This is a genomic window from Flavobacterium algoritolerans, assembly GCF_030010385.1.
Lineage (GTDB): Bacteria > Bacteroidota > Bacteroidia > Flavobacteriales > Flavobacteriaceae > Flavobacterium > Flavobacterium algoritolerans.
The window spans coordinates 173,015-288,357 of record NZ_JASCRZ010000005.1 but is presented as its reverse complement, the minus strand read 5'-3'; the positions used below and the strand labels follow the sequence as shown (position 1 = coordinate 288,357).

Sequence of the window (115,343 nt, the reverse complement as noted above, 5' to 3'; positions counted from 1 at the left end):
TTTCGGTTTCCTAAGGAGTATCCAACTCCTCCGCCAGAACCACTTCCAGTTCCTCCTCCACTTCCGGAGCCATAGCCACTGCCAGTTCCTATTCCGGTTCCAGTACCATTTCCTCCGCCTGTTCCTCCACCGGAACCACCCGTTCCATAATAACCGTTAGAACTCAAGCTTCCGTTGGCTTTTCCTTTGTTTCCGGCTGCTTTGTCATCGCCATCGCCACCTTTATTAGAACCTTTTAGAATACTGGATAAAGCATCATTTGTATTGTTAGAAACTTTAGGTTTTACAACTACTGGTTTTGTTTCTTCTTTTACAACGACTGTTGGTTTTTTAGTTTTTTCTTTCGTCGGAATGACAACCGTTTCTTCGGAGCTGTTTTCCTGAGATAAAATAGCTTCGTCAGGAGTTGATTTTGCAGGCGTTTGTTTGGTTTGATTTTTTACTTCCAAAACTTCGCTTTTATAATTTGCTCCAGAACCTAAATCGCTGTCGCCAAAATTTACTGTAACGCCACCGCCACCACCGCCACCAGCAAGTTCATCCATGTTTGCGGGAGGCCAAAAGCGGATGAAAAATAAAATTAACAACATTGTCGCATACAAAAGAATGGATAGTGCTAACGATTTCTTTTGATCTGATGAAATGGTGGAACTCATTTGTATTTTAAATTTTAAAAAGTGTATTACTAAAAAACGTTGAAAAGTACTAAAAATTGTCAAGAGTAAAAAGCGACTGCCAGAATATAAATAATATTGCTTTCGCTTAAAACTAGAAATAAGAAAAAGGATTAAATAGATTTTAAAATCTGCTTAATCCCAGTTCCGATAAATAGTAAAAAAATTATTTATTTTAAGTAAGCTGCTTCAATGCGATTTCAAAAGCAGTGGCACTAATATTTGTTTTACTTGGATTCAAAGCATGTGCTTTTTCAATTGCTTTTTTGATGATTTCCGAAGTATCTTGGAAGATTGCTTCATCAGTCATTTGTACTTTCTTTTCCATGAAGTAAGCAAAAACACGAGCCATACCACAATTAGAAATAAAGTCAGGAATTAAACTCACTTTATGATCTACATCTTCCATAATTGGACCAAAAAAGATTGCTGTGTCGGCAAAAGGAACATTCGCACCACACGAAATTACTTCAAGGCCATTCGCAATCAAGCTGTCAATTTGAGATTGAGTTACTAATCTGGAAGCGGCACATGGAGTGAATATTTCAGCGCCAATAGTCCATATTTTTTGATTGATTTCTTCAAAAGGAATCATGTTTTCAGCAACCAGTTTGTTTCCGTCTTTTGCAAGAAATAAAGCTCTTATTTCTTCGAAAGAGAATCCTTCCTCATTGATTAATCCTCCGTCTCTGTCGATAATACCAATTACTTTAGCGCCCATTTCGGCTAAGTAAAAAGCGGCAGCAGAACCTACATTTCCAAAACCTTGTACGATTGCTTTCTTTCCTTTTACATCTCCACCATAGATTGTATAATAATTACGAACAGCTTCTGCAACGCCATAACCGGTAATCATATCAGCAATAGTATATTTTCTGGAAACATCTGGTGAGAATTTTGGATTTTCAATCACTTTCACCACACCTTGACGCAATTGTCCAATTCTGTTGATTTTGTCTGCTTCGGTCGGTTTGAAATGACCGTTAAAAACACCTTCTTGCGGATGCCAAACACCACATTCTTCCGTCATAGGAATTACTTCGTGAATTTCATCTACATTTAAATCTCCACCGGTACCGTAGTAACTTTTCAATAATGGAGAAACGGCTTTATACCAACGTTGTAAAACGCCTTTTTTTCTTGGATCGTTCGGATCAAAATTAATTCCAGATTTAGCACCGCCAATAGCAGGCCCGGAAACCGAAAATTTCACTTCCATGGTTTTTGCCAAAGACAAAACTTCATTCATATCCAACCCTTTTCTCATACGAGTTCCACCACCGGCAGCACCACCACGAAGCGAATTGATGACTGTCCATCCTTCGGCTTCTGTTTCAGCATCTTTCCAATGGAAAACTATTTCAGGTTCTTTATTTTCGAATTTCTTTAATAAATCTTTCATTTGTTGCGATATGTTTAATTTAGGCAAATATAAAAAATAGAATAATGTGAATTATTTATTTTTAATTTTATTTTGGAGAATAAATAGTTCCCGAACTATGATCTGTTTTTGCACCTGTAACGCTACTCAAAACATTGATTTCTCCGCGTAATTTTAAAACACCGAGTAATGCAAAAATCAGCGCTTCTTTGAATTCCAATATTTTAGCGGACGGAATTATGATTTTTATTTGCGGTAAATGGTACTGAATTCTTTCGATAAGAAAATCATTATAAGCGCCACCGCCAGTTATAAAAAGGCTTTCGTTTTTATTGGGCAAAGCCAAAGCAATTTGTAGCGCCACATGTTCCGTAAAAGTGTGTAATTTGTCTTCAATGGGAATGGAATATGTTTCGATGATAGGTAAGATAGTTTCTTTTACAAATTCGAAACCCAACGATTTAGGATGTTTTTTTTGGTAGAAATCCAACGCATTTAATTCATTTAATAAATCTTTGTTGCAGATTCCTGTTCTTGAAATACGGCCTTTGTCATCATAATCCAATCCCAATTGATTGGCATAAAAATTCAAAACAGTGTTTACAGGAGAAATATCAAAAGCGATTCTTTTGTTGTTTTGTTCGAAAGAAACATTCGAAAAACCGCCTAAATTCATGCAATACTCATATTCAGAAAATAAAATTCGGTCGCCAATAGGAACCAAAGGTGCGCCTTGACCGCCAAGTTGTACGTCCTGAACTCTGAAATCACAAACGACAGTTTGGTTAATTAAAGTAGCTATTTCGTGTAAATTACCAATTTGAAGTGTGAATCCGTTTTGTGGTTGGTGCAAAATAGTATGTCCGTGGGAACAAACAGCATCGAGGTCTTTTATTTCGTATTTTTCGATAAAATCAGAAATAATAACAGCCAGAAGTTGCGTGTAGTCTTGATTTAATTTTTCGAGAGCATCCTTAGAAAAGTCGACAGCTATTTTCAATTTGTTTAACCAATCAATGCTATACGAAACGGTTTCAGATTCCAGGATTTGAAAGTCCCATTTGTTGTTTTTGACAGTAAAGACAATATGCGCCAAATCGACTCCGTCCAGCGAGGTTCCGGACATAACACCTATAATAGTATACTTTTCTTTAAACATTGGCTAAATTTACGAAATCGTTTGAAATTTGATATTTAATAATTACTTTTGACGACAAATTTAAGAACATTTAATTTACAATAAAAATATGGATTTTAATCTAACCGAAGAGCATTTAATGATTCAACAAGCCGCTAAAGATTTTGCTGTAGCAGAATTATTACCTGGTGTTATTGAACGTGATGAACATTCAAAATTTCCTACTGAGCAAGTGAAAATGATGGCCGATTTAGGTTTTATGGGAATGATGGTCGATCCTAAATACGGTGGGTCTGGTTTAGACAGTATTTCGTATGTTTTGGCAATGACAGAAATCGCCAAAGTGGATGCTTCAGCAGCTGTAATCATGTCAGTTAATAATTCTTTAGTTTGCGCTGGTCTTGAAAAATATTGCAACGAAGAGCAAAAAATGAAATATTTGGTTCCGCTTGCAAAAGGGGAAGTTATTGGAGCTTTTTGTTTATCAGAGCCTGAAGCTGGAAGTGATGCGACTTCGCAAAAAACGACTGCGATAGATAAAGGAGATTATTACTTATTAAATGGTACTAAAAACTGGATTACTAACGGGTCAACTGCATCAACATATTTAGTTATTGCTCAAACGGATATTGAAAAAGGACACAAAGGAATCAATGCTTTTATTGTTGAAAAAGGTTGGGCTGGATTTGATATTGGACCAAAAGAAAAGAAAATGGGAATTCGCGGAAGTGATACGCATTCATTAATGTTTTCGGATGTAAAAGTTCCTAAAGAAAATAGAATTGGTGTTGACGGATTTGGATTTGCTTTTGCAATGAATGTCTTAAATGGCGGAAGAATAGGGATTGCATCTCAAGCGTTAGGAATTGCAACTGGAGCGTACGAAATTGCTTTAAAATATTCTCACGAGAGAAAAGCATTTGGAAAAGAAATTTTCAATCATCAGGCTATTGCTTTCAAACTGGCTGATATGTATGTAAAAGTAACTGCTGCAAAATTATTGGTAATGAAAGCGGCTTGTGAAAAAGATGAAGGTAAAGATATCGCACATTCTGGTGCTATGGCAAAGTTATACGCGTCAGAAATAGCTTTAGAAGTAGCAAATGAAGCGGTTCAAATTCATGGAGGAAACGGTTATGTTGCTGAATATCATGTGGAACGTATGATGCGTGACTCTAAAATTACTCAAATTTATGAAGGAACTTCTGAAATACAACGAATTGTAATTTCAAGGGGATTAGTTTCTTAAAGGATATAAAATAGTTCATCAAAACCCTTTCCAATTTCGGCTGGAAAGGGTTTTGTTTTTTAAATCGTTTTTTTAATACATTTACTGAAAGAATTTTTTTATGTATGAGGATTTAAAATATTGGTATTTGCGCGATCACAAATTGTTTCGAACGTTGAGTTTTGGACAAATCAGACAATTGTGTATTATCACCGGTTTTAAAAAAGCAAAGAAAGGTGAGATTATCTATTTTTCTTCTTCGGATTTGCCAAGAATTTTTCTGCTGAAAAAAGGAAATATAAAGATTGTTGCTGTCGATGAAGACGGGAATGAAACGATTAAAGATATTATTCAAAAAGGAGATTTATTTGGAGAACTGACTTTGGAAGCTGACAGCCAGTCCAATGAATATGCAAAAGTGCTTTCGGATGATGTGGCCATTTGTAGTTTTCTAATGTCGGATTTTGAAGATTTATTGTTGCGAAATCCAAGTCTGGCTTTGTCCTACACAAAGTTCGTAGGGCTAAAAATGAAACGGATTAAGAACAGTTATTCTAATTTGATTTCTAAAGACGCAAAAACCAGATTGTTTCAGTTTCTAAAAGATTGGGCTGAAAAAGAAGGTAAAAAAATAGAAGATAAAGTGGTAATTGAAAATTATCTGACCCAAAATGATATTGCGCAAATTATCTGTACTTCAAGGCAAACAGCAACTCAATTGCTTAATGAAATGGAAACGAATGGTACCATCATTTACAGTAGGAAAGAAATCATTATAACGGATATCCGTAAATTATAATTATTTTAGTGGAACTGTAATCTAGCCGACAAATCTATTCGAAATTGCACAGTAGTTTTACAACATCAAAAAGTAACACTATGAAAAAAATAATTTGTCTGGCTTTATTTGTAATTGGATTATCCGTTCAGGCTCAAAATGATTTGCCAAAATTGGCTACGGAAATTGCTCCACTACTTATTGGAGAAAAAATTCCTAATTTCAATTTAAAATCAGTAGAAAATACAAATGTTAATTTAACAGAATTGATCAGTAAGAAAAGGACCGTTTTAGTATTTTATCGTGGTGGTTGGTGCCCGTATTGTAATGCACATTTAGCGGCATTGGGAGAAGCCGAAGAACAATTACTGGATTTAGGATATCAAATTATCGCGATAAGTCCGGATGCTCCAAAAAGCTTGAAGGTAACGGATGATAAAGAAAAATTAAATTATTTATTATTATCGGACAGTACAGGTGAATTGTCTAAAGCTGTTGGAATTGCTTTTCAAGCTCCAGAAAATTATAAGAGTACGATAACTAAAGGTTCCGAAGGTGTGAATAGTTCTTTTTTGCCTGTTCCTACAGTGTTTATTTTAAATGTAAATGGTGAAATTGAGTTTGAATACATCACACCTAATTTCAAAAATAGAATTTCAAATGATTTGTTGATTGCCGTTGCAAAATCTTTAAATAAATAATCATGAAGAAGCTACTATTTATTCTAACCGTATTGTGTACTTTTTCTGGCTTTTCGCAAAAGGACAACAAACGAGTGACTCTTTTTAATCTTGAAAAAAATGTGGCTATTCAAGGATATGATCCAGTGGCTTATTTTAAACAAGGAAAAGCAGTAAAGGGGAAAAAAGAAATAACAGCATCGTATGAAGGTGTGGTTTATTATTTTTCGATGCCGGTAAATAAAGAATATTTTTTGAAAAATCCTTCAAAATTTGAACCTCAATACGGAGGTTGGTGTGCCTATGCAATGGGCGATTCCAATGAAAAAGTGTCTATAAATCCAGAGACTTTCAAGATTAGTAATGGAAAGTTGTATTTGTTTTACAATGCTTTCTTTAATAATACATTGAAAAGCTGGAATAAAGAGGAAACCAGATTGATGATGAAAGCGGATGCGAATTGGAGTAAAAGGATTAAATAAAAAAAAAACAGGAATTATGAAATCAGGTATATTTTTCTGGATAATGCGACTCGCCGTGGCGGTGATTTTAGTGCAAACTTTGTACTTTAAATTTACAGCGAGTGAAGAATCAGTTTATATTTTTTCTGCTCTGGGAATAGAACCGTATGGAAGAATTGGCACTGGAATAGCCGAGTTGATTACGGTAATTTTGATTTTAATCCCAAGAACTTCGTTATTTGGTGCTATAATGGGTTGCGGCGTGATGGTTGGTGCGATTTTTGCTCATCTGTTCGTGCTTGGGATTGAAGTGAAAAATGATGGTGGTACGCTTTTTATTTTGGCACTAATTACCTTTCTTTGTTGTGTTACTTTAGTTTTTAAGGATAGGACTAAAGTGATGAATTTGTTGAATTAAAACTTAAATATGCTAATACCTTCTATTAATAATAGTTTAAACGAACTAATTGATTTGCTAAATCAATTGTCTCAAAAAGAATATTCAAATTCTTGTACGGAATTAAGTAATGCAACTATTGGGGAGCATACAAGGCATATTATTGAAATGTTTCAATGCTTAGAAAATCAATATGATTTAGGCATTGTGAATTATGATAAAAGAGAACGAAATACCCGTATTCAAACGGATACTGCTTTTGCTATTGAAAATATTGTGTTGATTCAACAAAATTTAGATAAAAAAAATAAAAACATCGAGTTGCTGCAAATTATTGATGGAGAGGAAATTCGAATTGAAAGCAACTATTTCAGAGAATTACTGTATAATTTAGAACATTGCATTCATCATCAGGCACTTATTAAAGTAGCTATTTTACAATGTGAAACAGTTATAATTGACGCTAATTTTGGAGTTGCCCGTTCTACAATAGAATATAGAAATCAATGTGCACAGTAAGTTTTGTTGCAACGAATGATAAAATTATCATTACTTCAAATCGGGATGAAAAAACAGTAAGACCGAGTGCAATACCTCCAAGAAGTTATACCGTAAACGGGAAAAATCTTATTTTCCCAAAAGATCCAAAAGCAGGAGGAACCTGGTTTGTGGCTAATGCAGACGGAACAATTTTGGTGCTGTTAAATGGCGCCGACGAAAAACATGAAGTACAACTTCCATATCGAAAAAGCCGTGGTTTGATTGTTTTAGAGATGATTAGCAGTATTTCCCCTAAGGATTTCTGGACAGAAATTGATTTGGAAAACATAGAGCCTTTTACATTAGTTTTATTTCAAAACAATGCTCTTTTTCAATTGCGCTGGAACGGAAAAGAGAAAGAAACGACATCTTTGGACATTCATCAAAATCACATTTGGTCTTCATCGACTTTGTATCCATCAGCGATTCGTGAAAAACGTGCCAACTGGTTTCATACTTTTATGCATGACAATTTTCAAATTTCGGAATCAAAAATGCACGATTTTCATCGCTATACCGAAGAAGGAAATGATGAAAACGGTTTAGTCATCAATAGAAATGACGAGATGAAAACCTTAAGTATCACGCAATCGGTTATTGAAAAAAATAAAGTAGCTATATTGCATTACGATTTGATTGCACAACAGGATTTTTCGACCTCATTTATCACCGTTTAAAGAACTTAATTTGAAACTTTTTTTTCATAAAATTACGCATTGGGAATACTGGCCTTTTCAGATTGTTTACATTCCAATTTATTTTCTTTGGTCCTATTATTCTATCAAGGCAAAATCTATTTTTTTCTTTAATGCTTCTAATCCAACCATAAAAAATGGAGGTTTTATGATGGAGTCCAAAAAAGAAATCTACAATTTGATTCCACAAAAATATTACCCAAAAACGGAATTAATAAAAGAAGGAATTGCTCTTGAAAAAATTGTTAATACTATTGAAGAAGCAAAAATAAAATATCCTTTGATTGCCAAACCAGATATTGGACTGCGAGGATCTGGGGTTAAAAAAATTAATACCATTGATGATTTAAAAGAATATGCTGAAAAAGCAAATTTCGATTATGTAGTTCAGGATTTAATTCCATACGACAACGAAGTTGGGATTTTTTATGTGCGTTATCCTCATGAAAAAGCCGGCAGAATTACCGGAATAGTTTCCAAAGAATTTCTGATTATTACCGGAAACGGATTCTCTACCGTAGAAGAATTAATTAAAGAAAATCCACGATACGAACTGCAATTAAAGGTTTTGAAACAGGAATACGGAAAAAAACTACTCGATATTCTTCCAAAAGGTGAAAAATTAAATTTGGTACCTTATGGGAATCATGCACGAGGCGCAAAATTCATTGATGGAAGTCATTGGATAACACCAAAATTGACGGAAACAATAAACGAAATGTGTCTGCAAATTCCAGGTTTCTACTTTGGTAGATTGGATGTGATGTACAATACAATTGAAGAATTAGAACAAGGATTGAACTTTTCTGTCGTGGAGCTTAATGGCGCTGCAAGCGAGCCCACACACATTTATGATCCAAAGCATTCTTTGTTTTTTGCATGGAAAGAACTTGCGCGTCACATTACGTATATGTATGAAATAAGTGTGGCAAACCATAAAAATGGCGCTCCGTATTTACTGCATAAAGACGGGATGAAAGAATACAGAATGCATTTGGAACAAAGCAATAAAATTGTAAATTTCTAAAATTATGAAGGCATTAAAAAACATTTTTGTTGGTTTTTTAGTGAGCTTTATCGGTTCGATACCCTTGGGATATTTGAATGTAGTAGGTTTTGAAATTTATTCAAAAACAGGAATGAAAAGTTTGATTCTCTTTTTATTGGGAGTGATTTTTGTGGAGATGTTTGTGATTTATTTCACTTTAATTTTCGCAAAACAATTGGTCAACAATAAAAAATTAATGAAGATTATTGATTTTTTTGCCGTTTTCTTTCTGTTGATTTTAGGGTATTCTTTTTATGCTAATTCCAATCAAACAATGGAAGAGCCAGGTATTTTAGAGAAATATGCAATGTATTCTCCTTTCCTGATTGGTGTATTTTTGAACTGTATCAATTTTCTTCAATTGCCATTTTGGACCGGTTGGAATCTTTATTTAATGAATGGGAATTATATCTCCATTGTAAATAAGCTAAAATTATATTATGTTTCAGGGACTTTAATAGGTACATTTTTTGGAATGATGACTTTGGTCTTGATATTAAATAGCTTGTCTCAAAACACAACCGGCTTTTCTAAATATGTAATGCCAGTGGTGATTCCGTCATTTTTTGTAGTTTTAGCTATTGTTCAAATGGTAAAAGTCTACAAGAAATATTATGGAAATAAAGTCACATTATAAAAAAATAAATCTCAATATTATGAAAAAAGCATTCCTGTCTCTTTCTTTTATTTTCTTCGGTTGTTTGTCAGCTTCGTCAGTAATTGCTCAAACCGCGAGTGATGCGCAATTAAAAATTGTTGAGGCTGAATATAAAGTAACAGAAAATGACGTTGCCGAGACTTTAAAATATTTAGCTTCGGATGAATTGGAAGGAAGGGAAACCGGAAAAGCAGGAATGGTAAAAGCCGCTGATTATTTGGAGCAGTTTTTCAAAAATAACAATGTGAAACCGTATTTCAAATCGTATCGCGATACCTTGTCTACATTTAAAGAACCAGCTTTCAATATTCTAGGTTTTATTGAAGGAAGCGACCCAGTTCTTAAAAATGAATTTATAATTTTAAGTGCTCATTACGATCATATAGGCTTGGATAAAAAAGGCATAAATGGTGATTTTATAAATAATGGAGCCAATGATGATGCATCAGGAACAACTGCAGTTGCTGAAATGGCAAAATATTTCAGCATTGCCAAAAATAATAAACGAAGCATTCTTTTTGTGTTTTTTGCAGGAGAAGAAAAAGGGTTGCTAGGGTCTAAACATTTAGCCAAAAAACTAAAAGCACTAGATTTTAAATTGTATGCCCAGTTCAATATTGAAATGATTGGTGTACCAATGAAAAGAGATTATCTAGCTTATATTACCGGTTTTGATAAATCTAATATGGCAGGTAAAATCAATGAATATACTGGAAAAAATACGATTGGTTTTCTTCCAAAAGAAGCCGAATATAAATTATTCTACAGGTCAGATAACTTCTCTTTTTATGATGTTTTCAAAGTGCCTTGCCAATCCGTGAGTACATTTGATTTTGAAAATTTTGAATTCTACCATCATGTTTCAGATGATTTCAAAGCAATGGATATTCCGCACATGACTTCCTTTATTCAGCAATTATTGCCTGCTGTAACGCTAATGGTGAACACGCCGACACAAGAAATTATAATGCTTAAATAGTTTAAGAAACTGCCTAACTCATATCATACGCCAAAATAAAGTACTCGTTATTGTTGAATTGAAAATCTCCAATAATGGTCCATTTTAGTTTTTCGGTATGCGCTTTCCTAGACGGAATGTTGATTTTGTTGATGAAAGTTAAGGCCAATGGATATTTATGAAGCATGTGTGTTCTCATGAATTCAAACAGCGGCGATATCAATCCCTTGCCGCGATATTCTTTGTGAATGCAAATAGGGCCATATTGAAAACTATTGTTTGTGGTGATTTCAAAATCCAAAAAGGTCAGCTCCGTAAACAAGGAACTCATGTAATTGAAAATGGGCCATTGTTTGAAAAAATCCCAACTTCCTGCAAAAATGTAAGCAATGATTTTGTTATTGTCTTTGGCAATAAATAAGTTGTTTTCATTGATGACTTCGGTTAGTTGTTCAATGGTAAATGGCGTGGTAACAAATCCGGAAGCTTTTTCTTCTTCGGATAGATTAGCTACAAGGTACAATTCCTGTAATGCCAATACGCCATCAATATCAATTATTTTTGCAGTTTCGAATTGTATGTTTTCTGTCATTTTATGAAAATTCAGATGTTAATTTGGTTTGTCAAAAATAAGTAAAATTATAGGAATCTTTAATTTTTATTACAGCAAGAATCCTTTGCGTAAAGCATTAGTTTTTTGTCGTTTTTGTTTATTTTTGCTCTATGAAAAATATTATCATCACAGGAACAAGTAGGGGAATAGGATTTGAGTTGGCATTGCAATTTGCTAATGCTGGACACCAAGTATTAGCCATTTCCAGAAAAATTCCTCAAGCTTTATTAGGCAACGAAAATATTACCTGTCTTTCGGTTGATTTAGCTACTGAGTCTGAATTAGTGAAAGTAAACGATTTTTTATCCAAATCTTGGAAACAAATAGACGCAGTCGTTCATAACGCAGGAAGTTTATTGCTAAAACCTTTTTCAGAAACAACTCAGGAAGATTTTGAAAATATCTATAAAGTCAATGTTTTTGGAGTTGCTAATTTGACTCGAATTTGCCTGCCTTATTTACAAAAAGGAAGCCACGTAGTAACAATAAGTTCTATGGGCGGAATTCAGGGAAGTTTAAAATTTGCCGGATTGGCAGCCTATAGTTCAAGTAAAGGAGCTGTTATTACGCTATCAGAATTATTAGCTGAAGAATATAAGGAACGTGGGATTTCGTTTAATGTTTTGGCTTTGGGTTCTGTGCAAACAGAAATGCTGGCTGAAGCTTTTCCAGGCTATCAAGCGCCAATAACAGCGGGTGAAATGGCAAATTATATTTATGATTTCACCTTGACCGGAAATAAATATTTCAACGGGAAAGTGTTGCAAGTTTCTTCTACCAATCCGTAACTTGGAGTTATAAATTTTAAGTTATGAGCGAAACACTTTCAAGATATTTACCAGAGCATGCGGTAAAACCCGTTTTCGAACTTATTGTTGCCAATCAAGTGCATCTTAAGATTGTAAACGAGCGTCAGACGCGTCATGGTGATTATCGAAAAGGGTTGAATGGAAAGCATGAAATCACGGTAAATTCAAATCTGAATAAATACAAGTTTTTGATTACGTTGATTCATGAAATCTCGCATTTGGTCGCTTTCGAAAAATTTGGAAGAAATATAAAACCTCATGGTAACGAGTGGAAATATTCTTTTCAACGGTTGATGATTCCTTACATTCGACCAGAAATTTTCCCGAATCACTTATTGCCTTTATTGGCGAGGCATTTCAAAAACCCAACAGCCAGCAGCGATACTGATGCTACTTTGGCTTTGGCACTGAAACAATTTGATCAGCAAAATGATAAAAATTATGTGTTCGAAATTCCTTATGGAAGTGTTTTCCGAATCCAAAACGGAAAGATTTTCAAGAAAATAGCCATAAGAACCAAGCGTTTTGAATGCTTGGAAATGAGTTCTGGGAAAACATATTTATTCAATCCAAATGCTGAGGTAGAATTGTTGAAATCAAGCTAGATTTACTCTTTCAAATATGCTTCTCGTACTTTTTTGAATAAATTAGAAGAATAAACAAAGGCAACGACAGCTTCGTTATCAGTTCTGAAAATTTCTTCTTTGGTTCCTTCCCAAGCTTTTAAACCATCTTTTAAGAATAGGATTTTCTCTCCTATTTCCATAACGGAGTTCATATCGTGAGTATTTATAACCGTTGTGATATTGTATTCTTCGGTGATTTCTTTGATAAGATTATCAATCAAAATAGCTGTATTTGGATCTAAACCAGAGTTTGGTTCATCACAAAACAGGTATTTTGGATTGTTTACAATCGCGCGTGCAATCGCTACCCGTTTTTGCATTCCTCCTGAAATTTCCGAAGGTAGTTTTTTATGGGCGTCAGTTAAGTTGACTCTTTTTAATACAAAGTCTACGCGCTCCTGAATTTTTGAATTGTTGTCTTTGGTGAACATTTTCAACGGAAAACCTACGTTTTCGGCTACAGTCATGGAGTCAAACAAGGCACTTCCTTGAAAAACCATTCCTATTTCAGTTCGTAAATCTCGTTTCTCATCTGGATTTAATTCAGAATAAATTCTCCCGTCAAATGAAATTGTTCCAGATTCTGGAGTGTGAATTCCTAGAAGACTTTTAAGCAAGACGGTTTTACCAGAGCCACTTTGTCCAATAATTAAATTCGTTTTTCCTGTTTCAAAAATCGTGGAAACTCCTTTAAGGATTTTGATACCGCCAAATGATTTTTCTATGTTTTTTACTTCTATCATGAGCCAAGTAACAATTGAGTTAATATGTAATTAAAAGTAATTATGGTAACTGAGGTCCAAACAAAGGATACGGTACTTGCGCGTCCTACTTCGAGTGCGCCACCTTTCATATAATACCCGTGAAAAGAAGGGATAGTTGCTAATAACATGGCAAAAATCAATGTTTTAAGGAAAGCATAAACGATGTGGAATGGAATAAAATCCAATTGAGCCCCATTTATAAATTCGTCACTTGAAGTAAATCCGCCGTAAACACCAGCCATCCAGCCACCCAAAACACCCAGAAACATACTGATTCCAATAACGAAAGGATAAAGTAGTAAAGCTATTATTTTTGGGAAAACCAAATAGTTTAAGGAGTTAACTCCCATCACTTCTAGAGCGTCAATTTGTTCGGTTACTCTCATGGTTCCAATACTTGATGTGATAAAAGAACCCATTTTTCCAGCCATAATCACTGAAATAAAAGTAGGGGCAAATTCTAATATTACAGATTGTCTTGTGGCAAAACCAATAAGGTATTTTGGAATTAATGGATTGGTCAAGTTCAATGCAGTTTGTATGGCAACAACACCTCCAACAAAGAAAGAAATGAATGCTACAATACCAAGGGAACCAATGATTAAATCGTCTATTTCCTTAAAAATTAGATTTCTCATCACAGACCATTTTGTCTGTTTATTGAAAATTTCTTTGAGCATTAAGAAGTATCTTCCTATCTGCGTTATATATCGAATGAGCATCATAGTTTTGTGAATATGGGCTAAATTACAAAAATAGTTATGAGTTATAAGTTATGCGTTCGTAGTTTTCGTTAGAAAATTTTTTCTTTCATTTTCTTCAAACGATACTTGCGAATAAATTTAGCTTGTTCTGCGGTTACCAATAATGGTGTTTTAGCTGCTTTTGCTTTCCAAAAACCTTTGATGTAATCTAAAAAAAGTAATGGTTTCTTTTTCATCATCGCCAGTTTTGCAGAAGCTATCGAAGTGATTAAAAATCCGTAGCCTAAAGTATAAAACGCTTCTCCTTGTTTGTAACGGGCAGTCTTATTGTAATTAGCTCCAGTTGGTTTTAAATGTTTCACGATTAAGGAAGCATCGGTAACGACTTTCCATCCGTAAAATTTTGACAATAATTCATCAACAGTATCCCAACCCATAGCTGGTTTTAAATTTCCTATTTGTTGGAAACATGCTTTTTTATAGGCTTTAAACGCACCACGAATATGATCTTTATCGGTTAGATTTTCCAGAATCCATTCGCCATTTTTTTCAATGTAGGCAAATCCGCCAGCCATTCCTATTGTTGCATCTTTTTCGAAAATGTTTAAGATAGTTTCGAAATAGTTGTTGGGTAGAATTAAGTCGGCATCCAGTTTTACGATAACATCATACTCTTCGTCCAATGTTTCGAATCCTTTATGAAAAGCCTGAATAACTTTACTTCCCGGTAAATGTATTGCGCTGGAAGTTTTGTTTACTAAAGAGATAAACGGATTTTCTTTGGCGTAAGCGGTTACTATTTCAGCTGTTTTATCAGTAGAATTATCATTGACAATCACTACTTTTTTTGGTAAAACAGTTTGAGAAATCAAAGAATCTAAAGTTAAAGCGATGAAAGCTTCTTCGTTATGAGCCGGAATAACAATATAATAATTCATTTAAAATATTTTTGAATGAAGATTAACGATCCTTGATTTCAGATTTTTACATCCATTATCACAATCATAAATCGACATTCGTTAAGCAACAATCTTAAATCTTAGCCCTTTCAGCGTAAACAATATAATATCTATTGGTAAATTTTCTCAATAAAGGACGAAGACCAAATTTCTTTACGGGATTTGTCCATTTTTCACGGTCGATTATTTTCCAACCTGTTTTTTCCAAAAGCCAGTCCAATTGCCAATCTTCAAATTCATGGTAATGTCTGTCCCACATATCGGTTTTGCTTCGATAAGCTGGTGAAAACCACAAGCGCATTGGGATAGATATAAAAAGTTTGTCCGATTTTATTTCGTTTAAAATCGTGTAAGGGTTTAGTAAATGTTCAAAGATTTCGAAAGCGGTTACCACATCTTTTTTTTCTGTTGAAAATACGGATTGGTCTTTGTCTAAGTCCTCTCCTGTTGTATTTGTAACTGCAAATCCTTCGGATTTCATAATTTTAGAAAAAGGATTTTCTACGCCTAAATCTAATATGGTTTCTGAAGTGGAGACGTGTTTTTTTAGAAATTCTAAAGTATGTTTGAATCTTTTATTGGGAAACGTTTTTTCGTACATGTTTTTTTGATTTTGCCGCTAGGGCACGAAGGCACAAATATAGTAATAAATGTGTTTTTGGGCATTGTTTTTTAGCCCGGATGGGAATGAAAATCCCGGAGCTTCAAAATGTAGTTTTTCAAGGTGCAAAAAGCGACAGAATGAAGCTTTCTTGCACCTTAGAAAAACAAGTTTTGTAGTGAGGAATTGTAGTGTACAGCCGGATTAGCTCCTGATTGTTGTGTTCCTCACAATTTTAATATCTGTAAACAAATGCGTTGATGTTCATTCCTGCTCCTACGGATGCAAAGATTAGAACATCGCCTTTTTGTATGGATTGGTTTTCTATTTCTCCGCGAATTAACAAGTCGAAAAGAGTAGGAACGGTGGCTACACTGCTATTTCCTAGTTCATGGATGCTCATGGGCATGATATCTTTTGGAACGGGTCTGTCGTATAATTTGTAAAAACGTTGAATTATAGCTTCATCCATTTTTTCATTGGCTTGATGGATAAGGATTTTTTTTACGTCATCAATGCCTAATCCGCTTTTGTCCAAACAACTTTTCATTGCAGCAGGAACTTGGCTTAATGCAAATTCGTAGATCTTGCGTCCGTACATTTTTATGTAACGAATGTCTGGATCTAAATCTGGGTTGTATGATTTGCCAAAGAACAAGTAATTAGCTTCATCATTTGCGTAAGTAGCACTTTCGTAAGCCAACATTCCTGTTTCATCATCAGAAGCTTCAATGATAGAAGCACCGGCGCCATCAGAATAAATCATGGAGTCTCTGTCGTGCGCATCAACTACTCTGGAAAGGGTTTCAGCACCAATTACCAAACAGCGTTTTGCCATGCCGGATTTTATAAATGCATTGGCTTGAAGTACGCCTTCAATCCAGCCCGGGCATCCAAAAAGGATATCGTAAGCAACGCATTTTGGGTTCTTTATTTGTAATTTATTTTTAACACGTGTGGCTAAACTCGGAATCATATCGGATTGAGTTGTTCCGGATTTTACATCACCAAAATTATGAGCAAATATGATATAGTCAATCGTTTCCGGATCAATTCCTGCATTTTCTATTGCTTTTTGAGAAGCAAAAAAAGCTAAATCAGAAGAAGTGTATTGGTCTTCGGCATAACGTCTGTGTTCTATACCGGTAATTCCTTTAAATTTATTAATGACTACTTCATTAGGGTATCCAAAAGCTGTTCCGTCTTCATTCAAAAAAACATGTTCACTAAAGTCAGTATTGCTTACTTTTTTCTCAGGAATATAACTTCCTATTCCAGTTATTTTTATTTTCATCGGGTTGTTTTTCCAAAAATTCAGGCTAATTTAATGATAAATAAATTAGTACACTCACAAAATTTACTATGCATGCATATAATTGTGAAATAATAATTTATTGGCAAAAATATTGATTATTTTATTACGAATTGCAAAAAACGATGCGATATTTATTTCCTAATTGTTGCAATTGATAAAATTAATATTTTGAGGATTAGGATTTCATGTTTATTTACAATGAAGCGTATGTTAAATTATTTCTCGCAGGTTTTTAGCTGTAATCTTAATTTTGTAGGATTATAATTTCTTTATTAAATGTTATTGGTTTTGTAAGTTTTTTTATATTTTTGATAATTATAAATAACTAATTAATAAAAAAATAAAAAAAAATGAAAAAAATTATTTTATTGTTTTCTATGATTTTAACTGCAACTTTAGCAAGTGCTCAAGTTGATGTTATCACAAAACACAGTGGTGAAATCGTAAATGGAAAAGTTATGCGTGTAGATGAATACACGGTTGTTTTTAAATATGATGGAGAAGATGCTGAAAATTCTATCGGGAAATATGCAATTGAAAAAATTGTTTATGGTAAAAGTGGTAGAGTAGAAGAGGTTACTGAAAAAATAGTTGTTGCTGGTGAAGCTGATTGGGAAAAAGTGATTATTCTTGAAGAAAAATCATACATCGCTGGTTTGAAAAAAGTAGGCGAAGTTAGAGGAAAAACAGGAATGATTAATCTTCAAACAGGTAATACAGGTGACAAAAAAGCAGAGAAAAAGCTTAAAATGTCCGCTGCAATATTGGGTTGTCCTTTTGTATTGATGATTTCTGATAAAACTACAGTTGGGGCAAATTCTAATCAATTTGGTGGAACACAAGCTATAAAAACTGGTTTAGGATATAAATACTAGATTTAGAATATTCTTATAAAAAAATGCCTCGATATATCGAGGCATTTTTGTTTTTTTTTAAATATTTAAAAATTAGTTTTCCATATACGCTTCAATTGGCGCACATGAACAAACTAAATTTCGATCACCGTATGCTTCATCTGCTCTACGAACGGTAGGCCAGAATTTATTTTCGGCAATATATTCTAATGGAAATGCAGCAGCTTCACGAGTGTAAGGGAAATTCCAAGTATCAGTAGTAACCATCATTAAAGTATGTGGCGCATTTTTTAATACATTATTTGGATTATCTAAAGTAGCGGCTTCAATTTCTTTTCTAATCGCAATCATGGCGTCACAAAAACGATCTAACTCTTCTAAGTTTTCACTTTCAGTAGGTTCAATCATTAAAGTTCCGGCAACTGGGAACGAAACGGTTGGAGCATGAAAACCATAATCCATCAAACGTTTAGCAATATCAGTTACTTCAATTCCTTTTTCTTTAAATGGACGGCATTCCAAAATCATTTCGTGTGCCGCACGACCCATTTCTCCAGAATACAACGTATCATAGTGACCGTTTAATTTCTCTTTAATATAGTTCGCATTTAAAATTGCATATTCAGTAGATTTTTTCACACCTTCAGCACCAAGCATGCAGATGTAACCGTACGATATCAAACAAACCAAAGCTGAACCCCAAGGTGCGGCAGAAATAGCTGTAATAGCATTTTCTCCACCTGTTGGAATTACTGGATTTGTAGGTAAAAATGGCACTAATTGTGGTGCAACACATATTGGTCCTACACCAGGTCCTCCGCCACCGTGAGGAATAGCGAATGTTTTGTGTAAGTTTAAGTGACAAACATCAGCTCCAATAGTTGCAGGATTTGTTAATCCAACTTGAGCATTCATGTTGGCACCATCCATATATACTTGTCCACCGTTATCGTGGATCAATTGTGTGATTTCTTTGATTGCGCTTTCAAAAACACCATGAGTTGATGGATACGTTACCATCAAACAAGAAAGATTGTCTTTGTGAAGAATTGCTTTTTCACGTAAATCTTCTACATCAATATTTCCATTTTCCAATGTTTTAGTAACCACAACTTTCATTCCTGCCATAGCTGCCGAAGCTGGATTTGTTCCGTGAGCCGATGATGGAATTAAAGCAATGTTTCTATGGTGATCTCCTCTAGATTGGTGGTACGCACGAATAACCATTAATCCGGCATATTCCCCTTGAGCACCTGAATTAGGTTGTAATGTTGTTCCTGCAAAACCAGTAATAACATTTAATTGTTGTTCTAATTTAGCCAACATTTCTTGGTATCCTTGCGCTTGATCTAATGGAGCAAACGGGTGAATGTTATTCCATTGTGCCATGCTTAAAGGCAACATTTCTGAAGCGGCATTCAGTTTCATGGTACAAGATCCCAATGAAATCATGGAGTGATTCAATGCCAAATCTTTTCTTTCCAACATTTTGATGTAACGCATCAAAGCGGTTTCTGAATGGTGTTTATTGAAGACATCGTGTTGCAAGAACGTTGATGTTCTGTTTACATTTTCTGGGAAATGATTGGTTTCTGATAAACTGTCAATTGTAGTTGCCTGAGTACCTTTTGCGGAAGCGAAAACAGTAATAATTTTATTTAAATCAGCAATACTTGTTGTTTCGTTTAAAGAAATTGAAACGGTATTTTCGTCGATGTAATAAAAGTTGATTTCGTTTTGTTCAGCAATCGCTTTTACTTTTTGTGCATCAGCTTTAACAACAATTGTGTCAAAGAAAGCAGTATTGGTTTGTTGTAAACCTAATTTTTCTAATGCATTTGCCAATGTTGCTGCCGAAGCATGTACTTTATTAGCAATGTATTGCAAGCCTTTTGGACCATGATAAACAGCATACATTCCTGCCATAACTGACAATAGAACTTGTGCTGTACAAATATTTGAAGTGGCTTTATCACGTTTAATGTGTTGCTCACGTGTTTGTAATGCCATACGCAAAGCACGATTTCCATCCGTATCAACAGTTACACCGATGATTCTTCCGGGCATACTTCTTTTGTATTCTTCTTTTGTGGCAAAATAAGCAGCGTGTGGGCCACCGTAACCTAACGGAATTCCGAAACGTTGCGTAGTTCCAAGAACTACTGCAGCACCCATTTCTCCCGGAGGAGTCAATTTTGCCAAACTTAAAATATCAGCAGCAACGGCTACTTTTATTTCGTTTGCAGCTGCTTTAGCGATAAAAGCGGTATAATCATGAACTTGTCCAAATTTTCCAGGATATTGAAGAATTGCTCCAAAATATTCCGATGAAAAATCGAATGTTTCATGGTTTCCAATCACTAATTCAACCCCGATTGGCGTAGAACGTGTTTGTAAAACCGATAAAGTTTGTGGTAATATTTCCTCAGAAACGAAGAATTTATTGGTGTTGTTTTTCTTTTGATCGCGAGAACGAACGTCAAAAAGTAACGCCATTGCTTCAGCAGCAGCAGTTCCTTCGTCTAATAAAGAGGCATTAGCGATTTCCATTCCGGTTAATTCGATAACCATCGTTTGAAAATTCAAAATCGCTTCTAAACGACCTTGCGCGATTTCAGCTTGATACGGCGTATAGGCAGTATACCATCCTGGATTTTCAAATACATTTCTTTGGATTACCGCAGGGATTATTGCTGCATTGTATCCTAAACCAATGTACGATTGAAAAACTTTATTTTTATTCCCTAATTTTTGAATGTGATTTGCAAACTCATATTCAGTCATTGCAGGTTCCAAGTCCAAATCAGATTTTAAACGAATATCACTTGGGATAGTTTCATGGATCAATTGGTCAAGTGTTGCTGCCCCAATTGTCTTCAACATATGTTCTAGATCATTTTCTCTTGGGCCAATGTGTCTTAATGCAAAAGCGTCTGTTTTCATTATATATAAAATGGGTTGTGTGTTTCTTGTTTTAAAAGGCTGTAAAAATAAATATTAATCTGCTATTAAAAGACTTTTTTAACTTGATTTTCTGTGAATTTTTCAACTAAAAGCCATTCTTGTTAACACTTTGATTAATTTTGTCTAATGAGGTTTTTGAAACTAATATTCGATTTTTACATTAATAGTAGCATTCACGTGGGTTTGTCTTGTTATGCCTTGGTTAGAATGACGCAACACATGTTCCACATTCCAGTAGATGAGCCAGTTGCTAACTTTGCTTTTTTTGGGACAATTGTAGGATATAATTTTGTAAAATATGATGCACTGGCTAGAGTTCAAAGATTACAAATGCGTAAGCAGTTAAAAACGATTGCTTTATTTAGCTTTTTTGCTCTTTTTTTAGTCGGATATTATTTTTTTCTGCTGCAAAGGATAACCCAAATAGTCGCAGTAGTTTTCTTGAGTGTTACATTATTATACACACTTCCCTTTTTTCCAAATAAGAAAAATGCCAGGAATTGGGCTGGTGTTAAAATTTATATTGTAGCATTGTGTTGGGTTGGAGTGACATTGGCTTTGCCAGTTTTGAATGCTGATGTTTCAATTACTTCCGATTTTTATTTAAAATGTATGCAACGCTTTATCTTGATTTTTGTATTGGTACTTATTTTTGAAATTATTGATTTGGCAAAAGACGATCCGCATTTAAAAACAGTGCCGCAGCAAATAGGGGTGAAGCGCACTAAAATATTAGGGTTGTTGCTTTTACTTCCGTTTTATTTTTTAGAATTTTTTAAAAGTAATTTTGACAAAAATCAATTGATTATCAACTTGATTTTAGTGATTATCATTTCATTATTTATGCTTTTTGCAAATGAAAAACGGTCTAAATATTACACTTCCTTTTGGGTAGAAAGTGTCCCGATTGTTTGGTGGTTATTGCTTCTCATTTTCTGATAAAGCTTTCAATGTTTTATTTCTTTCGATGATAAAATTAATCATGTGATTTTTTAAAAACAGTAAATCAAATAATTCTCCAAAGAATCCATAGGGAACTTCATAATGTAATTTATCTTTCATTATAGTAACTCCGTCTTTTTCATTAAATATATGTTCATGTCGGAATGATTTGAATTTTCCTTCTTCCATTTCATCAACAAAATAGTCGTATAAATTCATGGCTGTGATTCGGCTTTTATGAGTCAAATAAACACCAAAATGTTTGCCTCGCCAAGTAACGGTTTCGTTGTAATTGATTAACCCGGAAGTGATTCCGTCAATTGCAGTTTCTTTAGTGAAATTGACAGATTCTTGGTGTGTGTCAATATCTCTGGATAGATTAAAAACAGTTTGTATTGGGGCATTTATTTTAGTCCGAATTTTTATTTTGGTCATTAAAGTTTTATTTTTCGTTTGTCTTCAATAGTGATTTTAGAGCCTGTGGCCAGAAATACAGAGGTTGGTTTTAAGTCCTTAATAAAAGCAAATTCTTTCCCATAAACTCCTTCAAAATCAATAATAGATTCGTTGTTGGTTACTTCATATTGTTTCCATCTGGGATGGGTAACTTGGTATTCAAAAGTTTTGTTTTCGTTGATTTTGGTATAGCCAAAATAATGTTCCGTGATAAACTCAGCTTCAGAATCGGGTTCAATCGCAATAGGGTTTTTATGGGTTTCTACCTGGATGGTATTCCAATTATTATTCACTTTCCATTGGTATATAAATTCTCGGGAGTGTTCATTTACTTTCAAAATATGTTTCATGGGCAAAGTACGGTAATGCTCATTGTAAAAGGTATTGGCGACAAATGAAATTGCATATTTTGGAACAATTTCGCTGATAAAAACCGCACCTCTTTTCCACACACCGTTTTCAAAACGTCTCACGTAAAACCGAAGATTTACCTCTTCGAAATCAGAATGAAACGGTATTTTCATTCCCAAAACACGAACATTTTCAAATAGGAATCCAATAAAACTAACATAACATTTGCCATTCCAGAAATCTATTTCCGTTCCTGCAGGAACATACTTTTGCAGAATTTCGGGATTGACCACATAATTAATCATTGCTAAATTGTTCCATTCGGCTTTTAAAAAACTCATTTTTTGTTAGTTTTAATTTTTTCGAGGTATATAAAATGGTAATAAAAAACCCAAAGTCTGTTACTTCGGGTTTCCAAAAATTATGTTTCTAAACCAATCCCGCTCTTCTTAATAGCGCTTCCGGTTTTGGTTCTTGTCCTCTAAAACGTTTGTACAAAATCATCGGATGTTCTGTTCCGCCTTTAGACAGCACGTTTTCTTTAAATTTTGTGGCTACTTCTTTATTGAAAATACCTTTTTCCTGAAAATATTCAAAAGCATCAGCATCCAGAACTTCAGCCCATTTATAACTGTAATAACCAGAAGAATAACCGCCTTGAAAAATATGGGAGAAAGAGGTGCTCATCGCATTTTCTTTTACTTCAGGATACAATTGTGTGGCTGCAAACTGTTCGGTTTCAAAAGCTTTGATGTCTTTGATATTGGAAGGATCTTGCGCATGCCACCCCATATCCAATAATCCAAAACTCAATTGACGCATCGTTGCAATTCCTTCTTGGAAACTGGCACTTTCTTTAATTTTATGTACTAATTCCATCGGAATCATTTCGCCAGTTTGATAATGGTACGCAAACAAAGCCAAAGCTTCTGGTTCGTAACACCAGTTTTCTAAAATCTGGCTTGGTAATTCCACAAAATCCCAATATACACTTGTTCCGGATAAACTTGGGTATGTCGTGTTTGCCAACATTCCGTGCAATGCATGACCAAATTCATGAAACAAAGTCGTTACTTCATTAAAAGTCAATAATGATGGTTTTGTTTCGGTAGGTTTCGTGAAATTGCACACAATTGAAATATGCGGTCTTTCGTTGATTCCTTTTTTAATGTATTGCGATTTAAAAGATGTCATCCAAGCTCCGTTGCGTTTGCCTTTTCGTGGAAAGAAATCAGCATAAAAAACAGCAACCAATTGGTCTTCCTCGTCTTTTACTTCGTATGTTTTTACTTCTTCATGGTATTTATCCACTTCAAAAATTTCTTCGAAAGTAATTCCGTATAATTTTTGCGCTACTGCAAAAGCACCTTCCAGAACTTTCTCTAATTGAAAATAGGGCTTTAATATTTCATCATCTAAATTGAATAATTGTTGCTTCAATTTCTCCGAATAATACGCGCCATCCCATTTCTCTAGTTGTTCTATTCCGTCTAACTCTTTTGCGAAAGCAGTCAATTGGGCAAATTCTTTCAAAGCTGCCGGTTTCGCTTTTTCCAATAAATCATTCGAAAATGTTTTCACTTTCTCCGGACTTTCTGCCATTCGTTCTTCAAGTACAAAATGAGCATGAGTGGCATAACCTAAAACCTGAGCTCGGTCAAAACGCAATTTTGCAATTTTAAGTACAATTTCCTGATTGTCAAATTCATTGTTTTGAAAACCTTTGGCACCAAAAGCGATTACCATTTTCTTGCGCAATTCACGATTATCAGCATAGGTCACAAACGGAACATAACTTGGATAATCCAATGTGAAAATCCAACCTTCTTTTTCTTGGCTTTTAGCCAAAGAATGAGCGGCTTCGATAGTTCCTTCCGGTAAACCGGCTAAATCTGTTTCATTTGTAATATGCAATTGATAGGCTTGTGTTTCGGCCAAAACATTTTCGCCAAACTGCAAACTCAATTTCGATAATTCTTTGTCTATTTCTCGCAATTGATTCTTTTTGTCTTCTGGCAAATTCGCTCCGTTTCTGGAGAAGCTTTTGTATTTTTTATCCAAAAGTGTGGTTTGTTCTGGATTTAAATTCAGTTTTTCTCGTTGCTCATAAACCGTTTTTACTCGGGCGAATAAATCAGGGTTAAGACGAACATCATTTCCAAATTCAGATAATAAAGGAGAAACTTCCTGAGCGATTTTTTGAATTTCATCATTCGTCTCCGCTGAATTCAAGTTGAAAAAGATACTTGAAATTCTATCCAAAACATCTCCGCTGAATGCTAATGCTTCAATGGTGTTTTCGAAAGTAGGCTGTATGGGATTTCTAACAATAGCATCGATTTCGGCTTTTGCCAATTCGATTCCTTTTTGAAAAGCAGGAAGAAAATCTTCGTTTTTAATTTTCGAAAAAGGTGCAGTATTATACTTTGTATTGAAATGGTGTGTTAAGATGCTCATTTGTATTTTTTAATAAAAAATAATTCGATGTTTAAAGATAACAAATGTACGGATTTAATAAAAAAAATGAAGTTGATAAAGCAATTGATTTATTTCAAAATCCCGTTGCTGATTGTGTTATTTAAATGTTATTTATTTCGTTTCACAGTAATAAAGCCCTAAATTGTAAAAAAAGATTGGTTTCTGAAGAAACAAATCAAAGTAAGAAATAAATATTCAAAGAAAATATGAACTATCAAATTACAATAAATAGAGCGAATACTGTAGATGAAATTGAAAGCTATTGGACAAATGATGATTACATTAAACTGCTTGAAAAATTTGATTATCCGGATGCTTCAGATGCGGATGCTTCCAGTTTAAGAGAGTTGCTTTTTATGGCAATTTCTGATTTTGAGCCCAAAGAGGCTGCAGTGATCGTACTAGAATATAAATTGTCAGAACATTTAAACGAAGGGCAAATTCACCAAATTTCTAATGATATGTTCTTGGATAAAGTGTGTGAAGAATATCCGGAGATCGGTTTGCATTCAACTTTGTTTCATATCAATCAATTGCTTTTCAAAGCCTATAACGGTAAATTTCCCAATGCAAAAGCAACAATCATAACGGTTACAATTGCATCATTAGAAAGTGAAAATGAGATGCAGTTGACCAAAGAGAATGTACTTAAATTATTGAACAAAGGATTGTCTGACAGTAATCTTATCAAACGATTGTTTGATCACCCAATGAATGAAAATGCTCCTTTTCCGGAAGCTGAGGATGTTTTGTGGGATTTAACAACTGTGGATAATCTGAATTATACCATTACCACCTCTGAGTATTGGCTGAATAAAGAAGATATAATTGCTTCGGAATTTGAAGGGGTTTTAGAAATAGCAGTAGATGTTGAATAAGTGATTCAAGATTTTAAATAAAAAAGCTCCATTACGGAGCTTTTTTTATTTTTTTAGACTTTCAGCAGCTATGTTAACCGCTTCTTTCAATCCTGTTTTGTATTTAATTATTTTCTCCATCACACTTTTGTTGTGACTTCCTATAATTTGAGCAGCAAGAATTCCTGCATTTTTCGCACCGTTTAATGCTACAGTTGCTACGGGAACTCCACCTGGCATTTGTAAAATGGATAAAACACTATCCCAACCATCGATTGAATTGCTTGATTTTATAGGTACGCCAATTACTGGAAGTGGCGACATAGAAGCGACCATTCCTGGCAAATGCGCTGCTCCGCCAGCACCTGCTATTACTACCGAAATTCCGCGAGTGTGTGCATTGTTGCTGAAATCAAATAGTTTTTCGGGAGTTCTGTGTGCTGATACAATATCGACTTCTATCTCTATATCGAATGCTTTTAAAATGTCTATTGCTTCTTGCATTACGGGCATATCAGAAATACTTCCCATGATTACGGCTACTTTCATTATTTTTTATTTAAAGATTTAAAGATTTAAGTATTTAAAGATTTTTTGAGAAACTCAATTTAGTTGGTATTCTGAATTTTTCAATCTTTTAATTTTTTCAATCTTTTAACTAACTTATTACTCTTATCGTGTTTTTTACATTTTCAGCTATTCTTCGAGCTTCATTGATGTCTGGATTTACTATCGTTACATGTCCCATTTTTCTAAAAGGACGTGTCTGTTTTTTGCCATAAATGTGAGGTGTAACACCGTTCCAGCCTAATATTTTTTCAATATTTTCATACACCACATCACCGGAATAGCCTTCTTCACCCGAAAGATTTACCATAATTCCAGCAACTTTACTGTCGGTATTTCCCAAAGGCAAATTAAGAATTGCTCGCAAATGATTTTCGAATTGTGAAGTATAGCTGGCTTCAATGGAATAATGACCTGAATTGTGTGGGCGAGGAGCAACTTCGTTTACAAGGATTTCATCATCTTCAGTTTGAAACATTTCAACAGCTAATAAACCAACATGATTGAACTTTTCGGAAACATTCAATGCGATTGCTCTTGCTTTTTCGGCAACTTTATCATCAATACGAGCCGGACAAATGACATATTCCACTTGATTGGCTTCTGGATGAAATTCCATTTCTACCACTGGATAAGTTTTTATTTCGCCTGATGGATTGCGACAAACGATAACGGCTAGTTCATTTTTGAACGGAACCATTTCTTCGGCGATACATTCTACATTGGCTAAATTGTCTAAATCCGAGATTTGTCGAATCACTTTTACACCATTTCCATCATAACCAAATTCCGTACATTTCCATACAAACGGTAGTTTTGTTTTAGAATCTAAAATATCAACAATTAGACTTTTTAGATTCTCAAATCGTTTATAATTTGCAGTTGGAATTGTGTGTTGCGTGTAAAAATCTTTCTGAATTCCTTTGTTTTGAATCAATTTCAACGTTTTTGGCGAAGGAAATACTTTTACTCCCTCTTCCTCTAGTTTTACTAAAGCTTCAAGATTTACCAATTCAATTTCGAAAGTTAAAACATCAACCTTTTTACCAAAGTTATACACCGTTTCAAAATCCATTAAATCACCTTTAAAGAATTTATTACAGGCTATCTTGCATGGTGCTTCATCACTTGGATCAAGAACATAAGTTTGTATGTCAAATTTTCGGGTGTCAAACAACAGCATTTTACCAAGTTGTCCTCCGCCGAGGATTCCCAATTTAAAATCAGAAGAAAAATAATTCATTGTGTAGTTGTATGTTTATGCAAAGATACTTTATAATGATTGAATCCGAAAATGCTATTTTATTTTCTTCATAATTTCTATTGTATCATTTGTTGCTTTTAATACATTTTGACTCGTTTTTTTGTGGAATTTACTTAAAATTAGAAATTAATGCCCAATTATCAATTGTCAAATCCGAATTCTGTATCTTTGCGCATTATTTTAAACACGAAAATAATGATACAACTTCACGATAAACAATTTGTTCCGTTTATTTCTGCTAAAGAAATTGATTTTGCCATCGCTAAAATGGTTTCGCAAGTAGAAGCTGATTTTGCTGATGAAACGCCGGTATTTGTGGGAGTATTGAATGGAGCTTTTATGGTTGTTTCTGATTTTATGAAACAATATAAAAAACCATGTGAAGTATCTTTCATTAAAATGGCATCATACGAAGGAACTTCTACTACAAACGAAGTGAAACAATTAATAGGTATAAATCAGGATTTAACTGGACGTTCTGTTGTCATAATCGAAGATATAGTTGACACCGGAAATACATTGGTTGAACTGAAAGAATTATTCAAAAAGCAAAATGTAAAACATTTTAAAATAGCAACACTTTTTTTTAAACCTGAAGCATACACAAAAGACATCAAAATAGATTACATTGGGATTAGAATTCCCAATAAATTTATTGTGGGTTTTGGCTTAGACTACGATGGATTAGGAAGAAATTTACCCGAAGTATATAAACTAAAAGAATAACGACACAACAACATGACTAACATTGTTTTATTTGGAAAACCAGGAGCTGGTAAAGGAACTCAAGCAGAGTTTTTGAAAGAAAAATACAAATTAACACATATATCAACGGGCGATGTATTTCGTTTTAATTTAAAAAACGATACAGAACTTGGCAAACAAGCAAGAGTATTTATGGATGCTGGAGATTTAGTTCCAGATGAATTGACTACAAAAATGCTGATTGATGAGGTAAATAAACACCCGGATACTAATGGAATATTGTTTGACGGATATCCAAGAACAATTTCACAAGCCGAAGCTTTAGATGCATTTCTTACGTCAATAGGTTCTAAAGTTGCAGCGACAATTGCACTCGAAGCCGATGATGAGATTCTGGTAAAACGTCTATTGGAAAGAGGGAAAACAAGTGGTAGAATTGATGATCAAGATGAAGAAAAAATCAGAAATCGCTACCAGGAATACAATGAAAAAACAGCGCCTTTAATGAGTTATTATGAGGAGCAAGGTAAATTTTATGCAGTAAACGGAATAGGTACAATCTCTGAAATTACAGAAAGAGTAAGCAACGTGATTGATAATTTATAGTAGCAATTCCAGCTGTACATTACAAGTCCTCGTTAAAAAATCTATTTTTCTAAGCCATAAAAGGAGCTTCCTTTGGTCGCTCTTTTTTGACAAGAAAAATTAGCTTTTTTAACTCTGGGCTTTTCATTCCCATCTGGGCTAAAATCCAGACTGGAGATTTCAGAAAATCAAATTCAGAAATCAGATTTTAAATAAAAAACGAATCAACTAAAAAATTGGAAATACTAATAATATTTTTTCTAATACTATTAAATGGGGTTTTCTCTATGTCAGAAATCGCATTGATTTCAGCAAGAAAAAACAGATTAGAGACCGCGGCAAAAAAAGGGAATAAAAGTGCTAAAATCGCATTGGATTTGGCGAACTCACCAAACAAATTTTTATCAACCGTACAAATAGGAATAACGCTAATAGGAATTCTTACCGGTATTTATAGTGGTGATAAAATCACAATGGATGTAGAGACTTTTGTAAGCGGATTTGAATTTTTAAAACCATACGCGCCATCAGTTGCTGTGGGGATTGTTGTAGTAGTTTTGACCTTTTTCTCTTTAGTTCTAGGAGAATTATTACCTAAAAGAATCGGTTTGAATCATCCGGAATCCATTGCCAAAGCAGTGGCATTACCCATGAAAATTGTTTCAATTGTAACAGCACCATTTATTTGGTTGTTAACACATTCAACAGATTTTTTATTGGATATTTTACAAATAAAGCCTACCGCTGACGGTAAAGTAACCGAAGAGGAAATAAAAGCGATAATCAAAGAAGGAACCGAAGGAGGAGAAGTTCAAGAAATTGAACAAGATATTGTGGAGCGCGTTTTCCATATTGGAGACAGAAAAATAAATTCATTGATGACACACAGGAAGTCAGTGGTTTTTTTACCTTTGCATTCTGATAAAGAACAGGTTAAGGAATTTATGCTCAAAGAATTACATTCTATTTATCCAGTTTACGGTGAAAATTATGATGATATTGTTGGAGTTGTTAACCTGAAAAATATTTTCGCCCATTTTGAAAATGAAAACTTCAATTTGGCGGATATAATGACCGAAGCTCCTTTTATGATGGAGCAAACCACCGCATATATAGCCTTAGAAAACTTTAAAAAAACAGGCATTCATTATGCATTTGTCTCAGATGAATATGGTGTTTTTCAAGGAGTAATTACTTTGAATGATATTTTGGAAGCATTGGTTGGTGATGCTTCTGATTTTTATAAAGATGATTTTCAGCTGATTGAAAGGGAAGACGGAAGCTGGTTGGTTGACGGACACTATTCGTTGCATGATTTCTTGACTTACTTTGAATTAGATGAATTAATCAATGATTATGAAGTAACCACAGTGAGTGGATTAATAATGACTGAACTCTCTCATATTCCTAAACAAGGAGAAAAATTGATTTGGCAAAAATTTGAGTTAGAAGTCATTGATATGGATGGCGTGAAGATTGATAAAGTGATGGTGAAAGCATTAAAAAATTAAATAGCTTAGGGTTAAATTGCTCAAAATGAGTACTAAATACTAAAGCTGAACATTGAATATTAGAAAAAATGACTGAAGGGAATTTTGTAGATTACGTTAAAATATATGTTTCTTCCGGAAAAGGAGGAAAAGGATCTACGCATTTGCATAGAGAAAAATTTATTGAAAAAGGTGGGCCAGATGGAGGAGATGGAGGTCGTGGAGGACATGTTTATCTTGTAGGAAACAAAGGTCTATGGACATTATTTCACCTTAAATTTGCACGTCATATTAAAGCCGGTAATGGTGGAGATGGAAGTGGCGACAGAAGTACAGGTGCAGATGGAGATGATAAATTCATTGAAGTTCCATTAGGAACGGTAGTAAAAGATAAGGAAACCGGAGAAATATTATTTGAAATTACCGAAGATGGTGAAAAGCAAATACTTTCTCGTGGTGGAAAAGGTGGTTTAGGAAACTGGCACTTTAGAAGTTCAACCAATCAAACTCCTAGATATTCTCAACCCGGTTTGCCTGGTGTGGAAATGGATGTGATTCTAGAACTAAAAGTACTTGCTGATGTAGGTTTGGTAGGTTTTCCTAATGCAGGGAAATCAACATTATTATCTGTATTAACTTCTGCTAAACCAAAAATTGCGGATTATCCGTTTACAACTTTAAAACCAAATCTTGGAATTGTTGCGTACAGAGATTTTCAATCTTTTGTAATTGCAGATATTCCCGGAATTATTGAAGGTGCTGCCGAAGGAAAAGGTCTTGGACATTATTTCTTGCGTCACATTGAACGTAATTCGACTTTGCTATTTTTAGTTCCAGTAGATACTCCAGATATCAAAGCTGAATATGATATTTTAGTTAATGAATTGACAAAATACAATCCTGAAATGCTTGATAAAGAGCGTTTGTTGGTGATTTCTAAATGCGATATGCTGGATGATGAGTTGAAAGCAGAATTAAAAACAGAATTAGACGTTGCTTTCAAGGATGTTCCTTATATGTTTATTTCTTCTGTTGCTCAACAAGGTTTAACAGAGTTGAAAGATAAATTATGGAAAATGTTGAATGACTAATTCTTGATTTTTTAAATAAATTATAAAAGCCGTCTCGTATGATATATGAGACGGCTTTTTTATAAAAAATAGTTAAACCTTTCACATCCTTGGAGAATTACAATTATAAATTTCCTTATTTTTGGAGGATGAAACATATTATACTGGTCTTTTTGTTATTTCCTATTATGATTTGGTCTCAATCCAATTTTGATAAAGCAGAAAAACTGTTTAAAGAGGAAAAGTACGAACAGGCACAATCCCTGTTTGAATCTGTTTTGAAGTCCAATTCTTCAGATTTGAAAACAATCGAATATTTAGGAGATATTGCAGGTTATAATAAATCATGGGATAAAGCGATTGTTTATTACAAAAAACTAAAAATTTTAAAACCTTCAGAAGCCGATTATTATTATAAATATGGTGGAGCTTTAGGGATGAAAGCCAAAGAAACAAGTAAATTCAAGGCGCTTGGTATGATTGATGAAGTCAAAGGTTCTTTTGAAAAAGCGATAAGTCTTAATCCAAAACACATTGAATCACGTTGGGCTTTGATCGAATTATATATTCAGTTGCCGGGAATTGTAGGAGGTAGTGAATCCAAAGCTATAAAATATTCAAATGAATTGTTGCGATTATCACCTGTTGATGGTTATTTGTCCAGAGGTCATATTGAGGAATATTTTAAAAGATATAAAGTTGCAGAGCAACAGTATAAAAAAGCGATACTTATTGGAGGTTCAAAAATAAGTTATCAAAAGCTAGCTAACTTATACAAGAACAAAATGAGAGAGCCAGAAAAAGCAAAATTAGTATTAGAAACCTATAATAAAAAAAGTTCAAGATAGATTTTAATCTCTCTGGAATTCAACAACCATAAACCAAAAATTAGAATGCGTACACATTTTATAGCTATCGGAGGAAGCGCCATGCACAATCTGGCTTTAGCATTACACAACAAAGGGTATCAAGTTACGGGAAGTGACGATGCTATTTTTGAACCATCAAAATCAAGATTAGATAAAAAAGGAATTTTGCCTCCAGAATTGGGCTGGTTTCCAGAAAAAATAACATCAGATATTGAAGCAGTTATTCTTGGCATGCATGCAAAAGCTGATAATCCTGAATTACTAAAAGCACAAGAATTAGGACTTAAAATATATTCTTATCCGGAGTTCTTGTACGAACAATCAAAAAATAAAACACGTGTAGTCATTGGCGGTTCGCATGGAAAAACTACCATAACTTCAATGATTTTACATGTGATGCATTACCATGATATAGCAGTAGATTATATGGTTGGCGCACAATTGGAAGGTTTCGATACGATGGTACATCTTACGGAGGAGAATGACTTTATCGTTTTGGAAGGAGATGAATATTTGTCTTCGCCAATTGATAGAAGACCCAAATTTCATTTGTATCAACCAAACATCTCCCTAATTTCAGGAATTGCTTGGGATCATATTAATGTTTTTCCAACGTATGAGAACTATGTAGAACAGTTTGAAATTTTTATTGGCAAAATTACCAATGGCGGAATTTTAGTTTACAATGAAGATGATGCTGAAGTAAAACGTGTTTCAGAAGCCGCGACAAACCCAATCCGTAAACTAGCGTATCATACTCCAAAATATTCTGTTAATGATGGTGTGACACTTCTAGAAACTCCAGAAGGCGATATGCCAATTGAAGTTTTTGGAGCGCATAATCTTAATAATTTGGCTGGAGCCAAATGGATTTGCCAAAACATGGGAGTCGATGAAGCTGATTTTTATGAAGCCATTGCCAGTTTTAAAGGCGCATCAAAACGATTGGAAAAAATTGCAGAAAGCAAAACAAAAGTTGCCTATAAGGATTTTGCGCATTCACCAAGTAAAGTTGCCGCAACTACTAAAGCGGTTAAAGAGCAATATCCAAACAGAACTTTGGTGGCTTGTCTAGAATTGCATACGTACAGCAGTTTGAATGCGGAGTTTCTAAAAGAATATGAAGGTGCATTAGAATATGCGGATAAAGCAGTAGTTTTCTATTCTCCTGACGCTGTAAAAATTAAACAGCTTGAAGAAGTTACATACGACCAAATTGCAAAATCTTTTAATCGTGAAGATTTAATTATTTATACGAATCCAAAAGATTTCAAAGACTATTTATTTAATTTAAATCTTGAAAATTCTGCTTTGTTGTTGATGAGTTCCGGTAATTATGGCGGATTAAACTTTGATGAGGTAAAGGAATTGGTAAAGTAAAAGTGATATGAGTGATACTATAAGAATTTCTAAAACTACAAGTGAAAATCCGGATTTTATAAATCTCATTGGCGCATTAGATAAAAGTTTGTGGGAGCGTTATCCGGAATTGAAAACAGATTATTGGGGTAATAATATTATTGAATTAAATCCAAATGTTGTTGTCATTTATTTGGAAAACAATCCTGTAGCATGTGGTTGTTTTAAGAAATACGACAAGGATACAATTGAAATAAAGCGTATGTTTGTTTCTCTTGAAGCCAGAGGAATGGGTTTAGCTCAAAATATTTTACGTGAGCTAGAACTTTGGGCGCATGATTTAGGATATTCATTTTCTGTTTTGGAAACATTATACAAACAAAAGGAAGCTATCGCTTTATATCAAAAAACAGGATATAGCATAGTTGATAATTATGAGCCTTATGTGGGTTTAGAAAATAGTATTTGCATGCGGAAACAAATTTAAATAACAAATGAATGGCTGAAAATTCCTTTTTTCCTATAACGAATTGGTCCGAAGATGATAAGCCACGAGAAAAATTAATGCTGAAAGGCAAAAGTGTTTTAAGTGACGCAGAATTGATTGCCATTTTGATTGGTTCAGGAAGTAGAAATGAATCGGCTGTTGATTTGAGTAAAAGGATTTTAGCAAGTGTAGACAATAATTTGAATGCATTAGGAAAATTATCCATTTCGCAATTAATGAATTTCAAAGGCATTGGTGAGGCGAAAGCTATTTCCATTATAGCTGCTTTAGAATTAGGAAGAAGAAGAAGGGCGGAAGATGCGGTAGAATTAAAGAAAGTGACTTCCAGTAAAATCATTTTCGAAATCATGCAGCCTATTATTGGTGAATTGCCACACGAGGAATTTTGGATCATTTATTTGAATAACTCGAATAAGGTTATTTCGAAATCCCAATTGAGTAAAGGCGGTATTACCGGAACATTAGTAGATGTTCGCATCGTTTTTAAAACAGCGCTTGAAATGGGTGCTACCGGATTAATATTGTGCCACAATCATCCATCGGGAACTCTGATTCCAAGTGATGCAGACAAACAGATTACAAGAAAATTAAAATTGGCAGGCGATAGTTTAGAAATAAAAGTACTAGATCATTTGATTGTTACTGAAAAAAATTATTTTAGTTTTGCTGATGAAGGAATATTTTAAAACATAAAATGAAACATACTATAATAACTGATGTTTTCTTTGATTTAGATCATACGCTTTGGGATTTTGATAAAAATTCAGAGTTGACATTTGAGACTATTTTTAATAAAAATCATCCCGCAATTGAAACCAAAGTTTTTATTGAAAAATATGTGCCTATAAACCAAGAATGTTGGAAGCTATATCAATATGATAAAATTACGCATGAAGAGTTACGTTATAATCGACTGAAGTATTCTTTTGATGCTCTTGATTATTCGATTTCTGACGAGGAAATTGATGCCATAGCAAATGATTATATTCGTTTTTTACCTGAAAACAATCATCTTTTTGATGGCACTTTTGAAGTTTTAGACTATTTAAATCAAAAATATAATCTTCATATAATTACAAATGGATTTGCTGAGGTTCAATACAAAAAGATACATAATTCTAATATAGGAAGTTATTTTCAAACCGTCACAAATTCTGAAATGGCTGGAGTGAAAAAACCAAATCCTATTATTTTTGATTATGCCTTAGATTTGGCCAAAGCCAAAAAAGAAAACAGCATTATGATAGGGGATAGCTTAGATGCAGATGTATTAGGTGCGCTCGACGCTGGATTAGATGCTATTTTTTTTAATGAAAGTAAAATGCATGTCGAAGATCATATTAAACAAATTAATCATTTATTAGAACTTAAAAAATATTTATAAATATGAAAAAGCAATTTCTATTATTGTTATTATTGGTCGTTAGTTATTCCTATTCCCAGTCTGTAAACGATTACAAAGCTGTAATTGTTCCTTTAAAATATGATTTTCTCAAAGGTGAGAACCAATTCCGGTTGAATACATTAACCAAGTTTAATTTAAATAAAGCAGGATTGGTTTCATTTTATGCTAGTGAAACTATACCGGCCGAGTATAATGATAGGTGTAGTTTATTGTATGTTGATGTGGTTAAAGAAAACGGTTTTTTGACAACAAAACTTTTTATAACGTTGAAAGATTGTTACGGAAAAATAATTTTCCAGTCGATAACTGGAAAAAGTAAAGAAAAAGAATATCAGGTTGCTTATACCGAATCATTGAACGAAGCATTTAAATCTGTTTATGATTTGCAATATAAATACAATGGAAGTGCGACAACTAAAGTCCAATCTTCGATGCAAACAGAGATTGTTAAGCCAATGTCATCTCCTATAGCTGTAGTTGCTAATGTAGTAAGTGAGTCTGTTGTGGTTAATACTGTAGTTGCAGATTCTAATTTACTGTATGCACAGCCTACAGCTACTGGTTTTCAATTGATAGATAGCACACCAAAGGTTATTATGAAGTTATTTAAAACCTCTCAGCCGAATTCTTTTATCGCAATTAAAGACACGGTTCAAGGGTCATTAATTCTAAAAGACAATCAGTGGTATTTTGAATATTATCAAAACGATAAATTAATGTCTGAAAAAGTAGCCGTTAAGTTTTAGGCTTCAGAAATCTGTTGCCGAAAATAGTTTCATAAAAAAAATGTCTTGAGAAATCAAGACGTTTTTTTTATGAAATTTAATATCCGTATTTATCTTTCCAACGGTTTTTAAGAAATTCTCGGATACTGTTTTCTCTGGAGTTGTTCCCAGGAACATATATTGGAGTTTTGCTTAATGCCTCAGGTAAAAATTCTTGTTCAGCAAAATTATTGGTGTAATCGTGGGAATATTTGTATTCTTCACCATAACCTAATTCTTTCATTAATTTCGTGGGAGCATTACGTAAGTGAATAGGAACCGGTAAATCTCCAGTTTGTTTTACAAGTTGTTGTGCCGTTCCGATGGCTAAGTAAGACGCATTACTTTTTGGGGAGGTCGCTAAATAAACGGCGCATTGGCTCAAAATAATTCTACTTTCAGGATATCCTATTGTAGCAACTGCCTGAAAAGTATTATTTGCCATAATGAAAGCCGTTGGATTAGCATTACCTATATCTTCACTACTTAGAATTAGCATTCTTCGTGCTATAAACTTTACATCTTCTCCGCCTTCAATCATTCGGGCAAGCCAATATACAGCTCCATTAGGATCACTTCCTCGAATGGATTTGATAAAAGCAGAAACTATGTCATAATGTTGTTCGCCGGTTTTGTCATACAAAACGGTATTTTGTTGCACCAAGGCAAAAACACGATCATTTGTAATTATAATTTCATCTTCATTGGACGCATTTACAACAAGTTCAAATATGTTTAATAGCTTTCGTCCATCGCCACCGGAAAGTCTCAGTAGCGCTTCTGTTTCGCTTAAAATAATATTTTTAGTAGACAAATAGCTGTCCGTTCTCATAGCGCGTTCTAACAAAGACTCTAAATCTTTTTTGGTAAAAGCATTTAATACATATATTTGACAGCGGGAAAGTAATGCAGGAATCACTTCAAAGCTAGGGTTTTCTGTAGTGGCACCGATAAGTGTAATCCACCCTTTTTCTACTGCAGCCAGCAAAGAGTCTTGTTGAGATTTGCTAAAACGGTGAATCTCATCAATAAATAAAATAGGATTTTTAGCGGTAAACAAACCACCGCTTTGCTTCGCTTTTTCAATCACATCACGAATATCTTTTACACCAGAATTGATGGCGCTCAAAATATAAAATGGTCGTTTCGATTCTTGCGCAATAATTTGTGCTAATGTAGTTTTTCCAGTTCCCGGTGGTCCCCAAAATATTAATGAAGGGATGATTCCTTTTGCAATTTGTTGCGTCAATGATCCATTTGGTCCTACAAGGTGGGATTGACTGATGTAGTCTTCTAATTTTTCTGGTCGTATGCGTTCTGCAAGTGGTGCTTCCATAACGTAAAATTACTGTTTTTTTTAATCTGAACTTGTCTTGGATTGTCAAAATTTGTTTCGTTAGGAGCTATTTCCTGCTGTACACTCGTTGAAAAAACGAGATGTAAAAGGATGCCGTTTCCATCTGGGCTAAGCATCCGTATAAAAAAGCATTTTTAGTTTAAATATGACAAAATAGCATTAAATTGGTTTTGGATAAGTTTTTGAATTAAAACCAGAATATAAAACTTCTCGCTATTCATGGAAAAGCATTTTAAATTTACCAATTCAGTTATTGGGTTACCACTTTTTTTTGTGGTATTCCTGTGGTTTGTTTTTTGGCTGGAAATTCGATTTGATTTTGACTTTGTGCAAAATGGTATTTATCCTAGAACTTTTTCAGGTTTGCAAGGTATTTTTTTTAGTCCATTCATTCATGCTGATATGGAGCATCTTTATAATAATTCGGTTCCTTTATTAATTTTATTGGCAGCTTTACAATTTTTTTATGCAGAGCAATCGGTAAAGGTTATTGGATACGGAATTTTAGTTTCGGGATGTATTACTTGGGTTATTGGTAGAGATAATTACCACATAGGGGCAAGCGGATTGATTTATGTTCTCTTTAGTTTTGTTTTTTTTAAAGGCATACAAACAAAATACAATAGATTGGTAGCTTTATCGCTTGCAGTGATAGTCGTGTATGGAGGTTTGGTTTGGTATGTTTTTCCAAGTCCTGAAATTACAGGAAACAAATCTATTTCTTGGGAAGGACATTTGGGAGGATTACTCACAGGTTTTTTTCTTTCGTTAGTTTATAAAACTCCTGAATATAAAAAAGTCATTAAATATGATTGGGAACGCCCAGATTTTGATCCTTCAGAAGATAAATTTATGCAGCGTTTCGATGCTGATGGAAATTTTGTAAATATCCCAAAAATTGAAGAGAACGAAGAGCAAGAGGAATTGTCAACATTTTACATTCCCAGTTTTCCAGTAGTTTATGAGATTGTCACAAATGAAAAAAATGAATCAAAACCGGAGTCTTGATTCATTTTTTAGTCTTTTTACCTTTAGGAAGAGTCAGAGATGTATTAACTTCTCTGCCTTACAGCTTCATATAAAAAAGCTCCACAAGCCACTGATACATTTAGTGAACCAATAGTTCCAAACATAGGAAGTTTAGCTTTCTCATCAACAATTTTAAGTACTGATGGGTTTACACCTCTATCTTCCGATCCCATAATGATTGCTATAGGTTCGTTTAATGAAATGTCATAAATATTTTGATCTGTTTTCTCAGTAGCTGCAACAGTTTTTATACCACTTGCTTGCAAAAGAAAAATAGCGTCCTTAATGTGTTCTACTTTACAAATTGGAATATTAAATACTGCTCCGGCTGATGTTTTTACAGTATCGCCATTTACAGCTGCCGAACCTGCTTTTTGGACAATGATTCCGTTTACTCCGGTACACTCAGCAGTTCTGATAATAGCACCAAAATTACGTGCATCAGATATTTGATCTAAAATCAAAAACAAAGGTTTTTTCCCGTTTTCGATTACTGTTTCTATCAAAGATTCTAAGTCAAAAAAGGAAATGGGAGAGATAGTAGCTACTGCACCTTGATGATTATTAGGTGTCAATCTATTTAGTTTTTCAACTGGTACATATGAAAAGTTAATATTACCACGCTTCATGACTTTCATCAGGTCTTTCATCAGTTCGCTGTTCGCTTCCTTTTGAATATACACTTTATCTACAGTTGCACCCGCTTGTATAGCTTCTATTATTGCTCTAATCCCAAATATTTGATGTTCTTTTTCCATGCCGCAAAGATATAAAAAAAAACCACCCCAAAAAATGGGATGGTTTTAATAATAGAATTAAGTGATAATTAGAATTTATCCCAGAATATTTTTGTGGTTAATAAATCTCCACCATTGATGAGTGCAGAGGCAGCAGTAACATTTGCAGCATTAACTGTTTGTTCTCCAGCAGGATAAGTGTATCTTGTAGGGACTTTAGTGATGTCGTTGTATGTAGAGGCCGGAGCAACTAAAACTGGAAAATCTAATCTTCTCCATGAAATCCATGCTTCAAATCCTCTGTTATATAAACCTATCCAAGCTTGCTCGCCTATACTTTTTTTCCAGTTTGCAGCATTATATACTACGCTTGGTTGTGCTAAATATGTTGCAATATTAGCAGCATCTACACCCCAACGTTCCATTGATGCTGTAATAGCAGTATTGTAATGTATTGTTGCAGTACCTCCAACAGCTACTCCTCTAGCAGCAGCTTCGGCTAACAAGAATTCTGTTTCTACAAAGTCAAATATTGTACCTGGAAAAGTTGGTTGTACTATCGTTTCATTGATATGAGAAAAATTTGTATAACTGTTAGATGATCCGTAGATACCTCCAATGTAATTAGTAGTTCCTGGAGCAAATGTGAAATATTTAGCTCTTCTTGGGTCTGTTAGTGAGTTTAGTTTGTTAACAAACGTATCAGCAATAACAAAATCGTTTCTACCACTAGCTACGATATCAACATATAATGGATTTGCATTGGGTTCAGCTCCTAAGTATACTAGATTAGCATCGTCTGAGTTATTAGACATTACACCTGCACTAACAGCTGCACTTATCTGTGTAGCAGCATAAGCAGCGTCTACATCATGCATATTTACTGCAAGTCTTAATCTAAGAGAGTTTGCAAATTTTTTCCATTTTGCAGTATTTCCAGCATAAATTAAATCAGCAGATCCAAAACTTCCAGCAGAAGAATTCAATGATGCAGAAGCTACAGTTAATTTGCTGATAAGATCTTTATAGATTGTTTGTGCATCATCGTATTTTGGTAAAGGTTTACCTTCAATATCCAAAGCCTCAGTGTATGGAACGTCTCCAAAAGTGTCAACTAGTACGCTGAAAGTATATGCAGACATTATGTCAACAATAGCTTTTTTATTGTTTAATACTTCAGTTTCTTCAGCACCAGCCACAACTTCTTTGTTTAACGCAGTTTTAGATTCTTTCAAATCTCTTAATACATCTCTATAAAGAGTTGTAAAGTGAGTGTCAGGAATAGGTCTGGTTGTTAAGTTATATTGACTTTCATCGGGATACGTAGTTTCTGCCCAGTATTGAGTGAATAATCTGAAAACATTTCTGTTTACAGATGCATTAACCATCTGATCAACTAAAGTTTTTTGAGCATTTGTAAACAAATACTCTGGCTTTGTAGTAGTTGGGTTTTTTGTATCTGCATTTAATCCTGTAATGTCATCAGAACATGATACTACTGATAGGGTTATAAATGAGATTAATAAAAGTATCTTTTTCATAATTTAAAATTTAAATGTTACGTTACAACCAATATTTCTAGTTGATGGCAATGAACCTATTGAGTATCCTGCTGAATTAGAGTTAGCACTTAATCCACTTTCTGGATCAGCATAAGGAAGGTTTTTGTCGATTATCCATAAATTTGAACCTACAATGCTGAATTTCATGTCAGTAAGTTTTAATTTAGAAACGATTGTAGTTGGTAAAGAATAAGTAATACTTACTTCTCTTAATTTTATGAAAGAAGCATCGTATACAAAAGCTTTGTTAGGAGCTCTTCTGTATCCAGATACGTTACCGTATTGGTCTGGTGAAGGTGTTCTTACAGTGTTTGGAGAACCGTCTGCTTGTACGCCAGGTAAAATAACACCACCACCATTAGCGATAGTATTTCTTATAGGGTTACCAAGTTCGTTATTACCTGCAGTTACATCATATAGACCAGTAGCTAAACCATATGCTTGGTCAAGAGAAAATATATCCCCTCCTTTTTTCATGTCAATCAAAAATCCAAATGATAAGTTTTTGTAAGTAAATTTATTACGCACACCACCTAACCACTCTGGGTTAACATCTCCAATAACATTATTTGCTGAAGCATTTACAACATATCTTCCGTTTGCTCCAACTACTTTTTCACCATTCAAATAAGTGAAATCAGTACCTCTAAGTACACCATAAGCTTCACCTACAGCTGCATTAAGAGTTACACCTTGTCCAAAAGAACTTAGTCTAAGGTTGTCAATACCATCGATTAACTTGGTAACTTCATTTTTATTGGTTGACCAGTTTACGAAAATATCCCATGCAAAATCTTTAGTTTTTATTGGTGTAGCATTAAATTGTACTTCAATACCTCTATTTTCTACAGTTGCTGCATTTACTAATCTTGCACTGTTTCCAGTTGCTGTAGAATAAGGAACTGAAATAGCTTCTCCTTCATTAACATTTTTGTATGCACTTAATTCGAAACCAAGTCTTCTGTTTAAAAACTGCATTTCTAAACCAATTTCTTGTGTGTTAGTTTTTACGGCTTTCAAATTTGGATTGTTTTTTGTAGAAGCAACAGAGTATTGTTGGTTAGTTCCAAATGGATCATTTTTGATATAAGTATCAATTAAAGATTGATTTGGTGTTCCAAGCGGGCTTTCAGAATATCCAGCTCTTATTTTACCAAAACTTAGCCATGGTTTGTTAATGTGGTTCGTGAAAACATAAGAACCTGAAGCTGAATAAGTGTTGATTGCATTTTCTTCTTGTGGTAAGTTTGAGAATGCATCTCTTCTTACTGTCCCGTCTAAGAATAAAAAGTCTTTATATCCGAAAGATGCAGAAGCATAATAACTATTAACTCCTTGGTTAACTTCTGATTCAATAGGGAAAGGAACTCCTGCAACTGAATTAGATAGACTAAAAAGATCCGGTACAATAAGTCCACCTTGAGTCGAGTTCAAAGTAGAAATAATTCTAGTTCTTACAGACGTACCTCCAGCTACTCCATTAAAACTAATGTTTTCTGAAATGTCTTTTTTGAAGGTTAGGATGAAGTCGTAGTTTTGCTCAGAAAAAGTTCTGTTGTACTTTTGGTATCCTGAAGTTTCTGCTAATCTGTTAATTCCAAAATCTCCAGCAATAGAACCAAATGCTCTTCTTTCTTCGCGTAATTCGCTGTAAGAATCTGTAGATATTTTACCTGAAACGGTTAACCAATCAGTTAGTTTGTAATCTAATCTACCATAACCTAAGAATCTATTTCTTTCGTCAGATTGAAAATTTTTATTTCTTATAAAGTATGGATTGTCCCAGTAGATTTGAGTTAAGTCTGAAGGATCTGAATAATTCCAGTTTATGTTTTGTCCACCTGATCTTTCATATACTTGTTTCAATTCCTGAACATCAACGTTTGTTTGCCACCATTGACGGAACATAGACATGATATTTTCATTGTAACCAGTTGAGTTTCTACCAACAGTAGATTGCGTGCTGAAATTTGCAAATACACTAGCAGATAATTTATCTGAAAATTGATGATTTATTTTAGCACTCATGTTATTCTTTTTCATATCACTATTTGGTAAGATACCAGTTTGTTTAGAATTGGTAAAATTCAAAACAAAATTTGTAGTGTCATTACCGTCTTCTAATGATATAGAATTATTAAAAGAAGTAGCGGTATCGAAAAATGTAGTTGGATCGTTTTTAGCGGCCACCCAAGGAGTAGCTTTCTGATAGCTATCAGACCATGGAGTAAAAGCATTCCAGTTGTAAACCAGTAAATTAGGATCAAAAGCAGCTCCATAAGAAGCGTCTTCAGAAGTTGGTACTACTAAATCTTCAACCCCATCTCCATTGATATCTCTTGATAAAAAGAATCCTGAAGCATCTTCATAATATGGGCCATAACCTGCTCCATATTTATTTTGATACTTAACAAATGTAGATTTGTCTATAGTCCCAGCAACAAATTCACTAGATATAGTAATTCCTAATCCTTTTTTTGATTTCCCTTTTTTTGTAGTAATCATTACAACACCATTTCCACCTAAATAACCATACAAAGCTGATGCTGCTGCTCCTTTAAGGATATTTACGCTTTCGATGTCGTCAGGGTTGATGTCCATCGCTGCGTTTCCATAATCGTATGTGTTACCTGCGCCTGTAGTTTGACTTGCAGTGTTAGAGTTGATGTTAGAGTTGTTTATCGGCATTCCGTCGATAACAATAAGCATTTCATTGTTACCACTTAAGCTTTTGACACCTCTAGATACAATGCTTGATGAACCACCAAAGTTATTGTTTCTTTTGATATTAACACCAGCTACTTTACCAGAAAGTTCATTTATGAAGTTTCCACTTCCTGCGCCAGAATTTAAGTCTTCAGCTTTTACTTCTTGAGTAGCGTAACCAAGAGATTTTTTTTCTCTTTTAATACCTAAAGCTGTTACTACAACACCTTCAAGTTCTAATGCACCACTTGCTAATTTTACATTAACAGTTGATGAGCTAGCTGTAACTTCTTGGGTTTTCATCCCAATGTAGCTAAAAACCAAGACTTGACTTGGAGAAGCTTTGATAGAGTATTTTCCATCAAAATCAGTTTGTGTTCCTGAATTTGTTCCCTTTACTAATACACTCACGCCTGGTATAGGCAATCCTGCATTATCAGAAACAACACCTGAAACAGATCTTTCTTGCGCAAAAGTAAGTTGCGCCATAAGTACTACTAGTAGCACTAAGATTCCATTGAACTTTAGTTTCATTTTTTAATATTTTGAATTAGTATCGCAAACTTCTTAATAATTTGTTAACTTTCCTAATATATAAATCTCTATTTTTTATTGTATTTAAAATTTAACATTATAACAAATGTGGATTATAGTGTTATAAATTTCAATTTTTTGATTAATGGTACTGCCATTTGCAACAGCTAATTTTAATATTCCATTTTTTGTTTGTAGTCCAAATCCAAACCCTATTCCTAGTAGTTTTTTGGTGTTGTGTACTTTTTCAATGTCTGATTTTTTCATGTAGATGCTGTAATCTAGTATTGAATGTATATATAAGTCGGTAGAAAGTAAGTATCTGTATTCTGTAAGAATTGAGGTTGTGAAATATCCTTCTAGACTGTTTTCTGTAAAGCCTCTTATGCTGTTGAATCCTCCAAAACGAAAAAGTTCATTTGTAAGATATCGATCGCTTTTTAAATAATAATTCTGACTATTTAAATGTATTATATTCTTTTTGTTTAAGGTTAGGTTTTGTGTTGCTTGAATATTTAAAAAAAATTGATTGCTCTTGGTGGTGTTTTCTGGTTTATTGTAAATCTCTCGTTTTCCGATTCCAGCTGTTATTGAAAAAATTGATTTTATGGGAAAGTTAAAATTGGTTAAATCTAATTTGGTGTAATTAAAGCTGGATGTTAAAAAGGAATTGTTGAAATCGCTTATCGAAGTATCGACTGAGTTTTGAATGTCGCTTGACTCTGTAGCTTGGTATCCTATATAGAAACGTGTATTGTAGTTTGTAAAGTAGCTTAAGTCAATTGCTGTTTTTGTATTTTGGAAAGTGCTGTCTTGTCTGAATAATTGAATTTGTGCTTTTAATCCTATCGGAGTTTTAAATATATAAGGTAGTTCAATGTTAGCATTAAATGTTTTTTGGTCGTTTCCGTCACTTTTCCAATAAACAGATAATTGTTCGCCAGAGCCTAAAATATTTTCTAGCTTTACGTCTAAATAACCATTTAGAGTTGTTTTTTTATTTTCGTTATTTGAAAATCCAATAAAACCATCAAAAGTGTTGGATTTTTTTTTCTCAAGATATACGAAAACTTTTGTTGTGTCTTTTGTGAATAAAATTTCGGGATATTTTACTTGGTTGGTAAATCCGAATTTCTCAAAATCATTATAGATTTGGTCTACTATTTTTTGATTGAAAATACTGTTCTTGTATTTTCTGTTGATTTGTGCTAAATGTCCACTCGGGAATTTATTTGATCGGTTATTTTCTGTATAATTTATTATTATGGAGTTTAGTGTTCTTTTTTGGTCTGAATCTAGTTTTAAATCAGCGTAAATTTCGGTATCGATTCTTTTAATGTTAATCAGTTTTAATTTTGCTAATGCAAATCCGTTTTGCTCTAATTTTTGAACAGCTTCTTTTAGAAAAGAATTAATTTTTGTGTAGGGTAGCGTTAGAGTGTCTTTTTTGCTTAGATGTGATAAGTTGTTTAGTAGATTATTTGCACCTATATATATATGTATAGATTTTATTTTTTTTCTTAACTCAAAATTCGCAACGTAACTAGAGTCTTCTTTTTTAGTAAGTTCTAAAGTAGTGTTGTCTATATAGCCTATTTCGGATAGTTTTTCTGAAAGTTTATGTATTTCTTCGCTAATGGATTTCGTGTTTTTGTGTTCGGTGTTGTATTTTAGGGAATCTATAGTTTTTGTTTCTAATGAATTGCTCCCGGTTATCAATAATCGAAAATTTTGCGCATAAGAATCAAGGCAAAAATTCAGAAAGAATAGTAAAATAAAAGCGGATTTCAAATGAGTATGTATTTTTAATAAAAGTAACGCAAATATCTATTGTTTGTGATAAAAATCAAATGATAAAATAATCTTATTGAAAATTAATGAATTAACGTTTGTAGAGTAAAAAATATTTTCTACATTTGCAACCCCGTAAAAAGCGGGAATTTAATATAATAAGAAATTTTTAGTATTAATTATGCCAACAATTCAACAATTAGTAAGAACAGGAAGAACTCAGATAACTAAGAAGAGTAAATCGGTTGCTTTAGATTCTTGTCCTCAAAGAAGAGGGGTTTGTACGCGTGTTTACACTACAACACCAAAAAAACCAAACTCTGCAATGCGTAAAGTAGCGCGTGTACGTTTGACAAATGGTAATGAAGTGAATGCTTACATCCCTGGTGAAGGACACAATTTACAAGAGCACTCGATAGTATTAGTTAGGGGTGGAAGGGTAAAAGATTTACCAGGAGTTAGATATCACATTGTTCGTGGTGCGCTTGATACGTCAGGAGTAGCAGGAAGAACGCAAAGAAGATCTAAGTACGGAGCAAAACGCCCAAAAGAAGCAAAAAAGTAATTTAAAAAGTTATTTCTTTTACAGATGTGATTAGTCACAACTGTATGGATATAACGTTTTATTAAAAAAAAGACATGAGAAAAAGAGCGGCAAAGAAAAGACCACTTTTACCAGATCCAAGGTTTAATGACCAACTGGTAACACGTTTTGTGAACAACTTAATGTGGGATGGAAAAAAATCGACAGCGTTTAAAGTATTTTATGATGCAATTGACATCATTGAGTCTAAAAAACAAGATGCAGAGAAACCGTCATTAGAAATTTGGAAAGATGCGTTAACTAATGTTATGCCTCACGTAGAAGTGCGTAGTCGTAGGGTTGGTGGAGCTACATTTCAAATTCCAATGCAAATTCGTCCAGATAGAAAAATTTCTATGGCGATGAAGTGGTTGATACTTTATTCTAGAAGAAGAAACGAAAAATCAATGGCTCAAAGGTTAGCTTCAGAATGTTTAGCTGCGGCTAAAGAAGAAGGAGCTGCTGTTAAAAAGAGAATGGATACTCACAAAATGGCAGAAGCTAATAAAGCATTCTCTCACTTTAGATTTTAATTCTTAAGAAATGGCTAGAGAACTTAAATATACAAGAAACATAGGAATTGCTGCTCACATTGATGCTGGTAAAACAACAACAACGGAGCGTATATTATTCTATACTGGAAAATCACACAAAATTGGTGAAGTACACGATGGTGCTGCAACAATGGACTGGATGGCACAAGAGCAAGAAAGAGGTATTACAATTACTTCTGCGGCTACAACTTGTGAATGGAATTTTCCAACTACTCAGGGTAAAGTTTTGCCTGAAACATTGCCTTACCACTTTAATATTATCGATACACCGGGACACGTTGACTTTACAGTTGAAGTAAACCGTTCTTTGCGTGTGCTTGATGGTTTGGTTTTCTTATTTAGTGCTGTTGATGGTGTTGAGCCACAATCAGAAACTAACTGGAGATTAGCAGATCAATACAGAGTACCACGTATTGGTTTCGTTAATAAAATGGATAGGCAAGGTTCTAACTTCTTGATGGTTTGTCAACAAGTAAGAGATATGTTAAAATCAAATGCAGTTGCAATCACTTTGCCGATTGGTGAAGAAAATGATTTCAAAGGTGTTGTGGATTTGGTAAGAAATCAAGCTATTGTTTGGGATGAAGAAGGTTTGGGGGCAACTTACGAGATTGTGCCTATTCCAGAAGATATGCTTGACGAGGTTAAAGAATATAGATCGATTCTTATTGAGGCAGTTGCTGATTATGATGAGACTTTGCTTGAAAAATTCATGGAAGATGAAAACTCTATTACGGAGGAAGAAATCAACATTGCATTAAGAGCAGCTGTAATGGATATGGCTATCATTCCTATGATTGCTGGTTCTTCTTTTAAAAACAAAGGAGTTCAATTCATGTTAGATGCGGTATGTAAATATTTGCCATCACCAATGGATAAAGAAGGTATCGAAGGGATTCATCCTGATGATGCTGAATTGTTAGAAGAAGATCAAACTAAAATATTGCGTAAGCCAGATGTTAAAGAGCCTTTTGCCGCTTTAGCGTTTAAAATTGCTACTGACCCATTTGTAGGTCGTTTAGCTTTTTTCCGTGCTTATTCAGGACGCTTGGATGCAGGTTCTTATGTTCTGAACACTCGTTCAGGAAACAAAGAAAGAATTTCTCGTATCTACCAAATGCATGCCAACAAGCAAAACCCAATTGATTATATCGAAGCAGGTGATATTGGAGCGGCAGTTGGATTTAAAGATATTAAAACTGGAGATACATTGTGTGATGAAAAGAACCCAATCATTCTTGAGTCAATGAAATTCCCAGCACCGGTAATTGGTATTGCTATTGAACCTAAAACTAAGGCTGATGTAGATAAAATGGGTATGGCTTTGGCTAAATTAGCTGAAGAAGATCCTACATTTACTGTTAGAACTGATGAGGCTTCGGGTCAGACTATTATTTCCGGGATGGGTGAGCTTCACTTAGATATTTTAGTTGATAGAATGAAACGTGAATTCAAAGTTGAAGTAAACCAAGGTGAGCCTCAAGTTGAATACAAAGAAGCATTTACAAAATCTGCTCAACACAGAGAAACTTACAAGAAACAATCTGGTGGTCGTGGTAAATTCGGTGATATCGTATTTAGACTAGAACCTGCTGATGAAGTTGATGGTAAAGCTCCTGTAGGATTGCAGTTTATTAATGCTGTAAAAGGTGGTAACGTTCCTAAAGAGTATATCCCATCTGTAGAAAAAGGTTTTAGAGAAGCTATGAAAACAGGTCCTTTAGCAGGATACCAAGTAGATAGTTTAAAAGTAACTTTATTAGACGGATCTTTCCACCCGGTAGATTCTGATGCACTTTCTTTTGAGCTTGCAGCAAGAATGGGGTATAGAGAGGTAGCTAAAGCAGCTGGTGCTGTTATATTAGAGCCAATCATGAAAATGGAAGTGATTACACCAGAAGAAAACATGGGGGATATCGTAGGTGATATCAACCGTCGTAGAGGTCAGGTGAATGATATGGGTGATAGAGCTGGTGCAAAAACCATCAAAGCGGATGTGCCATTGTCTGAAATGTTTGGATACGTTACTACGTTAAGAACACTTTCTTCAGGTAGAGCAACATCTACTATGGAATTTTCACACTACTCTGAAACGCCTTCTAATATTTCAGAAGCAGTTATCAAAAAAGCAAAAGGAAACGCATAATCTTTAAGAAAATGAGTCAAAAAATCAGAATAAAATTAAAATCTTACGATCACATGTTGGTAGACAAGTCTGCTGAGAAGATTGTAAAAACGGTAAAAAGTACCGGTGCAGTTGTTACAGGACCAATTCCATTACCAACACACAAAAAACTTTTTACAGTACTACGTTCTCCACACGTTAACAAAAAAGCGAGAGAGCAATTTGAAGTAATGTCATACAAGAGATTAATTGATATTTATTCATCTTCATCAAAAACTATTGATGCTTTAATGAAACTTGAATTGCCTAGCGGTGTTGAAGTAGAGATCAAAGTTTAAATAGCTTACTAGTAAGAAAGGAACGCTGTTTTTAAGCGAAAAATATTTTTTTGGTTTGTGTGTAAATAAGTTATACATTTGCACCCACTTAAAAAAATAGGATTCGGTTAAAAGCTGCGTTCTATATTTATATTTAATAATTAATAATTAATATTTATGTCTGGGTTAATTGGTAGAAAAATCGGCATGACTAGCATTTTCGACGAGAACGGGAAGAATATTCCTTGTACAGTAATCGAAGCTGGACCATGTGTTGTTACCCAAGTCAGAACCAAAGGTGTTGACGGGTACGAAGCGTTGCAACTTGGTTTCGATGACAAAAACGAGAAACATTCCACAAAAGCGGCTTTAGGTCACTTTAAAAAAGCGGGAACTGTAGCTAAGAAAAAAGTCGTTGAATTCCAAGATTTCGCAACAGAGCAAAAATTAGGAGATCTTATTGATGTTTCTATTTTTTCTGAAGGAGAATTTGTAGATGTACAAGGTGTATCTAAAGGTAAAGGTTTTCAAGGGGTTGTAAAACGTCACGGTTTTGGTGGTGTTGGTCAAGCAACTCACGGTCAACACAACCGTTTAAGAGCGCCAGGTTCTGTAGGAGCTTCTTCTTATCCATCTAGAGTATTCAAAGGAATGCGTATGGCTGGAAGAATGGGAGGAGACAATGTAAAAGTTCAAAACCTTAGAGTTTTAAAAGTAGTGGCTGATAAGAACCTACTTGTTATTAAAGGATGTGTTCCTGGTCATAACAACTCTTATGTAATCATTCAGAAGTAATGGAAGCAAAAGTATTAGATTTCAACGGAAAAGATACTGGAAGAAAAGTTCAACTTTCTGATTCAGTATTTGGTATAGAACCAAACAATCACGCAGTATACCTTGATGTTAAGCAATATCTTGCTAATCAAAGACAAGGAACGCACAAAGCTAAAGAAAGAGCTGAAGTAGCGGGAAGTACTCGTAAGATTAAAAAACAAAAAGGAACTGGTACTGCTCGTGCGGGTAGTGCAAAGAATCCATTGTTTAAAGGTGGTGGAACAGTTTTCGGACCAAGACCAAGAAGTTATTCATTCAAATTGAATAAAAGTTTGAAACGTTTGGCTAGAAAATCGGCTTTCTCAATTAAAGCAAAAGAGTCGAACATTATCGTTCTTGAAGACTTTAATTTTGAAACTCCAAACACTAAAAATTTCATCAACGTTTTGAAAGCTTTAGAGTTAGAGAATAAAAAATCCCTGTTTGTGTTGGGTGATACAAATAAAAATGTATATTTGTCGTCACGCAATTTAAAAGGCTCTAGTGTAGTAAGTAGCTTAGAATTAAGTACTTACGCTATATTAAACGCTAATAATTTAGTGCTTTTAGAGAGTTCTTTGGAGATAATTGAAGAAAATTTAAGTAAATAATAGGATATGAGCATCATAATTAAGCCTATAGTAACGGAAAAAGTAACCAAAGAAAGTGAAGTTTTAAACCGCTTCGGATTCGTTGTTGACAAAAAAGCAAACAAAGTGCAAATTAAGAAAGCTGTTGAAGCTGCTTATGGAGTAACTATTTTGAGTGTTAACACGATGAACGTAAGACCGGATAGAACTACTAAATACACTAAAAGTGGTTTGATCAGTGGAAAGACTAATGCAATTAAAAAAGCAATTGTTCAAGTACAAGAAGGAGAAACAATTGATTTTTACAACAATATCTAAGATAAAATGTCAGTAAGAAAATTAAAACCTATTACCCCAGGTCAGCGATTTAGAGTTGTGAATGGTTATGACGCCATTACAACTGATAAGCCGGAACGCTCTTTGATAGCGCCGATAAAAAACTCTGGTGGTAGAAATAGTCAAGGAAAGATGACCATGCGTTATACGGGTGGTGGTCACAAGCAGAGATATCGTATCATTGATTTTAAACGTACTAAAGAGGGAATTCCTGCTACGGTTAAATCAATTGAATATGATCCAAATCGTACTGCATTTATCGCTTTGTTGGCTTATGCTGATGGAGAGAAAACGTATGTTATTGCTCAAAACGGATTGAAAGTTGGTCAGAAATTAGTTTCTGGTCCAGAATCTCAACCTGAAATTGGTAATACTTTACCTTTAAGTAGAGTTCCACTTGGAACTGTAATTTCTTGTATTGAATTGAGACCAGGACAAGGGGCTGTAATCGCTCGTTCTGCTGGAACATTTGCTCAATTAATGGCAAGAGATGGAAAATATGCAACAATTAAAATGCCTTCTGGAGAAACAAGATTAATTTTGTTGACTTGTTCGGCTACAATTGGAGCGGTTTCTAATTCAGACCACCAATTAGTTGTGTCAGGAAAAGCTGGTAGAACAAGATGGTTAGGAAGAAGACCTAGAACAAGACCTGTTGCAATGAACCCTGTCGATCACCCAATGGGTGGTGGTGAAGGACGTTCTTCTGGTGGACATCCACGTTCAAGAAATGGAATACCAGCTAAAGGTTATAGAACTCGTTCTAAGAAAAACCCGAGTAACAAGTATATCGTAGAACGTAGAAAGAAATAATAAGATATGGCACGTTCATTAAAAAAAGGACCTTTCGTTCATTATAAGTTAGACAAGAAAGTTCAAGAAAACATTGCAGGTGGAAATAAAGGAGTAGTTAAGACATGGTCTAGAGCTTCTATGATTACTCCAGACTTTGTTGGACAAACTATCGCAGTTCATAACGGTCGTCAATTTGTACCAGTTTACGTAACAGAAAACATGGTAGGTCACAAATTAGGAGAATTTTCACCAACTAGATCTTTTAGAGGTCATGCTGGAGCAAAAAATAAAGGTAAAAAATAAGAAGCAATGGGAGTTCGTAAAAGAGAAACAGCAGATGCAAGAAAAGAGGCTAACAAGTCATTGGCTTTTGCAAAGTTAAATAACTGCCCTACTTCACCTAGAAAAATGCGCTTAGTAGCAGATCTAGTAAGAGGTCAGAAGGTAGAAAGAGCACTTAACATCTTAAGATTCAGTTCTAAAGAAGCTTCAAGAAAATTAGAAAAATTGGTTTTATCAGTGATTGCCAACTGGCAAGCTAAAAACCCTGAAGCTAATATGGAAGAAGCTGGTTTATTTGTTAAGGAAATCCGTGTTGATGGTGGAATGATGTTGAAAAGACTTCGTCCAGCTCCACAAGGAAGAGCACACAGAATTAGAAAACGTTCTAACCACGTAACAATCGTGCTTGGAGCTATCAATAACACACAAAGCAATTCTTAAGCAGCATGGGACAAAAGACAAATCCAATTGGAAATAGACTTGGTATCATCAGAGGATGGGACTCAAACTGGTATGGTGGAAATGATTATGGTGATAAACTTGCCGAAGATCACAAAATCAGAAAGTATATCCATGCTCGTTTATCAAAAGCTAGTGTATCGAAAGTAATCATCGAGAGAACTTTGAAACTTGTAACCGTTACTATCACTACTGCAAGACCTGGTATTATTATTGGGAAAGGTGGACAAGAGGTAGACAAGTTAAAAGAAGAGCTTAAGAAAATTACTGACAAAGAGGTTCAAATCAACATCTTTGAAATTAAAAGACCTGAACTTGACGCGTATCTAGTTGCTACAAGCATCTGTCGTCAAATCGAAAGCAGAATTTCTTACAGACGTGCAATCAAAATGGCTATTGCTGCTTCTATGCGTATGAACGCAGAAGGTATCAAAGTTTTGATTTCTGGTCGTTTGAATGGTGCGGAGATGGCACGTTCAGAAGGTTTCAAAGAAGGTAGAATTCCTCTATCAACTTTCAGAGCTGATATTGATTATGCTTTGGCTGAAGCTCATACTACTTATGGTAGAATGGGTATCAAAGTATGGATCATGAAAGGTGAAGTTTATGGAAAGAGAGATCTTTCTCCACTTGCCGGAATGGACAAAAAACAATCTGGTGCTGGTGGTAAAGGCGGTGATTCTCCTAGAGGAGACAGAAAGCCTTTCAATAAAGGTGGAAAACCAGACGCTCGTAAACGAAAGTAAATTTTTAAACTAAAGAAAAATGTTACAGCCTAAAAGAACAAAATACCGTAAGGTACAAAAAGGTAAAATGAAAGGGAACTCTCAAAGAGGACATGAACTTTCTAATGGAATGTTTGGTATTAAATCTGTACATGAAGATGGAATGTTCTTAACCTCTCGTCAAATCGAAGCTGCACGTATTGCTGCAACTCGTTTTATGAAAAGAGAAGGACAATTATGGATCAAAATATTTCCAGACAAACCTATCACTAAGAAACCTCTTGAGGTACGTATGGGTAAAGGTAAAGGTGCCGTTGAATATTGGGCAGCTGTTGTTAAACCCGGAAGAATTATGTTTGAAGTTGGTGGAGTACCTTTGTCAGTTGCAAAAGAGGCGTTACGTCTTGCAGCTCAAAAGCTTCCAGTAAAAACTAAATTCGTCGTTGCTAGAGATTTCGAAGCATAATCTATATTATATTATGAAACAATCAGAAATAAAAGATCTTTCTGCAGCGGAGTTGCAAGAAAAACTTAGCCAGACTAAGAAGGCATATGCCGACCTAAAAATGGCTCACGCTATTTCTCCAATTGAGAACCCACTTCAAATTAGAAGTGTAAGAAGAACAGTTGCAAGATTAGCTACGGAACTTACTAAAAGAGAGTTGCAATAATTGTAATCTGCTGAAAGATGGAAGAAAAAAGAAATTTAAGAAAAGAAAGAGTTGGTGTTGTAACTTCAGACAAAATGGACAAGTCTATTGTTGTTGCTGAAGTACGTAAAGTAAAACACCCATTATACGGTAAGTTCGTGTTGAAAACTAAAAAGTATCACGCACACGACGAAAAGAACGACTGTAACATTGGAGATACTGTAAGGATTAGCGAAACGCGTCCTATGAGTAAAACAAAATGTTGGAGGTTAGTTGAAATCCTAGAAAGAGCTAAATAATTATGGTACAACAAGAATCAAGACTAAAAGTAGCAGATAACACTGGAGCAAAGGAAGTTTTAACTATCCGTGTTTTAGGAGGTACCAAAAGAAGGTATGCCTCTGTTGGTGACAAGATTGTAGTTTCTATAAAAGATACTGCTCCTAACGGAAGCGTTAAAAAAGGAGCTGTTTCAACTGCAGTTGTTGTACGTACCAAAAAAGAAGTAAGAAGAGCCGATGGTTCATACATTAGATTTGATGACAACGCATGTGTGTTATTAAATGCTGCTGGTGAAATGAGAGGAACTCGTGTTTTTGGTCCGGTAGCAAGAGAACTTCGTGAAAAACAATTCATGAAAATTGTATCATTAGCACCAGAAGTGCTTTAATTCGTTTTTAAGATGATAAAGCTAAAAATAAAATCAGGTGACATCGTAAGAGTAATTGCTGGAGACCATAAAGGTGCTGAAGGTAAGGTTTTACGTGTTTACCGTGAGAAAAACAAAGCGATAGTTGAAGGTGTAAACATGGTTTCAAAACATACGAAACCAAGCGCGAAAAGCCCTCAAGGTGGTATCGTAAAGAAAGAAGCTTCTATACAAATATCTAATATATCTTTAATTGATCCTAAAACTAAGGAAACAACTAGAGTTGGTATTAGAGTAGAAGGAGATAAGAAAGTAAGATTTTCAAAAAAATCTAATCAAGTACTATAGTAATGGCGTATATACCTAGACTAAAAGAAGAATATAAGAGCAGAGTAATTGCTGCTCTTAAAGAGGAATTCGGATACGTAAACGTAATGCAAGTTCCAAAATTGGAAAAAATCGTTTTAAGTAAAGGAGTTGGTGCAGCTGTATCTGATAAAAAACTAATTGACTATGCAGTTGATGAGTTAACTAAGATCACTGGACAGAAAGCAGTATCTACAATCTCAAAGAAAGACGTTGCGTCATTCAAATTGAGAAAAGGGATGCCTATTGGAGCAAAAGTTACTTTGCGTGGAGAAAGAATGTATGAGTTTTTAGATAGACTTATCACTTCTGCTTTACCACGTGTTAGAGATTTTAGCGGAATTAAAGCTACTGGTTTTGATGGAAGAGGTAATTATAACCTTGGTGTTTTGGAGCAAATCATTTTCCCAGAAATTGATATTGACAAAGTAAACAAAATATCAGGAATGGATATATCTTTTGTTACTTCTGCAAAAACTGATAAAGAAGCAAAATCACTATTGGCTGAATTAGGTTTACCTTTTAAAAAGAATTAAGATATGGCTAAAGAATCAATGAAAGCCCGTGAGGTTAAGAGAGAGAAAACTGTAGCAAAGTATGCTGAGAAAAGAAAAGCTTTGTTAGAAGCTGGAGATTTCGTAGGTTTGCAAAAATTACCGAAAAATGCTTCTCCTGTTCGTTTGCACAATCGTTGTAAATTAACTGGTAGACCAAGAGGATATATGCGTCAATTTGGTATTTCACGTGTTACATTTCGTGAGATGGCAAATAACGGATTAATCCCAGGTGTTAAAAAAGCATCTTGGTAGACTGTATTAAGTTACGTCAATACAAACACATTTATAAATTGGTTAAAGGTTCATAGGATGAGTATCCTATGAAAACCATAATCGCAAATTAATACACATGTATACAGATCCTATTGCAGATTATTTGACAAGAGTTCGTAACGCTGTGGCTGCAAACCACAAAGTTGTTGAGATTCCTGCATCTAATCTAAAAAAAGAAATAACTAAGATCTTATTTGATCAAGGTTATATCTTAAGTTACAAATTTGAAGACAACGCTGTTCAGGGTTCAATCAAAATCGCTTTGAAGTATGATAAAGATACTAAAGAGTCTGTAATTAAAGATATCCAAAGAATTAGTAAACCAGGTTTACGTAAGTATTCAGGTTCTTCATCAATTCCTAGAATCCTTAACGGATTAGGAATTGCTATCGTTTCTACATCAAAAGGTTTGATGACAGGAAAGAAAGCCAAACAATTAAATGTTGGTGGTGAAGTAATTTGTTACGTTTACTAATCATTAAAATAGTAGAAGATGTCAAGAATAGGTAAAAATCCGGTTGTAATACCTGCTGGTGTAACTGTTGAAGTTGCAAATGGTATTATTACTGTAAAAGGAAAAAATGGTCAACTTACACAGGAGTTTTCGGACGTTACTGTAACAGTTGAAGACGGTCAAGTTCAAGTTGATAGATCGTCTGATCACAAAGACCAAAGAGCAAAACACGGTTTGTATAGATCTTTAATCAATAACATGATTATAGGTGTAAACGAAGGTTTTACTAAATCTTTAGAGTTGGTAGGAGTTGGTTATAGAGCTTCAAATCAAGGACAAAAGTTAGATTTAGCTCTTGGATATTCTCACAATATTGTTTTAGAAGTTGCTCCAGAAGTAACGTTAGAGACAATATCTGAAAAAGGTAAAAATCCAATTGTTAAATTAACATCATTTGACAAACAACTTTTAGGTCAAGTAGCTGCGAAAATCAGAGGTTTCCGTAAGCCTGAGCCGTACAAAGGAAAAGGTGTTAAATTTGTAGGTGAAGTATTAAGAAGAAAAGCAGGTAAATCAGCTTAAAAAATAAGATTATGTCATTAACAAAACCTGAAAGAAGACAACGAATTAGATTCAGAATTAGAAAAACAATTAGTGGTACTGCTACTAATCCAAGACTATCTGTATTTAGAAGTAACAAAGAAATTTATGCTCAATTAATTGATGACGTAAACGGAGTTACTTTATTGGCGGCTTCTTCAAGAGAAAAAGAAATAGGTAACGGTACGAACATTGAAGTTGCTACAGCAGTTGGAAAACTAGTTGCTGAAAAAGCTTTAAAAGCTGGGATAGACGTAGTGACTTTCGATAGAGGAGGTTATTTATATCACGGTCGTATTAAATCATTAGCGGAAGGCGCAAGAGCGGCTGGACTTAAATTCTAATATAGTATGTCTAATAGTAAATACAAGAATGTAGAGTTAGTAAAACCAAGTGGTCTTGAATTAAAAGATCGTTTGGTAAGTGTAAATCGTGTTACTAAGGTTACAAAGGGAGGTAGAGCTTTTGGTTTTTCTGCTATTGTAGTTGTAGGTGATGAAAATGGAGTGGTTGGACACGGATTAGGAAAATCTAAAGACGTTTCTGAAGCAATTGCGAAAGCAGTAGAAGATGCTAAGAAAAATTTAGTAAAAATTCCTTTGAATGGTCAATCAGTTCCTCACGAACAAAAAGGTAAATTTGGTGGTGCACGTGTATTCTTAATTCCTGCCTCTCATGGTACAGGAGTTATTGCTGGTGGAGCTGTTCGTTCAGTTCTTGAATCAGTAGGAATTCATGATGTATTATCTAAATCTCAAGGATCTTCAAATCCTCACAACGTAGTGAAAGCAACTTTTGATGCTTTATTACAAATGAGAAGCGCTTATACTGTTGCAAAACAAAGAGGTGTTTCTTTAGAAAAAGTTTTTAAAGGTTAATTCAAGGAAATTATGGCTAAATTATTAGTAAAACAAGTTAGAAGCAAAATCAACTGTCCCCTTACTCAAAAAAGAGGATTAGAAGCTTTAGGTCTACGTAAAATGGGACAAGTTGTAGAGCATGATTCAAACCCTACAATCCTTGGGATGATAAATAAAGTTAAACACTTAGTTTCTGTTGAAGAAGCTAAATAACAAATACTGTTATGAATTTAAGTAACTTACAACCTGCTGAAGGTTCTACACACAATCAAAATAAAAGATTAGGTAGAGGAGAAGGTTCTGGAAAAGGTGGTACTTCTGCAAGAGGTCACAAAGGAGCAAAATCTCGTTCTGGTTATTCTAAAAAGATTGGTTTTGAGGGTGGGCAAATGCCACTTCAAAGACGTGTGCCTAAGTTTGGTTTTACAAACATCAATCGTAAAGATTACGAAGGTGTAAATCTTGATACACTTCAACTTTTAGTTGATAATGGTGTTATTAAAGATACTGTTGATATGACAGTTTATGTTGCTAATCGTTTAGCTACTAAAAATGAAATCGTTAAGATTTTAGGTAGAGGTGAATTGACAGCAAAATTAAAAGTAACCGCTCACAAATTTACTGCTACTGCAAAAGCTGCTATTGAAGCTGCTGGTGGAGAAGCTGTAACAATGTAATTTTTCAATTAATATGAAGAAATTTATTGAATCAATAAGTAATGTTTGGAAAATCGAGGAACTGAAAAATAGAATCCTAATAACATTGGGTTTACTTTTAGTTTATCGTTTTGGGGCTCAAGTAACCCTGCCAGGTATTGATGCTACACAGTTAGGTAATTTAGCTGGGCAAACTAAAGAAGGAATTGGTTCAATTCTTGACATGTTTACTGGAGGTGCATTTTCTCAAGCTTCTGTTTTTGCTTTAGGAATTATGCCTTATATTTCTGCTTCGATTGTTGTTCAGTTAATGGGAATTGCGATTCCTTATTTACAAAAACTTCAAAGTGATGGAGAAAGCGGTAGAAAAAAGATTAATCAAATTACTCGTTGGTTGACAATAGGAATTACTTTAGTTCAAGGTCCAACTTATATCTATAATTTATATAGAACATTACCTAGTAATGCATTTTTATTGGGATTCAATTCATTTGAATTCTTATTTTCATCAGTAGTGATTTTAGTTACAGGTACAATTTTTGCCATGTGGTTAGGAGAAAAAATTACTGATAAAGGAATTGGAAATGGTATTTCTTTGTTAATTATGGTTGGAATTTTGGCTAGATTACCTCAGGCTTTTATTCAAGAGTTTACAACAAGAGTTACCAATAATAATGGTGGGCCGATGTTGTTGGTTATTGAAATTATCATTTGGTTATTAGTTATCATTTGTTGTGTGCTATTGGTTATGGCGATCAGGAAAATTCCTGTTCAATATGCTCGTCGTACAACATCAGGTGATTTTGAACAAGACATGTTGGGTGGAAACAGACAATGGATTCCTTTGAAGCTTAATGCTTCTGGGGTTATGCCAATAATTTTTGCGCAAGCAATTATGTTTATTCCGGCAGCCTTAGCAGGTTTGTCTAAATCAGATGCATCACAATCAATCGTTGGCGCTTTTAGTAATATGTTCGGGTTTTGGTATAATTTTGTATTTGCAACTTTAATAATTGTATTTACTTTCTTTTACACTGCAATCACAGTTCCTACTAATAAAATGTCTGATGATTTAAAGAGAAGTGGTGGTTTTATTCCGGGTATCAGACCAGGAGTTGAAACTTCTGATTATCTTGACAAAGTGATGTCCTTGATAACTTTTCCAGGATCTTTATTTCTTGCTTTGATAGCTGTGTTCCCAGCAATTGTTGTGAGTCTTATGGATGTTCAACAATCTTGGGCAATGTTTTTTGGAGGTACTTCATTAATAATTATGGTTGGAGTTGCCATAGACACAATGCAGCAAATTAATTCATACTTGTTGAATAAACATTATGATGGTTTGATGAAAAGTGGTAAAAATAGAAAAGCAGTAGCTTAACTTATGGCAAAACAATCAGCAATAGAACAAGACGGGTCAATCATTGAAGCATTGTCAAATGCAATGTTCCGTGTAGAGTTAGAAAATGGACATATTGTAATCGCACATATATCTGGAAAAATGCGTATGCATTACATCAAATTATTACCTGGTGATAAAGTGAAACTAGAAATGAGCCCTTACGATTTGTCAAAAGCAAGAATTACTTATAGATATTAAAGGATATTCAAAATGAAAGTTAGAGCTTCAGTAAAAAAGAGAAGTCCCGAGTGCAAAATTGTGCGAAGAAAAGGGAGATTGTACGTAATAAACAAAAAGAATCCTAGATTTAAACAAAGACAAGGATAATTATGGCAAGAATAGCAGGGGTAGATATCCCAAAAAATAAGAGAGGTGTTATAGCACTTACCTATATCTTCGGATTAGGAAGCAGTAGAGCTATTGAGATTTTAGAAAAAGCTCAAGTTAGCCAAGATAAAAAAGTTCAAGACTGGAATGATGATGAGATCGGAGCAATTCGTGAAGCAGTGTCAGCTTTCAAAATTGAAGGAGAATTGCGTTCTGAGGTTTCTTTAAACATCAAGCGTTTAATGGATATTGGGTGTTATAGAGGTATACGTCATAGAACTGGTCTTCCTTTAAGAGGACAAAGAACTAAGAATAACTCTAGAACAAGAAAAGGTAAGAGAAAAACTGTTGCCAACAAGAAAAAAGCAACTAAATAATAAGTAATATGGCTAAAGCAACTGCAAAAAAACGTAAAGTTATCGTTGAATCAACGGGAGAAGCTCATATTTCTGCTACTTTTAACAATATCATCATTTCTTTGACAAACAAAAAAGGTGAAGTTATTTCTTGGTCTTCAGCTGGTAAAATGGGTTTTAGAGGTTCTAAAAAGAATACTCCATACGCAGCCCAAATGGCAGCAGAAGATTGTAGTAAAGTAGCTCTTGAAGCTGGACTTAAAAAAGTAAAGGTTTATGTAAAAGGACCAGGAAACGGACGTGAGTCTGCTATCCGTTCTTTGCATAACGGTGGAATTGAAGTGACTGAGATTATTGATGTTACTCCAATGCCTCACAATGGTTGTCGTCCTCCTAAAAGACGTAGAGTTTAATACTCAAAAAAATATAGTATAACCAAGATTGAATATCGATTATTGAAGGATCAGACCTGAATTCATAATCTCAATCTTAAACAATTTAAAATGGCAAGATATACTGGTCCTAGTACAAGAATCGCACGTAAATTTGGCGAAGCGATTTTCGGAGACGATAAAGCTTTCGAAAAAAGAAATTACCCTCCTGGGCAACACGGGATGGCTAAAAAAAGAGGAAAAAAATCTGAGTTTGCTATTCAGTTAATGGAAAAGCAAAAAGCTAAATATTCTTATGGAATTTTAGAAAAACAATTCAGAGGATTGTTCAAAAAAGCATCAGCTACCAAAGGAGTTACTGGTGAGGTTTTATTACAGTTGTGTGAAGCAAGATTGGATAATGTTGTTTTTAGAATGGGTATTGCTCCTTCTAGAAGAGGTGCACGTCAAATCGTTTCTCACAGACACGTCACAGTTAACGGTGAAGTAGTTAATATTCCTTCTTACCACCTTAGACCTGGTGACAAAGTTGCAGTTCGTGAAAAATCTAAGTCATTAGAAGCTATCGAACGTTCTTTATCTAATTCAAGTCATGTTTATGAATGGATTACTTGGAACAATGATATCAAAGAAGGAACATTCGTTTCTGTACCTGCGAGACTTCAAATTCCAGAAAACATTAAAGAACAATTAATCGTAGAGTTGTACAACAAATAATAATTGACTTAGTCGAAATTTATGGCAATATTTAATTTTCAGAAGCCCGATAAAGTTATCATGATCGATTCAACCGATTTTGAAGGTAAGTTTGAATTCAGACCTTTAGAACCTGGTTACGGATTGACCGTTGGTAATGCACTTAGAAGAGTTTTGCTTTCAGCATTAGAAGGTTATGCAATAACATCTGTTCGCATTGAAGGTGTAGATCATGAGTTTTCTACTATTTCAGGAGTTGTTGAAGACGTTACCGAAATTATCCTTAATCTTAAACAAGTACGTTTTAAACGTCAAATTGAAGATATCGATAATGAATCAGTTACTATTTCTGTTTCAGGTAAAGACCAATTAACAGCTGGTGATTTTCAAAAATTTATTTCAGGTTTCCAAGTTTTGAACCCAGAACTAGTTATCTGTAATTTAGACAGTAAAATCAAACTTAATTTCGATTTAACTATCGAAAAAGGTAGAGGTTATGTTCCTGCTGAAGAGAACAAAAAACAGAATGCTGCAATTGGAACTATTTTTACAGATTCAATTTTTACTCCGGTAAAAAATGTAAAATATGCTATTGAAAACTTCCGTGTAGAGCAAAAAACAGATTATGAAAAATTAGTTTTTGAAATAAAAACTGATGGTTCTATCAATCCAAAAGACGCTCTTACTGAAGCTGCAAAAGTTTTAATTCACCATTTCATGTTGTTCTCCGACGAAAGAATTACACTCGAGGCTGACGAAATTGCACAAACAGAATCATATGATGAAGAATCATTACATATGAGACAATTGCTTAAAACTAAGCTTGTCGATATGGATCTTTCTGTAAGAGCGCTAAATTGTTTGAAAGCGGCTGAAGTTGATACACTTGGTGATTTAGTATCGTTCAATAAAAATGACCTAATGAAATTCCGTAATTTCGGTAAAAAATCTTTAACTGAGCTTGATGAACTTGTAGCAGTTAAAAATTTGAACTTCGGTATGGATTTAGCAAAATACAAACTAGATAAAGAATAATCTAAGCCGCAAGGTTTAAATTTACATAGCAATGAGACACGGAAAAAAATTCAATCACTTAAGCAGACAGACTGCACATAGAAAATCTATGTTAGCTAATATGGCTTGTTCTCTTATCGAGCACAAACGTATTAACACTACTGTTGCTAAAGCAAAAGCGCTTAAACAATTCGTTGAGCCGCTTATAACAAAATCTAAAGCTGATACGACTCACAATCGTCGTATCGTTTTTGCTTACTTACGTAGCAAATATGCCGTAACTGACTTGTTCAGAGACGTAGCTGCTAAAGTAGGAGACCGTCCAGGTGGATACACTCGTATCATTAAAGTTGGAAATCGTTTAGGAGATAATGCTGATATGGCAATGATCGAATTGGTAGATTTCAATGAACTTTACAATGGTGGTAAAAAAGAAGTTAAAAAAGCAAAAAGCCGTCGTGGTGGAAAAGCTAAGAAAGATGAAGCTACTGAAGCTCCAGCTGCTGAAACTGAAACAACTACAGACACTGCTGAGTAATTATGAAAATAATCATTCAATAAAAATCAAGGATAAGCTAGTACTAGTTTATCCTTTTTTTTTGTTTTTTTTGGAGCAAAAACCTTGGGATTTAATTGCGCATCCTCCTGCTGTCCACTGTATCTTTTGTTTTTAAAGAAAAGCAAAAGGATGCCGTTCCCATCAGGGCTAGATTAGAATGTTTTTATTTTACAATAAATTTCAAAAACTTGCATCCATTGCTTTAAAGGATTAAATTTGCACAATATTTAACTACAGATGAAACGAGCTTTGCGAGTTCCATGAGACTATTAAAAAAATAATAGAAATCAAAGAATGAAATATACAACACGACAAAAAGCAATTCTTCTATTAAGTGACGGAACCATATTCCATGGAAAATCTATTGGGATAAGCGGAACCACTTTTGGAGAAGTTTGTTTTAACACAGGAATGACAGGTTACCAAGAAATATTCACTGACCCATCTTATTTTGGTCAATTAATGGTAGCCACCAATGCCCATATTGGAAATTATGGGGTAAATGATTCAGAAGTTGAATCAAAAAGTATTAAAATAGCTGGATTAGTTTGCAAAAACTTTAGCTTCAATTATTCTCGTGAAGATGCTTCAGGGAGTTTAGAAGACTATTTTATAAAGCAAAAACTAATCTGTATCTCAGATGTAGACACACGTGCGCTAGTAAGTTATATTCGTGAAAACGGAGCGATGAATGCTGTAATTTGTACAGACGAAACTTCTATTGAAGAACTAAAAATTGCATTGGCAAAAGTTCCAGATATGAAAGGTTTAGAATTAGCTTCTAAAGTTTCTACTACGGAACCTTACTTTTTTGGAGATGAAAATGCAACTTATAAAATTGCGGCACTTGATTTAGGGATTAAAACAAATATTCTTCGTAATCTTGCCAAAAGAGATTGCTACATCAAAGTATTTCCTTTTGATTCTTCGTATCAAGATTTAGCAGCATTTAATCCAGATGGATACTTTTTATCTAATGGACCTGGTGATCCGGAACCACTTTCTGGAGCTATTCAAGTTGCAAAAGAAATCCTTGAAAATGACAAGCCTTTATTCGGAATTTGTTTGGGACATCAAGTGATTGGTTTGGCAAACGGAATTTCGACTTATAAAATGTTTAATGGTCACAGGGGAATTAATCATCCTGTAAAAAACATCATTACCGGAAAAGGAGAAATAACTTCTCAAAATCATGGTTTTGCTGTTAATAAGGAAGAACTGGATAATCATCCTGATTTAGAGATTACTCATCTTCATCTAAATGATGGAACGGTTGCAGGTATGCGAATTAAAAACAAAAATTGTTTCTCAGTTCAATACCATCCTGAAGCAAGTCCAGGACCACATGATTCTTCTTATTTGTTTGATCAATTTATAGAGAACATAAAAGTATAAATTAGAATAAATTTCAAAATTAAATAGTAATAAAAAGGGTTTGACTTTTAATTAAGTCGAACTTTTTTTTAATTACAATTACATTCCAAAAGGATATGTTTCCGGAATTTGGTTTCCGTATGGCTCTATGTGTATGGGATGTAATGCACTTGTTTCGTCTAGAAAAATAAAAGCATCGTATCTTTTTGGTAATATTGTGGAAACATAATTTCCGAATCTTTCGTGTTCAGGATTGTAGACAACTCCTATTGCGCGGTGTCCTATATAAGATGAAAGACATTCTTCATCCTTTACTTTATTCATTAATAATAATTTGTTTTTGCCATTGCCAGCAAGATGAAAAGCATGTTCCCAACTGCCCACAACTGCTTCGGGAACTTTTATTTTTCGCATCGAATCACCCCATTCTCTGCCGGCAACGACACTTCCTTTATAGGAGCCAAATCCTACCGCGACAACTCCATCATTCAAATGTTGTACTCTCATTAGCTGTCCTACATTTACCATTCCTTCGGAAGCCATTTCTGTAGCACGGGCATCGCCAATGTGGGTGTTGTGTTCCCAAACAATAATTTTAGCATCTTTTCCATGAAATTTCATAAGTCGTTGTATGGTGGCGACCATGTGTTCATCTCTAATGTTCCAAGAGGCAGAACCTCTTTTATCATGGCGCGATAATACTTTTCAGCATTTCTGGCAATAAATGCATTTTGTTCTGTGCTTAAAACATTTTCTGCATCGTGGTTGTAATTGGGTACATTTTTAATAATTTCCGTAAGCATGTGTAGGATTTCTTTCTCGCATAATTTTGGAACATAGGAAGAGGCTCTGGCATAAGATTGCCCATCGTCTTTATTGTAGGGTTCAAAACATTTCATGGCTGTTTTTGCAACTGCAAGTGCTTTTGGATCATTTTTTTCTAAATATTGAATAATCGAATTCATAGATTCCCTAAAACTGTATACATCCAATCCGTAAAATCCTATTCTTTTATCAGCAGAAAAACTTTCGTTATATACCTTGAGCCAATCTATGAATGCTGCTGTTTCCCAATTTGCCCACATCCAAGTAGGCCATCTTTTAAACTCATTCATAACGCTAAAGATATCTTTCCCAGAATCTAAATATCCTTTTGCATACCGATTTAAACGATAGCAATCCGGCCAATCTCCTTCGACTCCTAGAAATGAAAACCCTTTCTCCTGAATGAGTCGTTGTGTTATTTTAGCTCTCCATGTATAATATTCATGTGTGCCATGTGACGCTTCACCTAAAAGGACATATTTTGCATCTCCTATATAGTCTATTAATGGGTCTAAATCTGTTGAATTTTCCAATGAAGAAGCCGTTTTATTCAATAATGCTACAATTTCACTAGAATTCATTAAATTGTTAAGGTTTTTTAAAGCTTCCATCACATATTTATTTTTTAATTTAGAAATTGAATTATCAAAATTGCTAACGTGGAATGCTGTAATATTACGTGGTTTTTTTGGTTTTAAAAATACTATATAAATTTAGCTTATATAATTGATAATGAGGTTATTTGTGTTTATTAGTTTGTTGAAATTAATTGATTTTAGGCTTAAGTAAGTGTCATTAATTTTTAGTTAATGTAGCACGCATTTCCTGAATTAGATTTTAATGGAATTGAAAAAAATAACAGATAATGTAAAAATAAATTCTTAAAATAGCTTAAATGTTTTGTTTGCCAAAAAATTATAACGTTTTCGTTAATAACATTCATTATTTTCATAAAATCATTCAAAAAGATAGAATATATTTGTATTTTAAAATTTAAAATTTTAGTATATGAGTATTATTATCAAAATTCACGCAAGACAAATTTTCGATTCAAGAGGAAATCCTACAATAGAAGTAGATGTAATTACAGACAATGGTGTTTTAGGAAGAGCAGCAGTACCATCTGGAGCTTCAACAGGAGAGCATGAAGCAGTTGAGTTACGTGATGGAGGAAAAGCATTTCTTGGAAAAGGAGTTTTGAATGCTGTGAAAAATGTGAATACCATTATTTCTGAAGAACTTGTTGGTGTTTCAGTTTTCGAACAAAATCTAATTGATCAAATGATGATTGATTTAGATGGCACTCCAAATAAATCAAACTTAGGAGCAAATGCAATTTTAGGTGTTTCACTAGCTGTAGCAAAGGCTGCTGCTAATGAATTAGGATTGCCTTTATACAGATACGTAGGTGGTGTTTCTGCAAATACTTTGCCGGTTCCAATGATGAATATCATCAATGGAGGATCACATTCTGATGCGCCTATCGCGTTTCAAGAATTCATGATTTTTCCTGTGAAAGCAACTTCTTTTTCACATGCAATGCAAATGGGAACTGAAATTTTTCATAGCTTGAAAAAAGTGTTACATGATAGAGGACTTTCTACAGCAGTAGGTGATGAAGGTGGTTTTGCACCAAATCTAGCTGGAGGAACTGAAGACGCTTTAGATACTATCAAAAAAGCTGTTGAAACTGCTGGTTATACTTTTGGAGATGAAATCATGATTGCTTTGGATTGTGCTTCTGCTGAGTTTTATGTAAATGGAAAATACGATTATTCTAAATTTGAAGGTGAAACAGGTAAAGTTAGATCTTCTGCTGAACAAGTAGAATATTTAGCTGAATTAGTAGCTAAATATCCTATCATTTCTATTGAAGATGGAATGGATGAAAATGACTGGGATGGATGGAAATTACTTACAGAGAAAATTGGAGATAAAGTACAATTAGTAGGTGATGATTTATTTGTTACTAATGTAACACGTTTGTCTACTGGTATCGAAAAAGGAATCGCTAATTCAATTCTTATTAAAGTAAACCAAATTGGAACTTTGACTGAAACTATTGCAGCTGTCAATATGGCTAAAAATGCAGGTTACACTTCAGTAATGTCACACCGTTCAGGAGAGACTGAAGATAATACAATTGCAGATTTAGCAGTAGCTTTGAACTGTGGTCAAATAAAAACAGGTTCAGCATCTCGTTCTGATCGTATGGCGAAATACAATCAATTATTAAGAATTGAGGAAGAATTAGGAAATACAGCTTATTTTCCTGGAAAAAATGCTTTCAAAATCAAATAATTTCTTACGATATTTTTATTTAAAGCCATTCACGTTTTGTGAGTGGCTTTTTTTTATAATATTTAACAATTTCATTGTGTTATTCTCTTTTTAATTAGTGTTTAATTCCCTAGATTTGATAAATTATTATTTTAAAAGTTTATTTTCAATTATATTATGTCAAAAATAGCAACATTAGAAATTGATGGTAAAAAATTTGAACTGCCGATCATTGTAGGAAGTGAAAATGAAGTTGCCATTGATATTAACAAATTACGTGATTTATCAGGTGTAATTACACTTGATCCAGGTTATAAAAATTCAGGTTCTTGTAAAAGTGATATTACTTTTTTAGATGGAGAGCTTGGAATCCTTCGTTATAGAGGATATTCAATTGAGGATTTAGCTGAAAAAGCAGATTTTCTAGAAGTTTCATACCTTTTAATTTTCGGGGAGTTGCCTACTGTTGATCAGTTAGCACAATTTGAAACTGATATTAGAAAATACACTTTGGTCAATGAAGAAATGAAAAACATCATTGATGGTTTTCCTAAAACAGCTCATCCAATGGGTGTTTTAGCTGCGTTGACAAGTGCATTAACAGCATTCAACCCAAAGTCGGTAAATGTTGAGAACGAAAAAGAAATGTATGAGGCTGTGTGTAAAACTATGGGTAAATTCCTTGTTATAGCAACTTGGACGTATAGAAAAAGCATGGGTTATCCTTTGAATTATTACGACAACACTAAAGGATATGTAGAGAACTTCATGCGTTTAATGTTTGAATTGCCTACAGAACCTTACACTGCAAATCCTGTAGTAATTGATGCATTAGATAAATTATTTATTCTTCACGGAGATCATGAACAAAACTGTTCTACATCTACAGTGAGAATGGTAGGTTCTTCTCATGCAGGATTATTTGCATCGATTTCTGCTGGAGTTTCTGCACTTTGGGGTCCATTACACGGAGGAGCAAATCAAGCAGTTCTTGAAATGTTAGAAGAAATCCATAGAAATGGTGGAGATGCTGATAAATATATGGCTAAAGCCAAAGACAAGAATGACCCTTTTAGATTGATGGGTTTTGGTCATAGAGTCTACAAAAATTTTGATCCAAGAGCGAAAATTATAAAAAAAGCGGCTAACGAAGTTTTATCAACTTTAGGAGTTGAAGATCCAATTCTTGCAATCGCTAAGAAACTAGAAGAATCAGCTTTAGAAGATGAGTATTTCAAATCAAGAAATTTATATCCTAATGTAGATTTCTATTCTGGAATTATTTATAGAGCTTTAGGAATTCCTACAGATATGTTTACGGTAATGTTTGCAATAGGACGTTTACCGGGTTGGATCGCACAATGGAAAGAAATGCGTGAAAATAAGGAGCCTATCGGAAGGCCAAGGCAAGTTTATACGGGTCACCCTTTAAGGGATTTTGTACCAACAGATAAAAGATAAAATCAGTTTAAAAAGCTTCACTAATTAGTGAAGCTTTTTTTATATTTGCCAAAAGCTAAAATACATGTTAAAGTTAAATATAAAGAATGAAACTTCAAGACTTAGAGCAGTTGTTCTAGGGTCAGCGGTCAATAATGGACCTACGCCAAAGGTTGAAGATGCCTACGATCCAAAATCATTAGAGCATATTTTAGCAGGTACATATCCCCAGGAGGAAGACATGGTAAATGAAATGGAAGCATTTAATACTGTATTGAAAAAATATGATGTAACCGTTTATCGTCCGGAAATGATTGAAAATTACAATCAGATATTTACAAGAGATATTGGTTTTGTAATTGATGACGTTTTTGTGAAATCAAATATTTTGCCAGATAGAGAGCGAGAATTAGATGCCATTCAATATATAATTGACCAAATTAATCCTAAAAAAGTAGTCCGCCCTCCAGAAGAAGTTCACATTGAAGGTGGTGATGTTATGTTGTGGAACGATTATATTTTTATTGGAACTTACAAAGGGAGTGACTACAAAGATTATATTACCGCTAGAACGAATGTGCAAGGAGTGCAATACATTAAAGACTTATTCCCAAATAAAATTGTTAAAGAATTTGATTTGGTAAAATCTAAAATTGAAGCCCGCGACAATGCATTGCATTTAGATTGTTGTTTTCAACCGGTAGGGAATGATAAAGGGATTATCTACAAAAATGGATTCCGTGAAGAAGCAGATTATTTATTTCTGGTAAATCTTTTTGGAAAAGAAAATCTATTTCATATTACTAGAGAAGAAATGTATAATATGAATTCCAATGTTTTTTCTATCGATACTAATGTTGTCGTTTCTGAAAGAAACTTCACGAGACTTAACAATTGGTTGCGTGGAAACAGCTTTGTGGTTGAAGAAATTCCATACGCAGAAATTGCAAAACAAGAAGGATTATTACGATGTTCTACCTTACCTTTAATTAGAGATTAAATATTTGTTTAGGGTTTAAAGTTTAACGTTGCCCAACATTAAACTTTAAACTGTTAAACATTAAACTAAAAATAATATGAAACAAACAACAAATTCCATATTGATGATTCGCCCGGTTGCGTTTAGAATGAACGAACAAACGGCAGTTAATAATTATTACCAAAAAGTATTAGACGGACTTTTGCCTGCAACTGTAAATGCTAAAGCGCAACAAGAATTTGATGCTTTTGTCGAAAAACTTACAGCAGCTGGTGTTGATGTTACTGTTGTTGATGATACATTGAATCCAGATACGCCGGACAGTATTTTTCCGAACAACTGGATTTCTTTTCATGAAAATGGTGATGTAGCTTTATATCCAATGTTTGCAGAAAATCGCCGTCACGAACGTCGCGAAGATATTCTGGATATCTTGGAAGATAAAGGTTTCGTGATTAACAATATTGTAGATTATACATCGGCTGAGGAAGATGGTTTTTTCTTGGAAGGAACAGGAAGTTTGCTTTTGGACAGAGCCAACGCAAAAGCGTACTGCGCATTATCTCCTAGAGCTGATGAAGAATTATTTATCGAATTCTGTGAAGATTTTGATTATGCACCAGTAATTTTTGAAGCTTTTCAAACTGTTGATTCTGAACGAAAACTGATTTACCATACCAATGTGATGATGTGTTTGGGAGAAACTTTTGCAGTCATTTGCGCAGATTGTATCGATGATAAAAAAGAACGTAAAATGGTTTTGGACAATCTGAAAGAAAACGGAAAAGAAATTATTTTAATTACCGAAGCTCAAATGAACAATTTTGCGGGTAATATGCTTGAAATTCGTGGAGCAAATGACAAACGGTATTTAGTTATGAGCGCAGCAGCACATCAAAGTTTGACGCCAAAACAAATAGAACAATTAGAAAAACATGCTGAAATTTTAAGTTCAAGTTTAGATACTATTGAGGCTTGTGGTGGAGGAAGCGCCAGATGTATGATGGCAGAAATTTTCTTACCTAGAAATTAAAAAAAAAACTGGATAAGATTCTGAATCTTATCCAGTTTTTTTCTTGTTTTTAATTTAGGAGAGATTCCCTTTTATTATATTGATAATTGCACTCACGATATATTGTATTCCTATCGCAATTACAATGAAACCTACAATTCTAGATATTGCAACAATTCCAGAAGCTCCAAGTATTTTTGCTAAATAATGGGCACTTTTAAGGATAATAAAAATAGCAACTGCAATGGCAAGAATAGCGATGGAAGAAATAATGATCTCCATACTTGTATTGTGTTCCTGATAAAATGCAATAAGTAAAGAAATAGAACCAGGACCAGCAAGCATAGGAATTGCTAGTGGAGTCAAAGCGATATCATTCCTTTGTTGTGCGTCAGTTTCTGCTTTTTTATTAATACCTCTCTTCTTGGTGAATTTTCCGGAAAGTAAAGAAAATCCAGAACTCACAATAATAATTCCACCGGCAATTCTTAGTGCATCAATACTGATTCCAAAAAAAAGCAATACATATTGTCCAATAAAAAACGAGACGATAAGGATGATAAATACATTTATCGCCGTCCATAAAGAAATTCTGGAACGCTCCTTTTTGGTGTCATTTTGGGTCAGTCCTACAAAAATAGGAACGGTGCCAATAGGATTTAATACCGAAAAAAGTGCGACAAACAGATAAATAAATAGATCCATATTTTGTTTTTTAATAGTGTAAAAGTACTCTTTTTTTACTTTTTAATGTTAGCGTAATGTTTTTTCTTACTTTTATAACTAAACCTGATAATTGCTAAACTCATGGGGCTTTTTTCATTACTTTTGCAAAATATAATTACAGAAAATGATGAAAAATAAAAAAACGCTAGTTCTTGGAGCTTCAACAAAACCTGCTAGATATTCTTTCATAGCGATTGAAAAACTGGTTGATAAAGGACATTCAGTTCTTGCTATCGGTCAAAACGCGGGTGAAGTAGCCGGAATAAAAATCCAGACTAAAGCTATTCCACTAAAAAATATCGATACGGTTACGCTGTACCTAAATCCTTTGCGTCAGCGTGATTACTATAATTATATCGTTGAGGCACAACCAAAACGTGTTATTTTTAATCCAGGTACCGAGAATCCGGAGTTCTATCAATTGTTGAAATTAAATGACATCAAAGTCGAGATAGGGTGTACATTGGTTATGTTGGCAACAAATCAATATTAGTTTTTTTGGAGTTAGTTCCAGCTATCCATTATAAAAGGATTTTCACTTCTATCTGGGCTAAAATTAAAATCGTGTTTCAGATGTGGCATTCTTGCGGATCAATAACAATCCAAGAAAAGTTATTAGTCCGTTTACGATAATCAATTCGTTATCGAAAACATATCCGAAAAATAATGCTTTAGAATTTTCACTGATAAAGTAAGTTACTGCCGGAGATAATAAACATATAATAGGAACAAATTTGTCTTTGACTGTTTTTGATTTTACAAATAATCCAAAACAATACAATCCCAAAAGCGGGCCATAGGTATAGGATGCAACCCTAAAAATCATACCGACAACAGAACTGTCATTAATAGCATTAAAGAAAATAATCACCAGAAACATTAGGAACGAAAAGGCAATATGAACAAAATGTCTGGTTCGTACTACATTTGGTTTTCCTAGATTTTCTGCTTTATCCATTCCTAAAAAATCCACACAAAACGAAGTTGTTAGCGCTGTTAACGCGGAATCCGTTGTGGCAAAAGTTGCGGCCGTTAATCCCAACAAGAAAATGACAGATGGAATTAGTGTCAAATGGTTAAAGGCAATTTCAGGAAATAGTAAATCGGTTCTGGGTTTTCCGGTAACTAAATCAGTTGGAACTTCAATTCCGTTTTTAGTGGCATAAATATAAAGTAAAGCACCTACACTTAGGAAAAAAATATTGATAAGCACAAATATTCCGGTGAACGTAAACATGTTTTTTTGAGCTTCGCCAATGTTCTTACAACTCAGGTTTTTCTGCATTAAATCTTGATCCAAACCTACCATGGCAATAGTAACAAAAATTCCTCCCAGAATTTGTTTTACAAAATGAAACTTACTCGATATGAAATTTTCAAAGAAAAATACTTTTGAATAATTACTATTTTTTACTTCTTCAAAAGCTTCAAAAATATTCAGGTTTAAACTTCTGCAAATAAAGAAAATTGTCAAGAAAACCGAAGTGACTAAGAAAAAGGTTTGCAAAGTGTCAGTAATAATAATGGTTTTCAATCCACCACGATAGGTATAAGCAAATATCAAAGCCAGCGAAATTAAAACCGTTACTGCAAACGGAATTCCATAATAATCAAAAACAAAACGTTGCAAAACAATCACAACAAGGTACAATCTGAATGCAGATCCGATGGTTCGGCTAATCAGGAAAATAGTTGCGGCAGTTTTATAGGAGTAAATCCCTAGTCGATGTTCGATATAACCATAAATCGAAGTTAGATTCATCCGATAATAGAGTGGTAGCAGTACTTTTGCAATAATGACGAAACCAATAGCATTACCTAGTACGAACTGAAAATACTTGAATTGTTCCCCATTTGGAGAGCCAACTTCTCCCGGAACTGAAATAAAAGTCACTCCTGAAAGTGCCGTTCCAATCATTCCAAAAGCAACCAAGTACCATTTGGAGTTTTTATTGGCTTTAAAAAAAGCATCATTGCCGCTGTCTTTTTTGCTTACAGCATGAGAGATGTAAAATAAAATTCCAAAATAAACGATTATAAGTATTAGAATGGTGCTGGGAGTCATTTTGTATAAATATTGTTTGGACCAAATTACACAAATAATCTTCAAATTTTCAAATTATCTATCCCGAACGTTCGGGACAAATTAACTACTTTTGCTGTTATGGAATTTTCTTCAAAACTTATAGAAAAAGCAGTTAACGAAATGTCTCAGTTGCCAGGAATTGGTAAGCGAACGGCGCTGCGATTGGTGTTGCATTTGCTAAAACAGCCAAAAGAGCAAACAGGTTTTTTATCTCAAGCACTAGTTGCTATGCGTGAGGATATTAAATATTGCAATAGCTGTCATAATATTTCGGATAGTGTACTGTGTGAAATTTGCGCTAACCAGAGTAGAAATCACCAAATCATTTGTATTGTCGAGGATATTCGCGATGTCATGGCAATTGAAAATACAGGTCAGTTTAGAGGTATTTATCACGTTCTTGGGGGTAAAATTTCTCCAATTGATGGTGTTGGTCCCAGTCAGTTGAACATTACTACATTAGTCGATAAAGTAAAATCAGGCAGTGTAAACGAAATAATTTTTGCGTTAAGCTCCACAATGGAGGGAGATACCACCAATTTTTATATCTACAAACAAATCGCTGATTGTGAAATAATCATGTCAACAATTGCTAGAGGGATTTCTGTAGGTGATGAACTGGAATATGCTGACGAAGTTACCTTGGGAAGAAGTATTTTGCAGAGAGTACCTTTTGAAAAGTCTTTTAAAAATAATTAATCCATTTAATAAATAGTGATGTTTTTTAAATCGTAAATGAAAAGCTATATTTGTCGTTAAAAATATTGAAAATGAGCAAGTCCGTACTCTATTTGTTGTTGTTTATTAGTGTGTTGTTTTCTTCATGTATTTCAACTCAAGATTTAATTTATCTTCAGAAGAAAGATAATTCACAAGATAACCTTGTTATTACAGCTATAGAATCAAAGCCATACCGATTGCAGACTAATGACGTTTTGAGTATTAGTATAAAAGCAATAGATCCAAAATTGGTAGCTATTTTTAGTCCTTCTGGTGAAGGTGTAGCTGCAGGTAAATCAGAGTCAGGATTATATTTTGACGGTTTTACAGTGGATGATCATGGTAATATAAGAATTCCTGTTTTGGGAGAACTAAATGTAATCGGTTACACTCTTGACGAAATCAGAGTTAGAGTTGAAAAACAATTGCTGGCAGATTATTTTAATAAGGAGGCTAATATTTTTGTAACGGTTAAACTAGCAGGTTTACGATATACAATCAACGGAGAAATTGGAGGTCCCGGCACAAAAATAATGTTTCAAGAGCAGGTTAATATTATGGAAGCTATTGCAAATTCTGGTGATATTACTATTACAGGCGATAGGAAAGCTGTAACAATTATGCGAAAAACACCAACTGGAGTTCAAATGCAAGATTTAGATCTTACCGATATTAATGTAATGCAATCACCTTATTTTTATTTACAGCCCAATGATTATATTTATGTAAAACCACTTAAGCAGAAAACTTGGGGAACCGGAAAAACGGGGATAGAATCTTTAGGAACAATCATTACATTGTTGTCTTTAGCTACAACTACTTTTTTACTATTAAAAAATTAATACAGCGCTCAAAAAATGTTAGATATAAAAGATTTTTCGATTTTTGAAAACCAAGTAAGCTTTGACTTCAAGGGTTTCTTAATAAAAATCGGAAGTTATTGGAAGTGGTTTTTAATAAGTTTATTAATCACTTTCACAATTGCGTATCAGGTGAATATTCGTAAAGAAAAAATTTACGGTATGGAAACACTTATTTCTGTAAAAGAAGAAAGCAATCCGCTTTTTACATCAAATACCAGTTTGGTCTTTAATTGGGGAGGAACTTCAGATCAGGTTCAGACCATATCAACGACTTTGCAGTCCAGATCTCATAATGAGCTGGTTGTAGATAAATTACAATATTACATTAATTACTTAGTTCAGGGAGAGTATAATTTGGTAGACGCTTATGGTGCAGTTCCTTTTTATGTCAATATTGATAAGTCGAAAGGGCAATTAGCTGGAACTTTAATAGGAATTAAGTTTATAAGTGAAGATACGTATGAAATTAGAATTCCTTTTGAGGGTCAAAATGTTTCTATAATTACCTATTCTGATAATTCATACGGTAATACAGCAGTTGCAGCAGGAGATTTTATAAAAAGATATAAGGTTGGCGAAAAAGTTTCTTTGCCTTTTTTAAATTGGAAGTTGCAAATAAATGAAAATCCCGGTTTCTATAAAGGAAAAGAATATTTTGTACAGTTTAACGATTTTAATGGGACAGTAGCAGGGTACAAAGGAATAAACGTAAAGTCAGATGATAAAGGAGGTTCTATTATTACCTTAAGTATGCAAGGAACTAATAAAGCGAGAATGGTTGAGTATTTGAATGCTACTGTTAAAATGCTTATCAAAAGACAACTAGATAGTAAAAATCAGTTTGCGACCAATACAATTGCTTTTATAGACAGTACATTAGTGACTATGGAATCCCAGCTTAAGGAAACTGGGAATGAACTGAAAAGCTTTAGAAAAGGTAAAAATATATATGATATAGAAGAAGGAGGAGCCAAATTTTCTGAAAAAATTTTGGAATTTGATGTTAAAAAAGACGAGGTCAATCGCAAAATGGCATATTATAATTCTTTGAAATCATACTTAAAAAGCAGTGTAAATTATGCTAAACTTCCTGCACCTTCAGTAGCAGGAATAGAAGATCCTAATATTGTAGTAAATGTTTCAAAGTTAATTGCATTGTCTACGCAAAGATCTGAAATGGCTTATGCAGTAAAGAGTGATAAAATATTTAAGGATTTTGACAGTCAAATGGAAGCTGTCAAAAATGTTTTGTTAGAGAATATAGCAACAGCAAAGTCTTCTCTACAGTATGATTTAGCTATGGTGAGTAGCAAAATTAGTGAGACTGAAAGTACTATAAAACAGCTTCCAGAAGACCAGCAAGAGCTTATTAAAATTAAAAGGAAATATGATTTAAGTGATAATATTTATAGCACTTTTCTTCAAAAAAGAAGTGAAGCAGATATTGTCAAGGCGGCAAATTTATCAGATGTTCATTTTATAGATCCTGCTAAGGATGTTGGTGGTGGACTTATAGGGCCAAAAACATCAGTTAATTATGTGTTGGCTTTATTTCTGGGTATACTTTTTCCGTTGGTTTTTGTATTTGCTGTTTTCTTTATCAATAATTCAATTCAGAATGCTGAGGATATCAGTAAGATGACTAAAATCCCTTTAATAGGAGTTGTAGGTGTCAATAAAGAGAATACTAATTTAGCGGTGTATGACAAGCCAAAATCAGCTTTATCAGAATCCTTTAGAGCCATCCGTTCTTCTCTTCAGTTTCTTTATAAGCAACAAAATTTAGATGGAGCAAAGACACTAATGATCACATCTTCAGTTAGTGGTGAGGGAAAAACATTTTGTTCTATAAATATCGCTACGGTATTTGCACTTAGCGAGAAAAAAACAGTGGTTATTGGTCTGGATTTGAGAAAGCCAAAACTGTCTACTGAATTTAATTTGTCGAATGAAGTTGGGGTAGTCAATTATTTGATTAAACAAAAAACGATTGACGAAATTATCAATCATACACACATACCTTTTCTAGACGTTATTTTATCAGGACCAATTCCGCCAAATCCTGCAGAAATGATAATGAGCGAAGGGATGGGAGAATTGATAAGAGAGTTAAAGAAAAAATACGATTACATTATTTTGGATACACCACCAGTAGGTTTAGTATCGGATGCTTTGGAGTTGGCGCAATATTGCGATGTTACTTTGTATATAGTAAGACAGAATTTCACTAAAAAAGACATGATTACGTTGTTGAACAACAGAGTGAAACGTGGAGAACTTAACAATGCCAGTATTGTTTTAAATGGTTTGGAGAATAAAGCAAAGTATGGTACTGGATACGGGTATGGTTATGGATACGGGTATGGCTATGGGACCTACGCAAATGGATATTATGAGGAAGGTAAGCCCAAAAGCATTTATCAAAGAATAGCACAGAAGATTTTGAAAAAGCAAACGAAGTAATTGATTGTTTTAAAAATAAACACAGATGAAAGTAGAAACAAAAAATTCCGTTTTAATAACGGGTGGTGCAGGGTTTATAGGTTCTAACCTGTGTGAGTATTTTTTATCCAAAGAGTATGACGTAGTTTGTTTTGATAATTTTGCAACCGGATATAGGCATAATTTAAAAGACTTCATTAATCATCCTAATTTTCGTTTGATAGAAGGTGATATTCGTAATGCTATTGAATGCCAAAATGCAGTACAAGGAGTAGATTATGTTCTACATCAGGCAGCTTTGGGTTCTGTGCCTAGATCTATTAATGATCCAGTTACTACAAATGATGTAAATGTCTCCGGTTTTTTGAACATGCTAGTGGCATCAAGGGATGCAAAAGTTAAACGATTTATTTACGCAGCAAGTTCTTCTACCTATGGTGACTCAGAAGCTTTGCCTAAAGTTGAAGCGATAATTGGAAGGCCACTTTCTCCTTATGCGATAACAAAATATGTAAATGAGTTATATGCTGAAATTTTTAGTAGAACCTATGGTTTAGAGACAATCGGGTTACGTTATTTTAATGTTTTTGGTCGAAAGCAAGATCCTAACGGAGCATATGCAGCGGTCATTCCTAAATTTGTAATGCAATTGATGCAATTGGAAAGTCCAAAAATAAATGGCGATGGTAATTATTCCCGAGATTTTACTTATATCGATAATGTGATTCAGATGAATGAGTTAGCGATGTTAGCAAAAAATCCTGAAGCTATAAATACAGTTTATAATACGGCTTATGGAGACAGAAATACGTTGAATAATTTAGTTGATTATTTAAAAGAATTCTTAAGTGTTTACGATGAAAAAATTGCTGCTGTCGAGATAGAATATGGACCTAATAGAGCAGGTGATATTCCGCATTCTTTGGCAAGTATTGACAAGGCTAAGTTGTTGTTAGGATATGATCCAAAATTTTCGATGTCAGAGGGATTGAAAGCGGCTGTAGAATGGTATTGGAATAATCTTAGGTAGAAAGTATCTTATTTTTTTAAGAAAAAGAACACAAAAAATTAAGATATATTTGCAAATTAAAATTTGAATAAATGAAAATCACAAAAATTTGTTGCATTGGAGCTGGATATGTAGGTGGTCCAACGATGGCAGTTATAGCTCAAAAATGCCCACAAATACAAGTTACTGTAGTAGACTTAAACGACGAACGGATAGCTGCTTGGAACGATGAAAACACGGATAATATTCCCATTTATGAGCCTGGATTAGATGTAATTGTTAGTGAAGCAAGAGGCAGAAATCTATTTTTTTCCACTCAAGTGGATAAAGCAATTGATGAAGCTCAGATTATTTTTATTTCAGTAAATACGCCTACAAAAACTTATGGAAAAGGGAAAGGGATGGCAGCTGATTTGAAATATATTGAATTGTGTGCGAGACAAATTGCCAGAGTAGCTAAGGATAATAAAATTGTAGTAGAAAAATCGACCCTTCCTGTTAGAACAGCAGAAGCAATAAAAAGTATTTTAGACCATACCGGTAATGGTGTTCAGTTTCAAATTCTTTCTAACCCAGAATTTTTGGCCGAAGGTACTGCTGTTCAGGATTTATTGAATCCGGATAGAATTCTAATTGGAGGAGATCCTTCGGAAGAAGGACAAAAAGCGATACAGGCACTTGTTGGTGTGTATTCGAATTGGGTGGCGTCTGATAAAATATTAACAACTAATTTATGGTCATCAGAGTTGTCAAAACTGACTGCGAATGCATTTTTGGCACAAAGAATTTCATCGATTAATGCCATGTCTGAGCTTTGTGAAAAAACTGGGGCAGATGTAAATGAAGTGGCGAAAGCTATAGGAATGGATAGTAGAATAGGATCGAAATTCCTGAAAGCTTCGGTTGGATTTGGTGGTTCTTGTTTTCAAAAAGACATATTAAATTTGGTTTACATCGCAAAATCGTATGGACTACATGAAGTTGCTGATTATTGGGAGCAGGTAATTATAATGAATGATCATCAGAAAAGGCGTTTTTCGAATAATATAATTCAAACACTTTACAATACGGTTTCTGATAAAAAAATCACCTTTCTTGGTTGGGCTTTCAAGAAAGATACAAATGACACTAGAGAATCTGCGGCTATTTATATAGCAGATGATTTGATTAATGAGCATGCAAATATTGCTGTTTACGATCCTAAGGTGTCTAATAAAAAGATTATTAACGATTTAAATTATTTAGAAACCAGAAGTTCTGAATTAAATAACAATAGTGTTAGTTCTTTTGATAATCCTTACGAGGCTTGTGATAATGCACACGCAATAGCGATACTCACAGAGTGGGATGAATTTATTAGTTATGATTGGCAAAAAATATATGATTCTATGCAAAAGCCTGCTTTTATTTTTGATGGAAGAAACTTGTTGAATGCATCAGAATTAAGAGCTATTGGTTTCATATATCAGGCTATAGGTTCTTAAATAATTAGGTTGCGAAGGAACAAAAGATCTAGGTTGAAGAATTTCAAAGGAATGATGAAGAGGTGCCATGTAACGTTTAGATGTTTATTCTGAGTACTGATATTAAAGACTAATTTTATTTAAATACAAAATAAGATGAATTGGTATGTAGTTTATACAAAGCCTAAATGGGAGAAAAAAGTTGCAGAACAATTAAGAGATAAAGGAGTAGAATGCTATTGTCCTTTGATTACACAGGTTAGGCAATGGTCTGACAGGAAGAAAAAAGTAGAAGTGCCACTTTTTAATTCCTATGTTTTTGTTCAATTGCCAGATTCTGAAAGGAATGCAGTATTTCAGTCAGTTGGAGTGGTGCGTTATTTGTTTTGGTTAGGAAAACCAGCTATAGTTAGGGATGAAGAGATCAATATTATTAAAAAGTGGCTGGATCCATCTAAAGGTAATGATATTTCAGTTCTTTCTTTTCAAATTGGAGATTCCATACAATTAGATTCCGGACCATTTTCAAATCAAAAAGCAATTGTTCAAGAGGTTACTAATACCCATTATGTTTTAGTTTTAGAATCTTTGGGTTGTGTCTTGAAAATGAAACTTAAATAATAGACGGCTTCATTAAGTGACCTGTATTATATATTTTAATGACTAATAATTTTCTAAAAGTCTGACCCTTGAATATGCCCCAAAAAGTTAGATACTATTTGGGGCATTTTTATGGAAAGAACAGTTAAGTATGATTATTCATTTAAGCTAGAATGTGTAGAATTGATTTTAAAGAAACATTATTCAGATTAATATGTATGTTTTAGCTAATGAAAAAAGTATTTGTATTTGCTATTGAGTTTTTTTATGTCTGAAAATAGAATTGATGTATTTTTGTATTTAGAAGATTTATTGCACCTTCAGGCTCATAAACTTCAATATGAGTTTTGTTTATCTGAAGGCTAATTTTAAATTTGTTTTTCATGTTTTTTTATCACCTATTTAGGTGATTTTTTTTGGTGATTTTTTTCGTTTCAGGAGTGTTTTATATTGTATTTCAAATGATTACAATTTGTTTCGGTTGAGGTGTCTACAGTGTAGTATTTTGCAGGCTAAAAAATAGATAAAAAACCGGCATATTGTAACTATATTTGCCCTCTTAAATTATGATGTTTTCAGCTCATTTCTGTGAGTGTGAATTGCGAAGCAGTATAATAAAGTTAACGTTAGTTACTTATAATTGTTTAAAAAATGGATTCTAATACAAAAATAGCTGTAATTGGTTTGGGTTATGTTGGTTTACCATTGGCAAGATTGTTTGCAACCAAACATGCTGTTGTTGGATTTGACATCAATCAATCTAGAGTTAGCTCCTTAAAATCGGGGACTGATACCACATTTGAAGTGGATGACGTTACGTTGCAAAAAGTGTTATTGAAGCAACCAAGTAATGCTATTGGTTTATACTGTACTACTGTTGTTAGTGATATAGCAGATTGTAATTATTATATTGTAACGGTTCCTACACCGGTTGATAAAAATAATCGTCCAGATTTAACACCATTATATAAATCCAGTGAAACTGTAGGTTCAGTTTTAAAAAAAGGAGATATCGTTATTTATGAATCTACCGTTTATCCGGGAGTAACTGAGGAAGAATGTGTGCCTGTTTTAGAGCGTATTTCTGGATTGAAATTTAATGTAGATTTTTTTGCAGGTTATTCTCCTGAAAGAATTAATCCGGGAGACAAAGAACATACAGTTGAGAAGATTTTAAAAATCACTTCAGGTTCCACCTTAGAGATTGGTCAAAAAGTAAATGAATTATATAAGTCCGTTATTACTGCAGGGACACATTTGGCACCCTCTATCAAGGTTGCTGAAGCTGCTAAAGTAATCGAAAACTCTCAGCGAGACATCAATATTGCTTTTGTAAATGAGTTGGCAAAAATATTCAATTTGATGAATATAGATACGCAAGCCGTTTTAGAAGCAGCGAGAACCAAATGGAATTTTCTACCTTTTAAACCTGGTTTAGTTGGAGGTCATTGTATAGGGGTAGATCCTTATTACCTGGCTCAACGAGCACAAGAATTTGGCTATCACCCTGAAATTATTTTAGCCGGAAGGCGATTGAATGACAGTATGGGCGAATATGTAGCTTCACAAGTAGTGAAGTTGATGATTAAAAAAGGAATTTCGGTTAATGGAGCGACAGTTTTGATGCTAGGAATTACTTTTAAAGAGAACTGCCCTGATGTTCGAAATACGAAAATTGTGGACGTTATTGCAGCTTTAACGGATTACGGAATTACAGTAACAACGTATGATCCTCTTGCTAATCCACTAGAGGTGCAAAAAGAATATAATCTGGTTACGACAAATTTGGTGCCAAAGCAACAATTTGATGCCGTAATTTTAGGGGTAGCCCACCATCAATTTTTGGATTTAGACTTGTCTATATTACAAAACACAACTAGTTTGTTGTATGATGTAAAAGGAGTTTTGGGTGATACAGCTGATGGGCGGTTATAGAATATCAGTAGGGAAAATAATAGAATTAAAATAGCAATACTAAAGCAAAGATTTAAAAGTTCAGCATGGAAAATAAGCCTTCAATTACACATGTTATTCTTACTGGAGGAGTAGGCAGCCGATTGTGGCCTTTGTCCCGTAAAAGTCAACCTAAACAATATTTAGATTTGTTTGATGGTAAATCATTGTTTGAGATGACTGTGGAGCGTAATCGCAATGTTGCAAATAAAATTATGGTAGTAGGTAATATTGATAATTGTCACCTAAGTAGAAAAGTGATGGAAAAATCCAATACTGCCTATATAGACATCATTGAATCAACGCCAAGAAATACAGCTGCCGCAATAGCTTTTGCCGCATTTGCTTCGCATCCGGATGATATTTTAATCGTGACCCCATCAGATCATATTATTGACGAGATGGAAAATTACGAAGCTGCGATACAAGAAGCGGTAGAAAAAGCTTCCAAAGGCTATATTGTAACTTTCGGAATTGTGCCCACAAAGCCAGAAATAGGGTATGGTTATATTGAAAGAAAAGGAGATGACGTGATTTCTTTTCGAGAAAAACCAAACCAAGTAACTGCAAAGGATTTTATTGCCAAAGGAAATTTTTTATGGAACAGTGGTATGTTTTGTTTTAAAGCGGGTGTATTTTTAGATGAACTACAATCCTTTCAGCCAGATGTATATGAAAAGTCTAAAATTGCATGGGCTAGTAATAACAATGGTACTTTAGATTTACAATTGTCTCTTGAAATTCCTTCTATCAGTATTGATTATGCAGTTATGGAAAGAAGTAAAAAAATAAAAGTAGTACCCTCCACATTCATTTGGTCTGATTTAGGGTCTTTTGAGTCCGTTTATGAGTATCTGGTTTCTACGGGTCATTCTGTTGATAAAAATGGAAACATGGTTATTGGGACTGATAATTATACCGCTTTTGTGGGATTAAAAAACACTATTTTTGTTTACACGGAAACGGCTAATTTAATTTTGCAAAAAGATAGTTCACAAGATGTCAAGAATATATATAATCAGTTGGAAAGAGAAAATCCAGACTTGTTAAATTAGAAAAGAATATGAATAAAGATGCTAAAATTTACATAGCAGGGCATAATGGTATGGTAGGTAGTGCTATCTGGAGGACCTTGTCTGCTAATGGATATACTAATTTGTTAGGAGCTTCCAGTCGTGAATTAGATTTAAGAAATCAACAAGCTGTTACTGATTTCATAGCTATTGAAAATCCGGAGGTTATTATTGATGCTGCGGCAAGAGTAGGAGGAATATTAGCTAATACTAATTATCCGTATCAATTTATTATGGAGAACATGCAAATCCAGAATAATTTAATCGATTCTGCACTGCAATCCGGTGTAGAGAAGTTTATTTTTTTAGGAAGTTCTTGTATTTATCCTAAGCTAGCGCCTCAGCCTTTGAAAGAAGAGTATCTGCTTACAGATGTTCTAGAACCCACTAATGAATGGTATGCTATTGCTAAAATTACTGGGGTAAAAGCCTGTGAAGCTATTCGAAAACAATTTGGAAAGGACTATGTAAGTCTTATGCCAACTAATTTATATGGTACACATGATAATTTTGATTTGAACACCTCACATGTTTTACCTGCGATGATGCGAAAATTTCATGAAGCAAAAGAAAATAATCATGCTCCAGTTACTTTATGGGGAAGCGGAACTCCCATGAGAGAATTTCTGTTCGTAGATGACATGGCCCAATCTGTAGTTTTTGCTTTAGAGAATAAATTGCCGGACTCTTTATATAATGTTGGAACCGGTGAAGATTTGACCATAAAACATTTGGCAGAAACCATTCAAAAAATCACGGGACATCAAGGAAAAATTATTTGGGATGCAACCAAGCCAGATGGTACCCCCAGAAAATTAATGGATATATCCAAAATGCACGATTTAGGGTGGAAACATCAAATCAATCTTAAAGAGGGAATCCAAAAAACCTATGATTGGTTTTTGGATAATATAGATCAGTTTAAGGAAGTGAAAATGTAAATCGTTGAATGTACGTAGTCGTCATTTTTTTTGTCAAATCGAACAACAATCTACGAATCACAAACCAAACAACGAATCACGAACCAAACAACGAATGATAAATCACGAACAACGAATCAAAATAATATGAGTACAATACAAAAAACAGCCTTTATAACAGGAGTAACAGGACAAGATGGAGCTTATTTAAGCGAGTTTTTATTAAAAAAAGGATACATAGTCCATGGATTAAAAAGACGTTCTTCTTTATTTAATACGGATAGAATCGATCATTTATACCAAGACCCACATGTTGACCACCGTAATTTCTTTTTGCATTATGGTGACATGACAGACGGAACAAATTTAATTCGTTTGATTAAAGAAATTCAACCAGACGAAATCTATAATTTGGCTGCGATGAGCCATGTGGCAGTTTCTTTTGAAACACCTGAGTATACTGGAAATGCAGATGGATTGGGGACATTGCGTATTTTAGATGCTGTTCGTTTGTTAGGGTTAGAAAAAAAGACTCGTATTTATCAGGCTTCCACTTCGGAGTTGTATGGTAAAGTACAGCAAGTGCCACAGTCTGAAACTACACCATTTTACCCACGTTCCCCTTATGCTGTGGCTAAAATGTATGCTTTTTGGATCACTGTGAACTATAGAGAGGCTTATGGCATGTATGCTTGTAATGGTATTTTATTCAATCATGAATCTCCTATTCGTGGCGAAACATTTGTTACTCGTAAAATTACGAGAGCAACTTCCAGAATTGCTTTAGGATTGCAAGATAAATTATACTTAGGTAACTTAGATGCCAAACGCGACTGGGGTCATGCCAAAGATTATGTGCGCATGATGTGGATGATTTTGCAGGCTGATGAAGCAGAGGACTGGGTAATTGCTACCGGAAAAACCACACCTGTTCGTGATTTTGTACGTATGAGTTTTGCTGAGGTTGGTATTGAATTAGAATTTAAAGGTGAAGGTGTTGAGGAGAAAGGTTATGTTAAATCGTGTAGCAATCCAAAATTTCAATTGGAAATTGGAACACAAGTATTAGCGGTTGATCCTAAATACTTTAGACCTACTGAAGTTGATTTGTTGATAGGTGATCCTACTAAAGCAAAGACAAAATTAGGTTGGGAATGTAAATATGATTTACCGGCATTGGTAAAAGACATGATGCAAAGTGATTTGAAATTGATGCAGAAAGACCAATACTTGAAAGATGGGGGATATCAAACGTTGAATTATTTTGAGTAAGCTTGATTGAACTGTATGATATTAAAAATCAACAAAATAATAGCATTGCTGTTGTTTATAAATTGATTGCTTTGGATGTGAATTTGTCTAATTATGCACACAAATTAATCCGCTATATATTCTAAAAATACATTACTAAAAATTACTAATATGAAAGTTGTAATACTAGCCGGTGGATTAGGCACCCGATTAAGTGAAGAAACGGTCTTAAGACCTAAACCTATGGTTGAAATTGGAGGGATGCCCATTTTATGGCACATTATGAAAATTTATTCTTCTTATGGATATAATGATTTTGTAATTTGTCTTGGCTATAAAGGTTATGTAGTCAAAGAATATTTCGCGAATTATTTCCTTCATAAATCGGATGTAACTATAGATTTAAAAAATAACTCGGTAAAAGTGCATGACACGCAAGCCGAACCTTGGAATATTACATTGGTGGACACTGGCGTAAATTCAATGACTGGCGGACGAATTAAGCGTGTTCAAAAGCACATTGGAAACGAGCCTTTTTTACTTACTTACGGAGATGGTGTTTCTGATGTGGATATTAAAAGCTTAGTTGAAAAACATAAAAGTAGCGGAAAGTATTGTACGGTTACCTCGGTTCAGCCATCAGGGAGATTTGGAGCCTTAGAATTTGGCGAAAATGACCAGGTAAATTCTTTCTTAGAAAAACCAAAAGGAGATGGAGCATGGATAAATGGAGGTTTCTTTGTTTGTCAACCAGAAGTTTTTGATTATATCGATGGTGATGATACTATTTTTGAGAAAAAACCGATGGAGCAATTGGCAGAAGATGGACAAATGATTGGATACCGCCATCATGGTTTTTGGAAGCCCATGGATACATTGAGAGACAAAGTAGAACTCGAAGAAAGTTGGGCTTCAAATACAGCAGCTTGGAAAACGTGGTAAATTATGTTTAAGAAATTAGAAGAAGCCTACAAAGGCAAACGTGTTTTTTTAACGGGTCATACCGGCTTTAAAGGAGCTTGGATGTTAAAAACCTTGTCAATGTTAGGAGCAACTGTTAAAGGTTATGCACTAGCACCAAAACAAGACGACGATTTGTATCATATAATCGATGGAGATACACTTTGTGCCTCTGTTATTGCTGACTTGAGGGATAAAGAGCGTTTGTCGAAAGAAATTTTGGATTTTGAACCAGATTTTGTATTTCATCTTGCAGCACAGCCTTTAGTGCGTTTGTCTTATGAAATTCCTGCGGAAACTTTTGAAGTCAATGCGCTAGGAACTGCATATGTTTTAGATGCTGTCCGTTTGCTTGAGAAAAAATGCTCTCTGGTGCTAATTACAACAGATAAAGTTTATCAGAATAATGAATGGGTTTATCCCTACAGGGAAACCGATCGATTGGGCGGTTATGATCCTTACAGCGCAAGTAAAGCGTGTACAGAATTAGTGATAGATTCTTATAGGAATTCATTCTTTAATACAGCACATTATTCAGAACATAAAAAAGTAATTGCTGTGGCAAGAGCTGGAAATGTAATTGGCGGTGGCGATTGGTCAAAAGACAGGATTATTCCAGACATTGTTAATTCTATTCGAAATAACAAAGTCTTGTCTGTCAGAAATCCAAAATCAATCCGACCTTGGCAACATGTTCTTGAACCTGTGATGGGTTATTTATTGCTAGGACTAAAAATTGATCAAGAACCGCTGAAATTTTCGGGAGCTTATAATTTTGGTCCTTTTGATGAAGATGCCTTTACGGTGGAAGATCTTGTAAAATTAGCTATTTCAATATTTGGAAAAGGAACTTACGAATGTCCTGTATTAGAAAATCAACCTCACGAAGCTACACTTCTAAGATTAGATATTTCTAAGGCAGTTCAAACATTGGGGTGGAAGCCTTTGCTTACTAGTAGTGAAGCCATCAGCCTTACAATGAATTGGTATGCTGTTTTTATTTCCGGGGAAAGCGATATTAAACTCTTGGTAGAAGAAAACATTACAACTTACTTAAATCAAAAAAATGACTAAGATTGCAATTATTGGCTCTACTTCTTTTTTGGCAAGTTATTTAATTGCTGATTTAGAAGATGAAAACCATGAGCTTACACTTTTTTCAAGACAAAAAACTACTGAAAATCATCAGTTCATTTCGTTTTCTTTTCCAGATTCTATACCAGATTTAGGTGTTTTTTTAGAATTTGATGTTATTGTTTTTGCTGCTGCAGGAGGAGTTCAGTCATCAAAAAAGTACAGTTTAGACGAGATTTATCAGCTTAATGCTTTCCTGCCAATTACGATTGCTAATTTTTTAGACGCAAATAACTTCAAGGGAAAATTTATCACTTTTGGATCTTATTTTGAAATTGGTGCACAAAAATCACTTAAAAAGTTTAGTGAAAAAGAGGTGGCGCTTTCGGATTACGATGTTCCAAATCACTATTGCCTTTCAAAACGATTGTTGACTAGATTTGTAAATGATTCATTAGCCAAAATCGACCATTATCATGTAATCCTGCCTTCCATTTATGGAAAAAACGAAAATCAAAATCGATTGATTCCGTATCTTATTGAAAGCTTGGAACACAAAAAAGAACTCGAATTAACTGCCGGAACTCAAATCAGGCAATTTTTACATATTAAAGATGTCTGCTCATTTATAATGATGCTTTGCCATAAAAATGTTGAAAAAGGTATTTATAATTTAGCATCCGATACTCAAAATTTGGTTAAGGATGTTGTTGAATTGATATTTAAGCATTTTAATAAAGACCACAATAATGCACTTGGAAAAGCAAAAAGGCAAGATGAATCTATGCAGGTTATTTTGTTAGATAATAAAAAAGCTAAAGATTTGGGTTGGAATCCAACAATAAGCTTGGAAGAGGGTATTTTAGATTATTTTAAAAAAGAGAGTAAATAATGGACTTATCAGAAAAAATAATTAGTTACAAAAGAAACAAAATCGAGGACACTCGTGGCTGGTTCTTGAAAGTAATTACAGGAAAAGAAACTAATCTTCCAAATAGCACAGGCGAAGTTTACCTAACAATGGCAATTCCCGGTGAAATGAAAGGCGGGCATTATCATCCTCTTGCAAATGAATGGTTCACGTTAATAACGGGCGAGTGTCTTCTAAAACTAGAAGATTTAGATTCAAAAGAGCGTAAAGAAATTTATTTAAATGCTAATGATCCAGTTACTATCTACGTACCTTCAGGCATTGCTCATGCTTTTTTTAACGTAAGCACCAACAGTGATTTTATATTGTTAGCTTACTCTGATCAACTGTTTGATCCTGTGGATACGATTCCTTTTACTTTTGTGTAATTGACTGCGATTATGAGACCTAAAATACTTCTTCATCCTGATTTTTTTTATACAGGTCATTCCGGCGCAATTGCGGCTAGAGAAGCGGCACGACAATTAGATAAACTTGGTTATGACGTAAATATTTTCACTCATGATAAAAAAGATGAATCTATAGCTACATACCCTTATTTTAGAAGAATTGAATATAGAGGAAAAGCAAATTATTTCCCAAAGCCATATAAAGATTCCTTTTTAAAAGTGCTTTCTGAATTAAAACCTGATTATGTCTTTTTTATAGGAGGAATAGTAAATGTACCTTTGGTCTATATTGATTTATGTGTTGAAAACAATATAAAAACGGCATTTCTATTTCTTGCTCAGGATTTTTTCTGCGCAAGATTCCATGCAGCTTTAGGAACTGGAGTTTGCACTAAATGCCTGGATGGTTCCAATTTTAATGCTATATCAAATAGTTGTTTGGAAAAACATACAAGGCCTACTCTTTTTTTCTTAAACTATCAGTTAAACCAAGTTATGTTTCTTCCCAGAATACGAAAGATAGATTTTGTCTTGGGTTCATCTGATGAACAATTACATTTTTATGAAAAAATAGGGATAAAAAAATCTAATATTTTTAAAATACCTTTGTTTTTTGACCAAAAAAGAGTTCACGAAATTAATTTACCTTTACAGCCTTATTTTGTAATTATAGCACAATATAGGCATGAAAAAGGAATTCATTTAATATCTAAAATTTTAGATTATATTGAAAGTGGCATTACAGTAAAAGCACTATTTTTTAATGATGATGAAGCACAGCGATTTTTAGAAAACTATCCAGAAAACAAGAAGCATGTTGAAAGTAAAATGCTAGAAATTTTACCAAATGTTACAATGACAACAGGTGCGGTGGAATTAATTTCGGGATCAAAAGGCGTAATAAATCCTTCAATATGGTCAACAACAACTGAATTTGTTCTGCTTGAAGTATTAGGGATGTCAAAACCTGTTATTACATTTGACGTAGGTATACATAAAGAAGTTATTATAAACAGAGTTAACGGTATCTGTATTAAGGCTGGCGATTTTCAGGCAATGGGAGATGAAATTAATAATTTGAGTAAAGACATTTTACTTCAGGAAAGTATTTCACGAAAAGCGAAAGATCTTTATCATGAGCTTACTGATGAGACATCCTTTGTTAAAGTATTGACAAGCATATTCCGATAAATTATAAACTGAAAGAGATGAAAATCGTAAGAATAATTGGAGGATTGGGAAACCAGATGTTTCAGTATGCATTCTATAAGAAATTAAAGGAAAAATATTCAGATGTCAAATGTGATATTAACGGATATGAAACTTATACATTACATACAGGATTCAGTTTGCAAAAATATTTTGATGTACAATTAGACTTTGCTTCGTATTCGGAAGTAAATTCACTAACGAGTATTTATAAAAAAGATTTTTTTTCAAAAGTATTTAGAAAAATATTTAAAAATAAAAAAAGTCATATTGAAGAAATTGATTTTGATCAATCGATATGTGATAAGAGAGGCAGTCTTTATTTAGATGGTTATTGGCAAAGTGATAATTATTTTGGAGACTTAGAGGCTCTACGAAAAGATTTTGAGTTTAAAAATATTCCACAATTAGATGATAATATTTCAGATTCAATTCAATCATCTAATTCTGTTAGTTTACATGTTCGACGAGGTGACTATGTTGGAAATTCAGTTTATGCACAGCAAGGACAAGAATATTATGTAAACGCAATGACAAAGCTGTCAGAGCTAGTAGAAAATCCAGTATTTTATGTGTTTTCTGATAATATAAAATGGGCCGAAGAAACACTCCTTTCAGGATACAAATCACAGTTTTCAATTGTTTTTTATAATAAAGAAAATGGTTCTGAAATTGATGATTTGCATAAGATGTCGCTTTGCAAGCATAACATTATTGCAAATAGTTCTTTCAGTTGGTGGGGTGCATGGTTAAATTCCAACTTAAATAAAATAGTTATATATCCAAGAAATTGGTACACAAGTAAAGTTAGTAACTTGAAACATATTGAACAAATGCCTGAAAAATGGCTGAATCTTTAATTGACAATTTAATTTCATGAAAAAAGTAAAACTATCCTTTCCTCCAAATAAATGGAATATCGAAAAGCATTCTCCATCAGGTAGCTGTATTTGGGGTGATTATGAGTTTTTTTTAAATCAAGAAATCGATGAATGTGATTTTTGGCTCGTTTGTGGAAATATTGTTCCTGAATACGAGAAGACGATTGTTCCTAAAAAAAATGTGATTTTCGAAACATCAGAAAGCGCTGATATAGTAAATTACACACAAAAGTTTTTAAGCCAATTTAGTTATGCATCCTCTTTTAGAACTGATTTAAAACATATAAATCTCTTAAGTTCTATACCGATTATTCCGTGGTTTGTAAAAATGAATTTTGATGAACTTTCTCAGGTACAAAATGTACCCAAAACAAAACAAATGTCCTTGTTAGCTAGTGATAAAAAAATATCAGTAAACCACCTTAAGAGATTAAATTTTGTCAAAAAAATACACAAATACTTTGGAAACGAAATAGATATTTATGGAGCGGGATTTACAAAGCATGTTTATGATAAAAATTCGACATTAGATCCTTACAAATATTCAATAATTTTAGAAACAATTGAGGTCCCTGAATACTTCAGTGAAAAACTAGGCGACTGTTTGCTTTCACAAACCTTTCCGATATATCATGGTTGCAGTAATTTAGATCACTATTTTAAGCCAAAATCTTATCAAAGAATTCATATGCAAGACTTTGAAGCTTCCGTTAAATCAATTAAAGAAATTTTGAATTCTGATAATTTTTATGAAGAAAAAATAGAGTTTCTTTTGGATGCGAAAAAACAGTACTTAGATAATTACTCAATGTTTTCTGTAATGGCTAGTATTCTAGATAAAGTGAGGCAATTAAATGGCAGTCAAACTGATAAAAAGGAACTTGTAAAGATCACAAAATTTGATCCAAGTAATGTTTTCGACAGAATTACCAACAGATTAAAAGTAGAAGCTTATGATTTATTTCATAAACCATAAATTAAAATAATCTCAATTTTGATTTTGAGTACAACAAACATTTTTTTATCTGTCAGTTTCAATGAAAACAAAAGCAATTACTCATAATATTCTTGGTTCCCTCTCAAATTTTGTTTTTTTATTTTTGACGGGTATACTTTTATTGCCTTATTATTTTAAATTTATAAGTACGTCAGAATATGGAATTTGGCTCGGTGGTATTTCTTTCTTATCTTTAGTTTCCGTATTTGAAGCAAATATTAGTCTGATTTTAACGCAACAGTTAGGTAATAAATGGGTTAATAAAAAGCTAGATGAATTTTCAAAATATTTCTCAGCAGCAATTATTTTTGGACTGTTAGTTAGCATAGTTGTCGTTTTTGTTACCTATTTTTTTAAAGATATGCTGACACATTGGGTAACCCCGTCAGGAGCAGTTAATAAATCGTATTCTCAAAGTTTCTTTCTCTATTCTATAGCGTTATCGTTGACCATTATTTCCGGATATTTAAATAGTATTCCTCAAGTATTCTTAAAAACATTCTGGCCACCTATTTTTAATTTAATTTCGTCTGTATTTGGGATTGTTTATACACTTTGGGCAATTCCACATCAAGGGATTTTAGCATTAGCCAGTGGTAATTTAGTCAAAACTCTGATTTACACGATTTTAGATTTTTTTTATGTGCTTATTATTTTAAAAAAAGAACAAATCCCTTTCTGTGTTGATGTACACTACCTTTTTATGTTGATAAAGAATATCGGGCTACCGTTTATTTCAAAAGTAGGAATGACACTAGCGATGAGTATTCAGAATTTTATTGTTGCTACCACAATTTCATCTTCTGCAACTACAATTTTTGAAATCACTAAAAAATTACCTTCATTGACAGTGATGATTATCAACATGATTGCTGTTTCAACTTTTACGTCATTCTCATTATTTTATTCTGAGAGCGATAATAAAGGCTTTGTTCATGATTACACTAAACATTATTTTTCGTTAATCCGAATGATGCTCGTATTTACACTATTGATTATTTTTCTCATCGGTCAAGATTTTATATCAATTTGGGTTGGACTCGATAAATTTGGTGGAAATTATCTACTTAGTTTAATATGTCTGACCGTTTTCTCTGACCAATTAAGAATGATATTATCCCAACAGTATTACGCAATTGGTAAATTTAATTTAACTTCAATTACGGATTCTGTTTTTGCTGTCTCATTTTTAGTTTTTGCATTAATAATTATGCCAATAATTGGGTTAGAAGGTATCGTTATTGCTGGAATAGGAGCAAATCTTATATACTTTATTTCGTGCGCAATTCTTGAAAAAAGGTTTCATACAGACATGGTTCAATATATAATTACTAAAAATTTGCTTTTGGATTTGTCAGTAGTGTTTTTAATATCGGGCTCTGCTATCCTGATATTGAATCAATACAGAAACAGTTTCTTTGTACTAATAATAACGATAGCACTTGCCGCACTATTGATGGCCATGTTTTATTACAAAAGAGAGGTGGTTTTACTTAAGTTTATCATTTCTAAGTTTGTAAGATTTCCAAAAAAATAAATAATCAAAGCGCAATAAAATATACCAAAATGCCATATATCTATACATTAAATAATTATTTAATAATCTGGAGGAATTTTATAGTTTCTTATCTGGCAATAATTTTATTTTTTGGACTTTTTACAGATTTGAATTCAAGCCCGATGTGGTCCTACTTTACTTTAGGAATTGCCTCTTTATTAGGATTAAAAATATTTTGTCATTTGTTTTTAAAGAAAATTGGATTTAATGCATTTGCAGTTGTTGGTGGCGCTTTTGTATTTAAAATGCTCTTTTCTACCTGGCATTTTTTAACTTTTGTACAGCCTGAATATTTTAATGGGAATACAAATTATGAATTTTTTTATGATTTTTATTGGATGCATGAAAGCATTCAATATTTATCTGACGAAGCACATAGCGTTGGTTTTTTAAACTCAATGACGAAAGATTTTTTCTTAGAAAACAAAGGCGCTTTAATTTTCTATACTTATTCACCAATTTATTATTTTGGCGGGAATTTAGTCCTCAATTTAAGTCATATAAATGCTGTTTTTACATTGTTTACAGCTGTTTTAGTGACTTTTATAGCCAAAAACTTCTTTGATTTGAGCCAAAAACAACTTTTTGCTACATTGATTTTATGCTCTTTTTTTCCATTTGGAATGATTACATCAATGACAATGCGAGATTTTGCAGGTCAATTTTTAATAGCGTTGGGTATCATAAGTCTGCAATTTTCTTTCAAGAATCCAAAACTTTTCTTTTTACTTTTTGTTTCAGGAATATTATTTTATTTACAAAGAAAGAATTACATTATTGTACCTTTTGCAACCTATTTAATTTTTTTGTTTTTTTATACAAAACAGTCTGGATTGGTCAAGTATGGTAAAAAATTCAATTTGCGCGTAGTATTACTTTTGACTACCATTATTGTGGGGTTTAAATATTATCAGCTGGCTACTCAGTCAGAATTAATTGATGTAGATTCTCAATTGTCGTCCGATTATACAAGTGACTTAACCCAAGTGCAGTTTTACCTGTTACTTCCAGTGTATATTTTTAAAGGTTTTTTGGGACCATTTCCATGGTCACAATTCTTTAAATTTACACAAGAAACAATTTATCAAATTAGTGACTATTTTACTTCTACGTTTATATTTACAATTATTGTTGTGTTGTGGAGAAAAAGAAAAAAATTAAATGGCTTTAAAGGAGAAATTAATGTTGTCACTATTGCAAGCTTAATAGTTTCTTTTGCCGGAATTGCTTCCGGATTCATGCACCTATCATACATTTCTATTTCTGTTATTTTTTTAATTCCATTTGTGATGAAGCACATGGATTTAAAATATTTTCTCAGAAATTACATGGCAGTATTTATCCTGTTTGTAGGATTATCTATTTTATGGGTAGGATTTGGTTTGTATGGAGAAGGGAATTGGTCTAAGTTTAGAAGTTAGATAAACATTTTAGTTAAAGAATTATGCAACCATTAATTTCTGTTATCTTACCCGTTTACAATGCCTCAAAGTTTCTCGCTGAGGCTATTGATAGCATATTAGCGCAGGACTTTCAAAACTTTGAATTGTTAATTATAAACGATGGTTCTACAGATGATTCACAGTTAATAATCAATGGTTATAGTGACAAAAGAATTAGAGTTTTTGAAAAATCTAATGGTGGTCTTATTGATACATTGGCATTTGGTATTGAAAGAAGTGATTCCCTTTGGATAGCTAGAATGGATGCAGATGATGTAGCCTTACCAAAAAGATTTGAAATTCAATTTCAATCGATTGCAGATGATGTTGCGGTAATCGGAACTCAAGCTTCTTTGATAAATGAAGATGGTGTTGAATATGGAAGGACTAAATTTGCTTTGAATCATAAGGATATTGTTGTTCAATTGGAAAATTTGTCTTCGAGTATAATTCACCCATCCGTACTCATCAATAAAAAAATGTTGGAAAAAGCGGGCGGTTATGATCCAAAAATGCACATTGCTGAAGATTTTGATTTATGGTTGCGAATTTCAAAAATTGGAAAAATCATCAATATTGACCAACCTTTGCTTAAATTAAGAAAACATGGAAGCAACATTTCTGCCACAAAACTCGACATTGCTACAGATAATTGCCTTATAAGTTTAGCTTACCATTATAAAATAAATTCCCTAGTCATTATGCCGGAGGAGTTTTATCATACAGTGAGCAAAAAAATTGCGATGTGGAGTAAAAGTTATAAAAAAAATGTTATCGAGTGGGAAAGAGGAAAGAATGAAATAGGAAATAATGGGTCATTTGGAAAAATTATTTATTTAACCATGCATCCTAATTTAATTGTTAACTACGCAAGAATTTTTTTATCTAAAAAAAAGTTGCTAGATAAAATTAAGTATACGTAGTAGTTGACTTAAAGGTCAATTAAAAAATTTTGTGTAAAAAATTTTCTAGTTATTTAAAATGATATTAATCGATGCTTTGTATATAAATAATAGTGGTGGAAAAATTCTGCTTGACTATCTTATTGAAGAAATAGAACAAAGAAAACTCAAAGTGCATTACCTTTTAGATGATAGAATTGTAGGTAAGCACCCTGCGATTTCTGACAATAGTGTGACTTTTGTGCGCGCTAACTTGATGAAAAGGCACCAGTTTTACAAAGAAAATAAATTGAATTTTACAAAAATATTGTGTTTTGGTAATCTTCCTCCAACACTAAAGACAAAGGCAGTTGTCTATACTTACTTTCATCAAAAATTATTTCTTGAAATACCAAGTAATACCCATATTAAAAGTAAGATAATTTTTAAAATGAAGGCTGCAGTTCTAAATCTATTAAAAGTGAAAACTGATTTTTGGATTGTTCAAACAGATGCAATGAAACAACTTTTAATACATAAATTGCAATTTGGTTCCGCTGTTCAGGTTCTTACTATTCCATTTTATCCATCACTTGAAATCGCTAAAAAAACAACAAATGCGAAATATAATTATGTCTATGTCAGTGCAGGCACACATCACAAAAATCATATTAAATTGATAGATGCATATCAGATTTTTTATGGTTCATCTGATAAAAAATCAGAGCTGCACTTAACGATAGGAGATGAGTTTGGAATCTTACAGGATTACATAAAAGAAAAAGTAAATCTTGGATTTCCAATTATAAATCATGGATTTGTCAATCGTAATGCTCTTAAAGAAATATACAGCAAAGCCAGCTTCATGATTTATCCTTCTTTGTCAGAGAGTTTTGGATTAGGAATTGTTGAAGCTATCGAAAGCGGATGCGAGGTTATTGGCGCCGATTTGCCTTATATGCATGAAGTTTGCGAACCTTCATTGTGTTTTGATCCGAATAACGTTGACGATATTGTAGCAGTATTAAAGTCGAGCGTATCAGGAAAATTTAAACCTACAAAACAGAAGATACATAATCAATTAAAGGATTTATTACAGCTTTTAAATTAATAAAACAATGAAAATACAAGATAAAATACTTCTAATTACAGGAGGAACAGGTTCCTTTGGAAATGCAGTTTTAAACCGTTTTTTGCAGACAGATCATTTTAAAGAAATCCGTATTTTTTCTCGTGATGAGAAGAAACAAGATGACATGCGTAATCAGCTCAAAAACGATAAGCTAAAATTTTATATTGGAGATGTACGTGATTATAGTAGTATTGAAAGAGCTATGCATGGTGTAGATTATGTATTTCATGCTGCGGCTTTAAAACAAGTACCTTCTTGTGAATTTTTTCCGATTGAGGCTACTAAAACTAATGTCTTTGGGACTCAAAATACAATTGATGCGGCTGTTGCAAATGGCGTTCAAAAAATAATATGCTTAAGTACTGATAAGGCAGCTTATCCAATTAATGCGATGGGAATCTCAAAAGCATTGATGGAGAAAGTGGCTATTGCTGCTTCAAGAAACATTCGTGAAAACAAAACAACAGTTTGCTTAACGAGATACGGAAACGTAATGGCTTCAAGAGGATCTGTAATTCCGTTATTTTTAAATCAAATTAAGACAGGACAGACCTTAACGATTACTGATCCAAAAATGACCCGTTTTTTAATGTCATTGGATGAAGCTGTAGAACTTGTTTTATTTGCTTTTGAGCATGGCAATCAAGGTGACTTGTTTGTGAATAAAGCGCCAGCAGGCACAATTGCTGATTTAGCGGAAGCCTTAAAAGAGTTATGCCAAGCGGATAATGAAATAAAAGTTATAGGAACACGTCATGGCGAAAAGTTGTATGAAACACTTTGTACCAGAGAAGAAATGGCTAAAGCGGAAGATATGGGCGAGTTTTACAGAATTCCTGCAGATAACCGCGATTTAAATTATGCACAATATTTTTCTGAAGGCGAAAAAGATATCTCCATAGTTGAAGATTACCATTCTCACAATACAGAGCAATTGGGGGTTGAAGGAATGAAAAAATTGCTGGTAAAATTACCGTTGATCCGAAAAGAAGTTTTTGGGGAAGATGTTTTACAAATGCCGGGTTAATGATACAAAATCCAGAAATAATTCAAGGTAGAAGTTATCAGGATGAACGTGGGAAGCTAACATTTGTAAATGATTTTAATCTTTCAGAAATAAAAAGATATTATATCATAGAACATACAGATATAAATATCATTCGTGCTTGGCAAGGTCATAAGATGGAGCAGAAATGGTTTCAAGTTATTTCTGGAAGTTTTTTAGTAGCTGTCGTAAAGCCGGATAATTGGGAAAATCCTTCATTTGATATTCAAATAGAGCGTTTTATTTTAAAATCTGACAATACACAAGTTTTGCACATTCCAGGCGGTTTTGCTAATGGTTTTAAAGCTTTAGAAACCAATTCAAAAATGATTGTTTTTTCTGATTTGACATTGGAGGAAGCGGCAAGTGACAATTTTCGATTTGACAGTAACCTTTGGTTTGACTGGAAATAAATTATAATAGTATAAAAAATATAAAAATGCTAAGAGTAGGAATTACAGGACAGGCTGGGTTTGTCGGGAAACATTTGTATAATACACTTGGGCTATTCCCGGAGGAATTTCAACGAGTTAGTTTTCAAAAAGAGTACTTTGGAGATCCGGAAAAGCTGAATGATTTTGTTTCCAATTGTGATGTCATAGTACATCTTGCGGCAATGAACCGTCATTCTGATCCACAAGTTATTTATGATACCAACTTAGATTTGGTTGAGCAATTAATTTCCTCGTTGGAAACTACTGAAAGTAAAGCGCATGTGTTATTTTCTTCTTCCACACAAGAAGAAAGGGATAATCTTTATGGTAAATCTAAGAGGCAAGGTCGCGAAATGATGGCTTCTTGGGCTGAAAAAGCTGGTGGAGAATTTACAGGATTATTGATTCCTAATGTATTTGGACCGTTCGGATTGCCAAATTATAATTCTGTTGTTGCTACATTCTGTCATAAAATAGCCCATAATGAAATGCCCATAATTGATGTGGATGGTGATTTAAAATTGATTTATGTAGGCGAATTGGTTGACAAAATCTTAAAGGAAATCAGAAGTAGTACAAGTAAGTCGGAGATTTTAGTGCCACATACTTCTGAAGCAAAAGTTTCTAAAATTCTTTCTTTACTAAAAAAATACAAAGACGAATATCAAGAAAAAGGAATTATCCCAGAATTGAATAACAGATTTGAAGTCAATCTCTTCAATACGTTCCGTTGTTATATGGATATTCCGAATCATTTTCCCGTAAAATTCACGCAACATACCGATCCAAGAGGTGCTTTTGTTGAGGTAATTCGTTTAAATGTTGGCGGTCAAGTTTCGTTTTCAACAACCGTTCCGGGAATCACGAGAGGGAATCATTTTCATACCCGAAAAATCGAACGTTTTGCGGTAATTAAAGGGAATGCATTGATTCAATTAAGACAAATTGGAACAGATGAAACGCTGGATTTTTATTTAAATGGTGATGAACCAGCCTATGTTGACATGCCAGTTTGGTATACACATAATATCAAAAACGTTGGAGAAGAGGAATTATACACCATTTTTTGGATTAATGAATTCTATGATCCGAACGATCCCGACACTTACTTCGAAAACGTATAATCAAGAAAATATATCCAAGTTAGCATGAAAGCAAAACTAAAAGTAATGACCGTGGTCGGTACCAGGCCAGAAATTATTCGCCTTTCTCGAGTTATGAACGCCTTAGATAATTCAGAAGCAATCGAGCACGTAATAGTTCATACGGGACAGAATTATGATTATGAATTGAATCAGATTTTCTTTGACGATCTTGGAATTCGCAAGCCTGACTTTTTCTTAAATGCTGCCGGAGCTACAGCTACAGCAACAGTAGGGCAGATTTTAATTAAAATTGATCCTTTGCTAGAATCCGAAAATCCCGATGCGTTTTTAGTTTTAGGAGATACAAATAGCTGCCTTTGCGCTATTCCTGCCAAAAAAAGACATATTCCAATTTTCCATATGGAAGCAGGAAATCGTTGTTTTGATCAACGTGTTCCCGAAGAAACAAACAGAAAAATTGTAGATCATGTTTCTGATATTAACTTAACTTACAGCGATATCGCAAGAGAATATTTGTTGCGTGAAGGATTGCCAGCAGACCGAATAATAAAAACAGGTTCACCAATGTTTGAGGTTTTGCACCATTATCTTCCGTCAATTAAATCTTCAGATGTTTTAAAACGCTTGCAATTGGAAGAAGGAAAGTTTTTTGTAGTTTCTGCCCACAGAGAAGAAAATATAAATAGCGAGAAAAACTTTCAAGGTCTTATGGATAGCTTGAATTTAATTGCAGAAAAATATGACTACCCAATTATTGTAAGCACGCATCCGCGAACGCAAAATATGATTGATAAAAAGAAAATCGAAATGCATAAGAATGTTCAGTTTTTAAAGCCGCTTGGTTTTAATGACTATAACGCATTACAAATGAAATCATACGCTGTTCTTTCTGATTCAGGAACTATTTCTGAAGAATCTTCAACGCTAAATTTCAAAGCTTTAAATATCAGAGAAGCGCACGAAAGACCGGAAGCGATGGAAGAAACATCCGTAATGATGGTTGGTTTAAATCCTGAAAGAATTATGCAAGGATTGGTTCAATTGCAATACCAAAAAATTGGAGAAGAACGAAACTTCAGGCCAGTAGCGGATTATTCTATGCCCAATGTATCTGAGAAAATGGTACGTATTATTTTGAGTTATACCGATTATGTGAAACGAACGGTTTGGAGAGAACAATAACAAAATAGCACATGAATGTACTCTTTTTGACTATGGTTAAAATAAATTCCTTAACTGACAGAGGAATTTATACCGATCTTCTTCGTAAGTTTCACGAAGAAGGTCATCACGTTTTTGCTGTATGTCCTGTAGAACGTCGCGAGAAAAAGAAGACAACTGTCAGAAAAGAAAAAGAAGGTACGATCTTAAATGTTCAAACATTGAACCTTCAAAAAACCAATATTGTAGAAAAGGGTTTGGGTACGCTTGCCATAGAATATCAATTTTTGTCAGCAATAAAAAAGTACTTTTATGAAGTAAAATTTGACTTAGTTGTTTATTCAACGCCACCAATTACTTTTTATAAAGTGATTCGTTTTATTAAAAAAAGAGATCAGGCTTATTCGTATTTATTGCTTAAAGATATTTTCCCTCAAAATGCAGTAGATATGAAAATGCTGAAGGAAAATGGTGCTTTACATAAAATTTTTTTGAAGAAGGAAAAAAAACTATATGCTATTTCGGATACAATCGGGTGTATGTCTGACGCCAATAAAACATATATTTTAAATCATAATCCACAAATCGCCTCAGAAAAGGTCGAAATCAATCCTAATACCGTAGAGCCAATCTCTTTTATTCAGACAGCGTCTGAAAAAAATGCGGTGCGTGAAAAATATAACCTTCCAACCGACAAAAAGATTTTTGTCTATGGAGGAAATCTAGGAAAGCCACAAGGAATTGACTTTCTATTGGAAACAATCACAGCATTAGTCTCTGAAAATGTATTTTTTCTTATAGTAGGATCGGGAACAGAATATATCAGAATCGATAAATGGTTCAACGAAAATAATCCAAAAAATGCTCTGCTTCTTGCAGGACTTCCAAAACAGGATTATGATTCTTTATTAAATGCTTGTGATGTAGGATTAATATTTCTCCATAAAGACTTTACGATTCCAAATTTTCCATCAAGATTACTTTCCTATCTCGAGATGAAAATGCCAATTATTGCAGCAACCGACGCTAATACCGATATCGGAACTGTAATTCAAGAAAATAATTGCGGTCATTGGGTGATTTCCGGCGACATTCAAGAAATGAAAAAAGCAATTGTAGATTTAATATCTGACGAAACAGTTTGTAATGAAATGAAGGAAAATGCATGGAATTTGCTAGATAAAAATTACAAGGTGGAGCGATCGTATAATTTAATAAAGGATAAAATTCATGTATAAATCATTTTTTAAGCAGATGCTTGATTTTACATTAGCGCTTATTGCCCTGGTTTTTATTTCGCCTCTAATTTTACTGTTGATTTTGTTTTTGGCAATTGCTAATGATGGAAAACCTTTTTTTGTGCAAAAAAGACCAGGAAAAAGAGGGAAGATATTTTCTATTGTCAAATTTAAAACGATGAATGACAAAAAAGATAAAAATGGCAATTTACTATCTGATGCAGATCGATTGACCAAAGTCGGGCAATTTGTACGAAAGACGTCTTTGGATGAAATTCCGCAATTGATTAATGTTTTAAAAGGAGATATGAGTTTGATCGGGCCAAGACCATTGTTGCCACAATACCTAGAACTTTATTCTGATTTTCAAAATAGAAGGCACGAAGTAAGACCAGGAATTACAGGTTGGGCTCAAGTAAATGGGAGAAATGCAATTAGTTGGGAAAAGAAATTTGAGTACGACGTTTGGTATGTTGACCAGCTTTCATTCCTATTAGATATAAAAATAATACTTCTTACCTTAAAAAAAGTATTTATCCGTGAAGGAATATCCCAAGATGGACAAATGACAATAGAAGCTTTTACAGGAACAAAAAAATAAAATTAAATGAAAAATATTGCAATCATTGGAGCTGGTGGATTTGGAAGAGAAGTAAAAACCATACTAGATTCTATTAATAAGATTATTCCAACGTATAATTTCTTAGGATTTTATGATGATGGATTTGAACAAGGTGAAATTGTGAACGGACATCCAGTTTTAGGCAACGTTGAAGCTATTAATGCTGTTAGTCAGGCTTGTTCAATTGTAATTGCAATTGCAGATCCAAAAACAAAATTCACTATTTTTTCTAAAATTAAAAATCAGAACATCTCATTTCCTACTATAATTCATCCTAATACATTGATTTCTGATGATTTTGTTGAGATCGGTAATGGAAACATTATTTGTGCGGGTTGTATTATTACATGTAATATTGTGATTAAAGATTTTGTAATTTTAAACTTAATGTGTACTGTTGGGCATGATACCATAATATCTTCATTCTCTTCTTTTATGCCTTCAGTAAATATTTCTGGAGAAGTTCTGATTCATGAAAAAGTGTACGTAGGTACTGGAGCTAAAATTATCAATCAACTCGAAATCGGACAAAGTACTATTGTAGGAGCTGGAGCAGTCGTTTCAAAATCTCTCCCTGAATATTGCACTGCAGTGGGTATCCCTGCAAAGCCAATTAAATTCCATAATTAACAATAACTATAATTTTGGAAGCTAAGAAGCGTCTGTTTGATGTGTTATGTTCCTTGATCGGGATTCTTTTAATGGGAATACCTATGCTCATCTTATTTGTCTTAGCAAGTATTGATACAAAATCAAATAATTTTTTTTTTCAAACCAGAGTAGGGCAATTTGGGAATTTTTTTACAATATGCAAATTTAAAACTGTAGATCCAGTCAGTGGAAAAATTTCTTCCTTTGGAAAATTTCTCAGAAAATCAAAACTGGATGAATTACCACAATTGCTTAATGTTTTAGTAGGCGATATGAGCCTTGTTGGACCAAGGCCTGATATTCCGGGTTACTATGACAAATTGGAAGGCCAAGCTCGAAAGATTCTAGAATTAAAACCTGGTATCACCAGTTTAGCCTCTATAAAATACAGAAACGAAGAATACTTGCTGTCTAAACAAGAAAACCCTTTGCGATATAATGACGAAATTTTATTTCCTGACAAGGTTAAGATGAATCTTGAGTACTATTATAACCGTACATTTTTGTTAGACCTGCGGATAATAATCAAAACTTTTATTTAATTTTAATTAAAAAACACTAATGGTCAATTCTAAAATATGGCTGTCTTCACCACATATGGGAGGCACTGAGCAGAATTATGTAAACGAAGCTTTTGCAACAAATTGGGTAGCGCCACTGGGGCCTAATGTAAATGGTTTTGAAAGTGATTTGGAAAATTACCTTCAAGCAGATGTAAAAGTTGGAGCATTAAGTTCAGGAACTGCTGCAATTCATTTGGGGCTTATTATTTTAGGTGTTCAAGCTGGAGACGAGGTGATTTGCCAAAGCATGACTTTTTCTGCATCTGCCAATCCTATTATGTATCTAGGCGCTATTCCCATATTTATCGATAGTGAAATTGAAACTTGGAATATGTGTCCCATTGCACTTGAGGAAGCTATTAAAGACCGAATTGCAAAAGGTAAAAAACCAAAAGCGATCATCGGTGTCCACCTTTACGGAATGCCGTATAAAGTTGATGAAATCCATGCTGTAGCTAAAAGATATGATATTCCCGTACTTGAAGATAGCGCAGAAGCGCTAGGGAGTCACTATAAAGGCCAAAAATGTGGTACTTTTGGGGATATGGGAGTGCTGTCTTTCAATGGCAATAAAATTATTACTACTTCAGGTGGTGGTGCTCTTGTCATAAAGAATCTAGCCATGAAGGACAGAGTGGTTTTTTTATCAACACAAGCTCGAGATGATGCGCCACATTATCAGCACAGTGAAGTAGGCTATAATTACCGAATGAGTAATATTAGTGCTGGAATAGGTCGTGGACAAATGGAAGTTTTGGATGCACATGTCGCATTGAGACGTCAAATGCATGAATTCTATGTGTCTTACTTTTCTAATATTAAGGGTGTTACTGTTTTGACAGAGCCTGATCAGGACTATTTTTCGAACCATTGGTTAAGTGCTATTGTAATTGATCCAGCTTTGACTACCGGAATAACAAGTGAAGATTTACGATTGGCAATGGAAGCGGAAAATATTGAAAGCCGACCGTTATGGAAACCGATGCATTTGCAACCCATTTTTCAGGATTACCCTTATTATGGTTCTACAATAGCCGAGACACTCTTTAAAAATGGTTTATGCCTTCCATCCGGTTCCAATTTAGATGATGAAGCGCGTGCCCGAATTAGAAGTGTTCTTGTAAAACTTATGGGTACATAAAATTATATTTTAAAGGAGCTGATTTAAGAATGAATGAAAAAACATACAAAGTGTTGATTTTCAATCAGTCTGATTGAGTTGTTTTTTTTTAATAAATTAGACAATGAATTTTAATAAATTAAAAAGTAGTCTGAGTGGTTTTTTTAGTTGTAATAAGGTCCTAATACTTATATTTGCAGCCATAAAATAAAATTTTAACAAGTAGTTCCATTAAAAAATAAAATATTATATATGAAATATTTTCACTCCATAAAAAAGATAGTTGTGTTATTCTTCCTATTCTTATTTTTTTCATGTGCCTCTAGAAAAGATATTGTTTATTATCAAAACATTGATAGTTCACAGAATCAAGAAAAGGGAAGTTCTTATGAAATTAAATTACAGCCGGATGATTTGTTGATGATTATTGTTTCTGCAGAAGATCCTGAAATCGCAGCTCCTTTTAATCTAAAAACCATTAGTGTTGTAAGCATTGATCGACAAGATATTCAAGGCCAACAATCGGCTCAATTGTATTTGGTTGATGCAATGGGGAATATTGATTTTCCAATTCTTGGAAAATTAAAAGTTAGTGGTATGACCCGCACTGAACTTTTGGGAATGTTGCACGAAAAAATTTCAACATACATTAAAAATCCAATCGTTAACCTTCGTGTGATGAATTTTAAAGTTTCTTTACAAGGAGAAGTTAATGCGCCCGGTGTTTATCCGATAGTTTCAGAGAGAGTTACGTTAATAGAAGCGTTGAGTATGGCTAAGGATCTAACTATATATGGGAAAAGAAATAATATTTTGATCATCAGGGAGGTTGACGGTGTAAAATCCTATAATAGAGTCGATATTACCAACACGGAATTTATAAATTCTCCTTTCTATTATTTATCCCAAAATGATGTCGTTTATGTCGAGCCTAATAAAAGCAGAGTAAATGGCGCTGCTGTAGGTCCAAATACAGGGGTAATTATTTCTGTTTCCTCTCTGCTTATTACATTAATCACACTAATTATTACCTCTTCAAAATAAATCGATTTTATGGAAAATAATACATCAAACGAAAGCATGGAACAGGATTTTCAAATAAGAGCTGTGTTATATCAGTATGCGTCTCATTGGAAATGGTTTGTATTGGGTATTTTCATCAGTTTATTGACAGCCTATGTCTATTTGAGGTACAGTACTCCTCAATATCAAGCTTCTACCACGATTTTAGTGAAAGATGAAAAGAAAGGTGGTATGCTTTCGGAATTGTCCGCTTTTTCAGATATGGGAATTGGTGGTGGAATAAAAAATAATCTTGATAATGAGATTGAAATATTAAAGTCAAGATCACTGATTGAAAGTACCATCAAGAAGATGAATTTGAATATTGCATTGATTGTTGAGGGTAAAATAATCAGTACTGAACTGTTCAAAAGCGCACCAATTCTGGTAAGCTTTACGGATCATAAGCCAGGTTTTTTTGAAAATAAAATGGCTTTTGAGTTTAAGGGTGTTACTCCTACTACATTTAAATTAGTGGATTCTTCAGAAGGAAGAAATATAGTACTGGAGAAAAAAGAAGTGTTTAAATATGGAGAGACTATTAGGACTAAGTACGGGACTTTGGTGATTAATAAACTGGGTGACGCTATGGGTGCTTTTCATGTAAATGGGACTCCGATTGCTATTTTAATCACTCCTCTCAAAAATGTAGTGCAAAGCTTTAAAAACAGATTGAAAGTTAATCCATTAAGTAAAACAAGTAGTGTTGTTGAAGTTTCAATTGTTGACCCTGTATTGGAAAAAGCCGAAGATTTTTTAGATAATTTAGTGCTCAACTACAATCAGGATGCTGTAGCGGATAAGAATTTTATCTCTGAAAACACCTCACTATTTATTAACAACAGACTTGCATTAATAACGGATGAACTTGATGGTGTTGAACAAAATGTTCAAAATTTTAAAACTACAAACAGGTTAACTGATATTGAAACTGAAGCAAAACTTTTTATAGAAGGATCGAGCGAGTATGATAAAAAAGTGGTAGAAACAGATATTCAATTGAATGTAATTAGTTCTATGTTGGATTTCATGAGGAAGAGTAAAAAATCAGATTTATTACCTACAAATATCATAACTGGTGAAGGTGACGCTTCTGAGTTAGTTAATTCATACAACCAATTAGTATTGGATCGAAACAGGATTCTTAAATCGGCTACTGAAGCAAATCCGTCCGTAATTAAAATTGATGAACAGTTATCTGCTTTAAAGTCAAATGTGGCCACCAGTTTGATGCGAATGCAATCCAGTTTGAACATACAAAAACGTGATTTAAATAGTCAGGAAGGGCTTTTGAATAGTAAAATTGGAAAAATACCAGTTCAGGAAAGGCAGTTTAGAGTCATTGCCCGTCAGCAGAAAGTAAAAGAAGAGTTGTATTTGTATTTGTTGCAAAAAAGAGAAGAGACTGCCATCTCTTTGTCGGCAACAGAGCCCAATGCCAGAGTAATTGATGCCTCAGAGGGCTCCAAGATTCCTGTAGCGCCAAAAAGGAGTATTATTTATTTGGGTGCTTTATTGTTAGGGATTCTTGTTCCATTAGTGATTATATATTTGATTGATTTATTGGATACCAAGATAAAAAGCCGTCTTGATTTAGAAGGAAAAACGCTAGTTCCTTTTATTGGTGATGTACCTACCTCTGATTCGCATTCTGAGATTATGCAATCAGAAAGCCGAACTAGTTCGGCAGAAGCCTTGCGTATTATCAGAACAAATCTTGAATTCATGATAAGCAATGTTACTGAAAATCTAGCCAAAACTATTTTTTTAACATCTACTTTTCCGAGTGAAGGTAAAACCTTTGTATCTGTTAATCTGGCAGCTACTTTTGCTTTGTCAGGTAAAAAAGTGTTATTGATAGGAATGGATATCCGTAATCCAAAATTAGATGAGTATTTAACAGTGCCAGATAAAGGTGTTACTAATTATTTGTCATCAAAAGATTTAAAAATTGAAGATTTAATCGTTAAACATCCAGATTATGAGAACTTTTATATCTTGCCTGCCGGTATAATACCTCCTAATCCTGCAGAACTCTTGATGAATAATAAGGTGGATGTAATGTTTGAAAATTTAAAAAAACAGTATGATTATATTATTGTTGATACTGCACCAGTCAGTCTAGTGACTGATACTTTATTGATTGCCAAACACGCTGATTGTTTTGTTTATGTGGTACGTGCAAATGTTTTGGAAAAACACATGCTACACATACCAAATACACTATATAGAGAGAATAAACTTCCTAATATGTGTATGCTTCTTAATGATACCGATTCTACTAAAGGTTATGGCTATGGTTATGGCTATGGTTATGGGGTGAAGGTGGAAAAAATACCTTGGTATAAAAAATTATTGAAAATATAATTATTTTATTTGTTTAAAAACCTAAAAAAGTTTAGAAGAAATGTTTCTTTTGAACTTTTTTGGGTTGTATCCAATTCCTTTATTCTGATTTTTTTGGATGTATCTAATGAAAAAAGCTACTTAAACCGGAAAAACAGTATTGAAACAATTTCCCGCAATTATAAAATAAAAGTATCGAATGATCATTGAAAAAACAACTATAAAAGATTTAGTACTTGTTACTCCAGCAGTTTATGAGGATTCAAGAGGATATTTTTTTGAAGCTTACAATCAAGTTCAATTTAATGCGAATGGACTTGAATATCCCTTTGTACAAGATAATCAGTCGTTCTCTAAACGTGGTGTGATTCGTGGATTGCATTTGCAAATGAATCCTTTTGCTCAAGCTAAATTGGTACGTGTCTTAGAGGGGGAAATTCTTGATGTCGCAGTAGATTTACGAAAAAAATCAGCTACCTACGGGCAGCATTTCAGTGTTGTTTTGAGTGCGAAAAATAAAAAACAATTGATGGTTCCTCACGGCTTTGCTCATGGTTTTTCAGTTTTGAGTGAAACAGCCTCAGTTATGTATAAGGTAGATCAATTGTATCATAAAGAAAGTGAAAGAGGTATCCGTTATGATGACCCCGCTTTAGCAATTGACTGGCAATTAGATGCTAATGAAATTATTGTTTCAGAAAAGGATTTAATTTTACCTGGTTTTAACGAAATAGATTGGGAGTTTTAATAGTTAACCGTTAAGTTTACAAAGAAGTCACTAGGACCACAAACACTTTAGAATATGTGGTTTAACTCTTTGAAAGTTTTAAAAGTGCTTAAGAATTAAAGTAGTTGTGAAATAATTTTTCGTTTTACCCTATCCCTAAAGTGAGGTAAAAATTCAAAACGTAAATTTGTTTTGACACTAAGAAGAGTAGTAGTGAAGTGTGTTTCTAAAAGCTCAGGATGAATGGTTTTGGGTTCAAAAAATAGTGTGCAAGGGTAATTATAAAACGTGTCTGTGTCTTAGAAATTTAAAAGATTAAATGAAAAAAATAGTAGTTACCGGATCCACTGGGCAATTAGGTTCTGAATTGGCTGTTTTGTCAAAAAACTTTACTCAGTTTGAATGGTTTTTTACCGATAGAAATGAGCTGGATTTGTGTGATTTAGAAGCTTTAGAAACTAAATTAACTACAATTAATCCACAATTTATCATTAATTGTGCTGCCTATACTGCTGTGGATAGAGCAGAGTCTGAGCCTGAATTAGCGGCTGTTTTAAATCACCAAGCAGTTGCTGTGATTGCAAAATGGAGTCAGGCCAATGGCTGTAAACTATTACATATTTCTACCGATTATGTTTTTGATGGAACAGCGGCAATTTCTTTGACGGAAATGGCACAAACCAATCCTATCAATGTGTATGGGGTAACTAAGTTAGCAGGAGAAAAGGCTTCTCTGGAACAAAATCCGAATGCAATTGTTATCAGGACTTCTTGGGTGTATTCCAGTTTTGGAAATAATTTTGTAAAAACGATGTCCCGATTGATGCAAGAAAGGGATAGTTTACATGTTGTAAATGATCAGATAGGAAGTCCTACTTATGCAGCCGATTTGGCTCAAGCGATCATGGCGATAATTACACATGGTAATTGGCAGGCTGGTATTTATAATTTTTCCAATGAAGGAGCGATTAGTTGGTATGAATTTGCATTGGCAATACAAGAGATTGGAGGTTTTGATTGTGAAATCAGCGGAATTTCTTCCTCGGAATATCCAACACCGGCAAAACGCCCTCAATACTCTTTATTGGATACCACTAAGATTAGGTCTGTTTATGGGGTGGAGGTGTCTGATTATGAAGCCAGTTTGAGGAAATGTATGGTATTGTTAGCGTTTCAGAAGTAAGCATAGGAAAAACTATGGCGGTAGGGAGATTCATGTGTCTTGATTATCCGAACTGATTTTCTATTGTAAATCCCTAGTTAAAATAAAATTATTTTCTTTTGCTTGATTTAAAAAGAAATAAAAAAATGAAGTCATCGCTCCCTCGTAGGTCAAATTAGTTTTCGAATGCTAAAAGAAAAGAACTCGTTGCGCTCAAACAGCTTTTCTTTTACGGATTCTTCAAACATTTGACGCTCGACTGCGGCAGCTAAGGGCATATAGATCAAGGGAATAATGCCATTTATTTGATTTATAATAACTTTTGTTAAAATAATAATTATCCCTTGAGCTGAGGAGTAATAAAATATAGAAATAATGATAAAAAAAATATTAATTACTGGTGGTGCCGGTTTTATAGGTTCCCATGTAGTACGACTTTTCGTTAACAAATATCCTCAGTATCAAATTTTTAATTTGGATGCACTTACCTATGCCGGGAATCTGGAAAATATTGTTGATATAGAAAAAGAGTCCAATTATACCTTCATAAAGGGAGATATCGTTGATGCGTCATTTATCGATCAATTATTTGCTGAGCATCAATTTGATGGGATTTTACATTTAGCTGCCGAATCCCATGTTGATCGTTCTATAACTGATCCCTTATCTTTTGTGAAAACAAATGTTATAGGAACGATGAATTTGTTAAATGCGGCTAAAACTATTTGGCATGGTAATTATGAAGGAAAACGTTTTTATCATATCAGTACCGATGAGGTTTACGGTAGTTTGGGTTCAGAAGGTTTGTTTACAGAGACTACCGCCTATGCCCCTAATTCTCCTTACTCTGCTTCTAAAGCGAGCTCAGATCATTTTGTAAGAGCGTATGGGGAAACGTATGGCTTGCCTTATGTATTGACGAATTGTTCCAATAATTATGGGCCCTATCATTTTCCAGAGAAATTAATTCCTCTGTTTATTAATAATATTATTCAAAATAAACCTTTACCCGTATATGGTGATGGGAAATATACTCGTGATTGGCTTTTTGTTGAAGACCATGCCGTAGCGATTGATTTAGTATTTCATGAAGGTGTCAATCACGATACCTATAATATTGGCGGGTTTAATGAATGGCAAAATATTGATTTAGTGCAGTTGCTTTGCAAAATAATGGATGAAAAATTAGGAAGACCTATCGGTAGTTCGGAACAATTGATCGCTTATGTAAAAGACCGTCCCGGGCATGATTTGCGTTATGCCATTGATGCTTCTAAGATACACAAAGAGTTGGGATGGAAGCCATCAGTTACTTTTGAAGAGGGATTAGAAAAAACCGTAAATTGGTATTTGGAAAATCAAACCTGGTTGAATAATATCACTTCTGGTGCGTATGCTACTTATTACGAAAAACAGTATCGTTAGTAATCAGTATTAAGTGTTCAGTGTACAGTGATCAGAGTGCAGTAAGCAGTGTTCAGGTTTCAGAATTTCGTTTTTTGTGAAAAATTAGTCAAAAGTTTAAAGTCAAAAAATATGAAGGGAATTATATTAGCAGGAGGCTCAGGAACCCGTTTGCACCCATTAACTTTAGCGATGAGCAAACAAATGATGCCAGTTTATGACAAGCCCATGATCTATTATCCGTTGTCTACTTTAATGATGGCTGGGATTCATGAAATATTAATTATTTCGACACCCCATGATTTGCCTAATTTCAAGAAATTATTTGGAGATGGAGCAGCATTAGGTTGTCAATTCAGTTATGCAGAGCAGGCAATCCCAAATGGATTAGCTCAAGCTTTTGTTATTGGGGAAGAATTTATAGGTAATGATAGTGTAGCTTTAGTATTAGGAGATAATATTTTCTTTGGTTCTAATATGGATGAGTTGTTGCAAACCAATACCAATCCGGACGGCGGTGTCGTATTTGCGTATCACGTTTCTGACCCCGAACGCTATGGTGTAGTTGAGTTTGATGCTAATTTCAAGGCCCTTTCGATCGAAGAAAAACCTTTGAAGCCTAAATCAAATTATGCGGTACCCGGTTTGTATTTTTATGATAATTCAGTAGTCGAAATTGCCAAAAATATCAAGCCAAGTGCCCGTGGTGAATATGAGATTACCGATGTGAACAAAGTGTACTTGGAAAAAGGAGCTTTGAAAGTGGGTATTTTAAGTAGAGGAACGGCTTGGTTGGATACCGGGACTTTTAACAGTTTAATGCAGGCAGGGCAATTTGTGCAGGTTATAGAAGAGCGTCAAGGACTAAAAGTAGGTTGTATCGAAGAAATCGCCTGGAGACAAGGTTTTATTTCAGATCAACAACTTACAGAATTGGCGGAGCCTTTGAAGAAATCAGGTTATGGGGAGTATCTTTTGGGATTGTTGAAGCATAAACTCTAGAGGACGGATTGCATATATTATTATTATTATTATTATTATTATTATTATTATTATTAAAATGGTTCTCGATACATTTTTTGTTGCGTTATACTCCACAAAACACACACACTCGAACTGACTAGAAACACTACCATTCCCGATTTTTTACTATGTGGGGCTTTCCTCTTTCAATAAGAACTCAGGGCAGGCTTAAGTCGAGACCCTTTATTATATCTCGACTGGCTCGATACTACAAAAAATATTGAACAATTTTATTATTGATGGTATAATTATTAAAAAACAATTCTCAACCCGATAGCTATCGGTATTTTTTTTCGCGTTTTACGCCACAGGATCCTCAAGTGTCGGGACAAACTGTCGAAAAACACTCTAACTGACTGAAATTTGTTGTAAAAAAACAATTGTACTTAACGGATTAGCTTATTTTATTTCACGAATTAAATATGAATTTTGGTTGATAATAAGGGATGTACTACATATCTGGTTGTATCTATTCGAAGATTAGAGTAAATTGAATCAATATGATTTTTTTTTTCATCCATTAAATGTTATTTTTGATGCATGCCAAGTAGTTAATCTTTTAAAAAAAAAACTTTGAGTACTATTAAAAACAAGGGGCTATCATCTAGTCCTAATTTTTTTTCAAGAGAAAATTTAAAATTTAATATTCATAATTTAAGCTATCTACCCAGATGGATTATTATTATGATCGATTTTTCGGTTTTAGTACTTGCGTTTTTTTTTACTATCCTAATATTTAAGGGTACTGGACTAGACTACATTATTACGCCACAAAAATATTTATTCATAAGTTGTTTCTTTGGTATTAATATTTTCTTTTTTTGGTTGTTTAGGACCTATTCTGGAATTATTAGGCACTCTTCCTATATTGACGCCGTTAAACTTTTGTTTTCACAAATGGCTGTGCTCGTTCTGTTTCTTTTCTTAAACTTTGGTTACGAGTTGTTTTATGGACAAAAAGCATTTTTAAATACTGCTTTTTTTATCAATATAGTACTTTCTTTTTGCGGATTATTTTTATATCGTGTCATAATCAAACGAACTTTTGAAATTTATTTTTCAGAACGAGGGTCGAATAAATTAATCAGAACGATAATTTATGGTACAGATGCGAATGCAATATCGGTTGCAAAAGCTTTAAAAGTTGAAACTCCTTCCCGTTTTAAAATTGTTGGTTTTGTCGATAAAAACAATCAGAACGCCACCAAAAGAATGTTGGATTTGCCCATATTGGTTAAGAAGAAAAAATTACCACCATTAATGCGTTCCGTTAATGCTCAGGCTGTTATTATTGCTGATAAAAGTTTATCAAAAGAAGAGCGATTGGTTATTGTAGATCAATGTTTAGAATTCAATTATACAGTGTACACGGTGCCATTGATTTCTGATTGGGAGAATCAAAAAGAGATTAGCCAAAAAGTAAAGAGTATTCAAATTGAAGATCTACTGGAAAGAAAGCCTATAGTGTTAGATAATAAATCAATATCCAAACAATTAAAAGATAAAACCGTTTTAATTACCGGAGCAGCAGGGTCCATAGGGAGTGAAATTGTTCGTCAAGTGTTAGGTTTTAGTCCTAAGGTTGTTA

Annotated in this window: 125 protein-coding genes (2 of these 125 running past the window's edge); 101 read left to right on the top strand and 24 right to left on the bottom strand. The window is 33.8% G+C overall.

Annotation, left to right across the window (positions count from 1 at the left end; genetic code table 11):
* From QLS65_RS12560 to QLS65_RS12550, 3 genes are all read right to left on the bottom strand, one after another.
* Positions 1–656, bottom strand: the 5' portion of a protein-coding gene (locus QLS65_RS12560; RefSeq protein ID WP_282718144.1) for an energy transducer TonB. Its footprint begins 244 nt before the window's first position; 656 of the gene's 900 nt are visible here — the first part of the coding sequence; its start codon is at positions 654–656; its stop codon lies beyond the left edge, outside the window.
* Positions 657–849: 193 nt separating this feature from the next.
* Positions 850–2,076, bottom strand: a complete 1,227-nt coding sequence (locus QLS65_RS12555) for a Glu/Leu/Phe/Val dehydrogenase dimerization domain-containing protein (protein ID WP_282711823.1) — start codon at positions 2,074–2,076, stop codon at positions 850–852.
* 67 nt (positions 2,077–2,143) lie between these two features.
* On the bottom strand, positions 2,144–3,214 hold the full coding sequence (locus QLS65_RS12550; protein ID WP_282718141.1) for an anhydro-N-acetylmuramic acid kinase: 1,071 nt from the start codon (positions 3,212–3,214) through the stop codon (positions 2,144–2,146).
* Positions 3,215–3,302: 88 nt separating this feature from the next.
* Here QLS65_RS12550 and QLS65_RS12545 point away from each other — a divergent pair, with 88 nt between their 5' ends.
* From QLS65_RS12545 to QLS65_RS12500, 10 genes are all read left to right on the top strand, one after another.
* Positions 3,303–4,442 (top strand): acyl-CoA dehydrogenase family protein, encoded by a 1,140-nt coding sequence (locus QLS65_RS12545; protein WP_121340926.1) that lies wholly within the window; start codon positions 3,303–3,305, stop codon positions 4,440–4,442.
* A gap of 127 nt (positions 4,443–4,569) precedes the next feature.
* Complete coding sequence (locus QLS65_RS12540) at positions 4,570–5,220, top strand: Crp/Fnr family transcriptional regulator (protein ID WP_282718139.1); 651 nt, start codon at positions 4,570–4,572, stop codon at positions 5,218–5,220.
* A gap of 80 nt (positions 5,221–5,300) precedes the next feature.
* Positions 5,301–5,900: a peroxiredoxin-like family protein gene (locus QLS65_RS12535; protein WP_282718136.1), complete on the top strand. Its 600-nt coding sequence runs from the start codon at positions 5,301–5,303 to the stop codon at positions 5,898–5,900.
* Positions 5,901–5,902: 2 nt separating this feature from the next.
* Positions 5,903–6,361, top strand: coding sequence for a YHS domain-containing (seleno)protein (locus QLS65_RS12530; protein WP_282718134.1), 459 nt, complete (start codon positions 5,903–5,905; stop codon positions 6,359–6,361).
* Positions 6,362–6,377: 16 nt separating this feature from the next.
* The gene (locus tag QLS65_RS12525) at positions 6,378–6,758 is read left to right on the top strand and encodes a DoxX family protein (protein WP_282718132.1); all 381 of its coding nucleotides are present in this window, start codon (positions 6,378–6,380) and stop codon (positions 6,756–6,758) included.
* Positions 6,759–6,767: 9 nt separating this feature from the next.
* Positions 6,768–7,256 carry a DinB family protein gene (locus QLS65_RS12520; protein WP_113636783.1) on the top strand — a complete coding sequence of 163 codons (489 nt, stop codon included), beginning with the start codon at positions 6,768–6,770 and terminating at the stop codon, positions 7,254–7,256.
* Positions 7,244–7,954 carry an NRDE family protein gene (locus tag QLS65_RS12515; protein ID WP_282711811.1) on the top strand — a complete coding sequence of 237 codons (711 nt, stop codon included), beginning with the start codon at positions 7,244–7,246 and terminating at the stop codon, positions 7,952–7,954. Before QLS65_RS12520 ends, QLS65_RS12515 begins: the two co-directional genes overlap by 13 nt.
* A 10-nt stretch (positions 7,955–7,964) precedes the next feature.
* On the top strand, positions 7,965–8,999 hold the full coding sequence (locus QLS65_RS12510; protein WP_282718130.1) for an ATP-grasp domain-containing protein: 1,035 nt from the start codon (positions 7,965–7,967) through the stop codon (positions 8,997–8,999).
* 4 nt (positions 9,000–9,003) lie between these two features.
* Entirely contained in the window at positions 9,004–9,657 is a 654-nt protein-coding gene (locus QLS65_RS12505) for a hypothetical protein (RefSeq protein ID WP_282718128.1), read from the top strand.
* Between the two features lie 19 nt (positions 9,658–9,676).
* On the top strand, positions 9,677–10,657 hold the full coding sequence (locus tag QLS65_RS12500) for a M28 family peptidase (RefSeq protein WP_282718124.1): 981 nt from the start codon (positions 9,677–9,679) through the stop codon (positions 10,655–10,657).
* 13 nt (positions 10,658–10,670) lie between these two features.
* On the opposite strand, the gene QLS65_RS12495 is transcribed toward QLS65_RS12500, so the two are convergent.
* Positions 10,671–11,228, bottom strand: a complete 558-nt coding sequence (locus QLS65_RS12495) for a GNAT family N-acetyltransferase (RefSeq protein ID WP_282718122.1) — start codon at positions 11,226–11,228, stop codon at positions 10,671–10,673.
* A 131-nt stretch (positions 11,229–11,359) separates the two neighbouring features.
* Between QLS65_RS12495 and QLS65_RS12490 the strand changes: the two genes are divergently transcribed.
* Both QLS65_RS12490 and QLS65_RS12485 read left to right on the top strand, forming a co-directional pair.
* Positions 11,360–12,037, top strand: coding sequence for an SDR family NAD(P)-dependent oxidoreductase (locus QLS65_RS12490; protein ID WP_282718121.1), 678 nt, complete (start codon positions 11,360–11,362; stop codon positions 12,035–12,037).
* 23 nt (positions 12,038–12,060) lie between these two features.
* Positions 12,061–12,663 carry a SprT-like domain-containing protein gene (locus tag QLS65_RS12485; RefSeq protein ID WP_282718116.1) on the top strand — a complete coding sequence of 201 codons (603 nt, stop codon included), beginning with the start codon at positions 12,061–12,063 and terminating at the stop codon, positions 12,661–12,663.
* 2 nt (positions 12,664–12,665) lie between these two features.
* Here QLS65_RS12485 and QLS65_RS12480 read toward each other — a convergent pair whose 3' ends face one another.
* From QLS65_RS12480 to QLS65_RS12460, 5 genes are all read right to left on the bottom strand, one after another.
* Positions 12,666–13,427: an ABC transporter ATP-binding protein gene (locus QLS65_RS12480; protein WP_099713472.1), complete on the bottom strand. Its 762-nt coding sequence runs from the start codon at positions 13,425–13,427 to the stop codon at positions 12,666–12,668.
* Entirely contained in the window at positions 13,424–14,173 is a 750-nt protein-coding gene (locus tag QLS65_RS12475; RefSeq protein ID WP_099713471.1) for an MlaE family ABC transporter permease, read from the bottom strand. Before QLS65_RS12475 ends, QLS65_RS12480 begins: the two co-directional genes overlap by 4 nt.
* 68 nt (positions 14,174–14,241) lie before the next feature.
* On the bottom strand, positions 14,242–15,090 hold the full coding sequence (locus QLS65_RS12470) for a glycosyltransferase family 2 protein (RefSeq protein WP_282718114.1): 849 nt from the start codon (positions 15,088–15,090) through the stop codon (positions 14,242–14,244).
* 94 nt (positions 15,091–15,184) lie between these two features.
* The gene (locus tag QLS65_RS12465) at positions 15,185–15,712 is read right to left on the bottom strand and encodes a methyltransferase (protein WP_282711804.1); all 528 of its coding nucleotides are present in this window, start codon (positions 15,710–15,712) and stop codon (positions 15,185–15,187) included.
* 235 nt (positions 15,713–15,947) lie between these two features.
* Positions 15,948–17,006: a 3-oxoacyl-ACP synthase III family protein gene (locus QLS65_RS12460; RefSeq protein ID WP_099713468.1), complete on the bottom strand. Its 1,059-nt coding sequence runs from the start codon at positions 17,004–17,006 to the stop codon at positions 15,948–15,950.
* Between the two features lie 371 nt (positions 17,007–17,377).
* On the opposite strand from QLS65_RS12460, the gene QLS65_RS12455 reads away from it, so the two are divergent.
* Positions 17,378–17,902: a hypothetical protein gene (locus QLS65_RS12455; RefSeq protein ID WP_099713467.1), complete on the top strand. Its 525-nt coding sequence runs from the start codon at positions 17,378–17,380 to the stop codon at positions 17,900–17,902.
* Between the two features lie 72 nt (positions 17,903–17,974).
* Here QLS65_RS12455 and gcvP read toward each other — a convergent pair whose 3' ends face one another.
* A complete protein-coding gene (gcvP, locus tag QLS65_RS12450) occupies positions 17,975–20,824 on the bottom strand; it encodes an aminomethyl-transferring glycine dehydrogenase (RefSeq protein WP_282718111.1) in 2,850 nt (949 codons plus the stop codon).
* 147 nt (positions 20,825–20,971) lie between these two features.
* On the opposite strand from gcvP, the gene QLS65_RS12445 reads away from it, so the two are divergent.
* Complete coding sequence (locus tag QLS65_RS12445; RefSeq protein ID WP_282718110.1) at positions 20,972–21,784, top strand: UbiA prenyltransferase family protein; 813 nt, start codon at positions 20,972–20,974, stop codon at positions 21,782–21,784.
* On the opposite strand, the gene QLS65_RS12440 is transcribed toward QLS65_RS12445, so the two are convergent.
* The 3 genes from QLS65_RS12440 to QLS65_RS12430 all read right to left on the bottom strand — a co-directional run bounded on the left by QLS65_RS12440 (position 21,764) and on the right by QLS65_RS12430 (position 25,051).
* A complete protein-coding gene (locus QLS65_RS12440) occupies positions 21,764–22,222 on the bottom strand; it encodes an SRPBCC family protein (RefSeq protein ID WP_282718108.1) in 459 nt (152 codons plus the stop codon). The two genes, QLS65_RS12445 and QLS65_RS12440, sit on opposite strands and share 21 nt — an antisense overlap.
* Positions 22,222–22,935, bottom strand: a complete 714-nt coding sequence (locus QLS65_RS12435; RefSeq protein ID WP_282718106.1) for a YqjF family protein — start codon at positions 22,933–22,935, stop codon at positions 22,222–22,224. The genes QLS65_RS12440 and QLS65_RS12435 overlap by 1 nt, the downstream gene beginning before the upstream one ends.
* An 88-nt stretch (positions 22,936–23,023) precedes the next feature.
* The gene (locus tag QLS65_RS12430; RefSeq protein ID WP_282718104.1) at positions 23,024–25,051 is read right to left on the bottom strand and encodes a M3 family metallopeptidase; all 2,028 of its coding nucleotides are present in this window, start codon (positions 25,049–25,051) and stop codon (positions 23,024–23,026) included.
* A gap of 227 nt (positions 25,052–25,278) precedes the next feature.
* Between QLS65_RS12430 and QLS65_RS12425 the strand changes: the two genes are divergently transcribed.
* Positions 25,279–25,950: a hypothetical protein gene (locus tag QLS65_RS12425; protein ID WP_282718102.1), complete on the top strand. Its 672-nt coding sequence runs from the start codon at positions 25,279–25,281 to the stop codon at positions 25,948–25,950.
* A 45-nt stretch (positions 25,951–25,995) separates the two neighbouring features.
* Here QLS65_RS12425 and purE read toward each other — a convergent pair whose 3' ends face one another.
* Together purE and QLS65_RS12415 are read right to left on the bottom strand one after the other, a co-directional pair.
* Entirely contained in the window at positions 25,996–26,481 is a 486-nt protein-coding gene (gene purE / locus QLS65_RS12420) for a 5-(carboxyamino)imidazole ribonucleotide mutase (protein WP_199074816.1), read from the bottom strand.
* 106 nt (positions 26,482–26,587) lie between these two features.
* Positions 26,588–27,739, bottom strand: a complete 1,152-nt coding sequence (locus QLS65_RS12415) for a 5-(carboxyamino)imidazole ribonucleotide synthase (RefSeq protein WP_099713461.1) — start codon at positions 27,737–27,739, stop codon at positions 26,588–26,590.
* Between the two features lie 216 nt (positions 27,740–27,955).
* On the opposite strand from QLS65_RS12415, the gene hpt reads away from it, so the two are divergent.
* From hpt to QLS65_RS12365, 10 genes are all read left to right on the top strand, one after another.
* Positions 27,956–28,486 carry a hypoxanthine phosphoribosyltransferase gene (gene hpt, locus QLS65_RS12410; RefSeq protein ID WP_099716186.1) on the top strand — a complete coding sequence of 177 codons (531 nt, stop codon included), beginning with the start codon at positions 27,956–27,958 and terminating at the stop codon, positions 28,484–28,486.
* Positions 28,487–28,498: 12 nt separating this feature from the next.
* On the top strand, positions 28,499–29,071 hold the full coding sequence (locus QLS65_RS12405) for an adenylate kinase (RefSeq protein WP_282718100.1): 573 nt from the start codon (positions 28,499–28,501) through the stop codon (positions 29,069–29,071).
* A 215-nt stretch (positions 29,072–29,286) separates the two neighbouring features.
* Complete coding sequence (locus QLS65_RS12400; RefSeq protein ID WP_099713459.1) at positions 29,287–30,561, top strand: hemolysin family protein; 1,275 nt, start codon at positions 29,287–29,289, stop codon at positions 30,559–30,561.
* Between the two features lie 68 nt (positions 30,562–30,629).
* The gene (gene obgE, locus QLS65_RS12395) at positions 30,630–31,631 is read left to right on the top strand and encodes a GTPase ObgE (protein WP_099713458.1); all 1,002 of its coding nucleotides are present in this window, start codon (positions 30,630–30,632) and stop codon (positions 31,629–31,631) included.
* Between the two features lie 128 nt (positions 31,632–31,759).
* A complete protein-coding gene (locus QLS65_RS12390) occupies positions 31,760–32,458 on the top strand; it encodes a tetratricopeptide repeat protein (protein WP_282718091.1) in 699 nt (232 codons plus the stop codon).
* A 45-nt stretch (positions 32,459–32,503) separates the two neighbouring features.
* On the top strand, positions 32,504–33,859 hold the full coding sequence (locus tag QLS65_RS12385) for a UDP-N-acetylmuramate--L-alanine ligase (RefSeq protein ID WP_282718088.1): 1,356 nt from the start codon (positions 32,504–32,506) through the stop codon (positions 33,857–33,859).
* A 7-nt stretch (positions 33,860–33,866) separates the two neighbouring features.
* Positions 33,867–34,325, top strand: coding sequence for a GNAT family N-acetyltransferase (locus tag QLS65_RS12380; protein ID WP_099713455.1), 459 nt, complete (start codon positions 33,867–33,869; stop codon positions 34,323–34,325).
* Between the two features lie 11 nt (positions 34,326–34,336).
* On the top strand, positions 34,337–35,032 hold the full coding sequence (radC, locus tag QLS65_RS12375; RefSeq protein WP_282711790.1) for a RadC family protein: 696 nt from the start codon (positions 34,337–34,339) through the stop codon (positions 35,030–35,032).
* 8 nt (positions 35,033–35,040) lie between these two features.
* Positions 35,041–35,730: a YjjG family noncanonical pyrimidine nucleotidase gene (locus tag QLS65_RS12370; protein WP_282711788.1), complete on the top strand. Its 690-nt coding sequence runs from the start codon at positions 35,041–35,043 to the stop codon at positions 35,728–35,730.
* A 2-nt stretch (positions 35,731–35,732) separates the two neighbouring features.
* Positions 35,733–36,497 carry a hypothetical protein gene (locus QLS65_RS12365; protein WP_282711787.1) on the top strand — a complete coding sequence of 255 codons (765 nt, stop codon included), beginning with the start codon at positions 35,733–35,735 and terminating at the stop codon, positions 36,495–36,497.
* 76 nt (positions 36,498–36,573) lie between these two features.
* On the opposite strand, the gene QLS65_RS12360 is transcribed toward QLS65_RS12365, so the two are convergent.
* Positions 36,574–37,851: a replication-associated recombination protein A gene (locus QLS65_RS12360; RefSeq protein ID WP_282718085.1), complete on the bottom strand. Its 1,278-nt coding sequence runs from the start codon at positions 37,849–37,851 to the stop codon at positions 36,574–36,576.
* Positions 37,852–38,091: 240 nt separating this feature from the next.
* On the opposite strand from QLS65_RS12360, the gene QLS65_RS12355 reads away from it, so the two are divergent.
* Complete coding sequence (locus QLS65_RS12355) at positions 38,092–38,880, top strand: rhomboid family intramembrane serine protease (protein ID WP_282711784.1); 789 nt, start codon at positions 38,092–38,094, stop codon at positions 38,878–38,880.
* A gap of 44 nt (positions 38,881–38,924) precedes the next feature.
* On the opposite strand, the gene rlmB is transcribed toward QLS65_RS12355, so the two are convergent.
* From rlmB to QLS65_RS12335, 4 genes are all read right to left on the bottom strand, one after another.
* Entirely contained in the window at positions 38,925–39,659 is a 735-nt protein-coding gene (rlmB, locus tag QLS65_RS12350; RefSeq protein ID WP_282718084.1) for a 23S rRNA (guanosine(2251)-2'-O)-methyltransferase RlmB, read from the bottom strand.
* A gap of 68 nt (positions 39,660–39,727) precedes the next feature.
* Positions 39,728–41,179 (bottom strand): SusD/RagB family nutrient-binding outer membrane lipoprotein, encoded by a 1,452-nt coding sequence (locus QLS65_RS12345; protein ID WP_282711780.1) that lies wholly within the window; start codon positions 41,177–41,179, stop codon positions 39,728–39,730.
* 3 nt (positions 41,180–41,182) lie between these two features.
* Positions 41,183–44,440, bottom strand: coding sequence for a SusC/RagA family TonB-linked outer membrane protein (locus tag QLS65_RS12340; protein WP_282711779.1), 3,258 nt, complete (start codon positions 44,438–44,440; stop codon positions 41,183–41,185).
* An 84-nt stretch (positions 44,441–44,524) separates the two neighbouring features.
* A complete protein-coding gene (locus QLS65_RS12335) occupies positions 44,525–46,159 on the bottom strand; it encodes a BamA/TamA family outer membrane protein (RefSeq protein ID WP_282718081.1) in 1,635 nt (544 codons plus the stop codon).
* A gap of 253 nt (positions 46,160–46,412) precedes the next feature.
* On the opposite strand from QLS65_RS12335, the gene rpsL reads away from it, so the two are divergent.
* The 33 genes from rpsL (at position 46,413) to carA (ending at position 65,016) form a co-directional block, all read left to right on the top strand.
* Positions 46,413–46,796, top strand: coding sequence for a 30S ribosomal protein S12 (gene rpsL, locus QLS65_RS12330; protein ID WP_007136570.1), 384 nt, complete (start codon positions 46,413–46,415; stop codon positions 46,794–46,796).
* A gap of 74 nt (positions 46,797–46,870) precedes the next feature.
* Positions 46,871–47,347, top strand: a complete 477-nt coding sequence (gene rpsG / locus QLS65_RS12325) for a 30S ribosomal protein S7 (protein WP_035668130.1) — start codon at positions 46,871–46,873, stop codon at positions 47,345–47,347.
* 10 nt (positions 47,348–47,357) lie between these two features.
* Positions 47,358–49,514, top strand: a complete 2,157-nt coding sequence (gene fusA, locus QLS65_RS12320; protein ID WP_282711774.1) for an elongation factor G — start codon at positions 47,358–47,360, stop codon at positions 49,512–49,514.
* 11 nt (positions 49,515–49,525) lie between these two features.
* Positions 49,526–49,831, top strand: coding sequence for a 30S ribosomal protein S10 (gene rpsJ, locus QLS65_RS12315; protein ID WP_011963470.1), 306 nt, complete (start codon positions 49,526–49,528; stop codon positions 49,829–49,831).
* A 156-nt stretch (positions 49,832–49,987) separates the two neighbouring features.
* Complete coding sequence (gene rplC / locus QLS65_RS12310; protein WP_099713444.1) at positions 49,988–50,605, top strand: 50S ribosomal protein L3; 618 nt, start codon at positions 49,988–49,990, stop codon at positions 50,603–50,605.
* Positions 50,605–51,234, top strand: coding sequence for a 50S ribosomal protein L4 (gene rplD / locus QLS65_RS12305; RefSeq protein ID WP_035668126.1), 630 nt, complete (start codon positions 50,605–50,607; stop codon positions 51,232–51,234). The genes rplC and rplD overlap by 1 nt, the downstream gene beginning before the upstream one ends.
* A 6-nt stretch (positions 51,235–51,240) precedes the next feature.
* Positions 51,241–51,531, top strand: a complete 291-nt coding sequence (gene rplW / locus QLS65_RS12300) for a 50S ribosomal protein L23 (protein WP_035668124.1) — start codon at positions 51,241–51,243, stop codon at positions 51,529–51,531.
* A gap of 6 nt (positions 51,532–51,537) precedes the next feature.
* A complete protein-coding gene (rplB, locus tag QLS65_RS12295) occupies positions 51,538–52,362 on the top strand; it encodes a 50S ribosomal protein L2 (RefSeq protein ID WP_035668122.1) in 825 nt (274 codons plus the stop codon).
* A gap of 6 nt (positions 52,363–52,368) precedes the next feature.
* Positions 52,369–52,647, top strand: coding sequence for a 30S ribosomal protein S19 (gene rpsS, locus QLS65_RS12290; protein ID WP_007136562.1), 279 nt, complete (start codon positions 52,369–52,371; stop codon positions 52,645–52,647).
* Between the two features lie 6 nt (positions 52,648–52,653).
* Entirely contained in the window at positions 52,654–53,067 is a 414-nt protein-coding gene (gene rplV, locus QLS65_RS12285; protein WP_035668120.1) for a 50S ribosomal protein L22, read from the top strand.
* Positions 53,068–53,072: 5 nt separating this feature from the next.
* A complete protein-coding gene (gene rpsC / locus QLS65_RS12280; RefSeq protein ID WP_035668118.1) occupies positions 53,073–53,831 on the top strand; it encodes a 30S ribosomal protein S3 in 759 nt (252 codons plus the stop codon).
* Positions 53,832–53,850: 19 nt separating this feature from the next.
* The gene (gene rplP, locus QLS65_RS12275) at positions 53,851–54,276 is read left to right on the top strand and encodes a 50S ribosomal protein L16 (protein WP_007803637.1); all 426 of its coding nucleotides are present in this window, start codon (positions 53,851–53,853) and stop codon (positions 54,274–54,276) included.
* Between the two features lie 13 nt (positions 54,277–54,289).
* A complete protein-coding gene (gene rpmC / locus QLS65_RS12270; protein ID WP_035668115.1) occupies positions 54,290–54,481 on the top strand; it encodes a 50S ribosomal protein L29 in 192 nt (63 codons plus the stop codon).
* Between the two features lie 17 nt (positions 54,482–54,498).
* Positions 54,499–54,759, top strand: coding sequence for a 30S ribosomal protein S17 (gene rpsQ, locus QLS65_RS12265; protein ID WP_039110222.1), 261 nt, complete (start codon positions 54,499–54,501; stop codon positions 54,757–54,759).
* A 2-nt stretch (positions 54,760–54,761) separates the two neighbouring features.
* A complete protein-coding gene (gene rplN / locus QLS65_RS12260) occupies positions 54,762–55,130 on the top strand; it encodes a 50S ribosomal protein L14 (RefSeq protein WP_026717863.1) in 369 nt (122 codons plus the stop codon).
* Between the two features lie 12 nt (positions 55,131–55,142).
* Complete coding sequence (rplX, locus tag QLS65_RS12255) at positions 55,143–55,457, top strand: 50S ribosomal protein L24 (RefSeq protein WP_035668111.1); 315 nt, start codon at positions 55,143–55,145, stop codon at positions 55,455–55,457.
* Between the two features lie 2 nt (positions 55,458–55,459).
* Positions 55,460–56,011, top strand: a complete 552-nt coding sequence (rplE, locus tag QLS65_RS12250; RefSeq protein ID WP_099713443.1) for a 50S ribosomal protein L5 — start codon at positions 55,460–55,462, stop codon at positions 56,009–56,011.
* A gap of 3 nt (positions 56,012–56,014) precedes the next feature.
* A complete protein-coding gene (rpsN, locus tag QLS65_RS12245; protein ID WP_026707007.1) occupies positions 56,015–56,284 on the top strand; it encodes a 30S ribosomal protein S14 in 270 nt (89 codons plus the stop codon).
* 97 nt (positions 56,285–56,381) lie between these two features.
* A complete protein-coding gene (gene rpsH, locus QLS65_RS12240) occupies positions 56,382–56,780 on the top strand; it encodes a 30S ribosomal protein S8 (RefSeq protein WP_269685551.1) in 399 nt (132 codons plus the stop codon).
* Between the two features lie 18 nt (positions 56,781–56,798).
* Positions 56,799–57,341: a 50S ribosomal protein L6 gene (gene rplF / locus QLS65_RS12235; RefSeq protein WP_282711763.1), complete on the top strand. Its 543-nt coding sequence runs from the start codon at positions 56,799–56,801 to the stop codon at positions 57,339–57,341.
* An 11-nt stretch (positions 57,342–57,352) separates the two neighbouring features.
* Positions 57,353–57,703, top strand: a complete 351-nt coding sequence (gene rplR, locus QLS65_RS12230) for a 50S ribosomal protein L18 (protein ID WP_039110219.1) — start codon at positions 57,353–57,355, stop codon at positions 57,701–57,703.
* 6 nt (positions 57,704–57,709) lie between these two features.
* A complete protein-coding gene (gene rpsE, locus QLS65_RS12225; RefSeq protein WP_035668102.1) occupies positions 57,710–58,237 on the top strand; it encodes a 30S ribosomal protein S5 in 528 nt (175 codons plus the stop codon).
* Between the two features lie 12 nt (positions 58,238–58,249).
* Positions 58,250–58,432 (top strand): 50S ribosomal protein L30, encoded by a 183-nt coding sequence (gene rpmD / locus QLS65_RS12220; RefSeq protein WP_027310825.1) that lies wholly within the window; start codon positions 58,250–58,252, stop codon positions 58,430–58,432.
* A gap of 11 nt (positions 58,433–58,443) precedes the next feature.
* Positions 58,444–58,896: a 50S ribosomal protein L15 gene (rplO, locus tag QLS65_RS12215; protein ID WP_066081007.1), complete on the top strand. Its 453-nt coding sequence runs from the start codon at positions 58,444–58,446 to the stop codon at positions 58,894–58,896.
* A 13-nt stretch (positions 58,897–58,909) separates the two neighbouring features.
* The gene (gene secY / locus QLS65_RS12210; protein WP_099713440.1) at positions 58,910–60,256 is read left to right on the top strand and encodes a preprotein translocase subunit SecY; all 1,347 of its coding nucleotides are present in this window, start codon (positions 58,910–58,912) and stop codon (positions 60,254–60,256) included.
* 3 nt (positions 60,257–60,259) lie between these two features.
* Positions 60,260–60,475 (top strand): translation initiation factor IF-1, encoded by a 216-nt coding sequence (infA, locus tag QLS65_RS12205; protein ID WP_007136545.1) that lies wholly within the window; start codon positions 60,260–60,262, stop codon positions 60,473–60,475.
* Between the two features lie 12 nt (positions 60,476–60,487).
* Positions 60,488–60,604 carry a type B 50S ribosomal protein L36 gene (gene ykgO / locus QLS65_RS12200; RefSeq protein WP_008992256.1) on the top strand — a complete coding sequence of 39 codons (117 nt, stop codon included), beginning with the start codon at positions 60,488–60,490 and terminating at the stop codon, positions 60,602–60,604.
* 2 nt (positions 60,605–60,606) lie between these two features.
* The gene (gene rpsM / locus QLS65_RS12195) at positions 60,607–60,981 is read left to right on the top strand and encodes a 30S ribosomal protein S13 (protein WP_039110216.1); all 375 of its coding nucleotides are present in this window, start codon (positions 60,607–60,609) and stop codon (positions 60,979–60,981) included.
* 8 nt (positions 60,982–60,989) lie between these two features.
* The gene (gene rpsK / locus QLS65_RS12190; protein WP_024981527.1) at positions 60,990–61,373 is read left to right on the top strand and encodes a 30S ribosomal protein S11; all 384 of its coding nucleotides are present in this window, start codon (positions 60,990–60,992) and stop codon (positions 61,371–61,373) included.
* 90 nt (positions 61,374–61,463) lie between these two features.
* Positions 61,464–62,069 carry a 30S ribosomal protein S4 gene (rpsD, locus tag QLS65_RS12185; protein ID WP_282711735.1) on the top strand — a complete coding sequence of 202 codons (606 nt, stop codon included), beginning with the start codon at positions 61,464–61,466 and terminating at the stop codon, positions 62,067–62,069.
* A gap of 21 nt (positions 62,070–62,090) precedes the next feature.
* The gene (locus tag QLS65_RS12180) at positions 62,091–63,083 is read left to right on the top strand and encodes a DNA-directed RNA polymerase subunit alpha (protein ID WP_039110214.1); all 993 of its coding nucleotides are present in this window, start codon (positions 62,091–62,093) and stop codon (positions 63,081–63,083) included.
* Positions 63,084–63,114: 31 nt separating this feature from the next.
* Entirely contained in the window at positions 63,115–63,600 is a 486-nt protein-coding gene (gene rplQ / locus QLS65_RS12175) for a 50S ribosomal protein L17 (RefSeq protein ID WP_099713438.1), read from the top strand.
* A 315-nt stretch (positions 63,601–63,915) separates the two neighbouring features.
* Entirely contained in the window at positions 63,916–65,016 is a 1,101-nt protein-coding gene (gene carA, locus QLS65_RS12170) for a glutamine-hydrolyzing carbamoyl-phosphate synthase small subunit (protein WP_282718063.1), read from the top strand.
* A 78-nt stretch (positions 65,017–65,094) separates the two neighbouring features.
* On the opposite strand, the gene QLS65_RS12165 is transcribed toward carA, so the two are convergent.
* Both QLS65_RS12165 and QLS65_RS12160 read right to left on the bottom strand, forming a co-directional pair.
* A complete protein-coding gene (locus tag QLS65_RS12165) occupies positions 65,095–65,616 on the bottom strand; it encodes an erythromycin esterase family protein (RefSeq protein WP_282718061.1) in 522 nt (173 codons plus the stop codon).
* Positions 65,613–66,401, bottom strand: a complete 789-nt coding sequence (locus QLS65_RS12160; RefSeq protein ID WP_282718059.1) for an erythromycin esterase family protein — start codon at positions 66,399–66,401, stop codon at positions 65,613–65,615. Before QLS65_RS12160 ends, QLS65_RS12165 begins: the two co-directional genes overlap by 4 nt.
* A gap of 427 nt (positions 66,402–66,828) precedes the next feature.
* On the opposite strand from QLS65_RS12160, the gene eno reads away from it, so the two are divergent.
* The 4 genes from eno (at position 66,829) to ctlX (ending at position 71,552) form a co-directional block, all read left to right on the top strand.
* Positions 66,829–68,121, top strand: a complete 1,293-nt coding sequence (gene eno, locus QLS65_RS12155; RefSeq protein WP_099713436.1) for a phosphopyruvate hydratase — start codon at positions 66,829–66,831, stop codon at positions 68,119–68,121.
* 156 nt (positions 68,122–68,277) lie between these two features.
* Entirely contained in the window at positions 68,278–69,561 is a 1,284-nt protein-coding gene (locus QLS65_RS12150) for a citrate synthase (RefSeq protein WP_099713435.1), read from the top strand.
* A gap of 64 nt (positions 69,562–69,625) precedes the next feature.
* Positions 69,626–70,540 (top strand): dimethylarginine dimethylaminohydrolase family protein, encoded by a 915-nt coding sequence (locus QLS65_RS12145; RefSeq protein WP_282711728.1) that lies wholly within the window; start codon positions 69,626–69,628, stop codon positions 70,538–70,540.
* A 76-nt stretch (positions 70,541–70,616) separates the two neighbouring features.
* Complete coding sequence (gene ctlX / locus QLS65_RS12140) at positions 70,617–71,552, top strand: citrulline utilization hydrolase CtlX (RefSeq protein WP_282711726.1); 936 nt, start codon at positions 70,617–70,619, stop codon at positions 71,550–71,552.
* A 54-nt stretch (positions 71,553–71,606) separates the two neighbouring features.
* Here the strand turns inward: ctlX and QLS65_RS12135 are convergent, their stop codons facing one another.
* Positions 71,607–72,236 (bottom strand): MarC family NAAT transporter, encoded by a 630-nt coding sequence (locus tag QLS65_RS12135; RefSeq protein ID WP_282711725.1) that lies wholly within the window; start codon positions 72,234–72,236, stop codon positions 71,607–71,609.
* 148 nt (positions 72,237–72,384) lie between these two features.
* On the opposite strand from QLS65_RS12135, the gene QLS65_RS12130 reads away from it, so the two are divergent.
* Complete coding sequence (locus QLS65_RS12130; RefSeq protein ID WP_099716185.1) at positions 72,385–72,750, top strand: CoA-binding protein; 366 nt, start codon at positions 72,385–72,387, stop codon at positions 72,748–72,750.
* Between the two features lie 63 nt (positions 72,751–72,813).
* Here QLS65_RS12130 and QLS65_RS12125 read toward each other — a convergent pair whose 3' ends face one another.
* Positions 72,814–74,322: a sodium:solute symporter gene (locus tag QLS65_RS12125; RefSeq protein ID WP_282718056.1), complete on the bottom strand. Its 1,509-nt coding sequence runs from the start codon at positions 74,320–74,322 to the stop codon at positions 72,814–72,816.
* 99 nt (positions 74,323–74,421) lie between these two features.
* On the opposite strand from QLS65_RS12125, the gene recR reads away from it, so the two are divergent.
* The 37 genes from recR to QLS65_RS11940 form a co-directional block, all read left to right on the top strand.
* The gene (recR, locus tag QLS65_RS12120; protein WP_282711721.1) at positions 74,422–75,042 is read left to right on the top strand and encodes a recombination mediator RecR; all 621 of its coding nucleotides are present in this window, start codon (positions 74,422–74,424) and stop codon (positions 75,040–75,042) included.
* Between the two features lie 71 nt (positions 75,043–75,113).
* Positions 75,114–75,905 carry a polysaccharide biosynthesis/export family protein gene (locus tag QLS65_RS12115; protein ID WP_282711720.1) on the top strand — a complete coding sequence of 264 codons (792 nt, stop codon included), beginning with the start codon at positions 75,114–75,116 and terminating at the stop codon, positions 75,903–75,905.
* 15 nt (positions 75,906–75,920) lie between these two features.
* Positions 75,921–78,389 (top strand): polysaccharide biosynthesis tyrosine autokinase, encoded by a 2,469-nt coding sequence (locus QLS65_RS12110; RefSeq protein WP_282718053.1) that lies wholly within the window; start codon positions 75,921–75,923, stop codon positions 78,387–78,389.
* A 25-nt stretch (positions 78,390–78,414) separates the two neighbouring features.
* The gene (locus tag QLS65_RS12105; protein ID WP_282718052.1) at positions 78,415–79,398 is read left to right on the top strand and encodes an SDR family oxidoreductase; all 984 of its coding nucleotides are present in this window, start codon (positions 78,415–78,417) and stop codon (positions 79,396–79,398) included.
* 71 nt (positions 79,399–79,469) lie between these two features.
* On the top strand, positions 79,470–80,861 hold the full coding sequence (locus QLS65_RS12100; RefSeq protein WP_282718049.1) for a UDP-glucose 6-dehydrogenase: 1,392 nt from the start codon (positions 79,470–79,472) through the stop codon (positions 80,859–80,861).
* A gap of 135 nt (positions 80,862–80,996) precedes the next feature.
* Positions 80,997–81,461: a UpxY family transcription antiterminator gene (locus QLS65_RS12095; protein ID WP_282711715.1), complete on the top strand. Its 465-nt coding sequence runs from the start codon at positions 80,997–80,999 to the stop codon at positions 81,459–81,461.
* A gap of 630 nt (positions 81,462–82,091) precedes the next feature.
* Positions 82,092–83,375 carry a nucleotide sugar dehydrogenase gene (locus QLS65_RS12090; RefSeq protein WP_282718047.1) on the top strand — a complete coding sequence of 428 codons (1,284 nt, stop codon included), beginning with the start codon at positions 82,092–82,094 and terminating at the stop codon, positions 83,373–83,375.
* 65 nt (positions 83,376–83,440) lie between these two features.
* Complete coding sequence (locus tag QLS65_RS12085) at positions 83,441–84,448, top strand: mannose-1-phosphate guanylyltransferase (protein ID WP_282718045.1); 1,008 nt, start codon at positions 83,441–83,443, stop codon at positions 84,446–84,448.
* An 8-nt stretch (positions 84,449–84,456) separates the two neighbouring features.
* On the top strand, positions 84,457–85,407 hold the full coding sequence (locus tag QLS65_RS12080) for a GDP-L-fucose synthase family protein (protein WP_282718044.1): 951 nt from the start codon (positions 84,457–84,459) through the stop codon (positions 85,405–85,407).
* A 126-nt stretch (positions 85,408–85,533) separates the two neighbouring features.
* Positions 85,534–86,658 (top strand): GDP-mannose 4,6-dehydratase, encoded by a 1,125-nt coding sequence (gene gmd, locus QLS65_RS12075; RefSeq protein WP_282711709.1) that lies wholly within the window; start codon positions 85,534–85,536, stop codon positions 86,656–86,658.
* A gap of 150 nt (positions 86,659–86,808) precedes the next feature.
* Positions 86,809–87,579, top strand: coding sequence for a glucose-1-phosphate cytidylyltransferase (gene rfbF, locus QLS65_RS12070; RefSeq protein ID WP_282711708.1), 771 nt, complete (start codon positions 86,809–86,811; stop codon positions 87,577–87,579).
* Positions 87,580–87,582: 3 nt separating this feature from the next.
* Positions 87,583–88,671, top strand: coding sequence for a CDP-glucose 4,6-dehydratase (gene rfbG, locus QLS65_RS12065; protein ID WP_282718030.1), 1,089 nt, complete (start codon positions 87,583–87,585; stop codon positions 88,669–88,671).
* The gene (locus QLS65_RS12060) at positions 88,664–89,563 is read left to right on the top strand and encodes an NAD-dependent epimerase/dehydratase family protein (protein ID WP_282718028.1); all 900 of its coding nucleotides are present in this window, start codon (positions 88,664–88,666) and stop codon (positions 89,561–89,563) included. The genes rfbG and QLS65_RS12060 overlap by 8 nt, the downstream gene beginning before the upstream one ends.
* Entirely contained in the window at positions 89,563–89,970 is a 408-nt protein-coding gene (locus QLS65_RS12055) for a polysaccharide biosynthesis C-terminal domain-containing protein (RefSeq protein ID WP_282718026.1), read from the top strand. Before QLS65_RS12060 ends, QLS65_RS12055 begins: the two co-directional genes overlap by 1 nt.
* Positions 89,971–89,982: 12 nt before the next feature.
* A complete protein-coding gene (locus QLS65_RS12050; RefSeq protein WP_282711701.1) occupies positions 89,983–91,182 on the top strand; it encodes a glycosyltransferase family 4 protein in 1,200 nt (399 codons plus the stop codon).
* 17 nt (positions 91,183–91,199) lie between these two features.
* Positions 91,200–92,060, top strand: coding sequence for an alpha-1,2-fucosyltransferase (locus QLS65_RS12045; protein ID WP_282718024.1), 861 nt, complete (start codon positions 91,200–91,202; stop codon positions 92,058–92,060).
* Between the two features lie 16 nt (positions 92,061–92,076).
* On the top strand, positions 92,077–93,057 hold the full coding sequence (locus tag QLS65_RS12040) for a glycosyltransferase family 10 domain-containing protein (protein ID WP_282711699.1): 981 nt from the start codon (positions 92,077–92,079) through the stop codon (positions 93,055–93,057).
* Positions 93,058–93,118: 61 nt separating this feature from the next.
* Positions 93,119–94,615, top strand: a complete 1,497-nt coding sequence (locus QLS65_RS12035; RefSeq protein WP_282718022.1) for a lipopolysaccharide biosynthesis protein — start codon at positions 93,119–93,121, stop codon at positions 94,613–94,615.
* 29 nt (positions 94,616–94,644) lie between these two features.
* Positions 94,645–96,057: a hypothetical protein gene (locus tag QLS65_RS12030; protein ID WP_282711697.1), complete on the top strand. Its 1,413-nt coding sequence runs from the start codon at positions 94,645–94,647 to the stop codon at positions 96,055–96,057.
* A 23-nt stretch (positions 96,058–96,080) separates the two neighbouring features.
* A complete protein-coding gene (locus QLS65_RS12025; RefSeq protein ID WP_282718019.1) occupies positions 96,081–97,001 on the top strand; it encodes a glycosyltransferase in 921 nt (306 codons plus the stop codon).
* A 58-nt stretch (positions 97,002–97,059) separates the two neighbouring features.
* A complete protein-coding gene (locus QLS65_RS12020) occupies positions 97,060–98,070 on the top strand; it encodes a glycosyltransferase (RefSeq protein WP_282718017.1) in 1,011 nt (336 codons plus the stop codon).
* 7 nt (positions 98,071–98,077) lie between these two features.
* Entirely contained in the window at positions 98,078–99,118 is a 1,041-nt protein-coding gene (locus QLS65_RS12015) for a polysaccharide biosynthesis protein (protein WP_282718015.1), read from the top strand.
* Positions 99,118–99,549 (top strand): dTDP-4-dehydrorhamnose 3,5-epimerase family protein, encoded by a 432-nt coding sequence (locus QLS65_RS12010; protein ID WP_282718013.1) that lies wholly within the window; start codon positions 99,118–99,120, stop codon positions 99,547–99,549. The genes QLS65_RS12015 and QLS65_RS12010 overlap by 1 nt, the downstream gene beginning before the upstream one ends.
* 26 nt (positions 99,550–99,575) lie before the next feature.
* The gene (locus QLS65_RS12005) at positions 99,576–100,694 is read left to right on the top strand and encodes a polysaccharide biosynthesis C-terminal domain-containing protein (protein WP_282718011.1); all 1,119 of its coding nucleotides are present in this window, start codon (positions 99,576–99,578) and stop codon (positions 100,692–100,694) included.
* A 24-nt stretch (positions 100,695–100,718) separates the two neighbouring features.
* Entirely contained in the window at positions 100,719–101,858 is a 1,140-nt protein-coding gene (gene wecB / locus QLS65_RS12000) for a non-hydrolyzing UDP-N-acetylglucosamine 2-epimerase (RefSeq protein WP_282718009.1), read from the top strand.
* Between the two features lie 11 nt (positions 101,859–101,869).
* Complete coding sequence (locus QLS65_RS11995) at positions 101,870–103,075, top strand: glycosyltransferase family 4 protein (protein ID WP_282718007.1); 1,206 nt, start codon at positions 101,870–101,872, stop codon at positions 103,073–103,075.
* The gene (locus QLS65_RS11990) at positions 103,068–103,676 is read left to right on the top strand and encodes a sugar transferase (protein ID WP_282718003.1); all 609 of its coding nucleotides are present in this window, start codon (positions 103,068–103,070) and stop codon (positions 103,674–103,676) included. The genes QLS65_RS11995 and QLS65_RS11990 overlap by 8 nt, the downstream gene beginning before the upstream one ends.
* A gap of 6 nt (positions 103,677–103,682) precedes the next feature.
* Positions 103,683–104,327: an acetyltransferase gene (locus QLS65_RS11985; RefSeq protein ID WP_282717997.1), complete on the top strand. Its 645-nt coding sequence runs from the start codon at positions 103,683–103,685 to the stop codon at positions 104,325–104,327.
* A gap of 8 nt (positions 104,328–104,335) precedes the next feature.
* Positions 104,336–104,890, top strand: a complete 555-nt coding sequence (locus tag QLS65_RS11980) for a sugar transferase (protein WP_282718190.1) — start codon at positions 104,336–104,338, stop codon at positions 104,888–104,890.
* Between the two features lie 19 nt (positions 104,891–104,909).
* Positions 104,910–106,052, top strand: coding sequence for a DegT/DnrJ/EryC1/StrS family aminotransferase (locus tag QLS65_RS11975; RefSeq protein WP_282717992.1), 1,143 nt, complete (start codon positions 104,910–104,912; stop codon positions 106,050–106,052).
* Between the two features lie 231 nt (positions 106,053–106,283).
* Positions 106,284–107,075 carry a polysaccharide biosynthesis/export family protein gene (locus QLS65_RS11970; protein WP_282711683.1) on the top strand — a complete coding sequence of 264 codons (792 nt, stop codon included), beginning with the start codon at positions 106,284–106,286 and terminating at the stop codon, positions 107,073–107,075.
* A 9-nt stretch (positions 107,076–107,084) separates the two neighbouring features.
* Positions 107,085–109,460: a GumC family protein gene (locus QLS65_RS11965; RefSeq protein ID WP_282717991.1), complete on the top strand. Its 2,376-nt coding sequence runs from the start codon at positions 107,085–107,087 to the stop codon at positions 109,458–109,460.
* 178 nt (positions 109,461–109,638) lie between these two features.
* The gene (gene rfbC, locus QLS65_RS11960) at positions 109,639–110,187 is read left to right on the top strand and encodes a dTDP-4-dehydrorhamnose 3,5-epimerase (protein ID WP_282717990.1); all 549 of its coding nucleotides are present in this window, start codon (positions 109,639–109,641) and stop codon (positions 110,185–110,187) included.
* Positions 110,188–110,485: 298 nt separating this feature from the next.
* Positions 110,486–111,349, top strand: a complete 864-nt coding sequence (gene rfbD / locus QLS65_RS11955) for a dTDP-4-dehydrorhamnose reductase (protein ID WP_282711680.1) — start codon at positions 110,486–110,488, stop codon at positions 111,347–111,349.
* A 357-nt stretch (positions 111,350–111,706) separates the two neighbouring features.
* Complete coding sequence (gene rfbB, locus QLS65_RS11950) at positions 111,707–112,753, top strand: dTDP-glucose 4,6-dehydratase (protein WP_282718189.1); 1,047 nt, start codon at positions 111,707–111,709, stop codon at positions 112,751–112,753.
* A 111-nt stretch (positions 112,754–112,864) separates the two neighbouring features.
* Entirely contained in the window at positions 112,865–113,734 is an 870-nt protein-coding gene (gene rfbA / locus QLS65_RS11945; RefSeq protein WP_282711679.1) for a glucose-1-phosphate thymidylyltransferase RfbA, read from the top strand.
* Positions 113,735–114,337: 603 nt separating this feature from the next.
* Positions 114,338–115,343, top strand: partial view of a polysaccharide biosynthesis protein gene (locus QLS65_RS11940; protein WP_428831879.1) — the 5' portion only. Its footprint extends 950 nt past the window's final position; the window shows 1,006 of its 1,956 coding nt (coding positions 1–1,006); the start codon lies at positions 114,338–114,340; its stop codon lies beyond the right edge, outside the window.

Excerpts from the sequence above, each read along its gene's own strand:
- rfbD (WP_282711680.1), top strand. The coding sequence starts at position 110,486 with ATGAAAAAAATAGTAGTTACCGGATCCACTGGGCAATTAGGTTCTGAA.
- rpsH (WP_269685551.1), top strand. The coding sequence starts at position 56,382 with ATGTATACAGATCCTATTGCAGATTATTTGACAAGAGTTCGTAACGCT.
- rplX (WP_035668111.1), top strand. The coding sequence starts at position 55,143 with ATGATAAAGCTAAAAATAAAATCAGGTGACATCGTAAGAGTAATTGCT.
- eno (WP_099713436.1), top strand. The coding sequence starts at position 66,829 with ATGAGTATTATTATCAAAATTCACGCAAGACAAATTTTCGATTCAAGA.
- QLS65_RS12365 (WP_282711787.1), top strand. The coding sequence starts at position 35,733 with ATGAAAAAGCAATTTCTATTATTGTTATTATTGGTCGTTAGTTATTCC.
- rplF (WP_282711763.1), top strand. The coding sequence starts at position 56,799 with ATGTCAAGAATAGGTAAAAATCCGGTTGTAATACCTGCTGGTGTAACT.
- rpsL (WP_007136570.1), top strand. The coding sequence starts at position 46,413 with ATGCCAACAATTCAACAATTAGTAAGAACAGGAAGAACTCAGATAACT.
- QLS65_RS12060 (WP_282718028.1), top strand. The coding sequence starts at position 88,664 with ATGACTAAGATTGCAATTATTGGCTCTACTTCTTTTTTGGCAAGTTAT.
- obgE (WP_099713458.1), top strand. The coding sequence starts at position 30,630 with ATGACTGAAGGGAATTTTGTAGATTACGTTAAAATATATGTTTCTTCC.
- wecB (WP_282718009.1), top strand. The coding sequence starts at position 100,719 with ATGAAAGCAAAACTAAAAGTAATGACCGTGGTCGGTACCAGGCCAGAA.
- rplQ (WP_099713438.1), top strand. The coding sequence starts at position 63,115 with ATGAGACACGGAAAAAAATTCAATCACTTAAGCAGACAGACTGCACAT.
- QLS65_RS12485 (WP_282718116.1), top strand. The coding sequence starts at position 12,061 with ATGAGCGAAACACTTTCAAGATATTTACCAGAGCATGCGGTAAAACCC.
- rpsN (WP_026707007.1), top strand. The coding sequence starts at position 56,015 with ATGGCTAAAGAATCAATGAAAGCCCGTGAGGTTAAGAGAGAGAAAACT.
- rpsM (WP_039110216.1), top strand. The coding sequence starts at position 60,607 with ATGGCAAGAATAGCAGGGGTAGATATCCCAAAAAATAAGAGAGGTGTT.
- ykgO (WP_008992256.1), top strand. The coding sequence starts at position 60,488 with ATGAAAGTTAGAGCTTCAGTAAAAAAGAGAAGTCCCGAGTGCAAAATT.
- QLS65_RS12040 (WP_282711699.1), top strand. The coding sequence starts at position 92,077 with ATGAAAAAAGTAAAACTATCCTTTCCTCCAAATAAATGGAATATCGAA.
- QLS65_RS12055 (WP_282718026.1), top strand. The coding sequence starts at position 89,563 with ATGGACTTATCAGAAAAAATAATTAGTTACAAAAGAAACAAAATCGAG.
- QLS65_RS12355 (WP_282711784.1), top strand. The coding sequence starts at position 38,092 with ATGGAAAAGCATTTTAAATTTACCAATTCAGTTATTGGGTTACCACTT.
- rfbG (WP_282718030.1), top strand. The coding sequence starts at position 87,583 with ATGTTTAAGAAATTAGAAGAAGCCTACAAAGGCAAACGTGTTTTTTTA.
- QLS65_RS12415 (WP_099713461.1), bottom strand. The coding sequence starts at position 27,739 with ATGAATTATTTTTCTTCTGATTTTAAATTGGGAATCCTCGGCGGAGGA.
- rplW (WP_035668124.1), top strand. The coding sequence starts at position 51,241 with ATGAGCATCATAATTAAGCCTATAGTAACGGAAAAAGTAACCAAAGAA.
- infA (WP_007136545.1), top strand. The coding sequence starts at position 60,260 with ATGGCAAAACAATCAGCAATAGAACAAGACGGGTCAATCATTGAAGCA.
- rpsK (WP_024981527.1), top strand. The coding sequence starts at position 60,990 with ATGGCTAAAGCAACTGCAAAAAAACGTAAAGTTATCGTTGAATCAACG.
- recR (WP_282711721.1), top strand. The coding sequence starts at position 74,422 with ATGGAATTTTCTTCAAAACTTATAGAAAAAGCAGTTAACGAAATGTCT.
- QLS65_RS12525 (WP_282718132.1), top strand. The coding sequence starts at position 6,378 with ATGAAATCAGGTATATTTTTCTGGATAATGCGACTCGCCGTGGCGGTG.
- rplB (WP_035668122.1), top strand. The coding sequence starts at position 51,538 with ATGTCAGTAAGAAAATTAAAACCTATTACCCCAGGTCAGCGATTTAGA.
- rpsS (WP_007136562.1), top strand. The coding sequence starts at position 52,369 with ATGGCACGTTCATTAAAAAAAGGACCTTTCGTTCATTATAAGTTAGAC.
- QLS65_RS12520 (WP_113636783.1), top strand. The coding sequence starts at position 6,768 with ATGCTAATACCTTCTATTAATAATAGTTTAAACGAACTAATTGATTTG.
- QLS65_RS12385 (WP_282718088.1), top strand. The coding sequence starts at position 32,504 with ATGCGTACACATTTTATAGCTATCGGAGGAAGCGCCATGCACAATCTG.
- rplV (WP_035668120.1), top strand. The coding sequence starts at position 52,654 with ATGGGAGTTCGTAAAAGAGAAACAGCAGATGCAAGAAAAGAGGCTAAC.
- QLS65_RS11990 (WP_282718003.1), top strand. The coding sequence starts at position 103,068 with ATGTATAAATCATTTTTTAAGCAGATGCTTGATTTTACATTAGCGCTT.
- QLS65_RS12150 (WP_099713435.1), top strand. The coding sequence starts at position 68,278 with ATGTCAAAAATAGCAACATTAGAAATTGATGGTAAAAAATTTGAACTG.
- QLS65_RS12390 (WP_282718091.1), top strand. The coding sequence starts at position 31,760 with ATGAAACATATTATACTGGTCTTTTTGTTATTTCCTATTATGATTTGG.
- rplE (WP_099713443.1), top strand. The coding sequence starts at position 55,460 with ATGGCGTATATACCTAGACTAAAAGAAGAATATAAGAGCAGAGTAATT.
- ctlX (WP_282711726.1), top strand. The coding sequence starts at position 70,617 with ATGAAACAAACAACAAATTCCATATTGATGATTCGCCCGGTTGCGTTT.
- QLS65_RS12495 (WP_282718122.1), bottom strand. The coding sequence starts at position 11,228 with ATGACAGAAAACATACAATTCGAAACTGCAAAAATAATTGATATTGAT.
- QLS65_RS12085 (WP_282718045.1), top strand. The coding sequence starts at position 83,441 with ATGGAAAATAAGCCTTCAATTACACATGTTATTCTTACTGGAGGAGTA.
- QLS65_RS12020 (WP_282718017.1), top strand. The coding sequence starts at position 97,060 with ATGATATTAATCGATGCTTTGTATATAAATAATAGTGGTGGAAAAATT.
- rpsG (WP_035668130.1), top strand. The coding sequence starts at position 46,871 with ATGAGAAAAAGAGCGGCAAAGAAAAGACCACTTTTACCAGATCCAAGG.
- rfbC (WP_282717990.1), top strand. The coding sequence starts at position 109,639 with ATGATCATTGAAAAAACAACTATAAAAGATTTAGTACTTGTTACTCCA.
- QLS65_RS12505 (WP_282718128.1), top strand. The coding sequence starts at position 9,004 with ATGAAGGCATTAAAAAACATTTTTGTTGGTTTTTTAGTGAGCTTTATC.
- QLS65_RS12095 (WP_282711715.1), top strand. The coding sequence starts at position 80,997 with ATGAATTGGTATGTAGTTTATACAAAGCCTAAATGGGAGAAAAAAGTT.
- QLS65_RS12030 (WP_282711697.1), top strand. The coding sequence starts at position 94,645 with ATGCCATATATCTATACATTAAATAATTATTTAATAATCTGGAGGAAT.
- QLS65_RS11975 (WP_282717992.1), top strand. The coding sequence starts at position 104,910 with ATGGTCAATTCTAAAATATGGCTGTCTTCACCACATATGGGAGGCACT.
- QLS65_RS12555 (WP_282711823.1), bottom strand. The coding sequence starts at position 2,076 with ATGAAAGATTTATTAAAGAAATTCGAAAATAAAGAACCTGAAATAGTT.
- rplP (WP_007803637.1), top strand. The coding sequence starts at position 53,851 with ATGTTACAGCCTAAAAGAACAAAATACCGTAAGGTACAAAAAGGTAAA.
- QLS65_RS12480 (WP_099713472.1), bottom strand. The coding sequence starts at position 13,427 with ATGATAGAAGTAAAAAACATAGAAAAATCATTTGGCGGTATCAAAATC.
- gcvP (WP_282718111.1), bottom strand. The coding sequence starts at position 20,824 with ATGAAAACAGACGCTTTTGCATTAAGACACATTGGCCCAAGAGAAAAT.
- carA (WP_282718063.1), top strand. The coding sequence starts at position 63,916 with ATGAAATATACAACACGACAAAAAGCAATTCTTCTATTAAGTGACGGA.
- QLS65_RS12490 (WP_282718121.1), top strand. The coding sequence starts at position 11,360 with ATGAAAAATATTATCATCACAGGAACAAGTAGGGGAATAGGATTTGAG.
- gmd (WP_282711709.1), top strand. The coding sequence starts at position 85,534 with ATGAGTACAATACAAAAAACAGCCTTTATAACAGGAGTAACAGGACAA.
- QLS65_RS11995 (WP_282718007.1), top strand. The coding sequence starts at position 101,870 with ATGAATGTACTCTTTTTGACTATGGTTAAAATAAATTCCTTAACTGAC.
- rplR (WP_039110219.1), top strand. The coding sequence starts at position 57,353 with ATGTCATTAACAAAACCTGAAAGAAGACAACGAATTAGATTCAGAATT.
- QLS65_RS12535 (WP_282718136.1), top strand. The coding sequence starts at position 5,301 with ATGAAAAAAATAATTTGTCTGGCTTTATTTGTAATTGGATTATCCGTT.
- rplD (WP_035668126.1), top strand. The coding sequence starts at position 50,605 with ATGGAAGCAAAAGTATTAGATTTCAACGGAAAAGATACTGGAAGAAAA.
- QLS65_RS12005 (WP_282718011.1), top strand. The coding sequence starts at position 99,576 with ATGCTAAGAGTAGGAATTACAGGACAGGCTGGGTTTGTCGGGAAACAT.
- QLS65_RS12475 (WP_099713471.1), bottom strand. The coding sequence starts at position 14,173 with ATGATGCTCATTCGATATATAACGCAGATAGGAAGATACTTCTTAATG.
- QLS65_RS12115 (WP_282711720.1), top strand. The coding sequence starts at position 75,114 with ATGAGCAAGTCCGTACTCTATTTGTTGTTGTTTATTAGTGTGTTGTTT.
- rpmC (WP_035668115.1), top strand. The coding sequence starts at position 54,290 with ATGAAACAATCAGAAATAAAAGATCTTTCTGCAGCGGAGTTGCAAGAA.
- QLS65_RS12035 (WP_282718022.1), top strand. The coding sequence starts at position 93,119 with ATGAAAACAAAAGCAATTACTCATAATATTCTTGGTTCCCTCTCAAAT.
- QLS65_RS12380 (WP_099713455.1), top strand. The coding sequence starts at position 33,867 with ATGAGTGATACTATAAGAATTTCTAAAACTACAAGTGAAAATCCGGAT.
- QLS65_RS12015 (WP_282718015.1), top strand. The coding sequence starts at position 98,078 with ATGAAAATACAAGATAAAATACTTCTAATTACAGGAGGAACAGGTTCC.
- QLS65_RS12110 (WP_282718053.1), top strand. The coding sequence starts at position 75,921 with ATGTTAGATATAAAAGATTTTTCGATTTTTGAAAACCAAGTAAGCTTT.
- rpsC (WP_035668118.1), top strand. The coding sequence starts at position 53,073 with ATGGGACAAAAGACAAATCCAATTGGAAATAGACTTGGTATCATCAGA.
- QLS65_RS12125 (WP_282718056.1), bottom strand. The coding sequence starts at position 74,322 with ATGACTCCCAGCACCATTCTAATACTTATAATCGTTTATTTTGGAATT.
- QLS65_RS11965 (WP_282717991.1), top strand. The coding sequence starts at position 107,085 with ATGGAAAATAATACATCAAACGAAAGCATGGAACAGGATTTTCAAATA.
- QLS65_RS12550 (WP_282718141.1), bottom strand. The coding sequence starts at position 3,214 with ATGTTTAAAGAAAAGTATACTATTATAGGTGTTATGTCCGGAACCTCG.
- rpsD (WP_282711735.1), top strand. The coding sequence starts at position 61,464 with ATGGCAAGATATACTGGTCCTAGTACAAGAATCGCACGTAAATTTGGC.
- secY (WP_099713440.1), top strand. The coding sequence starts at position 58,910 with ATGAAGAAATTTATTGAATCAATAAGTAATGTTTGGAAAATCGAGGAA.
- QLS65_RS12360 (WP_282718085.1), bottom strand. The coding sequence starts at position 37,851 with ATGGAAGCACCACTTGCAGAACGCATACGACCAGAAAAATTAGAAGAC.
- QLS65_RS11970 (WP_282711683.1), top strand. The coding sequence starts at position 106,284 with ATGAAATATTTTCACTCCATAAAAAAGATAGTTGTGTTATTCTTCCTA.
- QLS65_RS12345 (WP_282711780.1), bottom strand. The coding sequence starts at position 41,179 with ATGAAAAAGATACTTTTATTAATCTCATTTATAACCCTATCAGTAGTA.
- QLS65_RS12425 (WP_282718102.1), top strand. The coding sequence starts at position 25,279 with ATGAACTATCAAATTACAATAAATAGAGCGAATACTGTAGATGAAATT.
- radC (WP_282711790.1), top strand. The coding sequence starts at position 34,337 with ATGGCTGAAAATTCCTTTTTTCCTATAACGAATTGGTCCGAAGATGAT.
- rpmD (WP_027310825.1), top strand. The coding sequence starts at position 58,250 with ATGGCTAAATTATTAGTAAAACAAGTTAGAAGCAAAATCAACTGTCCC.
- QLS65_RS12430 (WP_282718104.1), bottom strand. The coding sequence starts at position 25,051 with ATGAGCATCTTAACACACCATTTCAATACAAAGTATAATACTGCACCT.
- rplN (WP_026717863.1), top strand. The coding sequence starts at position 54,762 with ATGGTACAACAAGAATCAAGACTAAAAGTAGCAGATAACACTGGAGCA.
- rlmB (WP_282718084.1), bottom strand. The coding sequence starts at position 39,659 with ATGGAAAAAGAACATCAAATATTTGGGATTAGAGCAATAATAGAAGCT.
- QLS65_RS12470 (WP_282718114.1), bottom strand. The coding sequence starts at position 15,090 with ATGAATTATTATATTGTTATTCCGGCTCATAACGAAGAAGCTTTCATC.
- rpsJ (WP_011963470.1), top strand. The coding sequence starts at position 49,526 with ATGAGTCAAAAAATCAGAATAAAATTAAAATCTTACGATCACATGTTG.
- rfbF (WP_282711708.1), top strand. The coding sequence starts at position 86,809 with ATGAAAGTTGTAATACTAGCCGGTGGATTAGGCACCCGATTAAGTGAA.
- rplC (WP_099713444.1), top strand. The coding sequence starts at position 49,988 with ATGTCTGGGTTAATTGGTAGAAAAATCGGCATGACTAGCATTTTCGAC.
- QLS65_RS12445 (WP_282718110.1), top strand. The coding sequence starts at position 20,972 with ATGAGGTTTTTGAAACTAATATTCGATTTTTACATTAATAGTAGCATT.
- rpsQ (WP_039110222.1), top strand. The coding sequence starts at position 54,499 with ATGGAAGAAAAAAGAAATTTAAGAAAAGAAAGAGTTGGTGTTGTAACT.
- QLS65_RS12340 (WP_282711779.1), bottom strand. The coding sequence starts at position 44,440 with ATGAAACTAAAGTTCAATGGAATCTTAGTGCTACTAGTAGTACTTATG.
- QLS65_RS12530 (WP_282718134.1), top strand. The coding sequence starts at position 5,903 with ATGAAGAAGCTACTATTTATTCTAACCGTATTGTGTACTTTTTCTGGC.
- QLS65_RS12455 (WP_099713467.1), top strand. The coding sequence starts at position 17,378 with ATGAAAAAAATTATTTTATTGTTTTCTATGATTTTAACTGCAACTTTA.
- QLS65_RS12025 (WP_282718019.1), top strand. The coding sequence starts at position 96,081 with ATGCAACCATTAATTTCTGTTATCTTACCCGTTTACAATGCCTCAAAG.
- hpt (WP_099716186.1), top strand. The coding sequence starts at position 27,956 with ATGATACAACTTCACGATAAACAATTTGTTCCGTTTATTTCTGCTAAA.
- QLS65_RS12105 (WP_282718052.1), top strand. The coding sequence starts at position 78,415 with ATGAAAGTAGAAACAAAAAATTCCGTTTTAATAACGGGTGGTGCAGGG.
- QLS65_RS12135 (WP_282711725.1), bottom strand. The coding sequence starts at position 72,236 with ATGGATCTATTTATTTATCTGTTTGTCGCACTTTTTTCGGTATTAAAT.
- QLS65_RS12145 (WP_282711728.1), top strand. The coding sequence starts at position 69,626 with ATGTTAAAGTTAAATATAAAGAATGAAACTTCAAGACTTAGAGCAGTT.
- QLS65_RS12100 (WP_282718049.1), top strand. The coding sequence starts at position 79,470 with ATGAAAATCACAAAAATTTGTTGCATTGGAGCTGGATATGTAGGTGGT.
- QLS65_RS12160 (WP_282718059.1), bottom strand. The coding sequence starts at position 66,401 with ATGAATTCTAGTGAAATTGTAGCATTATTGAATAAAACGGCTTCTTCA.
- QLS65_RS12090 (WP_282718047.1), top strand. The coding sequence starts at position 82,092 with ATGGATTCTAATACAAAAATAGCTGTAATTGGTTTGGGTTATGTTGGT.
- QLS65_RS12545 (WP_121340926.1), top strand. The coding sequence starts at position 3,303 with ATGGATTTTAATCTAACCGAAGAGCATTTAATGATTCAACAAGCCGCT.
- fusA (WP_282711774.1), top strand. The coding sequence starts at position 47,358 with ATGGCTAGAGAACTTAAATATACAAGAAACATAGGAATTGCTGCTCAC.
- QLS65_RS12010 (WP_282718013.1), top strand. The coding sequence starts at position 99,118 with ATGATACAAAATCCAGAAATAATTCAAGGTAGAAGTTATCAGGATGAA.
- QLS65_RS12435 (WP_282718106.1), bottom strand. The coding sequence starts at position 22,935 with ATGAGTTTTTTAAAAGCCGAATGGAACAATTTAGCAATGATTAATTAT.
- QLS65_RS12500 (WP_282718124.1), top strand. The coding sequence starts at position 9,677 with ATGAAAAAAGCATTCCTGTCTCTTTCTTTTATTTTCTTCGGTTGTTTG.
- QLS65_RS12460 (WP_099713468.1), bottom strand. The coding sequence starts at position 17,006 with ATGAAAATAAAAATAACTGGAATAGGAAGTTATATTCCTGAGAAAAAA.
- QLS65_RS12370 (WP_282711788.1), top strand. The coding sequence starts at position 35,041 with ATGAAACATACTATAATAACTGATGTTTTCTTTGATTTAGATCATACG.
- QLS65_RS12405 (WP_282718100.1), top strand. The coding sequence starts at position 28,499 with ATGACTAACATTGTTTTATTTGGAAAACCAGGAGCTGGTAAAGGAACT.
- QLS65_RS12180 (WP_039110214.1), top strand. The coding sequence starts at position 62,091 with ATGGCAATATTTAATTTTCAGAAGCCCGATAAAGTTATCATGATCGAT.
- QLS65_RS12050 (WP_282711701.1), top strand. The coding sequence starts at position 89,983 with ATGAGACCTAAAATACTTCTTCATCCTGATTTTTTTTATACAGGTCAT.
- QLS65_RS12130 (WP_099716185.1), top strand. The coding sequence starts at position 72,385 with ATGAAAAATAAAAAAACGCTAGTTCTTGGAGCTTCAACAAAACCTGCT.
- QLS65_RS12165 (WP_282718061.1), bottom strand. The coding sequence starts at position 65,616 with ATGAAATTTCATGGAAAAGATGCTAAAATTATTGTTTGGGAACACAAC.
- QLS65_RS12080 (WP_282718044.1), top strand. The coding sequence starts at position 84,457 with ATGAATAAAGATGCTAAAATTTACATAGCAGGGCATAATGGTATGGTA.
- QLS65_RS12515 (WP_282711811.1), top strand. The coding sequence starts at position 7,244 with ATGTGCACAGTAAGTTTTGTTGCAACGAATGATAAAATTATCATTACT.
- rplO (WP_066081007.1), top strand. The coding sequence starts at position 58,444 with ATGAATTTAAGTAACTTACAACCTGCTGAAGGTTCTACACACAATCAA.
- rpsE (WP_035668102.1), top strand. The coding sequence starts at position 57,710 with ATGTCTAATAGTAAATACAAGAATGTAGAGTTAGTAAAACCAAGTGGT.
- rfbA (WP_282711679.1), top strand. The coding sequence starts at position 112,865 with ATGAAGGGAATTATATTAGCAGGAGGCTCAGGAACCCGTTTGCACCCA.
- QLS65_RS12440 (WP_282718108.1), bottom strand. The coding sequence starts at position 22,222 with ATGACCAAAATAAAAATTCGGACTAAAATAAATGCCCCAATACAAACT.
- QLS65_RS12045 (WP_282718024.1), top strand. The coding sequence starts at position 91,200 with ATGAAAATCGTAAGAATAATTGGAGGATTGGGAAACCAGATGTTTCAG.
- QLS65_RS11985 (WP_282717997.1), top strand. The coding sequence starts at position 103,683 with ATGAAAAATATTGCAATCATTGGAGCTGGTGGATTTGGAAGAGAAGTA.
- QLS65_RS12465 (WP_282711804.1), bottom strand. The coding sequence starts at position 15,712 with ATGTACGAAAAAACGTTTCCCAATAAAAGATTCAAACATACTTTAGAA.